85 protein-coding genes, 1 other RNA gene and 4 pseudogenes (1 of these 90 cut by a window edge) are annotated in these 88,447 nt (G+C 63.0%); 31 read left to right on the forward strand and 59 right to left on the reverse strand.

Annotation, left to right across the window (positions count from 1 at the left end; genetic code table 11):
- Positions 1-119: the final stretch of a BA14K family protein gene (locus NKI58_RS17035; RefSeq protein WP_352786710.1), read on the forward strand. It extends 466 nt beyond the left edge of the window; the window shows 119 of its 585 coding nt (coding positions 467-585); the start codon falls outside the window, past its left edge; its stop codon occupies positions 117-119.
- Between the two features lie 176 nt (positions 120-295).
- A complete protein-coding gene (locus NKI58_RS17040; protein ID WP_352570507.1) occupies positions 296-580 on the forward strand; it encodes a PilZ domain-containing protein in 285 nt (94 codons plus the stop codon).
- 10 nt (positions 581-590) lie between these two features.
- Here the strand turns inward: NKI58_RS17040 and NKI58_RS17045 are convergent, their stop codons facing one another.
- From NKI58_RS17045 to NKI58_RS17065, 5 genes are all read right to left on the reverse strand, one after another.
- Positions 591-1,214 (reverse strand): hypothetical protein, encoded by a 624-nt coding sequence (locus NKI58_RS17045; protein ID WP_352570413.1) that lies wholly within the window; start codon positions 1,212-1,214, stop codon positions 591-593.
- The gene (locus tag NKI58_RS17050; RefSeq protein WP_023676659.1) at positions 1,207-1,728 is read right to left on the reverse strand and encodes a hypothetical protein; all 522 of its coding nucleotides are present in this window, start codon (positions 1,726-1,728) and stop codon (positions 1,207-1,209) included. The genes NKI58_RS17045 and NKI58_RS17050 overlap by 8 nt, the downstream gene beginning before the upstream one ends.
- A 501-nt stretch (positions 1,729-2,229) precedes the next feature.
- Positions 2,230-3,207, reverse strand: coding sequence for a DUF3592 domain-containing protein (locus NKI58_RS17055; protein WP_352570414.1), 978 nt, complete (start codon positions 3,205-3,207; stop codon positions 2,230-2,232).
- 257 nt (positions 3,208-3,464) lie between these two features.
- The gene (ilvC, locus tag NKI58_RS17060; protein ID WP_023676662.1) at positions 3,465-4,484 is read right to left on the reverse strand and encodes a ketol-acid reductoisomerase; all 1,020 of its coding nucleotides are present in this window, start codon (positions 4,482-4,484) and stop codon (positions 3,465-3,467) included.
- 135 nt (positions 4,485-4,619) lie between these two features.
- A complete protein-coding gene (locus NKI58_RS17065) occupies positions 4,620-5,273 on the reverse strand; it encodes a TetR/AcrR family transcriptional regulator (protein WP_023676663.1) in 654 nt (217 codons plus the stop codon).
- 153 nt (positions 5,274-5,426) lie between these two features.
- On the opposite strand from NKI58_RS17065, the gene NKI58_RS17070 reads away from it, so the two are divergent.
- Positions 5,427-5,855, forward strand: coding sequence for an anthrone oxygenase family protein (locus NKI58_RS17070; protein WP_023676664.1), 429 nt, complete (start codon positions 5,427-5,429; stop codon positions 5,853-5,855).
- A gap of 37 nt (positions 5,856-5,892) precedes the next feature.
- Here the strand turns inward: NKI58_RS17070 and NKI58_RS17075 are convergent, their stop codons facing one another.
- Positions 5,893-6,345 (reverse strand): MarR family winged helix-turn-helix transcriptional regulator, encoded by a 453-nt coding sequence (locus NKI58_RS17075; RefSeq protein WP_023676665.1) that lies wholly within the window; start codon positions 6,343-6,345, stop codon positions 5,893-5,895.
- A 100-nt stretch (positions 6,346-6,445) separates the two neighbouring features.
- Between NKI58_RS17075 and NKI58_RS17080 the strand changes: the two genes are divergently transcribed.
- Positions 6,446-6,751 (forward strand): Rieske (2Fe-2S) protein, encoded by a 306-nt coding sequence (locus NKI58_RS17080; RefSeq protein ID WP_023676666.1) that lies wholly within the window; start codon positions 6,446-6,448, stop codon positions 6,749-6,751.
- A gap of 1 nt (position 6,752) precedes the next feature.
- Positions 6,753-7,478 carry a glutathione S-transferase family protein gene (locus NKI58_RS17085; RefSeq protein WP_352786712.1) on the forward strand — a complete coding sequence of 242 codons (726 nt, stop codon included), beginning with the start codon at positions 6,753-6,755 and terminating at the stop codon, positions 7,476-7,478.
- Here NKI58_RS17085 and NKI58_RS17090 read toward each other — a convergent pair.
- Positions 7,426-8,664, reverse strand: coding sequence for an FAD-dependent oxidoreductase (locus NKI58_RS17090; RefSeq protein ID WP_352786713.1), 1,239 nt, complete (start codon positions 8,662-8,664; stop codon positions 7,426-7,428). The two genes, NKI58_RS17085 and NKI58_RS17090, sit on opposite strands and share 53 nt — an antisense overlap.
- Before the next feature lie 74 nt (positions 8,665-8,738).
- Positions 8,739-9,149: a winged helix-turn-helix transcriptional regulator gene (locus NKI58_RS17095; protein WP_352786714.1), complete on the reverse strand. Its 411-nt coding sequence runs from the start codon at positions 9,147-9,149 to the stop codon at positions 8,739-8,741.
- 136 nt (positions 9,150-9,285) lie between these two features.
- Here NKI58_RS17095 and NKI58_RS17100 point away from each other — a divergent pair, with 136 nt between their 5' ends.
- Complete coding sequence (locus NKI58_RS17100; RefSeq protein ID WP_352786715.1) at positions 9,286-10,176, forward strand: SDR family oxidoreductase; 891 nt, start codon at positions 9,286-9,288, stop codon at positions 10,174-10,176.
- A gap of 41 nt (positions 10,177-10,217) precedes the next feature.
- On the opposite strand, the gene NKI58_RS17105 is transcribed toward NKI58_RS17100, so the two are convergent.
- From NKI58_RS17105 to NKI58_RS17115, 3 genes are all read right to left on the reverse strand, one after another.
- Positions 10,218-12,137 carry a potassium transporter Kup gene (locus NKI58_RS17105; RefSeq protein WP_352450049.1) on the reverse strand — a complete coding sequence of 640 codons (1,920 nt, stop codon included), beginning with the start codon at positions 12,135-12,137 and terminating at the stop codon, positions 10,218-10,220.
- A 158-nt stretch (positions 12,138-12,295) separates the two neighbouring features.
- On the reverse strand, positions 12,296-14,209 hold the full coding sequence (locus NKI58_RS17110) for a potassium transporter Kup (protein ID WP_352786716.1): 1,914 nt from the start codon (positions 14,207-14,209) through the stop codon (positions 12,296-12,298).
- 96 nt (positions 14,210-14,305) lie between these two features.
- Positions 14,306-15,046 (reverse strand): pyridoxine 5'-phosphate synthase, encoded by a 741-nt coding sequence (locus NKI58_RS17115; RefSeq protein ID WP_352620197.1) that lies wholly within the window; start codon positions 15,044-15,046, stop codon positions 14,306-14,308.
- A 115-nt stretch (positions 15,047-15,161) separates the two neighbouring features.
- Between NKI58_RS17115 and NKI58_RS17120 the strand changes: the two genes are divergently transcribed.
- Positions 15,162-15,566: a SpoIIAA family protein gene (locus NKI58_RS17120; RefSeq protein WP_023676672.1), complete on the forward strand. Its 405-nt coding sequence runs from the start codon at positions 15,162-15,164 to the stop codon at positions 15,564-15,566.
- Between the two features lie 19 nt (positions 15,567-15,585).
- Here NKI58_RS17120 and NKI58_RS17125 read toward each other — a convergent pair whose 3' ends face one another.
- The 13 genes and pseudogenes from NKI58_RS17125 to NKI58_RS17185 form a co-directional block, all read right to left on the reverse strand.
- Complete coding sequence (locus tag NKI58_RS17125; RefSeq protein WP_023676673.1) at positions 15,586-16,713, reverse strand: ATP-dependent DNA helicase; 1,128 nt, start codon at positions 16,711-16,713, stop codon at positions 15,586-15,588.
- Positions 16,714-16,860: 147 nt separating this feature from the next.
- The gene (locus tag NKI58_RS17130) at positions 16,861-17,193 is read right to left on the reverse strand and encodes a nitrile hydratase accessory protein (RefSeq protein WP_156937343.1); all 333 of its coding nucleotides are present in this window, start codon (positions 17,191-17,193) and stop codon (positions 16,861-16,863) included.
- A 19-nt stretch (positions 17,194-17,212) separates the two neighbouring features.
- On the reverse strand, positions 17,213-17,872 hold the full coding sequence (gene nthB, locus NKI58_RS17135) for a nitrile hydratase subunit beta (RefSeq protein WP_023676675.1): 660 nt from the start codon (positions 17,870-17,872) through the stop codon (positions 17,213-17,215).
- Complete coding sequence (gene nthA / locus NKI58_RS17140; protein WP_023676676.1) at positions 17,869-18,474, reverse strand: nitrile hydratase subunit alpha; 606 nt, start codon at positions 18,472-18,474, stop codon at positions 17,869-17,871. The genes nthB and nthA overlap by 4 nt, the downstream gene beginning before the upstream one ends.
- Before the next feature lie 56 nt (positions 18,475-18,530).
- Complete coding sequence (locus NKI58_RS17145; protein ID WP_352786717.1) at positions 18,531-21,689, reverse strand: efflux RND transporter permease subunit; 3,159 nt, start codon at positions 21,687-21,689, stop codon at positions 18,531-18,533.
- Entirely contained in the window at positions 21,686-22,933 is a 1,248-nt protein-coding gene (locus NKI58_RS17150; RefSeq protein ID WP_352786718.1) for an efflux RND transporter periplasmic adaptor subunit, read from the reverse strand. The genes NKI58_RS17145 and NKI58_RS17150 overlap by 4 nt, the downstream gene beginning before the upstream one ends.
- Positions 22,934-23,101: 168 nt before the next feature.
- Positions 23,102-23,698, reverse strand: a pseudogene (locus tag NKI58_RS17155) (LysE family translocator).
- 60 nt (positions 23,699-23,758) lie between these two features.
- Positions 23,759-24,331 (reverse strand): acetolactate synthase small subunit, encoded by a 573-nt coding sequence (gene ilvN / locus NKI58_RS17160; protein WP_352786719.1) that lies wholly within the window; start codon positions 24,329-24,331, stop codon positions 23,759-23,761.
- Between the two features lie 66 nt (positions 24,332-24,397).
- A complete protein-coding gene (locus NKI58_RS17165) occupies positions 24,398-26,149 on the reverse strand; it encodes an acetolactate synthase 3 large subunit (protein WP_352636659.1) in 1,752 nt (583 codons plus the stop codon).
- Positions 26,150-26,501: 352 nt separating this feature from the next.
- Entirely contained in the window at positions 26,502-27,662 is a 1,161-nt protein-coding gene (locus tag NKI58_RS17170) for a PcfJ domain-containing protein (protein ID WP_352786720.1), read from the reverse strand.
- Positions 27,663-27,881: 219 nt separating this feature from the next.
- Entirely contained in the window at positions 27,882-28,409 is a 528-nt protein-coding gene (locus NKI58_RS17175; RefSeq protein WP_352644864.1) for a GNAT family N-acetyltransferase, read from the reverse strand.
- 21 nt (positions 28,410-28,430) lie between these two features.
- Complete coding sequence (locus NKI58_RS17180) at positions 28,431-28,742, reverse strand: hypothetical protein (RefSeq protein ID WP_352575156.1); 312 nt, start codon at positions 28,740-28,742, stop codon at positions 28,431-28,433.
- A 1-nt stretch (position 28,743) separates the two neighbouring features.
- Positions 28,744-29,310, reverse strand: coding sequence for a helix-turn-helix domain-containing protein (locus NKI58_RS17185; protein ID WP_352644866.1), 567 nt, complete (start codon positions 29,308-29,310; stop codon positions 28,744-28,746).
- A gap of 150 nt (positions 29,311-29,460) precedes the next feature.
- Between NKI58_RS17185 and NKI58_RS17190 the strand changes: the two genes are divergently transcribed.
- Entirely contained in the window at positions 29,461-31,287 is a 1,827-nt protein-coding gene (locus NKI58_RS17190) for an ATP-binding protein (protein WP_352786721.1), read from the forward strand.
- A 36-nt stretch (positions 31,288-31,323) separates the two neighbouring features.
- Here NKI58_RS17190 and NKI58_RS17195 read toward each other — a convergent pair whose 3' ends face one another.
- The 3 genes from NKI58_RS17195 to miaA form a co-directional block, all read right to left on the reverse strand.
- Entirely contained in the window at positions 31,324-31,710 is a 387-nt protein-coding gene (locus NKI58_RS17195) for an ester cyclase (RefSeq protein WP_023676687.1), read from the reverse strand.
- A gap of 132 nt (positions 31,711-31,842) precedes the next feature.
- Positions 31,843-32,637 carry a GGDEF domain-containing protein gene (locus tag NKI58_RS17200; protein WP_023676688.1) on the reverse strand — a complete coding sequence of 265 codons (795 nt, stop codon included), beginning with the start codon at positions 32,635-32,637 and terminating at the stop codon, positions 31,843-31,845.
- A 104-nt stretch (positions 32,638-32,741) separates the two neighbouring features.
- Positions 32,742-33,710, reverse strand: a complete 969-nt coding sequence (gene miaA / locus NKI58_RS17205; protein ID WP_352636690.1) for a tRNA (adenosine(37)-N6)-dimethylallyltransferase MiaA — start codon at positions 33,708-33,710, stop codon at positions 32,742-32,744.
- Here miaA and serB point away from each other — a divergent pair.
- Positions 33,700-34,587, forward strand: coding sequence for a phosphoserine phosphatase SerB (serB, locus tag NKI58_RS17210; protein ID WP_023676799.1), 888 nt, complete (start codon positions 33,700-33,702; stop codon positions 34,585-34,587). The two genes, miaA and serB, sit on opposite strands and share 11 nt — an antisense overlap.
- Entirely contained in the window at positions 34,584-35,159 is a 576-nt protein-coding gene (locus NKI58_RS17215) for a GNAT family N-acetyltransferase (RefSeq protein ID WP_352786722.1), read from the forward strand. Before serB ends, NKI58_RS17215 begins: the two co-directional genes overlap by 4 nt.
- A gap of 47 nt (positions 35,160-35,206) precedes the next feature.
- Here the strand turns inward: NKI58_RS17215 and NKI58_RS17220 are convergent, their stop codons facing one another.
- From NKI58_RS17220 to NKI58_RS17240, 5 genes are all read right to left on the reverse strand, one after another.
- The gene (locus tag NKI58_RS17220) at positions 35,207-36,724 is read right to left on the reverse strand and encodes a DegQ family serine endoprotease (RefSeq protein WP_023676691.1); all 1,518 of its coding nucleotides are present in this window, start codon (positions 36,722-36,724) and stop codon (positions 35,207-35,209) included.
- Between the two features lie 146 nt (positions 36,725-36,870).
- Positions 36,871-37,833, reverse strand: a complete 963-nt coding sequence (gene hflC, locus NKI58_RS17225) for a protease modulator HflC (protein WP_023676692.1) — start codon at positions 37,831-37,833, stop codon at positions 36,871-36,873.
- Positions 37,833-38,927 (reverse strand): FtsH protease activity modulator HflK, encoded by a 1,095-nt coding sequence (hflK, locus tag NKI58_RS17230; RefSeq protein ID WP_352456516.1) that lies wholly within the window; start codon positions 38,925-38,927, stop codon positions 37,833-37,835. Before hflK ends, hflC begins: the two co-directional genes overlap by 1 nt.
- A gap of 162 nt (positions 38,928-39,089) precedes the next feature.
- On the reverse strand, positions 39,090-39,608 hold the full coding sequence (locus NKI58_RS17235; protein ID WP_352786723.1) for a dihydrofolate reductase: 519 nt from the start codon (positions 39,606-39,608) through the stop codon (positions 39,090-39,092).
- A complete protein-coding gene (locus tag NKI58_RS17240; protein ID WP_352786724.1) occupies positions 39,608-40,618 on the reverse strand; it encodes a DUF4424 domain-containing protein in 1,011 nt (336 codons plus the stop codon). Before NKI58_RS17240 ends, NKI58_RS17235 begins: the two co-directional genes overlap by 1 nt.
- Before the next feature lie 140 nt (positions 40,619-40,758).
- Here NKI58_RS17240 and cobF point away from each other — a divergent pair, with 140 nt between their 5' ends.
- A complete protein-coding gene (gene cobF / locus NKI58_RS17245; RefSeq protein WP_352589564.1) occupies positions 40,759-41,532 on the forward strand; it encodes a precorrin-6A synthase (deacetylating) in 774 nt (257 codons plus the stop codon).
- 33 nt (positions 41,533-41,565) lie between these two features.
- On the opposite strand, the gene NKI58_RS17250 is transcribed toward cobF, so the two are convergent.
- The 6 genes from NKI58_RS17250 to NKI58_RS17275 all read right to left on the reverse strand — a co-directional run bounded on the left by NKI58_RS17250 (position 41,566) and on the right by NKI58_RS17275 (position 46,115).
- A complete protein-coding gene (locus NKI58_RS17250; protein WP_023676697.1) occupies positions 41,566-41,907 on the reverse strand; it encodes a winged helix-turn-helix domain-containing protein in 342 nt (113 codons plus the stop codon).
- Positions 41,908-41,988: 81 nt separating this feature from the next.
- Positions 41,989-43,101, reverse strand: coding sequence for a molybdenum ABC transporter ATP-binding protein (modC, locus tag NKI58_RS17255; RefSeq protein ID WP_352589561.1), 1,113 nt, complete (start codon positions 43,099-43,101; stop codon positions 41,989-41,991).
- Positions 43,098-43,802, reverse strand: coding sequence for a molybdate ABC transporter permease subunit (gene modB / locus NKI58_RS17260; protein WP_023676699.1), 705 nt, complete (start codon positions 43,800-43,802; stop codon positions 43,098-43,100). Before modB ends, modC begins: the two co-directional genes overlap by 4 nt.
- Positions 43,803-43,817: 15 nt before the next feature.
- The gene (modA, locus tag NKI58_RS17265) at positions 43,818-44,609 is read right to left on the reverse strand and encodes a molybdate ABC transporter substrate-binding protein (RefSeq protein ID WP_352471611.1); all 792 of its coding nucleotides are present in this window, start codon (positions 44,607-44,609) and stop codon (positions 43,818-43,820) included.
- A 286-nt stretch (positions 44,610-44,895) separates the two neighbouring features.
- Positions 44,896-45,690 (reverse strand): thymidylate synthase, encoded by a 795-nt coding sequence (locus NKI58_RS17270; protein WP_023676701.1) that lies wholly within the window; start codon positions 45,688-45,690, stop codon positions 44,896-44,898.
- A gap of 113 nt (positions 45,691-45,803) precedes the next feature.
- Positions 45,804-46,115: a DUF2853 family protein gene (locus NKI58_RS17275; protein ID WP_023676702.1), complete on the reverse strand. Its 312-nt coding sequence runs from the start codon at positions 46,113-46,115 to the stop codon at positions 45,804-45,806.
- A gap of 162 nt (positions 46,116-46,277) precedes the next feature.
- Between NKI58_RS17275 and ssrA the strand changes: the two genes are divergently transcribed.
- From ssrA to NKI58_RS17290, 3 genes and pseudogenes are all read left to right on the forward strand, one after another.
- Positions 46,278-46,633: a transfer-messenger RNA gene (gene ssrA / locus NKI58_RS17280) on the forward strand.
- Between the two features lie 113 nt (positions 46,634-46,746).
- Positions 46,747-47,287 (forward strand): annotated as a pseudogene (locus tag NKI58_RS17285) (AAA family ATPase).
- A 165-nt stretch (positions 47,288-47,452) separates the two neighbouring features.
- On the forward strand, positions 47,453-48,193 hold the full coding sequence (locus NKI58_RS17290; protein ID WP_352786725.1) for an SDR family oxidoreductase: 741 nt from the start codon (positions 47,453-47,455) through the stop codon (positions 48,191-48,193).
- A gap of 72 nt (positions 48,194-48,265) precedes the next feature.
- Here the strand turns inward: NKI58_RS17290 and NKI58_RS17295 are convergent.
- Positions 48,266-48,766, reverse strand: a pseudogene (locus NKI58_RS17295) (LysR family transcriptional regulator substrate-binding protein); the annotation flags it as partial.
- Here NKI58_RS17295 and NKI58_RS17300 point away from each other — a divergent pair.
- A complete protein-coding gene (locus tag NKI58_RS17300) occupies positions 48,740-48,931 on the forward strand; it encodes a hypothetical protein (protein WP_352786736.1) in 192 nt (63 codons plus the stop codon). The pseudogene NKI58_RS17295 and the gene NKI58_RS17300 sit on opposite strands and share 27 nt — an antisense overlap.
- 24 nt (positions 48,932-48,955) lie before the next feature.
- Here NKI58_RS17300 and NKI58_RS17305 read toward each other — a convergent pair.
- Positions 48,956-49,081, reverse strand: a pseudogene (locus tag NKI58_RS17305) (LysR family transcriptional regulator); the annotation flags it as partial.
- A gap of 101 nt (positions 49,082-49,182) precedes the next feature.
- The gene (locus tag NKI58_RS17310) at positions 49,183-50,388 is read right to left on the reverse strand and encodes a multidrug effflux MFS transporter (protein ID WP_352786726.1); all 1,206 of its coding nucleotides are present in this window, start codon (positions 50,386-50,388) and stop codon (positions 49,183-49,185) included.
- Positions 50,389-50,555: 167 nt separating this feature from the next.
- Between NKI58_RS17310 and NKI58_RS17315 the strand changes: the two genes are divergently transcribed.
- The 4 genes from NKI58_RS17315 (at position 50,556) to NKI58_RS17330 (ending at position 52,380) form a co-directional block, all read left to right on the forward strand.
- On the forward strand, positions 50,556-51,245 hold the full coding sequence (locus NKI58_RS17315) for a TetR/AcrR family transcriptional regulator (RefSeq protein WP_352456524.1): 690 nt from the start codon (positions 50,556-50,558) through the stop codon (positions 51,243-51,245).
- A gap of 134 nt (positions 51,246-51,379) precedes the next feature.
- Positions 51,380-51,916: an SspB family protein gene (locus NKI58_RS17320; protein ID WP_023676707.1), complete on the forward strand. Its 537-nt coding sequence runs from the start codon at positions 51,380-51,382 to the stop codon at positions 51,914-51,916.
- A gap of 18 nt (positions 51,917-51,934) precedes the next feature.
- A complete protein-coding gene (locus NKI58_RS17325; RefSeq protein WP_023676708.1) occupies positions 51,935-52,138 on the forward strand; it encodes a DUF4169 family protein in 204 nt (67 codons plus the stop codon).
- A 20-nt stretch (positions 52,139-52,158) separates the two neighbouring features.
- A complete protein-coding gene (locus NKI58_RS17330; RefSeq protein WP_023676709.1) occupies positions 52,159-52,380 on the forward strand; it encodes a ribbon-helix-helix domain-containing protein in 222 nt (73 codons plus the stop codon).
- A gap of 3 nt (positions 52,381-52,383) precedes the next feature.
- On the opposite strand, the gene NKI58_RS17335 is transcribed toward NKI58_RS17330, so the two are convergent.
- Positions 52,384-54,177 carry a chloride channel protein gene (locus NKI58_RS17335; protein WP_352786727.1) on the reverse strand — a complete coding sequence of 598 codons (1,794 nt, stop codon included), beginning with the start codon at positions 54,175-54,177 and terminating at the stop codon, positions 52,384-52,386.
- 154 nt (positions 54,178-54,331) lie between these two features.
- Here NKI58_RS17335 and NKI58_RS17340 point away from each other — a divergent pair, with 154 nt between their 5' ends.
- Positions 54,332-54,769 carry a MarR family winged helix-turn-helix transcriptional regulator gene (locus NKI58_RS17340; RefSeq protein WP_023676711.1) on the forward strand — a complete coding sequence of 146 codons (438 nt, stop codon included), beginning with the start codon at positions 54,332-54,334 and terminating at the stop codon, positions 54,767-54,769.
- A gap of 11 nt (positions 54,770-54,780) precedes the next feature.
- Here NKI58_RS17340 and NKI58_RS17345 read toward each other — a convergent pair whose 3' ends face one another.
- Together NKI58_RS17345 and NKI58_RS17350 are read right to left on the reverse strand one after the other, a co-directional pair.
- Positions 54,781-58,890 (reverse strand): AsmA family protein, encoded by a 4,110-nt coding sequence (locus tag NKI58_RS17345; protein WP_352853564.1) that lies wholly within the window; start codon positions 58,888-58,890, stop codon positions 54,781-54,783.
- A gap of 94 nt (positions 58,891-58,984) precedes the next feature.
- Entirely contained in the window at positions 58,985-60,400 is a 1,416-nt protein-coding gene (locus tag NKI58_RS17350) for an FAD-binding oxidoreductase (protein WP_352636643.1), read from the reverse strand.
- A 119-nt stretch (positions 60,401-60,519) separates the two neighbouring features.
- On the opposite strand from NKI58_RS17350, the gene NKI58_RS17355 reads away from it, so the two are divergent.
- A complete protein-coding gene (locus tag NKI58_RS17355) occupies positions 60,520-61,005 on the forward strand; it encodes a thioesterase family protein (protein WP_352786729.1) in 486 nt (161 codons plus the stop codon).
- A gap of 147 nt (positions 61,006-61,152) precedes the next feature.
- Positions 61,153-61,350, forward strand: a complete 198-nt coding sequence (locus NKI58_RS17360) for a hypothetical protein (protein WP_023676715.1) — start codon at positions 61,153-61,155, stop codon at positions 61,348-61,350.
- 72 nt (positions 61,351-61,422) lie between these two features.
- Here NKI58_RS17360 and NKI58_RS17365 read toward each other — a convergent pair whose 3' ends face one another.
- Complete coding sequence (locus NKI58_RS17365) at positions 61,423-61,902, reverse strand: Lrp/AsnC family transcriptional regulator (protein ID WP_352570508.1); 480 nt, start codon at positions 61,900-61,902, stop codon at positions 61,423-61,425.
- A 90-nt stretch (positions 61,903-61,992) separates the two neighbouring features.
- On the opposite strand from NKI58_RS17365, the gene NKI58_RS17370 reads away from it, so the two are divergent.
- Positions 61,993-62,895 (forward strand): EamA family transporter, encoded by a 903-nt coding sequence (locus tag NKI58_RS17370; protein WP_352570454.1) that lies wholly within the window; start codon positions 61,993-61,995, stop codon positions 62,893-62,895.
- Here the strand turns inward: NKI58_RS17370 and NKI58_RS17375 are convergent, their stop codons facing one another.
- Positions 62,896-63,795 carry a dienelactone hydrolase family protein gene (locus NKI58_RS17375; RefSeq protein WP_352692008.1) on the reverse strand — a complete coding sequence of 300 codons (900 nt, stop codon included), beginning with the start codon at positions 63,793-63,795 and terminating at the stop codon, positions 62,896-62,898. It lies immediately after the preceding gene.
- 266 nt (positions 63,796-64,061) lie between these two features.
- Between NKI58_RS17375 and NKI58_RS17380 the strand changes: the two genes are divergently transcribed.
- Both NKI58_RS17380 and NKI58_RS17385 read left to right on the forward strand, forming a co-directional pair.
- The gene (locus NKI58_RS17380; RefSeq protein ID WP_023676719.1) at positions 64,062-64,211 is read left to right on the forward strand and encodes a hypothetical protein; all 150 of its coding nucleotides are present in this window, start codon (positions 64,062-64,064) and stop codon (positions 64,209-64,211) included.
- Positions 64,212-64,220: 9 nt separating this feature from the next.
- Positions 64,221-64,652 (forward strand): hypothetical protein, encoded by a 432-nt coding sequence (locus NKI58_RS17385; RefSeq protein ID WP_352692009.1) that lies wholly within the window; start codon positions 64,221-64,223, stop codon positions 64,650-64,652.
- Between the two features lie 10 nt (positions 64,653-64,662).
- Here the strand turns inward: NKI58_RS17385 and NKI58_RS17390 are convergent, their stop codons facing one another.
- A complete protein-coding gene (locus NKI58_RS17390) occupies positions 64,663-66,975 on the reverse strand; it encodes a glucose/quinate/shikimate family membrane-bound PQQ-dependent dehydrogenase (RefSeq protein WP_352786730.1) in 2,313 nt (770 codons plus the stop codon).
- A 252-nt stretch (positions 66,976-67,227) separates the two neighbouring features.
- Here NKI58_RS17390 and NKI58_RS17395 point away from each other — a divergent pair, with 252 nt between their 5' ends.
- From NKI58_RS17395 to NKI58_RS17405, 3 genes are all read left to right on the forward strand, one after another.
- A complete protein-coding gene (locus NKI58_RS17395; protein ID WP_352724772.1) occupies positions 67,228-69,939 on the forward strand; it encodes an ATP-dependent helicase in 2,712 nt (903 codons plus the stop codon).
- Between the two features lie 53 nt (positions 69,940-69,992).
- Entirely contained in the window at positions 69,993-70,481 is a 489-nt protein-coding gene (locus NKI58_RS17400; protein ID WP_352619531.1) for a Panacea domain-containing protein, read from the forward strand.
- Positions 70,482-70,592: 111 nt separating this feature from the next.
- Entirely contained in the window at positions 70,593-71,243 is a 651-nt protein-coding gene (locus NKI58_RS17405) for a hypothetical protein (protein ID WP_352853565.1), read from the forward strand.
- 41 nt (positions 71,244-71,284) lie between these two features.
- Here NKI58_RS17405 and NKI58_RS17410 read toward each other — a convergent pair whose 3' ends face one another.
- The 5 genes from NKI58_RS17410 to NKI58_RS17430 all read right to left on the reverse strand — a co-directional run bounded on the left by NKI58_RS17410 (position 71,285) and on the right by NKI58_RS17430 (position 76,374).
- The gene (locus tag NKI58_RS17410) at positions 71,285-72,334 is read right to left on the reverse strand and encodes an ABC transporter permease (RefSeq protein WP_352456536.1); all 1,050 of its coding nucleotides are present in this window, start codon (positions 72,332-72,334) and stop codon (positions 71,285-71,287) included.
- Entirely contained in the window at positions 72,331-73,128 is a 798-nt protein-coding gene (locus tag NKI58_RS17415; RefSeq protein ID WP_352786731.1) for an ATP-binding cassette domain-containing protein, read from the reverse strand. Before NKI58_RS17415 ends, NKI58_RS17410 begins: the two co-directional genes overlap by 4 nt.
- 85 nt (positions 73,129-73,213) lie before the next feature.
- Positions 73,214-74,227: a substrate-binding domain-containing protein gene (locus NKI58_RS17420; protein ID WP_352786732.1), complete on the reverse strand. Its 1,014-nt coding sequence runs from the start codon at positions 74,225-74,227 to the stop codon at positions 73,214-73,216.
- A gap of 207 nt (positions 74,228-74,434) precedes the next feature.
- Positions 74,435-75,340 (reverse strand): sugar phosphate isomerase/epimerase family protein, encoded by a 906-nt coding sequence (locus NKI58_RS17425; RefSeq protein WP_502896976.1) that lies wholly within the window; start codon positions 75,338-75,340, stop codon positions 74,435-74,437.
- Positions 75,340-76,374 (reverse strand): Gfo/Idh/MocA family protein, encoded by a 1,035-nt coding sequence (locus NKI58_RS17430; protein ID WP_352622713.1) that lies wholly within the window; start codon positions 76,372-76,374, stop codon positions 75,340-75,342. Before NKI58_RS17430 ends, NKI58_RS17425 begins: the two co-directional genes overlap by 1 nt.
- 196 nt (positions 76,375-76,570) lie before the next feature.
- Between NKI58_RS17430 and NKI58_RS17435 the strand changes: the two genes are divergently transcribed.
- Positions 76,571-77,596 carry a LacI family DNA-binding transcriptional regulator gene (locus NKI58_RS17435; RefSeq protein ID WP_352622711.1) on the forward strand — a complete coding sequence of 342 codons (1,026 nt, stop codon included), beginning with the start codon at positions 76,571-76,573 and terminating at the stop codon, positions 77,594-77,596.
- A gap of 10 nt (positions 77,597-77,606) precedes the next feature.
- Here the strand turns inward: NKI58_RS17435 and NKI58_RS17440 are convergent, their stop codons facing one another.
- From NKI58_RS17440 to NKI58_RS17465, 6 genes are read right to left on the reverse strand one after another with little or no spacing between them, the layout of a single operon-like run.
- Positions 77,607-78,518, reverse strand: a complete 912-nt coding sequence (locus tag NKI58_RS17440) for a ribokinase (RefSeq protein ID WP_352647409.1) — start codon at positions 78,516-78,518, stop codon at positions 77,607-77,609.
- Between the two features lie 47 nt (positions 78,519-78,565).
- A complete protein-coding gene (locus NKI58_RS17445) occupies positions 78,566-79,441 on the reverse strand; it encodes a MurR/RpiR family transcriptional regulator (RefSeq protein WP_352786733.1) in 876 nt (291 codons plus the stop codon).
- Positions 79,438-80,415, reverse strand: a complete 978-nt coding sequence (locus NKI58_RS17450) for an ABC transporter permease (protein ID WP_352456543.1) — start codon at positions 80,413-80,415, stop codon at positions 79,438-79,440. Before NKI58_RS17450 ends, NKI58_RS17445 begins: the two co-directional genes overlap by 4 nt.
- Positions 80,416-80,431: 16 nt before the next feature.
- Positions 80,432-81,964 (reverse strand): sugar ABC transporter ATP-binding protein, encoded by a 1,533-nt coding sequence (locus tag NKI58_RS17455; RefSeq protein WP_352622703.1) that lies wholly within the window; start codon positions 81,962-81,964, stop codon positions 80,432-80,434.
- Positions 81,965-82,020: 56 nt separating this feature from the next.
- On the reverse strand, positions 82,021-83,079 hold the full coding sequence (locus NKI58_RS17460; protein ID WP_352456545.1) for a sugar ABC transporter substrate-binding protein: 1,059 nt from the start codon (positions 83,077-83,079) through the stop codon (positions 82,021-82,023).
- A gap of 40 nt (positions 83,080-83,119) precedes the next feature.
- Positions 83,120-84,109 (reverse strand): sugar phosphate isomerase/epimerase family protein, encoded by a 990-nt coding sequence (locus NKI58_RS17465; protein ID WP_023676734.1) that lies wholly within the window; start codon positions 84,107-84,109, stop codon positions 83,120-83,122.
- Between the two features lie 247 nt (positions 84,110-84,356).
- Between NKI58_RS17465 and NKI58_RS17470 the strand changes: the two genes are divergently transcribed.
- Positions 84,357-85,835 carry an esterase-like activity of phytase family protein gene (locus NKI58_RS17470; protein WP_352786734.1) on the forward strand — a complete coding sequence of 493 codons (1,479 nt, stop codon included), beginning with the start codon at positions 84,357-84,359 and terminating at the stop codon, positions 85,833-85,835.
- 146 nt (positions 85,836-85,981) lie between these two features.
- Here the strand turns inward: NKI58_RS17470 and NKI58_RS17475 are convergent, their stop codons facing one another.
- Positions 85,982-86,770, reverse strand: a complete 789-nt coding sequence (locus NKI58_RS17475) for a L,D-transpeptidase (protein ID WP_352853567.1) — start codon at positions 86,768-86,770, stop codon at positions 85,982-85,984.
- A 192-nt stretch (positions 86,771-86,962) separates the two neighbouring features.
- On the opposite strand from NKI58_RS17475, the gene NKI58_RS17480 reads away from it, so the two are divergent.
- Positions 86,963-88,441, forward strand: coding sequence for an MATE family efflux transporter (locus tag NKI58_RS17480; protein ID WP_352786735.1), 1,479 nt, complete (start codon positions 86,963-86,965; stop codon positions 88,439-88,441).
- The last annotated feature ends 6 nt before the right edge of the window (positions 88,442-88,447 follow it).

An 88,447-nucleotide genomic window follows, 5' to 3' on the forward strand; every position in this document is an offset into this window, starting at 1 on the left:
GGCTTTCCAGCGCGCATGTCCAATGGTGCTACAATCGCTACCGGTCGTACCGCGCCTGGGACAACACGTTCCAGCCCTATAACGGGCCGCGCCAGCAATGCTACTCGCCCTATAGCTGAGCAGGCCGGTAATAATATCGTCTGGCGCCGCGCGTTGCGGCGCCGATTTTTTCTTACGGCCAGCAACCGCGAAAAATCGCCAGCCTCCACTGGTGATAACGTTATTTTTATCAGGCAGGTCTAATAATCCTCCCGATCAGAACGCCCGAGACGCGAAGATGGCTGGATTGCGTGCGATGGCCGAGGACGAACAGAGGGACAAACACCGGCAGCGCGTCTTGAAGGGCGCGGCGATCCTGACCGGCATGACCAACTCCGAGGTCACATGCACACTGCGCAACATGCATGCGGGCGGTGCCGAATTAAAGGTCTCGATCGACGCGCGCGTGCCCGATGAGTTCCTGCTCTATGTTCCGACCGACGGCATTGCCTACAAGGCGGTGGTTCGCTGGCGCCGCGAGGACCGAATTGGGGTGATGTTCACCGGCACCGAACCAAAGCCCAGCTGGCACTACGGCTGAGATCCCGGCGCTATCCGGGTGGCAGGACTCGCAGTGTCTGCTCGTCAAACAGCGGCTCATCCTGGCCGACGCGAACGAATAGAAGCTTTCGCAGTTCGGGTGATTGCACCTCGAAATACTGAATGCCGTCCGGGGCTTCGCCCCATTCGCCGCAAGGCGGTTCGCCGACCTCGTCAGGGTCGGCAACGGCTTTCAATTCACTGAGATAAACGGCATCGGGACTGAAGACATACCGCAGGGTGCGCGTGGGCGCGACCCCTTCGGTGTAAGGCATGAGCACGCAACGTGTGCTGATGGCTTTCTCGGTCTTCTGCGTAAAAATGCGCTGCAACGCAGCGTCAGCGGCCTCGCCCGGCAGCATATCGAAGACTTCGACGACGGGATCGGCCGGCCCGCCGTCGCTGTATTTGATGGCAAGAGCATTGCCGCCAAGCTCGAAATGAATCCGGCGAAAACCGAAATCGCAGCGCTGCACCCAGGCAGCCAGCCCGACATCCTTGTCCGCCAGCCGTTCCCAAGCGCATTTGTCGACAGGCGGACGCGACGGCTTGCTTTGGTCGGCACGAGCGCCGGTTGCCATGGCCATAAGGACCGGCAGGGCGAAGATGCAGGCCGGCAGTCTCTTGCTATTCATCGCTACAACCCGTCAAGCTAAAGGCGTCCCAGGCTGAACCATCGGGATTGGCTTTGGCGAAATCGGGCCATTCGGTAAAAATCGCGCCGAAGTCAGGCAACAGCAACCCTGCCGGCGCCGGCGAGGCTTCGCGGGAACTCAACTGCTCGGCACCGCCTGCATTGAACGCATAGACCTGCCCATCCCACACTCTGCACAGCCCGGTGCCGTCCTCGAGACCAGCCTCACGATCGTCGTCGGTGCAGGTGTGCCGGATCGTGCCCACAGGAAACGAGTACTTGCCATTGGTCCAGGTAATGTCCGACGGCAGACGAATGTCGGTGTTGGGCACGATCAACGAAAAGACCTCGGTCGTCAGCGCGGCCGGCTCGTTGTTGGTTGGCCGGAACTGTATCGTCGCTCCCGAACGCGGCTCGCGATAGGTCGCATGGCTGAGCGAACATTCTGTTGCGTTCGCTGCTTGCAACAGGCTCAGCATGCTCAGAAAAATAGCTGCTGCTTTGTGGATGATCATTTAAGTCCCTTGGAGCAGCATCATTGTGAAGTCTGAGCACCGATGCTTTAGCATGGCCCAAGGCCACGTCGAAAAGAAGAAACGATGATGCGAAATCTCTTGATGCTCATTTCGATCTTAACATTTTCGTGCGGCAGCGCCTTTGCCGCGGAACAGTATGTGGGCATATGGTCCGGGAACAGATCGAACTGTACCGCCGTTGCGGATGTTCAACGCCAGACTGTCTACACATTATACCGCGACGCGCTGTCGGTCCCTGCTCTCGGCTGCGAACACGCAACGTTCCTCAAGACGCCCACGGGCTGGGTGGCGCGGGCCAGCCAATGTTACGGATCCGACCCGTCGGCCGAAGAGCCGTTCTCCCGTGTCATCCATATTGTGGTCGACGGGGCGACGTTGAGACTGACATGGCCGGGCTTCGACAGCGGAGTTCTTGTCAGGTGCTGACGACAAGTGTCCTCTTTCTCTGGATCTACAGCGTCTAGGACGGCAGCTTCAGCATTAGATCACCCCGACAAGCAGCGCGGCTCCGCCTATCAAGCCAACGGCGCAGACCCACAGGAGCCAAAGCCCGCTCACCCTGCATTCGAGAACCGCTGCAACTGGGTTGTCGGGGTCGTAGTGGACCTCGACCTTGTCGCCCTGGAGGTAGCGCTGCGATCGACCGCTGACGAGGCTCGGCAGCGAAGCCGTCACGTTTGCGCCGAAAGCGATGCGATCGGCGGCGTAGCGCTGGCCGGCGACGCTATAGCTGTAGACGATGCGGGATTTGAAGACTGTTCGCCAGGGCCGATAGCCGCCTCCGGACCTGTCGCGGGTCTCGAATTTCTGCAGGCCCGAGGCGTCGATGCGTCCTGCCGTGATCGGCCATTTGGCCGCCTGTTCCGCAAGTGACTTCTGGGCAAAGCCCATGCGCAGGACAAATAATCCCATGAAAAGCAGCAGGGCAGCGGCGCCGAGGTTCTGCGGCCTGGGCAAAAACGGCCGGATCGCTTCGAGGACGCCGCCGACGGAGAAGACCAATACAAGCGCGCCGACCACCAGCCCGGCCGAAAGCTGGACCATGAACTTGAAGGAGCCGTCGGGCATGGTGCGTTCGATCACGGCCTTGGCTGGATCGGCCGGATTGTAGAAGACGGTTACGCCGGCCCCGTTTGGAAATTTCGCAAGGGTTTCCGCCACGGCAAAGTTTCCAAGGTTCTCCTGCACGCTGTAGTGCGAACTGCGAAATGTCTTGCCGTTCACCTTGTATTCGAAGGTGATTGCCGGGAAGTTGCGGATTTCGGTCGACCCTCTGCTGTCCGAACCGGATCCCGAACTGGTCACCTCGCGAGCCTCGACCCGCGACGAGATGATCTTTCCCGGCGTCGGAGACCAGCGGCTGACCGCCCTCACCTCCCACCACTTCAGCAAGGTGATGAGGGACAGCATGCCGGCAACCGCGCAGGCAAACCCGACCAACAGAAATTTGAGTTCCAACTCTCACCCCCTTGGCACTTTTGTGCCATGCCCCGCACAGGCATATCACGGTGATGAGGATAGTGCGCCTGTCCAGAAGCCTAGAAACCACACAATCTTGATGCGAAAAGGCCGGCGGATCGCTCCGCCGGCCTTTCTTGATCGGCAATGAAATTGCGATCGGTTCTTGGCCTTGTCGACCAGCTTGTTCATGGAAATTCCCACGCGCCCGCAGGGCGAAGCCCGAGTACGGGTAACGAAACGAACGTGGATTTCCTTCAGTTCTTGGCCTTATCAACCAGCTTGTTCTTCGATATCCACGGCATCATCGCGCGCAGCTTGGCGCCGACTTCCTCGATCTGGTGGCTGTCGTTGTTGCGGCGGATGCCCTTGAAGCGCGACATGCCGGCGCGGTATTCCTGCATCCATTCCGAGGTGAACTTGCCGGTCTGGATATCCTTCAGCACGCGCTTCATCTCGGCCTTGGTCTCGGCAGTGATGATGCGCGGGCCCGAGACATATTCGCCCCATTCGGCGGTGTTCGAGATCGAGTAGTTCATGTTGGCGATGCCGCCTTCGTAGATCAGGTCGACGATCAATTTGACCTCGTGCAGGCACTCGAAATAGGCCATTTCCGGCGCGTAGCCGGCTTCCACCAGTGTCTCGAAGCCGGCGCGGATCAATTCGACCAGGCCGCCGCACAGCACCACCTGCTCGCCGAACAGGTCGGTCTCGCACTCCTCGCGGAAATTGGTCTCGATAATGCCCGAGCGGCCGCCGCCAACGCCGCAGGCGTAGGAGAGCGCCAGGTCGAGCGCATTGCCCGAAGCGTCCTGGTTGACCGCGACCAGGCACGGCACGCCACCGCCCTTCTGGTATTCGCCGCGCACCGTATGGCCAGGCCCCTTCGGCGCGATCATCACGACGTCGACCGAAGCTTTGGGCTCGATCAGGCCAAAATGCACGTTGAGGCCGTGGGCGAAGGCGATTGCCGCGCCATCGCGGATGTTTGGCGCGATCTCGGATTTGTAGATGTCGGCCTGCAGCTCATCCGGCGTCGCCATCATCATCAGGTCGGCCCATTTGGCGGCATCGGCTACGCTCATCACCTTGAGCCCGTCGGCCTCGACCTTCTTGGCGGTCGCCGAGCCGGCCTTGAGGCCGATGGCGATGTCCTTGACGCCGGAATCCTTGAGGTTGAGCGCATGCGCCCTTCCCTGGCTGCCATAGCCGATGATAGCGACCTTCTTGCCCTTGATCAGGTTGAGATCGGCGTCGCGATCGTAATAGACACGCATTTTTCTTCCTTCCCGTTTTGAACCAGAGCATGATGCCGAAAAGTGTGAAGCGGTTTTCGGACGACATCATGCTCCATCTTTTAGTGTAGAGCCGGATTCAGATTTCAGGTCGATTTGACCTGAAATCATCCGGCTCTATGGGCCCTGCGGCCCGGTTTTTGCCCCGAAAAGAGCGAGAAACTGCTGCGTCGCCCGGACGGCGTCGCCGCCGATCGCCACATCAGTCAATTCCAGCCGGTCGCCAAGCAGCAAGCGGATCTGCACGTCACGGGCGACCAGCCCAAAAAAGGTGCGGAACGCCGTCTCCGCGTCCGAAAATTCAAGGAACCCGGCCTGTCTCCCGGCCTCCAGCACCGGCTTGAGGCGCTTGGCCAGCGCAAATCGACCGTTCTCCAGCACGATGACGCCGAGATCGTCCTTCCCCGAACTAGCATGGCCGACCGCCACCCTGTTCAGCGCGATCGAGGTGTCACTCGAAATTACCTTGAGCCAGTCCGAAGCGAAGCGTTCGAGGCTCGCCGTCAGCGAAGGGAGGTCGAGCCCCTTGCGGTCGACCGGCACTACCCGCACCTTGGACGCCTGCCATTGTACCGTTGCCGTCAACAGCCCGTCGCGATCGCCGAACCATTTGTAGAGCGTCTCCTTCGAGCAGCTCGCCCGCCGCGCCACGGCGGTCATGGTCAACTGATCGCCCTCTTCGACCAGCAGGCGAAGGGCGGCGTCGAGCACGTCCTTCTGCCGCTCCGTCAGCGCCTCGCTGGTGTCGATGTCGGTCACAGCGTGCAACACAGTTTTTCCTCCGGAGGCAAACTCACCCGCAGTTCAGATACGAGCTCGATGGCGTACCGTACGTTACGGTTCGGCTTTATGGCGTATTGCCCGACCCGACGCAACCCTTTATTTCTGTTTGCTCCATGCGGGGCATCACGGGAGACACGGATCATGCTCGCCGGATTGCTTGCCTTGACCGTTGCCGCAGTGTTCGCCGGCGCGGCTATCTACGTCAGCGTCGCCGAGCAGCCGGCGCGGCTTCGCCTCGATGACAAGGCATTGCTGCAGGAATGGCAGCCTTCCTACAAGCGCGGCGCCGCCATGCAGGCCTCGATCGCCGTCATCGCCTGTATTCTGGGCCTCGTCGCCTGGTGGCTGACCGGCAATCTCGCTTATCTGGTCGGTGCCTTGCTGATCATCCTGCCTTGGCCATGGACGCTGCTGGTGATGATGCCGGCAAATAGGTTGCTGGAGGCGATGGACGCGAACTCCGTCAATCCTGAAGCTCGGACATTGATCGCCAAATGGGGCAATCTACATCTGGTCCGCGTCGGTCTTGGCGTTCTGGCGACGTTGGCATTCCTCTTGGGCAGTGCCTGACCTCGCCAATCGGTGCCATCTTCGTCATGAAGGCGTGTCACTCCAGGGCGGGCGGATCTCGCAGGCGCCCAAGCAGAGCTGACAGCGCGTCGAGCTCATCATTGGAAAGCCGGGAGCCGACCAACTCCGCGATCGACCGGCCGTAGACAGCCCACATGCGGCGGCGCGTCTCGCGTCCCTTGTCTGTGACGCGGACTGTTTGCCCGCGGCCGTCATCGGCAACTGGAAGCTTCTCGACCTGCCCGTCGGCTTCGAGCCGCGCCAGCAGCCGGGAGATGTTGTACTGCGCAAACAGGGTGCGCTCGGTGAGTTGGAACGGCCGCAATCCGCCCTCGCCCGCCTCGGCAAGCTCATGCAGGACGTCGTACCAGGCAAGCGGCGGCAGGCCACTGTCCTTCAGCGCGTCCTCGGCTCGTTCCAACAACTGGCGCGAAACCCGCATCAGGCGGGCCCAGGCCTTGATGGCTGGAGGTGAAGGAATCCCGGTCATGATTGCATCGTAGGCGATAGATGCAATTGCATCAAGCTTGACGATCGATGCAAATGCATCTATATAGATGCAATCGCATCAATCATGAGAGGCAATTCCGATGAAGCATGAAATCTGCAGGATCGCCGACATTCCGGAAAAAGGCAGCCTCATCGCTCCGTTTTTCGGCCGCGAGGTCCATGTCTACCGCAGCGGCGAGCGTATCCGCGCTGCCGCCAACGTCTGCCTGCATTTCGGTGGCCCGCTCGGCTGCAAGGACGGCAAGCTCGTCTGCCAGTGGCACGGCGCCTCGTTCGACATGGCGAGCGGTGGTCGCCTCGAAGGCCCGGCGCCGAAGGGCTCCCGCCTGATGTTCCTCTCCACCCGCGTCGAGGACGGCGCATTGAACTATGTCTGGGGAGAGTGAGATGATCGACAAGCTCATCCTCGTCAGCCACCATCTTTGTCCCTATGTGCAGCGCGCGGCGATTTCACTTCGCGAAAAGGACGTGCCATTCGAGCGCATCACGGTCGATCTCGCTAACAAGCCTGCCTGGTTCAAGGCGACATCGCCGCTCGGCAAGGTGCCGCTGCTCCGCGTTGAGCATGACGGCCAGGAAACGGTGATCTTCGAATCGCTCGTCATCCTCGAATTCCTCGAGGAAACCCAGCCCAATCCGCTGCATCCCACCGACCCCTATGCCCGTGCCCGGCATCGCGCCTGGATCGAGTTCGGCTCGGCAATCCTCAATGCCATCGGCCGCTTCTATTCAGCACTCACCGAAGCCGCCTTCATCGCCGAACGCGGGGCTCTGGCAGCAATGTTCGATCGCCTGGAAGAGGAACTGGCGAACGGCGCGGCTGGGCCATGCTTCGACGGCGAGCGCTTTTCACTGGTCGACGCGGTCTACGGCCCGATTTTCCGTTATTTCGAGGTCTTTGACCGGATCGGCGATTTCGGCATCCTGGACGGAAAACCGCATGTCCAGGTGTGGCGCGAGGCGTTGCGCAAACGCCCATCCGTGAAGGGCGCGGTCGCTCCCGATTATCCGCAACGCCTCCATGCATTCTTGCAGGCTAAGGGTTCGCACCTTTCGGAAATCAGCCGCCAAGGCGATCCGGCGACAGCGCTTCCGCAAGCCCTATCGGCTTGAATGGATTGAGCACCGTTCCTGTAACCATGGAAGCAAGAAACTGCGGCGCCGGCGGGACTTTTGCCAGCGTCGCCACCAGCCTGTCGCGGACGAACGGCATCACAATCGAATCCGATTGATAAAACGGCGTCAGCACCAGCGACAGCGCCTGGAAGACCCGCACATGCCATCGCCGTGTCCGGACATAGGCCGCCAGTGCAGTATCGATACGGTCCGTTCCTATGAGTGCGTAGTTGAGCGCGGCTGCATCGAGCAGCGCCATGTTCGCGCCCTGGCCGAGCTGCGGGCTCGTTGAATGGGCCGCATCGCCGATAACAGCCAATCGCCGTCCGGCTGGCGTCTTCATCGTGTGATGGCCATAGCGCGCCAGCGAAAGCTGCTCGAAACTGTCGATCTGGTCGATGAAGGCCGCGCATTCAGGCCACAGCCCGACCAATCTCGCCTTCCATGCATCGAGACCTGCCGCCCATACGTGCTCGGCATCCGCCGGCTTGAGGCTCCAGAAGAATGCCGCCATCTTCTGGGCACCGGGCTCAGGCCGGCCGATTGGCAGCACGCCGATCATCACGCTCGCACTGTCGTAGCGCTGCAGCAGCGCGTGCTCGTCGAAACCCTCGCCGCGCCAGCCGAGCGATGCCCAGAACGTGCCATAGGCGAGCGATCGCGGTTCGCCCGGATTGTTCACGCACCGCCGCAGTTTGGAGCGTGAACCGCTGGCATCCACTACCAGGTCGAACGACCCTATCCGTCGTCCGTTGCCGCAGATCAATGTTGCCCGCTCGCCGGTTTCCAGCGTCTCGAGCTCGATACCTGTCTCGATGGTGATCGCCTGGCGCCGGGCGGCGCGGAAAAGCACGCCGAACAGAGCCGCGCGGTGCACCGCCAGCCCGAAGCGACCGCCGCGCTGGGCATCATAACGGACATCGAGCACGGTGCGGCCAGTTCTGGCGTCTGCACCATGCAGGCGGTCTATGCGGCTGCCCAGCGCCAGAATGTCGTCGAGCAGGCCGAGATCGGCAAGCACCGTCAGCCCGGTCGGCTGCAGGATCAGCCCGGACCCGACCGGCTTTGGCTGGTCGAAGCGTTCGAAGATGGTGACCCTATGTTCGGCGCGCGTGAGATAGAGCGCGGCGGCAAGTCCAGCCGGCCCGGCGCCGGCAATCGCGATGTCCAGAGAATTGCCCATCTGCCCGACCCAACCCAGGCCGGACAATCCTTCAGCGCTGTCGCTAAATCAAGCCGCCGTCTCGGCCTTGAGGCTCAGCCCTCGGCAGCATCGAAAATCTTCCGCGCCTCGCGTACAGCGCCGTGGTTGAGCTCGGCCCATTGGATCAGCTGATGCAAGGGTCCAAACATCGAGCGCCCGAGATCGGTGAGGCTGTATTCGACGCTCGGCGGTTTGGTCGGAAACACCTGCCGATGCACATAGCCGTCGCGCTGCAGATCGTGGAGCGTCTGGGTGAGCATGCGCTGTGAAATATCGGGCACCAGCCGCCGCAATTCGCCGTAGCGGTACGGCTTCTCGGCCAAGGCCTCCATCAGCAGCGAACTCCATTTATTGCTTATGCCCTGGATCACATCGCGAACCGGGCAATCCGCAAGGTTTCCGCCACCGCTGCCTGCTTTGTATATCTCGAGCTTCGATCTCAGATTGACGATCTTGCCGTCCATGGCTGGTTCCCTGGGTGTGCCTACCTCCCGCAAAACTGCCTTCTTTACGAGGATGGGTCAATTCCTATTTTAGAGCTGGTCTCTTTTTGAGACTAACATATGCACCCGCCGCTCCGGCGCAACGTCAGGACATCTCATGACCGACACCCTTCTCGTCACCGGCGCCTCCGGCCAGCTTGGCCGCGGCGTCATCAATCATCTGCTTGACACGCTCAAGGTCTCGCCTCCGCGCATCATCGCCGCCACCCGCAATCCGGAAAATCTGGCCGATCTGGCAGCGCGCGGCGTCACCATCAGGGCGGCCGACTTCGACGACACCGCATCGCTGGCCAGTGCATTCACCGGCGCCGACAGGGTTCTGATCATTTCGACGAACGAACTCGCCCTTCCCGGCAAGCGCCTGAAGCAACATGAGACCGCGGTCGCCGCCGCAAAAAGCGCCGGCGTTTCGCATCTGCTCTACACGTCGATGCCCAATCCGGAGCCAGGATCGCCGGTACTGTTTGCGCCCGATCACCACGGCACCGAGCAGGCGATCAAGGCGAGCGGTATCCCCTACACCATCTTCCGCAACGGCTGGTATCAGGAGAACCTGTTCATGGCGCTGCCGCACGCCATCGCCTCGGGGCACTGGTACACATCCGCTGGAGACGGCCGCATTGCCCATGGCGCGCGCGACGATATGGCAGCCGCGATCGCCGCCGGCCTTGCTTCGAGCGCAACCGAAAGCACGACATACACGCTGACCGGCCCCAAGGCCCACACGATGGCCGAGATTGCGGCCCTCGTCACCGAGGTCACCGGCAAGCCGATCGAAGTCGTCCAGCTGTCGGATCAAGCGCTCAGGGAGGGACTGACAGCGGCCGGTGTTCCCGAAGCGTTTGCGCCCGTCATCGTTTCCTTCGACACCAACACCCGCTCCGGCCGGATCGGCATGGTGACCGACGCGGTCGAGACGCTGTCCGGCAGGAAGCCGCAGCCGCTGAAGCAATTTCTTGAAGCAAACAAGGCGGCTCTGGTGAGCTGAGCCTGACAATGGCCGTGCCCTCAAAGGGCACGGCCATTTGTTCAGATAGCCACCTGCGTCCCGATCTCGACCACCCGTCCGGTCGGGATCTGGAAATATTCCGTCGCATCGGCCGCCGTGCGCGCCAGCCCGATGAACAGCTTGTCCTGCCAGACCGGCATGCCGGAATTGGGCGAGGCCTTGAGAGAGCGCCGCGACAGGAAGAAGGACGTCGTCATGATGTCGAACTTCCAGCCCTGTTTGCGGCAGATCGCCAGCGCACGCGGGATGTTGGGCTGCTCCATGTAGCCGAAGGTCAGCGTCACCCGCATGAACAGCTCGTTGACCATTTCCATCTTGACGCGCTCGCTGTCGGGCACAACCGGCTGCGGTGCCGTCACCACCGAAAGGATGACGTTCTGCTCGTGCAGCACCTTGTAGTGCTTCAGGCTGTGCATCAGCGCCGTCGGCGCGCTCAGCGGGTCGCTGGTCAGGAACACCGCGGTGCCCGACACCAGATGCGGTTTCTTCTTCAGCAGATTGCCGGCAAGGAAATCCAGCGGGATCTCGTTCCGGCGCGTCTTGTCGAACAAATAGCGGCTGCCGCGGATCCAGGTCCACATAGTCATCACGATAACTGCGGCGATGGCAAGCGATGCCCAGCCACCTTCAAACACCTTGACTATGTTGGCGGCAAAGAAGCCGGTATCGACGAAGGCGAACACGGCCATCAAGGCGATCGCGACGCCGAGCGGCCATTTCCAGATGCGCGTCATCACAACAAAAAGCAGCACATTCGTCACTAGCATGTTGCCGGTCACCGAAATACCGTAGGCCGAGGCCAGGCGGCTGGATTCGCCGAAGCCGACCACCAGCAACATCACCACCAGCGCCAGCATCAGGTTGATGCGCGGCAGATAGATCTGGCCCGACTGTTTTTCCGACGTATGCTGGATAACGAAACGCGGCAGCATATTGAGCTGCACCGCCTGTCTGGTCAGCGAAAAAGCGCCGGAGATCACCGCCTGGCTGGCGATGACGGTCGCCGCCGTCGCCAGCACGACCATCGGAATAAGCGTCCAGCCCTGGTTCATCTCGAAGAATGGATGACCGACAACGCCGCCATTTGCCAGCACGAAGGCGCCTTGCCCGACATAGTTGAGCAACAGACAAGGGAACACGATTGCCAGCCAGGCGAGTACGATCGGCTTGCGGCCGAAATGGCCGAGGTCGGCATAGAGCGCCTCGGCGCCGGTGACGGCGAGGAAGACCGCACCAACCGTGACGAAGGCGACATCGGGCGAGTTGACCAGGAACGACACGATGTAATGCGGGCTGATCGCCAGCAGGATTTCCGGATCGGCGATGATGTGGTTAATGCCGGAAAGGCCGATGGCCAGGAACCACAGAGCCGTGACTGGCCCGAACACCAAACCTACGCCGCCGGTGCCGAATCGCTGTACCGCAAACAGGATCGCCAGGATGGCCAGTGTCAGCGGCACCACATAGGGCTGGAATGTCGGCGTGACGACATTCATACCTTCGACCGCCGATAGCACCGAGATCGCCGGCGTAATGACTGCGTCGCCGAAAAAAAGCGCCGCGCCGACGATGCCGATGCCGAGGATCACCGCCGAGCGCGTCGGGAAACTGTTGCGCGCCAGCGCCATCAGCGACAGCACCCCGCCCTCGCCTCGATTGTCGGCGCGGAGCACGAACATGATGTATTTGATGGTGACGGTGATCGTCAGGGACCAGATGATCAGCGACAACACGCCGAGGATGTCGCCACGGTTGGCGACGTTGCCACCGGCCGATGCATGCAACGCCTCGCGAAATGCATAGATCGGGCTGGTACCGATATCGCCGTAAACCACGCCGAGCGCGCCCAGCATCAGCACCTTGGTGCTGTGCTGCTCGACCTCAGAATGGCTGGATTGTTCGACAGGTTCTGCCTCGTTACCAGCATTGGTAAGGGCCATGGACGACACTCCGGTAAGCGGGCGGTGCTCTACGCTTGCTGCGCTGCAATATCAAGTGCCGTCACGTAATGGCTCCGTCCCGATATTGCGAGTCCTCCACGACTTGGCAGACTCAGTCCGATCGGCAGACCACCTGGAATGTCGCAACGGACACGTTTTTAAATAGCCACCTGCGTCCCGATCTCGACCACCCGTCCGGTCGGGATCTGGAAATATTCCGTTGCATCGGCCGCCGAGCGCGCCAGCCCGATGAACAGCTTGTCCTGCCAGACCGGCATGCCGGAATTGGGCGACGCCTTGAGTGAGCGCCGCGACAGGAAGAAGGACGTCGTCATGATGTCGAACTTCCAGCCCTGCTTGCGGCAGATCGCCAGCGCACGCGGGATATTGGGCTGCTCCATATAGCCGAAGGTCAGCGTCACCCGCATGAACAGCTCGTTGACCATTTCCATCTTGACGCGCTCGCTGTCGGGCACAACCGGCTGCGGTGCCGTCACCACCGAAAGGATGACGTTCTGCTCGTGCAGCACCTTGTAGTGCTTCAGGCTGTGCATCAGCGCGGTCGGCGCGCTCAGCGGGTCGCTGGTCAGGAACACCGCGGTGCCCGACACCAGATGCGGTTTCTTCTTCAGCAGATTGCCGGCAAGGAAATCCAGCGGGATCTCGTTCCGGCGCGTCTTGTCGAACAAATAGCGGGTGCCGCGGATCCAGGTGGACATGATCAGCCCCATGCCGCAAGCGACCGTGATCGACACCCACCCGCCTTCGAGGATCTTGACGACGTTTGCAAGGAAAAATCCGGTATCGATCGTGCCAAACAGCAGTGTGAGCGCGGCTGCCAGTGCAAGCTGCCATTTCCACCGGAACCGCATCACCACGAACAACAGGATGGTTGTCATCAGCATTTCGCCAGTCACCGAAATGCCATAGGCGGAAGCCAGCGAACTCGAACTGCCAAAGCCGACCACCAGCAGCATCACGCCCAGCGCGACCACCAGATTGACCCGCGGCATGTAGATCTGGCCGGATTGCATCTCGGAAGTATGCTGCACCTCGATACGTGGCAGCAGATTGAGCTGCACCGCCTGCCGCGTCAGCGAGAAAGCGCCGGAGATCACCGCCTGGCTGGCGATCACCGTCGCTGCCGTGGCCAGCCCAACCATGGGCATTAGCGCCCAATCCGGCAGCATCTGGAAGAATGGATTGGTGGGTTTGCCACCGTTGGCCAGAACGAACGCGCCTTGTCCGAAATAGTTGAGGAGCAGACAAGGGAACACCACGGAGAACCACGCCAGCACGATCGGCCTGCGCCCGAAATGGCCGAGATCGACATAGAGGGCTTCGGCCCCGGTGACCGCCAGGAACACCGCCCCGACCGTGACGAACGCACCGGTAGGCGTATTGGCCAGATAAGCGACGGCGTAATAGGGATTGATCGCCAGCAGGACCGACGGGTCGTCCAGCAGATGGTAGACCCCGGCGGCGCCGATCGCCAGGAACCACGCTGCCGTCACCGGTCCGAACACGGCCGCCACCCTGCCGGTGCCAAAGCGTTGCACGGCAAAAAGCATTGCCAGGATGATCAGCGTGATCGGAACAACATAAGTTTCCAGCGTCGGGGTCACCACTTCCAGGCCCTCGACCGCCGAAAGCACGGAGATGGCCGGCGTTATGATGGCGTCGCCGAAAAACAGCGCCGCGCCGCAAAGTCCGATCCCCAGAATGAACCGGGCTCCCTTTGGATAAGCGTTGCGCGCAAGCGCCATCAGCGACAGCGTGCCGCCCTCACCCTTGTTGTCGGCTCTGAGCACGAAAGCGACGTACTTTATCGTGACGATGATCGTCAGCGCCCAGACGATAAGCGACAGCACGCCAAGGACGTCGTTGCGCGCTACCGGTCCCGACGATGCGTGCAGCGCTTCCCGAAACGCGTAGATTGGGCTCGTGCCGATATCGCCGTAAACCACGCCCAACGCGCCCAGCATCAAAACTCTGGTGCTGTGCTGCTCGGCCTTGGACTGGCTGGATTGTTCGATGGGTTCTGCCTCGCTACCAGCGTGGGCAAGGGCCATGGACGACACTCCCATAGACGTGCGGCGCTCTATGCTGCGGGATGGAAAGGACGCGCTGCCGTGCCGGGAACGCATGGCCTATCGGCTCGCCTTTCTCTACCAGCCACAAGCCTTCAGAAACCGCCTGACCGTTGCGGCCATGCCATACTCCAACGCATCGGCTGTCAACCCATGTCCGATCGACACTTCGGCCAATGCCGGGATGCGCCTGGCCAGCGCCGGCAAATTGCTCACCACAAGGTCGTGCCCGGCATTGACCTGGAGCCCTGCGGCCAATGCGGCATCCGCCGTCTTTCCCAATTTCTCCAATTCCTTCGCCGCTTTTGCCGAATCGGAATGATAGCTGCCATATGGACCCGTATAGAGTTCGATCCGATCGGCGCCGGTGTCGCGAGCGGCGTTCACGCCAGCGGGATCCGGATCCGAAAACAGCGACACGCGAAAGCCTCCCTTCTTCAGGCGCTTGACGACCGGTGTCAGGAACGCAGCCTCGGCGGCGAAGTTCCAGCCATGGTCGGAAGTCGCCTGCGCCGGGTCGTCGGGCACCAGCGTCACCTGCTCGGGCTGATGCTTTTCCACAAGCGCCAGGAACTCCTCGGTCGGATAGCCCTCGATGTTGAATTCCGCATTCGGGAACTCGTCGTCGATCAGCGCCCTGATCTGCGGCAGATCGGAATGCCTGGTGTGCCGCTCGTCGGGTCGCGGGTGCACCGTGAGCCCATGCGCGCCGGCGGCAAGGGCAATGCGTCCGAGCCCGGTCACGCTTGGCCACGGCAGGTCGCGCCGGTTGCGCAGCATGGCGATCGCATTGAGGTTGACGGAAAGCTTTGCAGGCATTTGCACGGCTCCAGGCTGATCTTGGCGCGCATCTATACCGCCTTTAACGGGAACAGACAGAGGGTTTCAGGTGTTCCAAGGTGTGTGAAGAAAATCGAGCGCAAGGAGTTCCCTGTTGAATTTTCTCGAGGCCGTGCCGGCGGTTCGCCGCATCGACACCGATCGCGAAGATCTTTTCGCCATCGATGTCGTCGGCCATGTCGCAGCGGCTGACGCCGAAAACCTGTTCGGATTGCTGGAGGCGGCCTATGCGCTGCATCCGAAGATCGACGTGCTGGTGCGCCTGATCGACCATGAGGGTGTCGACTGGGCCGACGTATCGGACGAGACGATCGAACAGGGCATAGCTCATGCCGTGGAGCATATCGGCAGCTGCGCGGCGATCGGTGAGCCGAACTGGATACCGGAGGCAAGAGCCTTTTTGCCTGCCTCTTTGCCTATCGAACTCCGGCATTTCGAGGCCAAGGACGAAGCCGCCGCCTGGGAATGGCTTGACGCCAGACCGATCGCCCAGCGCTGATACGACGGACCTGACAGCCCTATCGGACGATCGTCAGCCGTTCGGCCGCGCGCGTGATCGCGGTGTAGAGCCAACGCTGGCGAGTTTCCTTGAATGCCCAGCTTTCGTCGAAAAGCACGATCTCATTCCATTGCGACCCTTGCGCCTTATGCACGGTCAGCGCGTAACCGTAATCGAAATCGTCGAAGCGCTTCTTCTGCTGCCAGGGAATGTCGGCGTCGGGATCCTCGAATGCGGCTTTGAGCAGCTTGATCTTGGCGACGCCGCGATCCGGGTCATCTTCCTCCGGCGAAACCAGCAGATTGATGCCGGGCTTGACCGTCTCGCGCGACGAGGTCATCACCTTCCACAGCGAGCCGTTGAGCAGTCCCTTGGCCGGATCGTTGCGCAGACAGACCAGCTTGTCGCCGGCTTGCGGATAATCGGCGTTGAACCCCTTCAGCTCGCGCAGCCGCTGGTTATAACGGCGGCGCGTGCGGTTGGTGCCGACCAGCACCTGGTCCGCTTTCAGCACCAATTCCTGGGTGACGTCTTCCTTGCCGATCACCTGCGCCGCGCCATAGTCGCCGCGCATGAATTCGCGGCCCTCGCGCACGTCGAGCGCCAGCCTGATGATCGGGTTGTCGCGCGCCTGGCGGTGGATTTCTGTGAGCAGAATGTCCGGCTCGTGGTCGGTGAAGAAGCCGCCGCCGGAGATCGGCGGCAACTGGCCGGGATCGCCGAGCACCAGGATAGGGGTGCCGAAGGTCATCAGATCGCGGCCAAGCTGCTCGTCGACCATTGAGCATTCGTCGATGACGACCAGCTTGGCCCGAGAGATCGGGCTTTGCCGATTAAGCGAAAAGGTCGGCGACATCGAGGTCTTGCCGGTCACCTCGTCCGCTACCGATTCCTCGCCTTTCGGCCGGTAGATCAGCGAATGGATGGTGCGGGCATTGACCGCGCCCTTGGAACGCAGCACCTGCGCCGCCTTGCCCGTAAACGCGGCGAACTGCACCTGGCCGTCGACATGCTCGGCGAAATAGCGCGCCAGCGTCGTCTTGCCGGTGCCGGCATAGCCGAACAGCCGGAACAGCTGCGGCTTGCCGGCTTTCAGCCAGCCGGCCACCGCCTTCAGCGCCTCGTCCTGTTGAGGAGAGAATTCCATCAGCGCGACAGACCGGATTCGCGAGGGAAAGACAAGGTGACTGCCGTCACCATCAATTTTCATCGCCGGCAATCACGCCGCTGCGACAGGGTCAGGCTATCAGTGACGAACAGGAACGTAAAGAGAACAAGGCCAGGCGACCGCAGCTTACCCGGCCCGCTGTGGATCGTTCTCCAGCTGGATCGGCTTGCCATGCGGCGTTGCGTGCGCGGCGCGTTCCCAGGCAGCGGCGAGCGCATCGACGTCGCGCTTTCCGGCAACGCCCTTGGCCAAAAGCAGCTTTTCCAGCGCTGCCAGCCAGTGCTCGTAGTAATCGTGACCGTCGCGCGCGGCGCCCGGCCGCTTCACCTCTGCCGACAAAGCATCCGCCCATTCGCTCCACGAAAACAGCCCGTTGTCGTGCAGTGCTACCGTCATGGCAAAGGCCTCTGCTTGCCACGGCTCGGCAAACACAGGCGCCTCGACACCGGCGGGCAGCATGGCGGCGACTGAGCCCGTCTCACGCCGGCTCAAGGTAGCTCTCCCAGGCATCGATCGACACGACAAGTGTCGGATCGGCGCCCTCGCCCCAGATTTCGCCGCCGGTGAAGGACACCGTATAGACCCATTGCGGGTTTTCGCCCTGGCCGTGCGCATTGGTGTCGGGAAAGACAAAGCCGTCGCGCACAGCCTCGACGACGCCTCGCTTGCCGCGTGCATAGCGCGGCAGTCTGGTGTGGCCGGTCGGATGAAAGTTCCTGGTTCGCACGGGGTCGCCCGCCTTGAACCGCGCAGGCACGGCGACAGGCCGGTCGCAGTGCCCGCCCTTGGCCAGCACCGCCGGAACGTCCTTAGCCTTCAGCACCCGTTTGGGTGTCGCTGCCGGGTCGACTGCGTCGCCCGTAGCCAGGTCGCGGTCGCTGACGAAACCATGGCGTTTGAGCAGCACCTCCAGCGCCTTGATCCATATCTGGTAGTAGCTGGAGGCATAATAATCCGCTGGATGCAGCGATTCCCGCGCGTGCCGACTCTCGTCGATGGTCCAGGCGCCCATGGCGCCGGCGCACAACGTCACGCCCAGCGCCCGCCTTTCCCAATCGGCATGGAAATAGGGTTCGTCCGGTTCGGGCGCGACCGGCCCGAAACCCATCTGACCGCCGAGATCCTGCGGCCCGTTCATGCCGGTTCCCGCACCAACGCCGTGCCGATCATGGCATCGCGCGTCACCAGATCGGCGAGCCGTGCCTCATCCCAGCCCTCGGTGCCCCTTGGCTGCATAGGCACCACCAGATAGCGCAGCTCGGCGGTCGAATCCCACACCCGGATTGTTGTCGTCGCCGGCAAGATTAGCCCGAATTCCTCGAGCACGCCGCGCGGATCGATCACTGCGCGCGAACGGTAGGGCGGCGCCTTGTACCAGACCGGCGGCAGGCCGAGCACCGACCACGGATAGCAGGAACATAGCGTGCAGACGACGAGGTTGTGCGTGTCGGCCGTGTTGAAGACCGCCTGCATGTGCTCGCCTTGCCGGCCGGTGTAGCCGAGCGATTCGATTGCCGCCGTCGCATCACGCTTCAGCCATGCGGCAAACGCGGGATCAACCCAGGCTTTCGCCACCACCTTTGCGCCGTTGCGCGGCCCGATCTTGGTCTCGTAGGTGTCCACTATGGCATCAATCGCCGCCGGATCGATCAGGCCTTTGCGGGTGAGAATCGTCTCCAGTGCGCGCACGCGCGCCGCAAAAGGATCAAGCTCGTTGTCATGGTGGTGATTATGCGGCATGGCGTCAAATTACGATCGCGGACCCCCGGCCGCAAGCACCACGGCTTGGGCCAGCGCTATTCGGCTGCCGCCTTTTGCGGCACTGGTTCTTCCTCCTCGTCGAACAGTGACGGCTGGTCGACCGCTTCGACCGGCCTCGGCTCGCCCCGGCGCCGCGCCCACAGCCTGACCAGCCAGCCGGAAAAATGCTCCATGTAGACGTAGATGACGGGCGTGACGAACAGCGTCAGTGCCTGCGAGGCGACAAGACCGCCGACCACCGCCACGCCGAGAGGCTGGCGCAGTTCCGCACTGGCACCGGTGCCGAGCGCGATCGGGATGGTACCCATCAGCGCCGCAAGGGTGGTCATCATGATCGGCCGGAAGCGCATCAGGCAGGCCTTGTGGATGGATTCGACAGGCGACATCCCCTCGCGCCTAAGCTCGAGCGCCACGTCGATCATCATGATGCCGTTCTTCTTGACGATGCCGATCAGCATCAGGATGCCGATCACCGCGATCACCGACAGATCCATCCCCGCCAGCCGCAGTGCCACCAGTGCGCCCAGCACCGCCGATGGAAGCCCGGTCAGGATGGTGAGCGGATGGATGAAGCTCTCATAAAGCATGCCGAGCACGATATAGATGGTCAGGATCGCGCCGCCGATCAGCAGCCCCTGGTTGGAAAGCGAATCCTGGAACGTCTTGGCCGTGCCCGAGAAGGCGGTCGAGATCGTCGGCGGCATGCCGATCTTGTCCTTCAGCGCGTTGATGTGGCTCACGCTGTCGCCGAGGGCCACGCCTTGCGGCAGATTGTAGGAGATCGTCACTGCCGGAAGCTGGCCGAGCTGGTTGACGGTCAAAGCGCCGGCGGTCCGATCGACGCGGGCGAACGCGCCGAGCGGCACCAGGCTGCCGCTCGCCGTTCTCACCTTGATGGCCAGCATCCGCTCGGGCGACCACTCGATCTTCGGATCGAGCTCCATGATCACGTCGTAGCTGTCGGCCGAACCGAAGATGGTCGACACCTGCTGGGTGCCGAAACCGCCATAGAGGCTGGAGCGCAACGTGTCGGTATCGACACCGAGGTTCGCCGCCTTGTCGCGGTCGATCACCAGCGTCGCCTGTAGCGCGTTGTTCTGCAGGTCATTGGTGACGTCGGTGAAGGCGGCATGATTGGCGGCCATCGCATCCGTCAGCCTTTGCGCCCAGACGTTCGTCAGGCCGGTATCGAGGCCCTGCACGGCAAGCTGGTAGGCACTCGCCGAAGAACGCGCGCCGAGCCGCAGGTTCTGCACCGGTTGCATGTAGGTTTCGATGCCGGGCACATTGGCCAGCTGGCGCCGCAGGTCCGTAAGCACTTTGTCGATGTTCGGTCGGTGGTCCTTGTCTTTCAGCTGCACAAACAGTTGGCCCTGGTTGAGCGCATTGTTTCCACTGCCCGCCGACCAGCCGACATGCGCGACGTAGGGCGAATGGGTGAAGACATCCGCCACTTGCCCCTGCAGCTTCACCATCGCGTCGAACGAAATGTCCTGGCGCGCGATGGTCGTCACCGAGACCTGGCCGATATCCTCCTGCGGGAAGAAGCCCTTCGGCGAGATCTGGATCAGCCACACCGACAGCCCTGCGGTCACCAGGAAGACAAGGAAGACAAGGAAATTGTGGTGCAGGCAGAATGTCAGCAGCCTGTCATAGCCCTGCATGAAGACGTTTTGTCTATGGCCTTCACCGTGCGCTGCTTCCCGCTCGGCCTTCGATAACGACAACAGCCGCGAGCACAGCATCGGCGTCAGCGTCAGCGAGACGAACATCGACGCCAGGATGGCGACCGTCACCACCACTGCGAATTCGTTGAAGATGCGCCCGATCACGCCGCCCATCAAAAGCACCGGAATGAACACGGCGACCAGCGAGATCGAGATCGAGATGATGGTGAAGCCGATTTCGCGGGCGCCCTTGAGCGACGCCTCGAGGGCAGAGAGCCCGTCCTCCTCCATATGGCGGAAAATGTTTTCGAGCATGACGATTGCATCGTCGACGACAAGGCCGACCGCCAGCGTCAGCCCCATCAATGAGACGTTGTCGATGGAAAAGCCGAACAGGTACATCACGCCCAGCGTGGCGATGAGCGAAATCGGCACCGCCACGGCCGGGATGACCGTCGCCGTTACCCGGCGCAGGAACAGGAAGATCACCATCACCACCAGCGCGATGGTGAGCAGCAGCGTGAACTGCACGTCGTCGACCGCCTCGCGGATCGACGTCGAGCGGTCGTTGAGCAACTGGATGCTCGCCGCCGCAGGCATCTGACCCTCGAAGGAAGGCAGCATCGCCTTGACGCGGTCGACGACATCGACGGTGTTGGCATCCGGCTGGCGCTGCACGGCCATGATGATGGCGCGGGTGCCGTCGTACCAGCTTGCCGTCGTCGTGGTCTCGACCGAATCGATGACGCGGGTCACCTCGCCGAGCCGCACCGGATGGCCGTTCTTGGTGGCGATGATGATGTTGGAGAATCCCGCCGCATCGGTCAGCTGCGTGTTCGCGGTGATCGTCAGCTGCTGTTTGTTGTTCTTGAGCACGCCGAGCGGCGTGTTGCTGTTGGCCGAGGCAATGGCCGTCTGCAGCTGGTCGATCGAGATGCCGCGAGCGGCGAGCGCCGTCGGATCGATCTGGACGCGTACGGCATATTTTTGCTGGCCGTATATCGAAACCTGCGCAACGCCATCGATCGTCGACAGCGACGGCGAAATCACATTCTCGGCAAACGCGTCGAGATCGGTCAGCGGAATTGTGTCGCTGACCAACGACATCAGCAGGATCGGCGCGTCGGCTGGATTGACCTTGCGGTAGCTCGGCGGGCTGGTCATCTCCGGCGGCAATTGTCGTTGCGTGCGTGCGATCGCTGCCTGCACGTCGGCGGCGGCTGCATCGATGTCGCGGTTGAGCACGAACTGAATGGCGATCGAGGTCGAGCCGAGCGAGTTGGTCGTCGAGATCGAATCGATGCCTGCGATAGTGGCAAACTGCTTGATCAGAGGCGTTGCCACCGAGGTCGCCATGGTTTCCGGCGAAGCCCCGGGCAGCGAGGCCGAGACGTTGACAACCGGAAATTCGGCGCTTGGCAGCGCCGCGACCGGCAGGAATTTGTAAGCAAATAGCCCGCCCAGAACCAGGGCGAACGACATGAGCAGCGTGGCGACGGGCCTGCGGATGCAGAATTCGGAAATCATGGCTGTGTTCCGCCCGTCCGGTCAGCCTCGGCAACCTTCGGAGCCGCCTGATCGCCGGTGCCGGTCGAAGCCTTGCCTTCGCGCACCGCCGCGCCGTTCTTCAGTTTGGTCTGACCCTCGACGACGACACGCTCGCCGCTTTTCAATCCTTGGCTAATTGCGGTGTTGGTGCCTTCTGTCAGCGCGACCTGCACGGGCCGCATTTCAACGGTGTTGTCCGGCTTGATCACATAGACGAAGGGGCCCTTCTGGCTGGGCTGGACGGCGACCGTCGGAACGGACGTCATTTGTGGCATGATGCCGGCATCGAGCACGACGTTGACGTATTGGCCCGGCCATAGCGAAAGATCGGCGTTGGGCACACTGGCCCGCGTTGCGATCGTGCCGGACGCCGTGTCTACGCTGGAATCGACGAAATCCAGCGTTCCCTCGCCGATCGGCTTCGGGTCGCCGTCCTTGGTCAGCGTCACCGCACCTTGCTGCGGCGCTGCCAGCGCCTTGTGCAGCAAGGCAAGATCGCTTTCGGGGAGATTGAAGTTCACCTGCAGCGGGTCGACCTGCGTGATCGTCACCAGTGGAGTCGACGTGCTGCTGCCGTTGCTGGTGGTAACGAGATCGCCGACGGCGACGCTGACTGCGCCGAGCCTGCCGGAGATCGGCGCCCTGATCGTGGCGAAGCCAAGCTGGATTTGGTCCGCATCGATCGTTGCCTTGTCGGCGTCGACGGTGGCCGCGGCGGATTTCTGCGCCGCGACGGCCTGATCGTAGGTCTGCTGTGTTCCGGCCTGCCTGGCGACGAGATTTTTGGCGCGCTGAAGATCGGCCGTGGCGCTGGCAAGCAGCGCCTGGTCTTTCGCGAGCGTCGCCTGATCGCGTGCCAGTTGTGCCTTCAACGAGCGATCGTCCAGCGAGAACAGAAGGTCGCCGGCCTTCACCATCTGTCCGTCCTTGACTGCGATTGCGACGATCTGACTCGATATCCGCGCGTTGATGCTGACCACGGCAGGAGAGGACACAAAGCCGATGGCATAGCGCCGGACCGGGAAATCGGCCGTCGTAGCGGTGGCGGCAACCACCGAAGTCGTACGCGCGGCATTTGTCGCTGCAGCGGGCTTGTCCGCCGTCGCCGTCTGATTCGCCGACAGCATCTGCTGAAGACCGCTCATTGCGCTGGGCGAAAGATAGAGCCACGCCGCGGCAACGCAGGCTGCAGCGATCACCGCTAATACGATCTTTCCGCGCATCGACAAAAGGCCTCTCGATCCGACACGCCGCTATCCGGTGGCCGTAGTCTAGCTCAACTCGCAGCCTCTTGCCGCGCTTTTGCCAGATAATAGAGGATGCCGAAGGCGAAAAAGGACCAAAACCCGTCATTACGAAGATTTAATGTGCAGTGCACAATAGAACGGCAGCTAACGCAGCATCGGCCACAGCGTCGCCGCAAGCATCACGCCCATGGCGATGTTGAACCATTTGAGCCGCACCGCATCCGGCCAGAAAGCCGCGCAGCGCCATGCCGAAACCGGCCCAGGTCGAAATGCTCGGCAGCATGACGACGGCGAACGCGGCCGCGATCGCACCACGGACACAAGCGGGCGTTCCGGGTTCGTATAGACGGCCATGGCTGTAATCGCCATCACCCAGGCTTTGGGATTGACCCACTGGAAAGCCGCAGCCTCGATGAAGCGCATCGGCTGGCCCTTCGCCTCGCCTTCGCCGCCGAGCGAGCGCGACATGGCGATCTTCCAGGCGAGATAAAGCAAGTAGAGGCCGCCGGCGATCTTCAACCCGGTATGCAGGACCGGAAAGGCCGTCAACACGGCGCCAAGCCCGAAGCCTACGGCAAGCAACAGCACGAGGAAGCCGAAGCCGATGCCGAGCATGTGTGGCACGGTTTTGACCAAGCCGAAATTCACGCCCGAGGCCAAAAGCATGAAATTGTTCGGACCCGGCGTGATCGAGGTCACGAAGGCATAGACCAGCAGGGCGAATAATGCGTCGAATGTCATGCCGTTCCCCTAATCAATGCGATCGGTGGCAAAGCGACGAGATAGAGCCAAGCTGGATGACTACATCCCTTGCGGGCCACGGTTCATCGCCGCCACTCCGGTACGGCAGATTTCAACTAGCCCGAGCGGTTTCATGATGGCGATGAACTGATCGAGCTTGGAGCCCTTGCCGGTGATCTCGAAGATGAAATGCTCGGTGTTGGCATCGATGACGCTGGCGCGGAATGCATCGGCGAGCCGGAGCGCCTCGACGCGGGCTTCGCCGGTGCCGGCGACCTTGACCAGCGCGAGTTCCCGCTCCAATGGCCGCTCCTGTCCGAATTCTTGCGACCGCACGGTGAGATCGACGACGCGGTGCACCGGCACGATGCGCTCGAGCTGGTGCTTGATCTGCTCCAGCACGTGCGGCGTGCCGCGCGTCACGATTGTGATGCGCGACCGGTGCTTTTCGTGCTCGGTTTCCGAGACCGTCAGGCTCTCGATGTTGTAGCCACGTCCGGAAAACAGGCCGATGACCCGCGCAAGCACGCCCGGCTCGTTGTCGACCAGGACCGAAAGCGTGTGGTTCTCTGGTTTTTCCGTCTCCTTGGCGATGAAATAGGCGGAGCCAGTCGGTTGCAACTGTGCGTTCATGACATGAATCTCGATTTCAAACTTTTGCGCTAATCTGCTGTTTTTGCACAGCTTCCTTGAACCAGGCTACACCAGTTCCCTGCCCTTGGCGTCGATAGCGTTGGCCACAGCTTCGTCCGTCGCCTCGTCCGGCAACAGCATCTCGTTATGCGCCTTGCCCGACGGGATCATCGGGAAGCAGTTGGCGAGCGTCGCCACGCGGCAGTCGAACAGGACGGGCTTCTTGACCGCTATCATTTCCTTGATGGCGTCGTCGAGCTCGTCCGGCTTGTCGCAGCGAATGCCGTGGCCGCCATAGGCTTCGGCGAGCTTGACGAAATCCGGCATCGCCTCGGTGTAGGAGTGCGACAGCCGGTTGCCGTGCAGCAGCTGCTGCCATTGCCGCACCATGCCCATGTACTGGTTGTTGAGGATGAAGATCTTGATCGGCGCCTCGTGCTGCACCGCTGCGCTCATCTCCTGCATCGTCATCTGCACCGAAGCGTCGCCGGCGATATCGATGACCAGCGCATCCGGGTGCGCGATCTGCACGCCGAGTGCCGCCGGCAGGCCGTAGCCCATCGTGCCCAGTCCGCCGGAGGTCATCCAGCGGTTCGGCTTCTCGAAATGATAGTGCTGTGCCGCCCACATCTGATGCTGGCCGACCTCGGTGGTGATGTAGGTGTCGAGGTCCTTGGTCAGCGCATAGAGCCGCTGGACGGCATATTGCGGCATGATCACCTCGTGGTTCATCTTGTAGGCGAGCGAATCGCGCGCGCGCCATTTGGCAATCTGCTCCCACCACGGGTGAAGCGCTTTCTTGTCGGCCTTGGCGGTTGCCCGCCACAGCCGCACCAGATCCTCCAGCACACGCCCGACATCGCCGATGATCGGCACGTCGGTGTGGACGTTCTTGTTGATCGACGACGGGTCGATGTCGATGTGGATCTTCTTCGAATTCGGAGAAAACGCCGTCAGCCGCCCGGTGATGCGGTCGTCGAAGCGCGCGCCGATGCAGAGCATGACGTCGCAATCATGCATCGCCATGTTCGCTTCATACGTGCCGTGCATGCCGAGCATGCCCATCCAGTTCTTGCCCGACGCCGGATAGGCGCCGAGGCCCATCAGCGTCGAGGTGATGGGAAAGCCGGTGAGGTCGACCAGCTCGCGCAGCAGATGGCTCGCCTCCGGGCCGGAATTGATGACGCCGCCGCCCGAATAGATGATCGGCTTCCTGGCGCCGGCCAACAGCTCGACCGCCGCCTTGATCTTTTCCAGATCGCCCTGGACCTTCGGTTGGTAGCTGGTGCGCGGCGCCGTCTGCGGCGGGACATAGATACCCCTGGCGAACTGCACGTCCTTCGGAATGTCGACGACGACCGGACCGGGGCGCCCTGTGGTTGCCACATGGAAGGCCTCGTGGATCGTTGCCGCGAGCTCGTTGACGTCCTTCACCAGCCAGTTGTGCTTGGTGCAGGGCCGCGTGATGCCGACCGTGTCGCACTCCTGGAACGCATCCGAGCCGATCAGCGAAGTCGGCACCTGGCCGGTCAGGCAGACCAGCGGGATCGAATCCATCAGCGCGTCCTGCAACGGCGTCACCGCATTGGTGGCGCCCGGCCCCGAGGTCACCAGCATGACGCCGGCCTTGCCGGTCGAGCGCGCATAGCCTTCCGCCGCGTGGCCCGCGCCCTGCTCATGGCGGACGAGGATGTGCTCGACCTCGTCCTGCTGGAAGATTTCATCGTAGATTGGCAGAACCGCGCCGCCCGGATAGCCGAAAACATGCTTGACGCCGTTGTCCTTCAGCGCCTGCACCACCATTTCGGCGCCCGTCATTTCGCTCCTTGGCATTTCAGTTCTTGGCATTTCGCGCCGCTCATTCTGTCCACTGCTCATCGGTCTGGTCCCGTACTGTTCGCCATCTGGCGATTGCTCGTCGTTTAGTCGTATTTCGGGCAATAAAAAAGGCCCCCGAGGGAGCCTGTGTCTTGCGCATGGGAGGTCACCGCCCGGCGGTTACACCGCCTTGCCCACGCGCTTTCCTACGAGAATGAGTGCCTTTTTCATGGTGGCGGACAATAGAATTGGTTTGACGCCGCTGTCAACGCCGAATGTGCTCTTGGCCTGACGTCGGCACATCCGCCCATTATGCACCCGCGCCGCCTTTCCGCCGCGCGGGTCTTCCGTTTCAGGCGCAGAGCACCACACCCCTCGCCTTGGCCCAGCGCTCGATGATCTTGCGCTCCTCGAGCGAGGCGAGACGGTTGCCGAAACCGCGCACCTGCACCGCACGGTTTTGCGGGTCGAGTTCGATCGTCAGCAACCGCTCGATCTTGCCGAGCGCCGAGCGCCGCAGCACCCAGATCGAGGCATTGCCGGCGATGCATTTGGCCGCGTATATCGAGACGCAATGATGCATCGCCCGGCTCTCGGCGACCAGATCCTCGGCTGTCTTCAACTGACGGACGAAGAAACGCTCGCCATGCGCCTTTGCCTCCTTGGTCGACGGCTGCCAGTCCCAGTCGTCCAGGCACGAGCCGTCCCAGGCGCGACCCTGCGACTGCGTCCCGGCAGTACGCGTGACCCGCCCGGCAGCGCGGCGGCGCATTGCCTCGATGCGTTCGATCGCGGCAATGTCTCGATGCCATTCCAGCATCTGCCGACGCAGCGAGGCGAGCGTGCGACCCTTCAGGCTGTACGCCGCATCGCGCTGGTGCACGGCGCCGATATAGTCGCATAGATCGTCGATCTCCTCCTTCGACGCGGGTTGCCCGCAGAAGAACCGTGTCACCTCGCGCCAGAAGGCCAGATCGTTACGTGGCGTGCGCGCGATTTTCGACTTGGCAAGTCGGGCCGCCAACCCGGAATCATCCGTGTAGGACCGGACGATCGCCACCCAAAAGGCCTCGTCGAACGTGAAATCGCCGGGCAAGTTCAAGAAGCAATGCACCTCCGTGCGAGATAGCCACGCACAGGCGCCCGCCTTGTAAAGCGAGTCACCACGCGCCACTGCGATATACCAAGCCTTGCGAAGCGCGATCTCGCCGGCATTCAACGCCGAGCTGTCCAGCCAGATCCCCTCGAGCGCGGCTGTAACCGGGTAGCGCGCATAGAGATGACGCGCCGCGGCCAGCCGCAGCCGCGCGGGGTCGCGCGTCTTCAGCTTTGGACGCCACAGCGCGCCGTCGCGGATTGCCATGCCGGCAAAGCCCCGACGTGCCTCGTCGAGCGCCCGCTCGAAATCCGGAGCGGGACGCGGGACGGGAAAAACCCGCCGCAGCGTTACGGCATATGCTTCAATGCGTTCGCGCTCGGCATCCTGCCTGCGCTGGATCATGGACTTTGCCATGGCCGTTCTTCCTGATTGGAACCCTGTCGGCCGCACGCAATTCCAGCGTCGGCACGGAATGTGTCGATCTGGATCGCCGGGTCATTGACAGGTCTCCTTTCAGGACGACGGATCAGAATGGGCGGCTTCTCTAAGGTCGCCGCCAATTTGACGCAAGAGCTATTCTTTCCATGCCCGCGATGGTCTGACTGGTGTTGCAAAGGTGCATCGTTGTCGCCATCAGCGTGTCCGGCCGACGCGTTTCCAGTAGATGAGGGTGCCTGTCAGCCCGCCATGCGGCTTCAGCGCATAATCCGGTATTTCGCCGGCCAGCGTGAAGCCGAGCTTTTCATAGAGGCCGGAAGCCCCCTCCTCTTTTGCCGTGTCGAGGACCAACAGCGTGCGGCCTTTCTCCACGGCAACGGCTTCCGCCGCCTCCATCAGGCGGGTTGCGATGCCCTTGCCGCGATAATCGAGGCGGGTCATCAGCTTGGCGATCTCGGCCCGGTGCGGCTGGTTGGGAGGGCAGTCGAGCAGCAAGGTGACGGTGCCGACCAGAGCCTCGCCGTTCCAGGCCCCAAGCACCGCCCTTTCGCCTCTGGCGGCCGCATGAAGCGACCTGTTCCAGAAGGCCGCGGCCATCTCCGGCGCCAGCGGATGCATGAAGCTGACCGAGCCGCCGGCGGCGACTGTCCCGATCAGCAGATCCGCCAGCATTTTTTGCGTTCCGTCAGTCCTGGTGAGTGGCCTGATTTCGATCGAACTCATGTGGTTCCCCTGCGCCGTCCGTCAATCGAAATGACTGATCCGCTTCCGCTTCCTGGCCCGCCGGATTTCCGCGATGCGATCGGCGTCTTCCTCTTGCAGATGTCGCCCGCGTTCCAGCAGTTCGAGCGTGTATTCCTCATAGGTCAGGCCCAGCCGCTCGGCCTTGTCCAGCCGCATCAGCATGATCTCGCGGCTCGGCACTTTCCATGCCTGGGCATGGGCGGTCCGCCAGGCAAGAAACACATAGGGCTCACCCTTGCCCCAGGGCGGACCGTTATAGTCGTCAAGCGGCGGACCGCCATTGTCGGAGCGTTTCGGACGGCGCGCCTTCACCTCAGCTCCTGGCCAACGCAACCAGATAGTCGGCGGCGTCCGGCCCCGGAGCGTGAAAGACGCAATCGGATGGCGCGCCGAGCGCCAGGCAGTCGCCGGGTTCGAGCCGGTGAACGATGTCCCCCTCGGTGAATTCCAGCCGCCCGGAGATCAGCCATATCTGTTGCCTGATGAAGGCATAGGACGCCGCCGGGAAACTTACCTTGGCGCCGGCCGGCAACTGTATCCGGATCAGTTCGAGGGGTATGTCGGAGACCGGCGAAAGATGCCGCCGCACATAACCCGTAGCCGGATCGCGCCAGAGCGGCTGGTCACGTTCGCGAAGCAGGCCACCGCCCTGCAATTCCGCCCTTGCGATCAATGTGGACAGCGTCATGCCGAAGGCGGCCGCAATGCGCACAAGGAGCGCCGCCGTCGGGCTGGTCATACCGCGTTCTACCGTGCTCAGCATGGCTTTCGAAACATCGGACCGCTCCGCCAGCTCTGCCAGGGACCAGCCTCGAGCCACTCTTTCGGCATGTATTCGTCTGCCGATGGTCGAGGAGATGTCGTTCGCTATATCATCCATTAATCCAATATATCGAAATTTTTCTACGGAGCAACGGCCGTTTCATCCATTTTTCGCAAACTCCTTAATGTCCGCTAAACCATCCGGCCTCATCCCACCTTAACCCCGTTCGCCTAGGCTCATCGCTTGGAAAAAGGGATCGGCGTGTCCATGCTCGTTGAACGCGAAGCCTCCATTGGGGAACCAACTTTGCTGGAGCGCCGCAGGGCGGAGCAGAACGACAAGCGCATTCTGGGCAATGTCGTGCAATGCGACGGCGCGCGCGCCACCATCAGCGCCTATGCCGACGATATCGAAGGCACGGTCACCGGCCTGTGGAGCGTCGGCAAGATGATCTCGATCAATCTCGGTACATCACGAACCGTCGGCCTGGTCTATGAAATCGGCAAGTCGGATCGTGCCTGGAGCAGCGAGGGCCAGAATCCGATCGAGGTCAGCATCGAATTGATCGGCGAGGTGCGCGACGGTGCCGAACCCGGCGCGAAGCCGATCTTCGACCGTGGCATCACAACCTACCCGCATATCGGCGCCATTGCCCATCGTATCCGCAGCCGCGACCTGCAGGCCGTCTACGATCTCGCCGGTCGTCATTCGATCACCATCGGCACGCTGTCGCAGGACGAGGCCATCGACGCCAATATCGCCATCGACGATACGCTGGCGCGCCATTTCGCCATTGTCGGCACCACCGGGGTTGGCAAATCGACCGCCGTGTCGCTGCTCTTGCGCAAATCGATCGCCGCCCGGCCCGACCTGCGCGTGCTCATCCTCGATCCACACAACGAGTTCGCCGCGTCGTTGCCCGAATATTGCGTCAGGGTCGATTCGACGACGCTCGACCTGCCCTTCTGGATGTTCAAGCTCGAGGAATTTGCCGAGGTGCTGTTTCGCGGCCGCGAGACGGTTCCGGAAGAGGTCGACGCCTTGCGCGATCTCATTCCCGCGGCCAAGAACCTCTACCGCAATCCGAACTCCGGCAACTATCTACGGCGCAGCACCGATGCGCTGACCGCCGACGCGCCGGTGCCCTATCGCATTGCCGACCTCATCAAGCTGGTCGACGAACGCATGGGATTGCTGGAAAGCAAGAACGATCGCCCGACCCTCAGGTCATTGAAGACACGTATCGAATCGGCGGCATCCGATCCGCGCTACCGTTTCATGTTCAACTCGCGCCTGATCGAGGACACCATCCACGAGACGATCGGCAACATCTTCCGCGTGCCGCATCACGGCCGCCCTGTGACCTGCTTCGAAATGGCCGGCATGCCGTCCGAGGTGGTCAATTCCGTATGCTCGGTGCTGGCGCGGCTGGCCTTCGACCTGGCGTTGTGGAGCGAGGGCCGCCTGCGGCTGCTCTTCCTGTGCGAGGAAGCGCATCGCTATATGCCGGCCGATCCGCGCCTCGGTTTCGCGCCGACGCGGCACGCGCTGTCGCGCATCGCCAAGGAAGGCCGCAAATATGGCTGCTATCTCGGCGTCGTCACCCAGCGCCCGGGCGAGCTCGACCCGACCATCCTGTCGCAGTGCTCGACGTTCTTTGCCATGCGGCTCGCCAACGATCAGGACCAGGCGATCATCCGGTCGGCGATTGCCGATTCCTCGGCTTCGACGCTGGCGTTCCTGTCTTCCATGGGCCAGCGCGAGGCCATCGCCTTCGGGGAAGGCGTGGCGACGACGATGCGGATGAAGTTTGAAAAGCTCTCCGAGGATTTGATCCCAGGCACGGCCAAGCGCGAGGACGCCTTGCCGTCCGAAACCGGCGACGAGGTCGACCTCGTGGCGATCGTCGAACGGCTGCGCAACGTGCCGAAATCACGACAGGCAATGCCTTTCGCGGAAGTCGTCGATTCGGGCCGGCAGGCCGGCGATTCGGACTATCGCAAGCCGTCGGCCGCACGCACCCAGCGAAACGACGATTTCGACTTGCGCTACGGCCTCAAGCCGGCGACCTTCGGCCTGCGTCCCCCAGAATGATTGAGCCGAGCGACTTTTAGGCAGCGCTCGCAGATATCAAAGCTGAGTTTCGATGGCTGTCTTGTCTATAACTGACCACACCTGGCGAATTTTCCCTCTCTGAAACTCATAAAATACGTTCTCGGCAAACGAAATTCTCTTCCCGCTTACATCGAGCCCAAGGAACGTTCCCCTTGGCGCGCAGTCGAAGCTTAGCCGGCTCGCTACATAAGGCGGATCGGCAACCAATAGCTGAATGTCGAAGTAAAGGTCCGGAATTTCGTCGAAGTCTCTCACCAACATTTCGAGATAGCCGGACAATCCGAGCTTGCGACCGTTGTGGGTCACTTCATCATGAACAAACCGCCCCAGATTTGGCCAATCCTGCTTGTTCAGGCATGCAATATAGCCTCGGTAAAGACCGGAGAGATCGGATTTAGTCACGGCAACACCTCTATTTCCGCCAAGCCCCGCAAAGGCAGCATCTCAGCTTGACTGGGTGACGTCGGTCTGCGTGCACCGGAAACACAGAAAACGATACCAGACGGCCGGCATCACGAATTCAATGACGGAATTTCAGGCACAGACGCGGTTGCGCCCTTGCCTCTTCGCCTCATAGAGCTGGCGATCGGCGCGGCGATAGAACTCCTCGGCGGTTTCCTTGCGATCCCAGACGGCAAGCCCGACGCTGGTGGTGATTTTCAGTCGGACATTGCCCGTCAGCACCGACATGTTGGCGATCGCCTTGCGGATGCGCTCCGCGAATTTGGATAGCAGCTCGGCGTCCATATTGGGCGTGACCACCGCGAACTCCTCGCCGCCCAGGCGCGCCACCACGTCGTGATAGCGTGTCATGTCCTTGAGACAGTTGGCGACCGCCCGCAACACCTCGTCGCCGACATCGTGGCCGTGGCTGTCGTTGACCTGCTTGAAATGGTCGAGGTCGAGGATCATCAGCCCTACTGGTTTCTCGATGCGACGGAACTCTTCGAGATATTCCTTCAGCGCATCGTCGAAATAACGCCGGTTCTGCATGCCGGTGAGGCTGTCGGTGAGCGCCGCATGCTCTAGCGTCTCCGAACGCGCGCTGAGCGAAACGGTCATGGCGCGCAGCTTGCCTTCTTCCGTCGCCTGCTTTCGGATCAGCGGGTAGATGAAGAAAATGCCGAAGAACAGCGCAGTCGCCAGCAGCACGCCCGTCGCAAACAGCAGCTTGTTGAGATAGACGATTTCATCGAGTTCCGAAGGCGTATTGCTAATGTCGGCGGCCAGGGTTTGCAGGAGCCCATAGGCGTAAAGCGTCACCAGGCCGGCGGCCAGGATCACAAAAATAAAGACGAAAAAGGCTGATTCCGCCTTGTGGAAACGCATCTGCTCCCCGTTGGAAAGTTCGTAACGATCTTATGGCATGCGGGAACTTACGGACAGTTAACCTGGACAACTTCAACGCGAAATGTCCCCTCGGTGTCGACTTTTCAGGTTGCGCTCGAAGGAGGGAGTGAGAGTATCGAGTCGATCCCCTCACCAGGACGCAATCTCTGCCATTCCGGGCCCAATTGGTGCCTGAACCAGGTCGCCTGCCGTTTGGCATATTGCCGCGTCGCGATTTTCGCGCGCTCGATGGCCTCGGGAAAACTGAAGGCGCCGGCCAGCGCGGCCTGAAGCTCGCGAACACCGATTGCTTTCATCGCCGGCAGGTCGGGATCGAGGCCGAGCGCTGAAAGCTGTTTCACCTCGTCCAGTGCCCCCTTGTCCAGCATGCGGTCGAAGCGAGCATCGATCCGCTCCACCAGCGCCGCTCGCTCCGGCTCGATGACGAAAAAGCGCGCGCTGCTCCTGTCGATCAACGGCCGGCCACGCGCGGCCTGCCAGTCCAGGATGGAACGCCCCGACGCGTCGAGCACCTCCAGCGCCCGCACGATGCGCTGGCCATCCGTCGGCTTCAGCATCATGCCGGCCGCAGAATCCTCGCGCAACAGGATGCGGTGCAATCTCACTGCGCCCTGTTCCTGGAGCTCGTAGCGCCAGCGATCGCGGATCGACTTCGGAATGTCGGGCATCTCCGAGATACCTTCCGTGAGCGCCCGGAAATAAAGCCCGGTACCGCCGACGAAAATCACTGGCCGCTCCGAAAGCGTGCCGTCGTCGATTAGCTTCGTGACATCACGCAACCAGGCGCCGGTGGAATAGGCGGTGGACGGATCGACGTGTCCATAAAGAAAGTGGGGGACGCGGGCGAGTTCGGCAGGACCAGGCCGCGCCGTCAGCACGTCGAGCACCGAATAGCCTTGCATGGAATCGGTGTTGACGATGACACCGCCATTGCGCTCGGCGAGGTCGAGTGCGAGCGCCGACTTGCCGCTGGCGGTCGGCCCGGCTATCAGGATCGCGTTCTTCACGCGGCCTTCGCCCGCCTGTCCGCTGGAATTTTCGATGCCGCTGATCGCCACGCTTTTATCCCATCCCGCCGGCCGCGCATTGACGCCGACGCTAGCGAATATGGCCTCGCGGTCGGTCGGCGCAAGCGCTGTTCGCTGGCTGGCCGAAGGCATCGCCTGCGAGCTCGACTTGCCGGAGACCGCCGACGCTTCCGAAATAACGGCGCGCCTGCAGGCCGCGCTTGCTTCCGAACCGATCGACGTGGCCGTCCAGCCGGCTGAGAACAGGCGCAAGAAGATCCTGATCGCCGACATGGATTCGACGATGATCGACCAGGAATGCATCGACGAGCTTGCCGACGAGATCGGCGTCAAGGATCGCGTCGCCGCCATCACGGCGCGATCGATGAACGGCGAGATCGCATTCGAGCCGGCCTTGCGCGAGCGTGTGGCGCTGCTCAAGGATCTCGATGCCGCAATCATCGACCGCATCATCGACAATCGCCTGACGCTAGCCTCCGGCGGCCGCACGCTCGTCCAGACAATGGCGGCCAATGGCGCCTGGACGGCGCTGATCTCCGGTGGTTTCGACATCTTCACCACCCGCATCGCAGCATTGCTCGGCTTTCACGAAAATCGCGCCAACCGCCTGATCGAGCAGGATCGCCGCTTCACCGGCTTGGTCGCCGAACCGATCCTCGGCCGCGCCGCCAAGGCCGAAGCCCTTATCGAGATTTCCGCCCGCCTCGGCCTGACGCCTGCCGATGCCATTGCCGTCGGCGACGGCGCCAACGATCTCGACATGATCCGTCTTGCCGGCATCGGCGTCGCCTTGCATGCCAAGCCGGCCGTGGCAGCCGAGGCAAAGATCCGCATCGACCACGGCGACCTCACCGCCTTGCTTTATCTGCAGGGTTATCGCCGGGAGGAATTTGTCGAATGACGCCGATCCGCACCGAGCGCCTGATCCTGCGCAACTGGGGAGATCGTGACCGCGAGCTCTTCCATCGCATCAATTCCGACGAGCGCGTCATGGAATTCTTTCCGTTTCGGCGTGACCGTGCCCAGTCGGACGCCAAGATGGAGGAGTTGCGCGCGGCTATCGATCGCGACGGCTTCGGCTTCGCGGCCGCTGAGATCGCAGCCACAGGTGAATGCATCGGCTTCGTCGGCATAACCCGAACCGATCATTTGCCATTCCTGCCGCGCGGCACGATCGAGATCGGCTGGCGGCGGCTGGCACCCGAATTCTGGGGCCGCGGCTATGTCACCGAAGCAGCCGAAGCCTGGCTCACCCATGGCTTTGAAAGACTTGGCCTCGACGAAATCGTGTCCTTCGCAGTCAAGGATAACAGCCGGTCCACTGCCGTCATGGAGCGCCTGGGCATGATCGCCGACCCGGCCTCCGACTTCGACCATCCCGGTGTTCCGGACAGCCACACCGCACTCAGGCGACATGTTTTCTACAGGCTGCCGCGCACAGACTGGCAGGCAAGAAAAAGGGCGGCCCGCTAGCCGCCCTTTTTCGTTTCAAGATCAGAGTGTTGCAGGCTCTTCCGGACTCAATCCATCCGGATTGTCACAAACCGCAGCTCGCCGGTCTTCGACGCCAGCATCAAAAGCGCGTTCTTGCGCCCCTGCTCCTTCAGCGCGCCGATCCGGTCCATGACGTCCTTGGGCGTTGCGACCGATTCCTGCGCGATCTCGGTGATCACCTCGCCCGGCTGGATACCGCGTTCGGCTGCCGCCGAATCCTTGGCGACGTCCGTCACGACGACGCCGGAGACATCGGTGGCGATGCCGAATTTCGTGCGCGTCTCCTCATTGAGCTCGCCGATCGTCATGCCGAGCACGGCAGCCGTCGAAACCGCAGGCGCCTTGTCGGCATCGTCCTGGTCGGTGTTGCCGTTTTCACCGCCGCTGGCAAGCTTTTCGCCGTCCTCGAGCCGGCCGAGCGTCACCTTGACGGTCTGCTCGACCCCTTTGCGCACGATGATCACGTCGACCGCCTTGCCGACCGGGCTCTCCGCCACGACGCGCGGCAGGTCGCGCATTTCATGGATGTCCTTGCCGTCGAATTTGATGATGACGTCGCCGGCCTGGATTGTGCCGTTGTCGACCGGCCCGCCCTTGATGACGCCGGCGACCAGCGCGCCCTTGGCGGTCGCCATGCCCAGGCTTTCGGCAATGTCGTCGGTCACCGGCTGGATGCGCACGCCGAGCCAGCCGCGCCGCGTCTCGCCGAACTGGCGAAGCTGGTCGACGACGCCCGAGGCAAGCTGCGACGGGATCGAGAAGCCGATGCCGATCGAGCCGCCCGATGGCGAGATGATTGCCGTGTTGATGCCGATGACCTCGCCGCTGCTGTTGAACAGCGGTCCGCCGGAATTGCCGCGGTTGATCGCGGCATCGGTCTGGATGAAGTCGTCATACGGGCCGGAATTGATGTCGCGATTGCGTGCCGAGACGATGCCGACCGTCACCGTGCCGCCGAGACCGAACGGATTGCCGATCGCCATCACCCAGTCGCCGACACGCATCGTGTTGGAATCGCCGAACTTCACCGCCGTCAGCTTGTGCCCTTTCGGATCGACCTTCAGCACCGCGACGTCGGTCTTGGTGTCGGTGCCGACCAGCGTCGCCTTGAGCGTCACCCCATCGGAGAAATTCACCTCGATGTCGTCGGCATCGGCAATGACGTGGTTGTTGGTCACCACGATGCCCTGCTCGGCGTCGACCACGAAGCCGGAGCCCAGCGACTGCACCTTTTGCCCGCCGCCGCCCTTGTCGCCGCCACGGTTCTTGAAGAAATCGTCGAAGAAGTCCTGGAAGGGCGAGCCTTCCGGCAGCTGCGGCATCGGCACTGCGCCCGGCCCCTCAGTGCCTTTAACAGTCTGCGACGTCGAGATGTTGACCACGGCGCCAAGCAGGCCGGCGGCGAGATCGGCAACCGAGGGCGGCCCGTCGGCTGCCATCGTCGGCGCCACGAACGACGGAACGGCAACGGCGCCGACCAGAAGCGCAGCGGCCCCGGCGATGAACGTCCGCCTCGCTGCACGCAGAAGGGTGGTGGATGTCATCGAAAGGCCTCCGGGTGTTCTGAAAAAAAACCGCTTCGGCAAAAATGCCGGTCCGCGTCATGTTGGCAAGAAATAAGGCACGTTTGCGGCTATGGCTACCGCCAGAGAATAAATCCTCTGTTACGCCGGCTATCCCTGCACCGGCCCTACTGGCCGGTGCTTGGCTGCGCTGCCGGTGGGGCGGGAGCGGCAGGTGCTGGCGCTGGTGCCGCCGGTGCCACAGGCGTTTCCTTGCTGTCCGGGTCGCGGAAGAAGCGGAAGAACTCGGAATTCGGCGACAGCACCATCGTCGTTCCGGCGCTGTTCAGCGCCGTGCCATAGGCATTCATCGACCGATAGAAATCGAAGAAGGCCGGATCGCGCTGATAGGCCCCGGCAAACGTGGCACTGCGCTGGGCTTCACCTTCACCGCGCAGGATTTCAGACTCTTTTTGCGCTTCGGCGACGATTTCGACCACTTCGCGGTCGGCGCGAGCCCTGATCCGCTGCGCTGCCTCATTGCCTCGCGCCCTCAGCCGCTCGGCTTCGGCGAGACGTTCGGCCTTCATGCGATCGAAGGTCTGCTGCGAGACTTCGGCCGTGAGATCGGTGCGGCGGATGCGGACATCCTCGATCTGCAGGCCAAGCGAGGTGGCATCGGGCCTCAGCTGATCGCGCACCTCGCGCATCATCACCGCGCGCTCTTCCGAGAGCGCCGCCTCGAAGTCTCGCAGGCCATAGACGCGGCGCAAGGCGGCGTCGAGACGCGTCCTCAGCCGGGCCTCGGCCAGTTCGATCTGGCCGGACACCGCGGCGCGGAACACGCGCGGATCCGAGATACGATAGGCGATAAAGGCATCGACCTCATAGAATTTGCCGCCCGAAACCTGGACACGGATGTTGTCGAGGTCGAAGCGCAGGACCCTGTTTTCGATCAGCTGCACGGTGTCGGCATCGAAGAAGGAGAATGGCGCCTTGAAATAGATGCCCGGCTGGTTCTTGACGTCGACGATTTCGCCGAACCTGAGCACCAGCGCCTGCTGGCGCGCATTGACGACGAAGACCGACGAGTAGAGCAGGAACAGGATGACCGCGGCGATGACCGCAATGACGGGAAGACGGTTGGCCATCACTGGTTTCCTCCGGTGGCCGGTGTCGGCGCCTTCTGCTGCAATGCCGGCAGCGGCAGGTAGGGAACGACCCCTTGCCCGTTGCCTTGCTCGACGATGACCTTGCTCGAATCCTTCAGCACCCTCTCCATCGTTTCCAGGTAGAGTCGCTTGCGCGTCACCTCCGGCGCCTTGGCATATTCGTCATAAACCGAGATGAAGCGCTGCGCCTCGCCTTCGGCCTCCTGCACGACCCGGTTTTTGTAGGCGGCCGCGTCTTCGCGGATCTGTGCGGCCGCACCGCGTGCCTGGCCGAGCTTCTGATTGGAATACTGATTGGCCTGCTCGACGAACTTGTCCTCGTCCTGCTCGGCGCGCTGCACCTCGTCGAACGCGTCTGCCACCTCGCGCGGTGGCGCGGCGTCCTCGATCGAAATGGCGTTGACGTTGAGGCCGGCCTTGTAACCGTCCAGCGTCGTCTGGATGATCTCACGCACCGACGCCGCGATGCCTTGCCGGTCGTCGCGGAAAATGTCTTGCGCCGGGCGCCGGCCGACCGCTTCGCGCATCGCGCTTTCGGCGACCTGCTGCAGCATGCCGTCCGGGTCGGACACGTCGAACAGATAGGCCTTAGGGTCGGAGACCTGATAGGCCACAGAGAACTGCACATTGACGATGTTCTGGTCGCCGGAAAGCATCAGGCCATTGCCGCTGGAACTGCCGCCGCCGATACTGACAAGCTGCTCGGCGATGTTGGCGGTCTCGACCGTTTCGATGGGCCACCAATGGAAATGCAGGCCAGGCTGCGACAGCTCCGCCTTCGGCTTGCCGAACCTGAGTTCCACCGCAACTTCGTCGGGCTGCACGGTGTAGACCGCCTTGAACGCCCATAGCACCACCAGCGCCGCGGCAATCAGCCCGAACACGGCAGGGCTCGCGCCACCGCCGCCCGGCAGCGCGCGCCGCAACCTGTCCTGCCCGCGCCGGATGATATCCTCGAGATCGGGAGGCGAGCCCTGCGGGCCGCTGGGTCCTTTTGGTCCCTGACCCCAAGGCCCCTGATTGTTGCCGCCGCCCCACGGGCCGCCGCCGCCGCTCTTGTCGTTCCAGGGCATAAATGTCCTTTCGCTTGGAATTCCCTCAAGCGCCGGCTCACCGGCGCAAAATCCAATATTATTATTCTATAGGGATGCAGCGGCACGCTTTCAACGCGATCGGCTGCCGCCACTGTCCGCCTTTTGGGTCCATCTAGACCTGTCGCGACCCCTTTGTCGCCTTCAATGCACGTCGCGGCGCCGCTCGTAAACCGAATAGCGTGTCGCATGGCTGTCCTTTTCGCCAGCCTCCACCTCCTGCGAGCGGACGATCCGCCACAGCGCCGGATCGATCGGCGGGAAATGGGCATCGCCGTCGACCGCGGCCAGAACATGGGTCACGTGCAGCCGATCGGCCAACGGCAGCGCCTGAGCGTAGATCTCGCCGCCGCCGATGACGCAGATCTCGTCGGCGCCGGCCATGCAGCGCCCGCGCACCGTCGCCAGCGCGATTGCGTCCTTGATCGAGTGCGCGACTTCGACGCCCTCGGCGCGCCATGCCCTGTCTCGTGTCACCACGATGTTGAGCCTGCCCGGCAATGGGCGGCCGATGCCTTCATAGGTCTTGCGGCCCATGATGATGGGCTTGCCCATCGTATCGGCTTTGAACCGCTTGAGATCGGTGGACAGCCGCCAGGGCAACCCACCCTCGCGCCCGATCACGCCGTTCTCGGCGATGGCGACATAAATCGCGAGGTCCATCAGCCGCCGTTTCCGCCATCGGATGGCTCCAGCAGCAATATGTCGATGTCGTGCTCGGGGTAGAAGTTCTGCGCCTTCATCTCGAACGTCGTCGGTCCGATCTTCCTGACGTTTTCGCCGCAAAACGAGACCAGGTTCTTCGGATCGCCCTTGTCGACGGTCAGCTTGAACGTGCCGATGTTTCCCGACGCCCAGTTGCCGCCGGTGGTCAGGATATAGGCGATGCGGTTCTCGAAATATTTAGGGTAGCCGTCGGGATCGTCCTTGGCTGCCTTGCGCACGGCATTCTCGAAGGCATCGTCCATGCAGTAGCGTGTCTTGTAGGCGGCATACTGACCCTGGAACTGGCCGTCATAGAAGAAGCTGACCGAAGAGGTGCCGCCGACGCTCGGCTTGTAGCGATGCGAGACATGGACCGCCTTGTTGGCCGGAAACGTCGAGCGCCACCAATAGGTCGAGCGCAATTGCCAGAACGGCGTATAGACGGTCTTCATGCCCGAACCGTCGTCGGCAGTGTCCTCGATGATGATGCCGCGGTTGACCCAGTCGTCGGCGACCGCTTGCGGCAGCTTTGCCAGCGCTGCCTTGGCCCCATCGCCGAACGGATAGAATGGCACGGCCTGCGCCTTCAGGTCAGCGCCGATGTCGATGCCGAGCGCGAACACCTTCTGCTCGAGCTGCGGCTTTGCCGGCACCGCGTCGATCGTCACTTCGAAGCCGAGGAAATTGTCGCTCTGCGCCTCCGGAATCGCCGGTATTTCTTCGGGATCGCCTTCGATGTCGGGCATCGGAAAGGCGACGATCGCATCGACATCCTTGTCGGTGTTGTTGCGGAAGACGTAGTCGACCGTCACCTTTTCCGGCGAGATGTAGAGATCCTCGCTTTCCATCGCCACCGCATCGCTGCGCGAAAGGATCAGCCCACCGGTGCCGAGTTCGGCGACCGAATCATTGGCGAGCGCAGGCGTAGCCGAGAGCGCCAAGGCTGCGGTCAGGACGTAACGGAACATGGAAGCTCCCCCGGCGAGATGCCAACATGACTCTAGCTGTTCAATGTGGCGTTTCAAAGCCTTTCGGCAAATGCGCCGGCGCCCGCCGGCATGTCGTGTCGGTCTAGACACGCCGGTCCCGATCGGGCAGGAGTTCGCCCATGCGCAAGCTTCTCGTCATCGGCATCGGCGCCGGCAATCCGGAGCACATGACGGTCCAGGCCATTAACGGTCTCAACCGGGCCGACGTGCTGTTCATTCCCGACAAGGGCGCCAAGAAGAACGATCTCGCCGAATTGCGCCGCCAGATCTGCGACCGCTTCGTCATTAATCCGAACTCGCGCCGTGTCGAATTCGAGGTGCCGGTGCGCGCCGAGCCGGCGCCTTCCTACCGCTCGACCGTCGACGACTGGCACGAGGCGATCGCCGCGATCTACGAAGGCCTGATCCGCGACGAACTCCCTGAAGATGGCTCCGGCGCCTTCCTGATCTGGGGCGATCCGTCGCTCTACGACAGTGCGCTGCGCATCCTCGACCGCGTGCGCCTCAGAGGCAGTGTAGCGTTCGAGCTGGAGGTCATCCCTGGCATCACCGCCATCCAGGCACTCGCAGCCAGCCACAAAATGGCATTGAACCGGATCGGCGACGCCATTTTGATCACCACCGGCCGCCGGCTCGCCGAGGAAGGTCTGCCCGAAAACGCCGGCAGCACCATCGTCATGCTGGACGGCAAATGCGCCTTCAACACGCTGGACGACAACGACGTCACCGTCCACTGGGGCGCCTATCTCGGGACGCCCGACGAGATCGTCATCTCGGGCCGGATTGGCGACGTCGGCGACAAGATCGTGAGCACCCGTGAGCAGGCCCGCCGGAAAAAAGGCTGGATCATGGACACCTATCTGCTGCGCAAGCCGGGCGAGCCTAAGAAGTAACAGGGATCACACGCGGCATGAATTCCGCCGGCGTCACGCTGCGTCGATCTCGGCCTGCAGCGCCTCCATATGCGCCGCCGCTGCTGAAGACGCAGCCCGCTCGATCGCGCGGAAGCGGCTGACCACAGCAAGCCCAACCGATGTCAACTGGGCGCCACCGCCTTTTTTGCCGCCCGTCTGTGCCGCAACCAGCGGCTTGCCGAACACGCGGTTCATGTCTTCGACCAGATCCCAGGCGTGCTTGTAGGACATCTCCATGCCGCGTGCCGCGGCCGAAATCGAGCCGAAGGCGGCGATCTGTTCCAGAAGCTCGATCTTGCCCGGTCCGATGCGGCCATCTGGATCGAGATTTATCCGCAAACTCAGCGACGGCATTTGCTCCTCCGCGGTGACGCTATTCTACAAGTTCTGCAGCGATACCGCTATTCCAAAACGATATAGCGAATCATCGGCCGTTCACTCATCCGCCTCGGCGGGCAGGCCGGCGCCGGTATTCGCCCGGTCGAAGCTCACCGTCTTGACCACGGCGAAGACCTGTCGACCAAGCCGAAGCCCCAGTGTCTGCCGCGACTGTTCGGTGATGCGGGCAAGCACGGTTGCGCCATTGCAGTCGAGGCCAATCTCGACCGTAGGCCCTTCGCCCGGCTCTATCGCCACGATCGTGCCCGGCAATATGTTGAGCGCGCTGAGGCCAACCGGCTGCTCGGTGGCGATCATCACGTCGCGGGCACGGATGCGGACGCGCACCGGCGCACCGGCTGGCGTTGCCAGAAGCGGCACCCGGATCTCGCCCGCCAATGAGCCTAGCACCGTCATGCCAAAGGCTTCGTCGTGGCGCAGAACCGCGGTATCCAGCACGGCACCGCCCTCGCCGCGCTCTTCGGCCGGCAATAGATCCAGACGCTGCATGATCGCTCCGGTCGGACCGGAAGCGGCGACCTTTCCTTGCATCAGCACCACGACGTCGCTCGCCAGCCGCGCCACTTCGGCGATAGAGTGGCTGACATAGACGATCGGGATTTTCGTCTCGTCGCGCAGCCGCTCGATATAAGGCAAGATCTCGGCCTTGCGCCCCTCGTCGAGCGAAGCCAGCGGCTCGTCCATCAGCAGCAATTTCGGACTGGCAAGCAGCGCCCTGCCGATTGCCACACGCTGCTTCTCGCCACCGGAGAGTTTTGCCGGCCGCCGGTCGAGCAAATGGCCGATCCCGAGCAGTTCGACCACGCCATTGATATCCGCGTAACGCTCGGCAGCCGGCGTGAACCAGCGGCCATAGCGCAGATTGCTCGCCACGCTCATATGCGGAAACAGCCGCGCATCCTGGAACACCATACCGATCCGCCGTTTGTGCTTCGGCACGAACAGACCGGCATCGCTATCGACCAGCACGCGGCCATCTGCCGCGATACGACCTTTGTCGGGGCGGATCAGCCCGGCAATCAAATTGATCAGCGTCGTCTTTCCGGAGCCGGAAGGCCCGAACAGCGCAGTCAGCCGCCCGGCGCTTTCGAAGCGGGCATTGACGGTGAAATCGCCAAGCCGGTGGCTGATGTCGACCTGAACCGTCATTCGATGTCCATCCGCCGGCCGACGCGCCGCGCCAGCACTTCCGAGGCAACAAGTGCCGCCATCGAGATGACGATCGAGATCAGCGTCAGCCTGAGCGCGCCGGCGTCGCCGCCGGGAACCTGCGTGAAAGTGTAGATCGCCGACGGTAGCGTCTGCGTCTCGTTCGGAATGTTGGAGACAAAGGTGATCGTCGCGCCGAATTCGCCCATCGCCTTGGCGAAGGAGAGGATCGCACCGGCGATCAGGCCGGGCAGGATAAGCGGCAGCGTGATCGTGCCGAATACCCATAGCGGATTGGCGCCGAGCGTGCCGGCGGCCGCCTCGATTTTGCGGTCGACGGCCTCGATAGACAGCCGGATGGCCCGCACCATCAGCGGAAAGCCCATCACGCCGCAGGCGAGCGCGGCGCCAGTCCAGCGGAAGGAAAAAACGATGCCGAAATGTTCGGCCAGGAAAGCGCCGGCCGGACCACGTTTGCCGAAAGTCAAAAGCAGCAAATAGCCGGTCACCACCGGCGGCAGGATCAGCGGCAGATGCACCAGACCATTGAGCAGCGTCTTGCCCCAGAACTGGCCGCGGGCAAGCACAAGAGCGATCAGAATGCCCGGCGGCAGGCTGGCAATCATCGCCACGGTCGCCACCTTGATCGACAGCCGGACCGCATTCCATTCGTCGGGAGCGAGATCCAGCAGCCAGTTCATGTGCGGTGCCGTACGTCAGTTGCTCGGCGCGAGGATTGTAAAACCTTGCGCCTTGAAGAGTTCGCCAGCCTTGGCGGATTGCAGGCATTTCAGGAATGCCGGGGTATCCCTGCTCTTCGAATCGGCAAGCTGGGCGACCGGATAGATGATCGGCGGATGGGTACCCGCGGGGAAAGTGCCGACCACCTTGACGCCAGGTTCCGCATGCGCATCCGTGGCGTAGACGATGCCGAGTGCTGCCTCGCCGGTCGATACCAGTTTTAGAGCGGCGCGGACATTCTCGGCCTGCGCCACCTTGCCTTCGACCGAAGACCAGGCACCGAGCGATTCGAGGGCTGCCTTGCCGTATTTGCCTGCCGGCACAGCTTTGACATCGCCCATGGCAAGTTTGCCGTCACCGACGAGCTTGGCAAGATCGAAACCCTTTTCGATCCTGGTTTCAACCTTGGAATCCCGCGGCGCAACCAGCACGATCTGGTTACCGAGCAGTTTCACTTGGGTTTCGGGCTTGGTCAGCTTCCTGTCGGCAAGATATTTCATCCAGTCGAGATCGGCCGAGATGAACAGGTCTGCCGGCGCGCCGCTTTCAATCTGCCTGGCCAGCGCCGAGCTCGCCGCGTAGGAAATGGTTGCCGCCTCGCCGACATCGGCCTCGCAGGCCTTGTTGACGGCATCGAGCCCATCCTTCAGGCTCGCCGCGGCAAACACGACCACCTTGTCATCGGCATGGGCCGCCGGCACCGCGGCCATCAGGATGGCGGCGAGACCCGCGATGGCAATCGTCGTCGAACCTTTGCGCGCCAGCATGAAACTCTCCTCGTCTCGGAACGCCCGAAGCCGTCCATCGATATATCCATGTGAACATAACAAGGAAAGGCTCCTTACCGCCGACGGCATTCTGAGCTGAGGTTTTCCCGGCCTGCGATAATCTTCGTTGGATACAGCGGTACCGACGCCGAAGGAAATATTCACATGAAAATCAGCGACCAGGGATTGCGCGTCAAGTCGACGTCGGCCAATCAAGATGGATGCTGACAACGCCCGAGGGCGCAGCCGCAGTAGGCAATGTCGATATGCACGGTCAGCTATGGTGCTAGACCGCGATCGGCGCCTTGATCGTCGCGTCGGCGAAATAGTTCTCGAGCCGGAAATCCTCGAAGCGGAAGGCAAAGAGATCCTTCACCTCGGGATTGATCCACAGCGTCGGCAACGCCTTGGGCGTACGCCGCAATTGTTCGCGCGCCTGTTCGAAATGGTTCGAGTAAAGATGCGCGTCGCCGAGCGTGTGGATGAAATCGCCGGGTTTCAATCCGGTCACCTGCGCCACCATCAGCGTCAGCAACGCATAGGAAGCGATGTTGAACGGCACACCGAGAAAGATATCGCCCGAGCGCTGGTAGAGCTGGCAGGAAAGCTTGCCTTCCGAAACATAGAACTGGAACAGGCAGTGGCAGGGCGGCAAGGCCATGGCCTCCACCTCGGCCGGGTTCCACGCCGAAACGATCAGCCGCCGCGAATTAGGATTTTTGCGTATCTCCTTCAGAAGATTCGCAATCTGGTCGATGGCGCCGCCATGGCCGTCCGGCCACGACCGCCATTGTTTGCCATAGACCGGGCCGAGATCGCCGTTCTCGTCGGCCCACTCATCCCAGATCGAGACGCCGTGATCGTTGAGATATTTGATGTTGGTGTCGCCGGCCAGGAACCACAAAAGCTCGTGGATAATCGACTTCAGGTGCAGCTTCTTGGTGGTGGTGACCGGAAAGCCGCGGGCCAGGTCGAAGCGCATCTGGTAGCCGAATACCGAGCGCGTTCCGGTGCCGGTGCGGTCGCCGCGATCAGCGCCGTTTTCCAGCACATGCTTCAGAAGGTCGAGATACTGGCGCATCGGCTCCGGTCCGATTCGGGTTGTCAGCCATCATAGCCGAATGACCGTCGGCCGAACACAGCAAAGCGAGACGATTCCAGCAGAAGCCTCACCAGCACCGGCGGCCAGGTTGCTCAGAGCGAGCCGAGCATGCCCAGATCCTTGGCGACGAGGTAATAGAATGTCACCCGGCTCTTGCTGTTGTCGGCCGCCATAGCCTTGCAGGTCTTTTCGATAGCCGCATCCGCCTTGGCACCGTCGGTGACGCCGAGCTTGCCGGCGACCCAGCTGTTCCTGACGCGCTTCAGTTCCTCCGGGTCGGTGCAGGACACCAGCGAGGAATCGCGGTTCCTGAGCGCGATGCCCAGATGCTTGACGATCTTGGCGACCGCGTCGGCATCCGCCGCCGCATCATATTTCTTTACGTCTGCGAGATAATCGGCCATCGAATTTCCCCTCGTCGGCGCCACGGGATCCGGTCAATGAGGATTGTGGCGCGCTGCCGCAAGTATGCGCTAGGTCTCCTCACCGCCACAAAGCTTCGGTTGAGACCGGCTGCAAGTCAACCCCTTGATGATCCACTTTAACACGGACGAAAGTGGCATTCCGGCCTTTCATTTTCCACCGTCAGTCCCTATATTCGCCTCGTCGGCTCGACCGACTATGGCGATAAACAGGCGATGAAATAAGCCGTTCGGACCCGGGGGCGGTACCCGGCGCCTCCACCAAAAACCGCTGCTCAGGAGCGGCTTTTGCTGGGGGCGAAATAGGATCGACGAAGGTGTAAAGATCGTACTTTTGCCCGGCATTGTACCACCGTTATCGGGCTAAACTTATAGTTGCCAACGACAACTATGCGGAAGCACGTCTCGCCGCGTAAGCGGTGCGATAGCTTCAATTCAAGCCCTAGTGGTTCGCACTTCTAGGCGGGGTTCGGAGGTACCTGGCAACAGAAACCTCCATTTCTCCCTCTCGACATATGCAGAAGCAGGCCCCGCCGGCCGGGCTTTCATGCGTCCTGACGGGTCCAAAAAACGCCTGTCTTCATACTTCCCCCATCCGATCCATGGATCAGAAATGCGAAACGATTCCAATCGGTTTTTCGTGCTGACCGGCGGTCCGGGCTCAGGCAAGACAACGTTGATCGAGGCTCTTAAGGTGGCAGGCCTCGCAACCTCGGGCGAAGCCGGCGCAGCATCATTCACGACCAATTGGCGATAGGCGGCAAGGCCCTGCCCTGGCGGCTCTGTTCGCCGAGTTGATGCTGTCTTGGGAGTTGCGCTCCTACCGGATCGCGGGCGAGCAATCCGGCCTGGTCTTCTTCGATCGCGGCGTGCCGGACACTCTTGGCTATCTGCGCCTGACCGGGGTGCCGGTTCCCGATCACGCCACGAATGCCGCCCGACGCTTCCGCTATGCCAGGCGCGTCTTCGTCGCGCCGCCATGGCCGGAAATCTTTCGGCAGGACAACGAACGCAAGCAAACGATGGACGAGGCTGAACGCACCTTTCACGCACTCGTCGCCGTTTACACGGAACTAGGCTACGAGCTGGTGCCGCTGCCCTTGGCGCCCGTCGACCCGCGGCTGCGGTTCGTCCTCTCCGAGACAGCGTCGTAGCGAAGCGCCGCAAGCGACGGTTTTGCGAAAGCCCAAGGGCCTCCCATCATCGGAACCTCCGATGGCAGCATTCGTTTCTTCCCGTTTCCCTTCTTCCACGCCTTTGCGGGACAAGGCCTCGCCGCGTGTGGTCATGCCCGGCGAGCTGCCTCATGGAGAGATAAGATGAACCAGGAAACCACACCAAAACACGAACGCATCCTGATCGTTGGCGGCAGTTCCGGTATGGGGCTGTCGCTTGCCGAACAGCAGCTTGCCGCCGGCGCCGAGGTTACGATCGTCGGCCGCTCCGAGGACCGGTTGTCGGCCGCACGGCAGCGCTTGCCTCACCCGGAAAGGCTGAGGACGATCGCAGCCGACGTCACAAGCGAGGACGAGGTCCAGCGCCTGTTCCAGGATGTCGGCATGCTCGACCACATCGTCTCGACCGCCGCCGACGTTACCGGCGTCTATGTGTTGCTTCCCGAGATGGATATCTCGGTGGCGCGCAAAGTGATGGATTCCAAAGTCGTCGGACCGCTTCTTCTTGCCAAGCATGGCGCGCCTCGTCTGACGCCTAGGGGATCGATCACGCTGACCTCAGGCATCGCCGCCTATCGTCCGGCGGCGAAAGGCTCGGTGGTGGCAGCCGTTAATGGGGCACTTGGCTCACTCGCCTACGCGCTTGCCGTCGAACTGGCGCCGATCCGCGTCAACGTCGTCTCGCCGGGCTGGGTCGACACGCCGATCTGGGATGCCGTCGTCGGCAGCGGAAAGATGGCTGCGCTGGAGGCCATGGCAAAGCGTCTGCTCGTCGGCCGGATCGGCCAGGCAACCGACATTGCCCAAGCCATCACGTCCCTCATGCACAACGGCTTCATCACCGGAACCGTGCTTCATGTCGATGGTGGCCAGCGGCTGGTCTAGTGACGGCCAGATTTCGCGAACCATTGCGAGGAACAGCCGCATGACCGGCGCTTGAATGCGCCGGTGGCGCCATACCATGATGACCGGCGTCACCGGGCTGCTTGCGACCCAAGGCAACACGACGATATTGGCGTCAGCCGCGGAAGCCACGAGACGCGGAACCAGCGCGCAGCCAAGACCGGCTGCGACAAGGCCCCGTATCGCACCCATGCTGGCGAACTCGCCGACGAGTTTTGGACGGTCAGGCAACATTGCGGCAAACGTTTCGTCGAACATCCGCCTATAGACGCAACCGGGCTGGGTCACGACGAAGGCCTCGTCAGCCAGATCGTCGGGCGTTATGGCAGAATATCCGGCCAACCGGTGATTTGCCGGCATTATGGTGACGAGCTCTTCTACTGCCACTTGCTCGCTTCGCAGCTCCGGCGCCGCCGCCGGGACGGCTCCGAAATGGAAAGATACGTCCAGCGCCCCGCTTGTCACGCCGGCACGCAACCCACTGCTATCGTCCGCCCTGAGGTTCAGTTCCACATCGGGATGGCGCCGATGGAATTCCGCCAGCAGAGCTGGCAAGCGTGTCGAGCAAAGCGTTTCCAGGCCGCCGACAGTCAGGCGAGCGGCAACGGTGCCGCTCGCGTCGGCGACTGCGGAACGGGCTTCGTCCGCGAGGTCGAGGAGATCGTTTGCGTAGTCCAGCAGGCGTTGTCCCGCCGCCGTCAGCTTCAAGCCACGCCGTGATCTGTCGAACAGCGACGTGCCTAGATCGCTTTCCAGCGCCTGGATCTGTTCGGTCACGCTCGATTGGGCAAGATGAACCCGCTCGGAAGCGCGCGTGATGTTCAAGGTGGTGGCGACCGCCACGAAGGTTTTGAGATGTCGAAGCTGCATGTCCTGAACCCGTCATATAGGCATAGGCTGCTTTGAACCGGGACCGCAAACGTGAAAAGGCCGGGAACATCGCCCGGCCTTTTTGTCTCGATAGGCGAAGTTTACTCCGCCGGCGCCTCCGCGACGTCCCGGCTGCGGCCGACCGTTATTTTGGCCAGTGTGAAGGAGATCGCCGCGCAGAGCGTGATGCCCGCCACCATCGGCAGCGGCGTGCCGTCGAAAAACACGCCGGCGACGCCCATGGCGACCGCGCCGATGGCGAAGTGCAGCGTGCCCATCAGCGCCGACGCGGTACCGGCGATCTCGCCATGCTCTTCCATGGCCAGCACCGACGTCGTCGGGATGACCAGGCCGAGAAAGCCGTAGCCGATGAACAGCAGCGCCGCCATCACGTCGAGCCGGTCGACACCCGATGCCATCACCGCGAACAGCACCACCATCGTCGTCGCATAGCCGGTCACCGCGACGCGCACCACGCGCTGCAGCCCGAACCGCTCCGACAGCAACCCGGTCAGCTGCGACATGCCGATAAAGGCAACCGCATTGATCGAGAAGAACACGCTGTAGACCGAAGGCGACAGGCCATAATGGTCGATCAGGATGAAGGACGAGCTCGACAGATAGACGAAGAAGCTCGCAATGCCGAAGCCGGCGATGGCCGTCAGTCCAAGGAAGTTGCGGTCGCCCATCAGGAAGCGGTAGCCGGAAAGTGCCGTCCCGAAGGACGACCCGGCGCGCTCCTCGACCGGCCGTGTCTCCTTGAGCGAGGTCGCCAGCAGGATGGTGGCGAGCACGGCCGCGCCCGTCACCGTCCAGAACACGGCGCGCCAGCCGAAATTCTCGATGATCTGGCTACCGGTCAGCGGTGCCAGGATCGGCGACACCGAAAACACAAGCATCAGCAGCGACATCAGCTTGGCGGCCTCGGTGCCGGTATGCAGATCGCGCACGATCGCGCGCGGCACGGCCATGCCGGCGCTGGCGCCGAGCCCTTGCAGGAAGCGGAAGGCGATCAGCCATTCGATCGAGGGAGCCAGCGCCGAGCCGACGCCGCCGACCATGAACAGCGCCAGGCCGCCGTAGAGTGGCAGCTTGCGGCCGACCATGTCGGAGATCGGTCCGACGACGATCTGGCCGAAGCCCATGGAAAGAAAGAAGATCAGCAGGCTCATCTGCACCGCGGCAGTGCCGGCATGCAGATCCTCACCGATTGAAGGCAGGGCCGGAAGATACATGTCGATGGCAAACGGGCCGATCGCGGACAATAGGCCGAGCACGACCGCAATGCGGAGGAATTTGGCGTTCATGATAGCAGGCTCTTTCGAATTCTGGTTGCCGCCGAGGACCGGCGCGTAACCCTAGGACGTTCCATCCCGTGGAGTTCCGACTCTTCTGCGGAACGAAACCCCCTTCGTGCAGTCCACAAATTTAGACAGGCTTGTCTAATTCGTCAACCACCTCTATATAGTTTTGCATGAAGGCCAACGTTTCTCCTGACATTTTCCCGCCGCGGGGCCATGAGGCCAAGCGGATGTCGATTGTCGATGCCGCCGCCTCAGTCTTCTGCCGCGAAAGCTTCGCCGGTGCCAATATCGACATGATTGCCGCCGAGGCCGGCGTCTCCCGCCAGACCATCTACAATCATCACGGCGACAAGGAAAAACTCTTCGTTGCCATCGTCCGCGACCTCACCGAACGTTGCAACGCCGGCATCTTTGCCACTATTTCCACTTTTCCCGATCAGCCGAAGGATCTCGAGGCCGACCTCATCGCCTTTGCTGTGCGGATGAACCACAACTGCATCTGCAACCGCGACGGCAAATTCCTGCGCAAGCTGATCCAGACCGAGGGCGGGCGCTATCCCGAGTTGTTCGCCGAATGGCGCGAAGAGGGACCGGGCAGGACATGGCCGGCGATCGCCGCCCGCTTCGCCCGCCTCGCTCATGCCGGCTTCCTTGATATCGACGATCCCGATGTCGCAGCGCGCCAGTTCATGGCGCTTGCCAATGCCGAGTTGCAGACGACGTTCATGCTCGGCGGCACACCGACCGAGGACGAGGTGGTGCAGTCGGCGACAAATGGCGTGCGCACCTTCCTGCGCGCCTTCGGCAAGCGGCAGCCTATGGCCCGGGCAAGCAAACAGGGCGCGCTCGCCAGCGCTTGACGATCAAAGCCGTTTGACGATCAAATCGTCGCCAATGGGCTTCGCTTCCTCACGCCGGCGATCTATATCCGGTTTACGCCGCGCTCAAGCTTGATTACAGCTATCAGGACGATTCAACGGAACCCGACAGCCACATGGCCGACGACCACATCCGCTACGACATTCTGGCCCAGGAGGCGTTGCGCGGCGTCATGCGCAAGGTCCTGGCCGAGGTCGCGCGCACCGGTCTCCCGGGCAACCATCATTTCTTCATCACCTTTCTCACCGGCGCGCCGGGCGTGCGCGTGTCGTCGCGGCTGCGCGAGCGCTATCCCGAACAGATGACCATCGTCATCCAGTTCCAGTATTGGGACCTGAAGGTGAGCGACACCGGCTTTGAGGTTGGGCTGTCGTTTTCCGACGTGCCGGAGAAACTGGAAATCCCGTTCTCGGCCGTACGTGGCTTTTACGACCCGTCCGTCAACTTCGAGCTCGAATTCGACGTCAAGACCGATACCCCGGCGGAACAGGAGACAAAGGCCAAGCCTGCTCCCGAACCGCTGGCCATCGTCGCCGAGAAAAAGCCCGAGACGAAGAAGAAAACCGCCGAGGCGGAAAAGAAGCCTGCCGCGGCCGACGCCGGCGCCAAGGGCGCCGACGTGGTGTCGCTTGACGCCTTCCGCAAGAAGTGACCCGACGGGCGGCGTGACATGGCCGAGATCGTCAATCTCCGTCAGGCACGCAAGCAGAAGGCGCGAGCCGAGAAGGAGCGCCTGGCCGAACAGAACCGGGCGCTGCATGGCCGTTCCAAACCCAGCCGGGATCGCGACCGCCTGATCGCCGACAAGGCCGATAAATTCGTCGCCGGCCATCGCCGCGAAAATTCGGGCGATTCGGACAAATCCGATGCTTGAAGTGTGAGTAGGATCGTCTCGTGAGCCCGGTGGAAAAGCGCTCGGTCACCATTCGCGGCCACCGCACCAGCTATTCGCTCGAAAAGCCTTTTTACGACGAACTGGGCGCCATCGCGGCCGTGCGAAAACTGACGCTCGCCGCGCTTGTCGCCGAAATCGACGAGAGCCGCCCGCGGGATGCCAATCTCTCCTCGGCGCTCCGGCTCTATGTGCTGGATTGGGCCAAGCGCGGCAAGTTGTAGCCTTCAGGCAACGCTATCCTGTTTCCTGTGCCGGATACGGAAGCCCAGCAAAGCCGAGCGGTCGCGTTCTTCGGCCTGTTTCTTCGATCTGACGCGCATCAGGTCCTTCCAGCCGACATAGCCCACCAGCCGGGCATTTTCTCGCGTGACGACCGGCAAATGGGACACATTCGCCATCAGCAGCTTGTCGGAGAGGCCCTCGAGATACTCATCCGGATAGGCCAGCGTGACCTTGCTGCCGGCCAGCAGTTCGCCAAGCGTCGTCGTGCGGTGCTTGCCGGCGCGTCTCCAGCGCAAGATCGCCGGCGGGTCGATGACGCCGAGCACGTGGCCCTCTTCGTCGACGACCGGAAAGCTCGGATGCCGTGTCTCGGGCGCCGTCAGGAACGCTGCAGCGCCATGCAGCGTCATCGTCGCCGGCACGCTTTCGACCTCGCTGGTCATCACTTCGCGCACCCTGGTCAGGGCGAACGGATCGACACGGTATTCGCGAACCATGTGATGCCCTCGCCTTGCAATTTTTTCGGTGAGGATCGAACGCTTCATCAATAGCACGGTCACCGCATGCGCGGTGGCAGTCGCCGCAATCAGCGGCACCAGGACATGGGTGTTGCCGGTCAGTTCGACCGCAAAGAAGGTGGCGGTCAGCGGCGCACGCATGGTGCCGCCCATCGTCGCCGCCATCGCCAGCAGCGCCCAGAAGCCCGGATCCGCGGCCGGCAGGAAGCCGGCGAGGACCGCGCCCATCGCCCCGCCCATGATCAGCAGCGGCGCCAGCACACCTCCCGACGTTCCCGAGCCGAGTGCGACCGACCAGATGATCGCCTTCACCACCAACAGCGTGAGCGCGGCGGTCGCTATCGTGCGGCCATCCAGCATGTCGGCGATATTGTCATAGCCGACGCCGAGCGCCTGCGGCTCGATCAGCCCGCCAATGCCGACCACCAGGCCGCCGAGCATCGGCCACCACATCCAGTGGATGGGCAGCTTCTGGAAACCGTCCTCGCAGGCATAGACCATCTGGGTCAGCAACCCTGATAGCAGCCCGGCTGCCATGCCGACCAGCACCCAGCCGGCAAGGCCGGGAAATGAAACCTCCATGCCGCCCTGAAACGGGAAGATCGGCCCCGGCAGATGCAGCATGGTGCGCTCGACCTCGGCAATGATGGCGGCGACCGCCACAGGAATGAAGCTGCGCGGCGTCCATTCGAAGAGCAGCAATTCCACCGCAAGCATGATGGCGGCGATCGGCGTTCCGAACACGGTGGTCATGCCGGCCGCCGCACCCGCCACCAGCAGCGTCTTGCGTTCATTGTCGCTGACCGGCAGCATCTGCGCTATCAGCGAACCGATGGCGCCGCCGGTCATGATGATCGGCCCTTCCGCGCCGAATGGCCCGCCGGTACCGATCGAGACCGCCGACGACAACGGCTTCAGGATTGCCACCTTGGCGTCGAGCCGCGAGCGTCCGAGCAGGATCGCCTCGATGGCTTCGGGAATACCATGGCCGCGAATCTTTTCGCTTCCGAAGCGAGCCATCACACCGATGATCAGTGCCCCGATGACCGGAACAAATACCGAGGCATAGCCAAGCGGCGTATCCTGCAGTTTCAGGTCGGCGAGCGTGAACTGGCCAAAATAGGCGATGTTCGTGGCAAGCCGGATCAGCTTCAAAAGGGCAATGCCGGCAAACAACCCCGCCGTCGCAACCACCACTGCTATGCCGGCAATGAGCAGCACCCGGGCATCGGTGGTAAAATCGCGCAGATGGCCGGGGTTGGCGTGATCGGACTTCATTTGCAAACCTTGCTTTCTGGCGGCGTGCCGACTTGCGGATGGGTCGCCGGCCGTGCCACCGAAGATGGCGGGCACGAGCCATGTTGGTGCGCTCTGTATCGTAACGCGATATAAATGTTCAAGGCCCGTTTGCGGCTTTGTCGGAAAGGAATCGATGGCAGACACTTCGAAGCCACAAAAGCGCGGCGCAACGATCGGGCCGGCCGACTACCAGAGGCTGTCCGAATTTCGTTACCTGATCCGCTGCTTTCTCGAATTCAGCCAGATCCAGGCGCAGGAAGCCGGCCTGACACCACGCCAGCATCAGGCCCTGCTTGCAATCAAAGGGTTCCCCGGCGGAGGGCCGGTGACCATTGGCGACCTCGCGGAGCGCCTGCGCATCCGCCATCACAGCGCAGTGGAATTGGTCAACCGTCTTTGCGAAGCCGGGCTCGTCGCGAGGGACCACGACGAGGAGGACCACCGCCGCGTGCTGCTGCGGCTGACCGAGCGCGCCGACGACAGTCTCGCCAACCTGTCAGCCGCTCATCTCGACGAACTCGGGCGGATCGAGCCGATGCTGAAGCGCTTGCTTGCTGGACGCGACACATAAGGGATGCGCCGTCACCCGCCATTCAGCGATTTTAGCAGATCGTCGATCGACGAGGGATCGAACTTGAGCTTTGGCGGGGGCTGCACTGGCGGTGGCACGTTATTTGCGGCCGGTGGCGCCCGTTCCGCTCGCTCCGCCGCGGCCTTGCGTTCGGCGTCGAGCCTTGCCTTCTCTTCCGAGGCGATCCGCAACGCCTCTTCCGCCCTCTGGCGTTGCTGTTCTTCGGCCTGCGCTGCTTCCTCGGCAGCCTGTTGCGCCGCCTTGGCTTTGGCTTCGGCCTTTGCAGCCGCCTCGGCTTTCGCCCTGGCCTCGGCTTCGGCCTTCGCCGCTGCATCCGCCTTCGCCTTGGCTTCAGCCTGCGCCCTGGCCTCCGCTTCGGCTTGGGCCTGCGCCTCAGCTTCGGCCTTTGCCTTGGCGTCCGCTTCAGCCTTCGCTTTGGCCTCAGCCTCCGCCCTCGCCTCCGCATCCGCCTGTGCCTTGGCGTCCGCTTCAGCCTTCGCCTTGGCTTCAGCCTGCGCCCTCGCCTCGGCTTCGGCTTGGGCCTGAGCCTCGGCTTCGGCCTTTGCCTTGGCGTCGGCCTCGGCCTTCAGCCGCGCTGCTTCCTGTTGTCTGCGCAGTTCCTCCGCCGCTCTTTCACGCTCGGTTTGCAGCGCAGCGTAGTAGCGCACCTCACGCCGCAGCCTTTGTTTCTCGAGCAGTGCGGCTTGCATGGCTTCGACCCGCTGCTGCTCCTTTTCCAGCGCACGCTGGGTCAGGAACTGTGCCAGCGGCTCGCTGTCGAACTGCCGTTTGGTGGCGCCGAACGGCCCGTCGACGCTGAAATTCAAAATCGGTTCGGAGCCGACCAGCGCCTCGTCGCCGGGCCGGTAAGCGATCTCGCCCTTGGCATCGACGGTGCTGGTATTCAGATCGGCGGTGATGTCGGCGGACAGCGTCGCGCCCGGGCTTTCGAATTTGACCGGTGGCGTCCTCAGCGTGCCGCCCGCGATGGTGAAGGCAATATCGGTGTCCTGCGCCGGAAAACTGCCCGACGCGGCGATCTGCGGCACAAAGCCGGCGGTCTTCGACGCGTCGATATCGCGCCCTATCGCGTCGGCCTTGGCGATGAATGCGCCAAAGGCATCGGGATTGAAGCCGGCAATAGTCATGCCCTTGAGCGTTGCCGTGCCGGAACCGGACAGCGCCGCAACCATCGCGTCGACCGATTTGCCGCTGGTCGAAAGCGCCGTCGAGAACTCGCCGCTTCCGCTGATGCCGGCCTCCGGCAGCACGGCTGCCAGATCGGCGCCGGCGAGTTTCATCTGACCGGAGAAAAGCCCGGTGCCGTCATTGTTCTTGAGCTCGAACAGGCCACTCAACGCGCCGCCGAGGAACTTTGCCTTGAGGTCGGAAACGCGGATGCCCTCCTGGTCGAGCTGCAGCGACAGCGCAGTGTCATAGGCGGTGGCAAGCGGGCCGGCGGCAAGCGACGCCGCCGTCAGATCGAGATCGGCGGTAAATGGCAGACTGGATTTCTGGCTGAACGGTGCCGTCGGCCAGGTCCTGTCATTGACAAGGAAGGCCTGGTCACCGAACAGCATCACCGCCATCGGATCGAGGTCCAGCTCGTCCAGCGACAGCGCGCCGGCAAGATGCGGCAGCCCCTCTTTGATGTCGATATTTACGTCACCGGAAACCGCCGCTTCGTTGACGGCGCCGCTGAGGCCGCTCAGCACCAGGAGACCATTGCCGTAATCGGCATCGGCCGCAAGCGACGTCGACATGCCGGTGCCCATGCCGGGCAGGCCGACGCCGGTCGTCATCAGCCATGGCTCGATGTCGGCCGTTTCAAGGCTGACCTTGCCCTTGGCGGCCGCGCCTTGAGGCGTGTCGGCAATTGTCCCGTCGAAACCAGCTTTGAAGTCGTTGCCGGCCAGGCTGAAGCGTGTCGCCAGGCCGCCGCCAAGCGTGCCTTTGGCCGAGACGTCGGTGGTCGCCTCGCCGAGCATGCCGAGTGGCAGCGCCGGCAGACCGTAAAGCGCCAGCAGCGCGGTGGCGTCGGCGTTCCTTGCGTTGAAGGTCAGCGTCACCGGCGCTTCGAGAGGCCGGTCGAGCGCCCCTTTGCCGGACAACGACGCCGAAAAGGCCGAGCCACCGGCCTTGCCCTGTGCGCTCATTGCCAGTCCAGTCGTACCGTCGCCATTGTCTGCGGCACTCGTGACCGCATCGATACGCGCATCCTGGAACAGCTCGGGATAGGCAGCAGCACGCTCCGCCAGCCCCTTCAGCACTGCATTGTCGGGATAATGCCGGACGGCGACGTCGATCAGCGGCTTGAGGTCGACGGCGACCACCGAGGCGTCGAGCTTGCCGGTCGGGCTCGCCGGGAAATCCTTAATTCGACCGGTGGCGCTGATCGAGGCGCCGGCAAGTCCGCCGACCGACAGGCGATCGATCTCAAGCAGCCCATCGCGCAATCTAAGCGCGGTGTCGACGCTATCGGCGGTCAACCCGCCGGCGCTGACCGGCCCGGCCTTGATCTGGAAATCGAGGTCGCGGTCGGAAAAGCGGTTGGCGCCCTTGTCGCTGACGAAGATCGAGGCGAAGGCGGCGAGCCCATCGACATCGAGTTCGCCACCTTTCAGTTGCATCAGCACCGATGGACGGGTGTCGTCGGGCTGGCTGGAATCGATGCGGCCGGAGAACTTCGCCTTGCCGAGGATGAGTTCGAGATCGCTGAAGGCCTGGTGCTTCTCGCTCAAATCCACCTTGGCCTTGAAGCCGGCGGCCGGCAAGCGGCGGATCGCCTCGTCGACGTCCTTCGACAGCCATGCGGCAAAGCCGGAGGGCTGCGCCACCGCCAGAAGCAGCGATCCGGTGAAACCGAAATGATCCTCGACGCTGACCATGCCATTGGCTTCCAGCTTGGCGCGGCCGGGCAGCGTGGCGGCCAGCGATTTTACCGCCCAGCCGCCCTCGGCCGGCTCGGCTGACAGATGCACGTCGCGAACGGTGGTGTCGCCTGCCACCACCGCCGGCAGTTTCACCTCGACCGTGCCCGGTATGGTTGGCTTCGGCAGATCGAGCAGCGCCTGCTCCAGCGCCGCCACCCGCTCGGATAGCGTCAATCCGGCACCGGCCGCCGCCCCCACGGCCTCGTCGAACTGCACCTGCGCGCCATTGGCCTCGATCGAGAAATGCGGCTTCAGCCCAAGGTCGACCGCAGCCTTGCCGTCGGCGGTGTAGGGATTGTCGAGCGGTCCCGTCTCGAAGCGGAATTCGTCGACGCCGAGCTTCTGGTGGTCGAGCGAAAACTTGCCGTTCAGCCTGAAGCCCGGGTCCGGTTTGCCGGCGCTGACTTTCAGTGCCTCGCCGCCGGTGCCGCGCAGCTGCGCCGCAGTTCGGTCTGCGCCCGATATCTTGAACTGGCCCGAATAGACCGCGGCGCCCTCGACGAGGCCCACATTGCCGTCGGTCTCGATGACCAGCGGATAGTCATCCGGATCGGCCTTGAGCCTGAGCCGCATTTGCCCGTCCGGTTCGGTCTTGCCGGTGGAAGCGGCGATCGTGGTCCGCAACCCGTCCAGCAACAGCGAGCCGTCCAGCCGCCAGGGGCCGGCCAGCGACTTGGCCGAGATCGTCGAGTTGATCTCGGAAATAAGATGGCTGCGCCCGCCGGCGGCGTGGCTGAGCGCGATCTGTCCTTCCGTCACCGTCAGCTTCTCGATGGAGATCTGGCCGGGATCGAAGGGCGAGGACGGCCGTATCGTCCAGTCGACCGTGCCGTCGGCGGCGATGTCGATCGTCGCCTTCGGCCGCACCAGCCGCATGTCGAAGATCAGCACCTCGCCGCGCAGGAATGGCGCAAGTTCTGCATCCATCGAAAAGGTTTCGACGGTCATCGCCGGCTGGCCGTTGGGGCCACCGGCAACGGCGACGTTCGAGAAGGTCACCGAGGGGAACGGCAGCAGCCTTGCCGTCGCATCGCCTCGCACGGTCACCTTGCGGCCCAGGACGGCACTGGCCTCGCGCTCGAAATCGGCGCGGTAACCTGTCCAGTCGACAAAGTACGGCACCACCAGCGCCGCACACAGCACCAGCACAAGAAGCCCACCGAAGATCACGAACAGGCGTGCGAGCATGAACTCCTAGACAGTTGATAGTAAAGTCAGTGGCACTCTACCCGCATCAGCGTGTCGATAAAGTGGCAAATCGGGGCGCGGCAGCGGCCTGATGTCAGTCCTTTCCCGGCAATATCTTGCCCGGGTTCATGATGTTCAGCGGATCGAGCGCCTGCTTGATCGTGCGCATGATGTCGACGCCATGGCCAAGCTCGTGCCGCAGGAAGCCGATCTTGCCCTGCCCTATGCCATGCTCGCCAGTGCAGGTGCCGTCCATGGCGATGGCCCTCATATTGAGCCGCGCCACGAATTTTTCCGCCAGCGCGATCTCTTTCGGATCGTCCACGTCCATCAGCACCAGCACATGGAAATTGCCGTCGCCGGCATGACCGACGATCGGCGCGATCAGGCCCATCTCCGCGATATCCGCCTCGGTCTCGGTGACGCATTCGGCAAAGCGCGAGATCGGCACGCAGACATCGGTCGAGAGGCCCTTGGCGCCCGGCCGCAGCGTCAGCGACGACCAATAGGCATCGTGCCTGGCTTTCCACAATTTTGTCCGCTCTTCGGCGACGCTGGTCCACAGGAACGGGCCGCCGCCATTTTCCTCGGCGATCATGCCGAAGGTCTCGGCCTGCTCGGCAACGCCGGCATCGCTGCCGTGGAACTCGACGAACAGGCAGGGGCTCTCCGGATAGTCGAGCTTCGAATAGGTCTTCATCGCCCGCATCTGCAGCGCGTTGACCAATTCGATGCGCGCCACCGGAATGCCCATCTGGATGGTCGCGATCACCGCGTTGCAGGCTGCCTCGACGCTGGGAAACGGGCAGACGCCGCCCGAAATCGCCTGCGGAATGCCCTGCAGCTTCAAGGTCAACTGGGTGATGATGCCAAGCGTGCCCTCCGAACCGATCAGCAGCCGCGTCAAATCATAGCCGGCCGAGCTTTTCTTGGCGCGCTTGCCGGTCGTCACGGCTTCGCCGTCGGCCATCACCGCCGTCAGCGACAGGACGTTTTCGCGCATCGTGCCGTAGCGCACCGCGTTGGTGCCCGATGCTCGTGTCGCAGCCATGCCGCCGAGCGAGGCATTGGCACCCGGGTCGATCGGAAAGAACAGGCCGGTGTCGCGCAGGTGCCGGTTGAGATCCTCGCGCGTCACGCCGGGCTCGACGGTGCAGTCGAGGTCCTGCGGATTGACTGCAATGATGCGGTTCATGCGTGACGTATCGAGTGAGATGCCGCCGCCCGGCGCATTGGTGTGGCCTTCCAGCGAAGAGCCGACGCCGAAGGCAATCACCGGCACGCGATGCGCCGCGCATGCGCGCACGATCTCCTGCACTTCCTCCGTCGTCTCGGCAAAGGCGACGCCGTCCGGCGCCTGCGTCGGAATATAGGTCGTGGTGTGCGCGTGCTGGGCGCGGATCGCCTGGCCGGTCTGGAATCGCTCGCCGAGCCGCTGCTTGAGGATGCCGAGTACGGCGGCAATGCCTTCTTCGTTGCGCTCGACCGGATTGAGGTCGCTTAGAGCCATCGATTCCTCCGCGAATGGACCAGCGTCCACCCTTGTTCTGCATCTAGGGATGCGTAGTCTCACCAACCACGCTCTGTCCAGTCCACGCTCATCCCGGCATGACGAGAAGGAAGTTTCCGATGCCCATCCCTGCCCCTTTCGTCTCTCGCGCCATGGACATCGAGGAGGCCTGGATCGACTACAACGGCCATCTCAACATGGCCTATTACAACGTGCTGTTCGACCGGTGCTCCGACGAAGCATTCGAGATGATGGGGATGGGGCCGGATTATGTGAAAGAACGACGGCTGACCATCTACACGGCGGAAGTCCATGTCTGCTACGTCCAGGAGTTGCATCTCGACCACAAGGTCACGATCTCGTTCCAACTCCTCGACCATGACGAGAAGCGGCTGAGGGCCTATCAGGAAATCCGGCATCTCGACGGCTGGCTTGCCGCCACATCCGAAACGCTGTCGCTGCATGTCGACATGGCTGGCCCGAAGGTAGCGCCCTTCCCCGCCGACGTCCTGGCCAGGGTGAAAGCGATGCGCGCCGCCCATGCCGCCCTGCCGATGCCGGAGCGCGCCGGCCGCTCGATCGGGTTTCGTCGTAAGCCGGCTTGAACCACGGTCCAACCGCCGTTAACCTTACCGAGGTTTTAACGTGAACAAGCCGAATTGAGACGTTGAACGACTCAGCGCGGCGTTGGAAAACCGTCCGCATCGAAGTGCGATACGGGCGGCGGAGCAGCAGCGGTTCGGGGAACGTGCATGAAAACCGATATCAAGGTCGAGGCGGACAGGCTGGCGGCTGATCCACGCATCACCGACTATGATTTCTGGCGCTCGCTGAAGAACCTCAATAACGAGATCTTCCACATCGCCAACAACAACGAGCCGATCCCCTTCGCCATGATCCGCTGGCGCGCCATCCTGAAGCAGGCGCGGATGAAACGCGGCCACGCCTGAACGGTGGGGGAAGAAACAGACCGGCTGTCCGGTTTGCATTTCTGATGATGTGCTGACGAACGATCCCAAGCGTCAAGGCGGCCGCTTCACCGCCCCGAGCGGCGACCGCGGCGCCACCGGCGACGACTGGATGATCGCCGTGTTGGTCATCGCATAGGGAATGATGCGGTCGATCACCCGTTCGAGTTCAGCCACCGAGCCGACATGCGCCAGCGCGATGAAACAGTCTTCACCGGTGACCCGGTCGCATTGGGCGATTTCCGGCAGGTCGCGGATGATCTCGGCGACGACGGCGAGCTGCCCCGGCACTGGCCGAATGCGCAGCCATGCCGACAATTTCATGCCGAGCGCGGCCGGATTGATGCGCACCGTGTAGGCCTCGATCACACCGCTTTCCTGCAGTCGCTTGATGCGCTCGGCAACGCTCGGCGCCGACAGGCCGACCGAGCGGGCCAGTTCAGCGGTGCTGGTGCGTGCATCCTCTTCCAGCAAGCGCAGGATTTTCAGGTCAGCCGCATCCAGATCGGAATTTTCATTTCGAAGGCGTTTCAGCGCAATGTTCCTTGCTTTCAGAAAGGGAAAAGGCGTAATGCCCGGCCATCATCCATATCAATGGCAAAAATCGCCTGCGATACTGATCCTATGGAAGATCGGACGCAAGCCCCAGCAGCAAGTCCGGCACTCGCCGGCCCCGCCTTTACCCTGGCGAACTCGGTGCCACCGCATCTCTGGTTCGGCGTCAGCGCCGTGTTCCACTATCTCGGGCCGGCCTTCGCGGTGCTGCTGTTCCCGCATGTCGGCGTGCTCGGCATGGCTTGGCTGCGCATCGCCACCGCGGCACTCGTCTTTGCCCCATTGACCCGGCCATGGGCGGTCTTCGCCCGCGCCGATCGCGCGACGCGGTTGTTGCTTGTGGCTTTCGGGGTCTGCCTTGGGGTGATGAATTGCTCGTTTTACCTGGCGCTCGACCGGCTGCCGATCTCGCTGGTGGCGGCGATCGAATTCGTCGGCACCATCGGCGTTGCGCTTGTTGGCCTCAGAAGCCCGCGCAATCTCGCCGCCCTCGCAATCGCTGTCGCCGGCACCCTGTTGCTGATCGACGTCAAATGGTCGAGCGATCCCGTCGGCCTGTTCTGGGCCTTCCTCAACGGCACGCTGTTCGTTGGCTACATCGTGCTCGGCCACCGCGTCGCGCGCGCCGGCGCCGGCGATGGCATCGCCGGGCTGGGTGCCGCCATGGCGGTCGCCCTTCTCGTCGTTCTGCCGATCGGTTTCGCCGATGCTCTGCCGGCTTTCTCGGCGCCGCCGCTGCTGCTTGCGGGGGTCGGCGTCGGCATCTGCTCGTCGGTCATTCCCTATATTTGCGACCAGCTTGCCATGTCGCGGCTGCCGCGCTCCAGCTTCGCGCTGATGCTGTCATTGCTGCCGGTCACCGCAACGTTGATCGGCGTCATCGTGCTGCGGCAGGTGCCGAGCCTCACCGACTGCCTTGGCATCGCCCTGGTGGTGGCCGGCGTGGCGTTCCATAAGCCGGCGCCGGACTGATCAGGCCAGCTTCTCCTTGAGGAAAGCGATCGTCCGGCCCCAGGCGAGGTCAGCCGCCTTCTTGTCGTAGCGGGCCGCCGACGTTTCGTTGTTGAAGGCATGGTTGGCGCCTTCATAGACATAGACCGAGTATTCGACATGGGCCGCGTCGAGTGCCTTCTTGAAGGCATCGATGCCGGCATTGGTGCGGGTGTCGAGCCCGGCATAATGCAGCATGAGCGCGGCCTTGATCTTCGGCACGTCCTCGGCCTGTGGCTGCATGCCGTAATAGGCGACGGCGGCGGCGAGGTCCGGCGCGTTGACGGCCAGCATGTTCACCGTGCCGCCGCCCCAGCAGAAGCCGACAGCGCCGACCTTGCCGTTGCCGTCCTTGTAGCCTTTGAGGTAGGCGACAGTTGCCACGGCATTGGCGGCGACCTGTGCTGGATCGAGCTGGGAAAACAGGTCACGTGCCCTGTTTTCATCGTCCGGTGTGCCGCCGAGCGGTGTCATGAAGTCCGGCGCAAGCGCCACGAACCCTTCCAGCGCCACGCGCCGCGCCACATCGCGAATATGCGGGTTGAGACCCCTGTTCTCGTGCACCACGATGACCGTGCCAAGCTTGCCGGTCTGGTCCGCCGGCCTGACCAGATAGCCCTTCATCTCGCCGGCGCTGCCGGGATAGCTGATGTCCTTGCCTTTCACACGCGGATCGTCTTCCGCCACGATTGCCGCCTGGGCCGAGTTCGCCGCCAGCAGCGGCGCGATCGCGGCAGCTGCCGCACCCGATCCGGCAAGCCTGGTCAATTGCTCCATGAAGCGCCGTCGGTCGAGCGTCAGATGCGTGTATTCGTCATAGGCATCGATCATCGCCTGGGTAATGACAGGCTCGACGACAGTGGGTCCGGCAGGTGTTGTCATGGCGCGCTCCTCGTCGGCCCCCCGCGGCAACATAGAGCCGAAGCTTGCCTGGTCCAGTCACGGCTGAGTGAGGCTGCCATAAGTCCCTGCACGAGGCCGTGATGCCTCGCGCCGCACTGTCGTTAAATTTTGGTCCTTTGTGGCAATGCTAAATGCACGCACCACAATGTAAAACGAAGGGCTATGCCATACTCGGGCCATTTGGCGAACGAGAATGGCCATTTGGCGGGAAAAGAATGCCTGATTGACGACGAAGGAATACGCCCATGACCTTTCCCTCCCCGCTTCTGGCAAGTGGGTTCGCCCTCGCCGCTATGGCTTTGCTGGCGCTGCGGTTCACGGCCTTCACCGCCTTCAAACGATCGTTGATCAAGATCCGCGCCAACCGGCACCCGCCCGCAAACACCAAAGCCTGAGGAAAGGTCATGGACGTTCAGGACATCATCAACACCGTCTCCCAGAAATCCGGTCTCAACCAGGCTTTGACGGAAAAGATCGCCGGCACGATTTTCTCGGTGCTCGAACACGAGGCGGAAGGCACGACCCTGTCGAACTTCTTCGCCAAAATCCCGGGAGCAGACGCCCTGGCCAAGCAGTATGATGTCATGGCTCCCGGCGCGGCTTCCGGTGGTGGCCTCCTGTCCTCGCTGGAGGGCGCGCTCGGTGGCGCTCTCGGCGAAAAGACCGGCGCGCTGATCAACGGCGTCGCCATACTCAAGGCATCAGGCCTTACGCTCGCACAGATCAGCCAGGCCGGCACGATGCTGGTCCAGCAGGCCGAGACAGCCGCCGGCCCGCAGCTGACCAGTGAGGTACTTGCATCGGTACCCGACCTGAAAGGGCATCTCGGGCTCTGAAGGAACTTCTCTATTTCGGCAGCGTATAGGCCATCACATAGTCGCCCGGCTTGGTACCGACCGAGCCGTGGCCGCCGGCAACGATGACGACCAACTGGCGCCCGTCGGCTACCGTGTAGGTCATCGGTGTCGACTGCCCGCCCGCCGGCAGCCGCGCCTGCCAGAGCTGTTTGCCGGTCGTCAGGTCATAAGCGCGCACATAGTCATCGACCGCCGCACCGAGGAAGGCGACGCCGCCGGCAGTAATCATCGGCCCGCCAATGCCGGGCACGCCGACCTTGAATGGCAGCGGCAATGGCGTCATGTCGTAGACGGTGCCGTTGCGATGCTTGTAGACGATCTTTCCGGTCCGAAGGTCGGCACCCGCCACATAGCCCCAGGGCGGCGCCTGGCAGGGAATGCCGAGCGGCGACAGGAACGGCTTCAATATTACTGCGTAAGGCGCACCATCATTGCGGTTCAGGCCCTGTTCGCTGCCCTTGGTGTCGCCGGGCGGCGGCACGTCGGCGCGCGGCACCAGCTTGGAGATGAACGCCAGGTATGTCGGCATGCCGAACATCACCTGCCGGACCGGATCGACTGCCACGCCGCCCCAGTTGAAGGTGCCGAAATTGCCGGGGTAGATCAGCGAGCCCTGCAGCGACGGCGGCGTGTAGCGGCCCTCATAGCGCAACTTCCGGAGCTCGATCCGGCAGGCCAGCTGGTCGAACATGGTGATGCCCCACATGTCGGCACCGGTCAGCGGTTTCGGACTGAAGCTCAGGTCCGAGAGCGGCTGCGTCGGCGAGGTATGGTCGCCCTCGATCGCGCCGCCCGGCGCCGGTACTTCCTTGACCGGAACGATCGGCTCGCCGCTGCGCCGGTCGAGCACATAGAGGTCGCCCTGCTTGGTCGGCCCGACCAGCGCCGGCACCACGCCACTTTCCGTGGTGATGTCGACCAGCGTCGGCTGCGCCGGCACGTCCATGTCCCAGAGATCGTGGTGCACGGTCTGCCGCACCCAGCGCAATTGTCCGCTGTTGAGATCGAGCGCGGTGATCGAAGAGGAGAATTTCTCGTCATTGGCGCTGCGTCCGGCACCGAGTTGGTCCGGCGTCTTGTTGCCGAGCGGCACATAAAGCAGCCCGAGCTTCTCGTCGACGCTCGCCGTCGACCACATGTTGGGCGAGTTGTTGGTGTAGGTCTGGTCCGGCGGCAGCGGCGTCGTCTGGTCCGGATTGCCGGAATCCCAATTCCACAACAGCGCGCCGGTGTCGGCATCGTAGGCACGGATGACCCCGGACGGCTCCTGCGTCGAATAATTGTCGTTGACCGCGCCGCCGACGATGATCTTGTTGGCGACGATCAGCGGCGCCGAGGTCGAATAATAATAGCCCGGCTTCGGATATGGCATGTTGGCGAGCAGGTTCAGCGTGCCGCCTTCGGCGAAAGTCGGGCAGACCTGGCCATTCGCCGCATCGAGCGCGATCAGCCGGGCGTCGGATGTCGGCAGGTAGATGTGTGTGGCGCAGGGCTGGCCGGCGGCGACCTTGGCATCGGCATAATAGGACACGCCGCGGCAGGTCTGGTGCTGGCGGTCCTTGTTGAGCTTGACCTGCGGATCGAAGCGCCATTTCTCCTTACCGCTCGCGGCATCGATGGCGATGGCGAAATTATGCGGCGTGCAGATGTAGAGCGTGTCGGCGATTTTTAGCGGCGTCACCTGATAGGTCGTCTCGCCAATGTCGTCGGGCCCTTTCACGTCGCCGGTGCGATAGGTCCAGGCCGGCTGCAGATTGGCAACGTTTTCGGCGGTGATCTGGTCGAGCGGCGAATAGCGCTGGCCATATTGCGTGCGACCGTAATAGTGCCATTCGCCAGCCGGCACGTTGCCGCCGAGATCGGCCGTCGGCGTCACCTTGTCGGTGTTGAGTTCACCCGCAATATCCTTTGGATCGGTCGTCATCGAATAGCCGGCGACCGCAAGCGAGGCCAGCACGGCGAGGATCAGCGGCGCGCGTCCGTCGGGACCGGTAAGCCCGCGCCGCGCCCATGGCGTCAACAGCCATAGCGCGACAAGCACGATGATGCCGCCGCGCGGGCCGAGCTCCCACCAGTCGAAGCCGATCTCCCAGACCGCCCAGGCGAGCGTGCCGAGCACGATCGCCGCGTAGAGCCACAGCGCCGTGGATCTGCGCCTGTAGAGCAGCCAGGCCGCGACAAGGAAAGCTAGACCGACGATGACGTAATACCAGCTGCCCCCCAGCGTCACGAGCCAGATGCCGCCGCCGCCAACCGCCAGGCCGATGAGGAAAAGGATCAGGGAGGTGATGACCACAGCCAAGACGGTGCTCCTTCGACTGGTGCGCTCCGCGACGCGTCCATGGGCAACCCCGCATTGCGTTCCTGCCCCCACGCAACTTTCTCCGGCCCGCCTCCCCTGTCAAGCAAGCTCGGCGTTTTACGGCGCCGGCCCATCGCAAGCCCGGCGTTTTGGTTAGCGGACCCATTCAGATTGTGAGTCTACCGACTGGACAGAGAACAAAACGGAGACACTTCTGGCCTTTCGCTGCCGAATCACTACATTCGGGGGGAGATGTCCGGCTTTTCGGAAGACATGCCCTTTTTTGACGAACCGAACGCGCGGCCCGTGGCCCCGTCGGGCATTGCCGCGCGCGCCATGGCTGCCCGCAGCAACCAGAACAACGCGCCCGATTATCTCAACGGCCTCAACCCCGAGCAGAGGCTGGCGGTGGAAACCACCGAAGGCCCGGTGCTGGTGCTGGCCGGCGCCGGCACCGGCAAAACGCGCGTCCTGACCACCCGCATCGCCCACATCCTTGCCACCGGCAAGGCTTTCCCCTCGCAGATCCTCGCCGTCACCTTCACCAACAAGGCGGCGCGCGAGATGAAGCAGCGCATCGGCCTGTTGATCGGCGAAGGCAATGTCGAGGGCATGCCGTGGCTCGGCACCTTCCACTCGATTGGAGTGAAGCTGCTGCGCAGACATGCCGAGCTGGCCGGGCTCAAATCCGACTTCACCATTCTCGACACCGATGATGTCGTGCGCCTGATCAAGCAGCTTATCCAGGCCGAAGGGCTGGACGACAAGCGCTGGCCGGCCAAGCAGTTCGCCCAGATGATCGACGGCTGGAAGAACAAGGGCCTTGGCCCCGCCGACATCCCCGAGGGCGATGCCCGTGCCTTCGCCAACGGCAAGGGCCGCGAGCTCTACAAGGCCTACCAGGAGCGGCTGAAAACGCTGAACGCTTGCGACTTCGGCGATCTCCTGTGCCACCCGATCCGCATCTTCCGCGCCAATCCGGACGTGCTGAAGGAATACCACAAGCGCTTCCGCTACATCCTCGTTGACGAGTATCAGGACACCAACACCGCCCAGTACATGTGGCTGCGGCTCTTGGCGCAGCGGCCGCAATCCTCCCCCCTTGAGGGGGAGGTGCCCGCGAAGCGGGCGGAGGGGGTTGCCGCAGAAGGCACCGCTAGAGCGTCGAGCACTGCCGCCGGTAGGTCGAGCACTGCCGCACGGACCCCACCCGACCGGGCTTCGCCCGGCCACCCTCCCCTCAAGGGGGAGGGAAGCCCGCGCCTATCCACCGTCAACATCTGCTGCGTCGGCGACGACGACCAGTCGATCTATGGCTGGCGCGGCGCCGAGGTCGACAACATCCTGCGCTTCGATAAGGATTTCCCCGGCGCCACCATCATCAGGCTGGAGCGCAATTATCGCTCCACTGCGCACATCCTCGGCACGGCGTCCCACCTGATCGCCCACAATGAGGGCCGCTTCGGCAAGACGCTGTTCACCGAAAAGATCGCCGAGGACGACGAGAAGGTGCATGTCCATGCCGCCTGGGATTCCGAAGAGGAGGCCCGCGCCGTCGGCGAGACGATCGAGGCCTACCAGCGCCAGAAGCACAATTTGAACGATATGGCGATTCTCGTCCGCGCCTCCTTCCAGATGCGCGAGTTCGAGGACCGCTTCGTCACGCTCGGCCTCAACTACCGCGTCATCGGCGGCCCGCGCTTCTATGAGCGGCTCGAAATCCGCGATGCGCTGGCCTTCTTCCGCGTCGTTGCGCAAGGCGCCGACGACCTCGCCTTCGAGCGCATCGCCAACGTGCCGAAGCGCGGCTTGGGCGAGGCCACCATCCGCCAGATCCACGACACCGCACGGGCGCTGCGCATCCCGATGCTGGAGGCGGCGGCAAAACTCGCCGAGAGCGACGAGCTGAAGCCGAAGCCGCGCGCCGCGCTGCGCGAGGTATCGGCCAATTTCGAACGCTGGCAAAAGGCTCTCGAAACCACGCCGCACACCGAGCTCGCCGAGACCATTCTGGAGGAGAGCGGCTACACCGACATGTGGAAGAACGACCGCTCGGTCGAAGCACCCGGCCGGCTGGAGAACCTCAAGGAGTTGATCCGCTCCATGGAGGAGTACGAATCGCTCCGCTCCTTCCTCGAACACGTCGCACTCGTCATGGACGCCGAGCAGAATGCCGAGCTCGACGCGGTCAACATCATGACGCTGCATTCGGCCAAGGGCCTCGAATTCGAGACCGTATTCCTGCCCGGTTGGGAGGAAGGCCTGTTCCCGCACCAACGGTCACTGGACGAAGGCGGCCGCTCCGGGCTGGAGGAAGAGCGCCGCCTTGCCTATGTCGGGCTGACCCGCGCCAAGAAGAACCTGCATCTGTGGTTCGTCTCCAACCGACGCATCCACGGTCTGTGGCAATCGACCATTCCCTCACGCTTTCTCGAAGAACTGCCGGAAGCTCATGTCGATATCGCCGAGAGTGGCAACAGCTACGGCGGCTACGGCAATTCTTATGGCGGCGGCTCGTTCGCCTCGGGCCGTGGCGGCCAAGGAGCAGGAAGGCAGAATCCCTATGGCGCCTCGCGCTTCGACAATGTCGGCGCGGAAAAGGCGGGAAGCTTCTCCAGCACCTATGCGACGCCGGGCTGGCAGCGCGCTCAAGCCAACCGCACCGAGGCCACAGACCGCAATTGGGGCACGCGTTCCGGCCACCAGGTCGAGCGCATCGGCTATGGCGAGACCGACTCCGGCTACGGCGCTGGCCGCACCTCGGTCAAGGGCCGCACCATCGACGGCGAACTGGTCGCCAAATCCGTCGCCGACACGCCGTCCCCCTTCAGCGTCGGCGACCGCGTCTTCCACCAGAAATTCGGCAACGGCAACATCTCGGCCATCGAAGGCAACAAGCTGACCATCGACTTCGACAAAGCCGGCCAGAAACGCGTGCTGGACGGGTTTGTGACGGGGGCGTGAGGCATATGGAAAATTGTCTGGCACCCCAGAACAAATAGGGTACAATCGCTTGCATGGCTTACGACTCGCGGTATATTGCTAACTTGGTGCTCGATCGCGCGGATGGCGAAGGGCTGGGAATTACAAATCTTGAGATCAACAAGATAATATATTTTCTGCATTCCACATATCTAGCCAATTTTGGAGAACCGTTGATTGAGGCAAAGATAGAAGCCTGGGACTACGGTCCAGTAATTAGAGAAATATATTCGGAATTTAAATCTTTTGGGGCTGCAGATATTAGGACAAGGGCTACAAGGCTCGACTTAAATTCGTTAAAAAGAGTGCCTGTATACGAAACGATGAGCGGTTCTGATGCAAATTTCCTGTATCCGATAATTGACAAATACATGCGCTTGGGGGCGACCAAACTTGTGAACATGTCCCACGAAAAAGGCGGGCCGTGGGACCTAGTGTATAATGCTTCGGGGAGGAGCAATCCTGGAATGGAGATATCCGACGATCTCATCCAGCGATATTTCTTACGTCAAACCCGGCACTAATGAGGAACGCTCGTGCAGATAAGCAAACTTAGCAGGCCTCCCTACGCTCACAACTGGGTCCGATATGTTTTCCCCGATCGCGTTCGAACCACGAAAGAACTCGTCAGGTTCGTGACCGGATTCCCAACGACTACATATTTTGCCGCGTCGCCGATTATTCGAGATCGAATTGTCTACGGGCTCGATCGGCGCACGGCGTTAATTGCGGCAATGTCGAAGGGACGAGCAAATAGTCGTGGCATCGTCGCCGAGTATGTTGAGGCATTTTATGACTACGATGAAAAAAGGGGCTACTTCGGCAAGCCCTGTTTTGACGAAATAGTTGAGCCATTTCGAGTTGGAAGAGGTCTTGTTGTTCCTGTTAAGCCTCTAATTACAATCGTTGAAAATGGGCTTCAGGTTCCAATTTTCACTGTGGGTTGGGCGAACTTCCCATTGACTAACTGGCAAATGCGTCTACTTGCCACGATTTTCGAAGATGCCGTGTTTTCGCTTACCGATTTTAGAAAATCGCCTGGCGAATTTCTCTGCTTTCCAAAAGTAGGAAAAGGTGATTCGGCCAAACGCCAGCCTTTGGTTTGGAAGCGCGGTGATTTTGAGCTTCTTTCAAGAAATGAATTGCGTGAGTGTCTCGATGAATTTTTGCTGGCGCTAGAAGACGCGAAAATTATTCTGGAGGAAGCACTTCGTAAGGAGCAGGCTGAAGCCCCGGTTGTTGAAGAAAAACCAATGGGTGAAACGCCGCTACTCGACTGGCGGTAGAATGCTCAAGACGGTTCGTCTCATACTTGTGCTCGGCTGAACTACCGATACCGCGCCTGGTTCCACTTGTGGCCGAGCAGCGACAGGATGATGATCAGGCCGTTGAAGAACTGGACGTAGAAGCCGCTCAGGCCCGCCGCGACGACGCCGGTCTGGATGAAGGAGACCGTGACCGCGCCGATCGCGCCGCCGACAACAGTGCCGATGCCGCCCCAGGTCGGAGTGCCGCCGACGAACACCGATGCCAGCACCGGCAGCAGGTATCCGTCGCCCGCCGTCGGCCACCAGGTGAAGTTGATCATCACCGAGAACGTGCCGGCGATTGCCGCGCCGATGCCGACGAAGACGAACACTTTTACCCGCACGCGCTTGACATCGATACCCATCTGCTGGGCGCTGTCGGGATTGTCGCCGACCACCTTGACCTGCGCGCCGAAGCGATGGCGGTTGTAAAGCAGCGCCGACAGTACGACGAAGGCGATGGCCCAGAAGATCTGCACCGGAATGCCGTAAACCTGGCTGGAGAAGATCTTGTAGGCCCAGCTGTCGGCAAGGCCGGTCAGCGCCGTCGACCTGCCCTCGTTGATGATCTGGATCAGGCCGCGCAGCAGGAAGTTCATGCCGAGCGTGGCGATCAGCGACGACAGCCCGCCATAGACGACCAGCGAGCCGACCAGGAAGCCGAGCAGCATGCCGGTGACCATTGCGGCGGCGATGCCGAGGAACGGGTCGTAGCCGGCCTGCACGACCAGCGCGAAGACCCATGAGGCAAAGCCCATCGTCGCCGGAAACGACAGGTCGATCTCGCCGCAGGTGACGACGAAGACCAGCGGCACCACCACGAACAGCGCCACCGGCAGCGTGGTCAGCACGGAGCTGTAAAGATACCAGGTGGTGAACACGATCGGGTTGGCGATCATGAACACCGCCATCATGACGATGAACACGGCAAGCGTGCCGAGCGCGGCGCGGTTGTCGAGGATGAACCCGCGCAGCCAGTTGTCGGACGGGTGTCTCCACTCTTTCCCGGCGGCCTCATTATGCGTGCCGCCCAGGGGGCTCTGCAGATCGGGTTCCATGGTCTTGCTCATCGTGCCGCCCTCTCCGCATCGCCCGCGTCGTGCAACCCCGGCAATCCGCTGGGGTGGGCGACGTCTTCCATGAAATTGATCAGGTCCTCGGCCGATTTGACCTCGCTGCGGTCGGCGCTGAGCGCGACCTTGCCGCGGTCCAGCACCACGAAGCGATCGGCGATATCGAAGACGTGGTGGATGTTGTGGCCGATGAACAGGATCGAGCGACCGCGCGCCCGCACCTGGCGCACGAAGTGGAAGACCTTGGCGGTCTCGGTCAGCGATAGCGCGGTCGTCGGTTCGTCGAGGACTATCAGCTCCGCCTTCTTATAGATGGCCCGCGCGATCGCCACGCCCTGGCGTTCGCCGCCCGAGAGCTGGCCGACGATCGACTGTGGCGTGAACACTTTCGAGGTGAAGCCGATCTCGCGCATCAGCCGGCTCGCCTCCGCAATCTCCTTGTTGACCTTCAGCCAGCCAAGCCAGCCGGTGAGCTCGCGGCCCATGAAGATATTGCGCACGATCGTCTGCTGCACGGCGAGCGCCCGGTCCTGGAACACCGTTTCGATGCCGGCGTCGCGCGAGCGCGCAGGGCTCCATCCGGTCACCGGCTTGCCGCGGACGAGAATCTCGCCGCTGGTCGGTTTGACCACGCCGGACAGGATCTTGATCAGCGTCGACTTGCCGGCGCCATTGTCGCCGATCAGACCGACCACCTCGCCGCGATCGACGCTGAGATTGACCCCGCCCAGCGCATAGACCTGGCCGTAGGACTTGCTGATGTCGCGCAGTTCGATGATGCGTTCGGCCATGGCGATCCTCGCTTGATGTCGCGTGCCGGCCTTTTCGCCGGCGGTCCCGCCAGCCGGGCTCGATCCCGGCCGACGGCTTGGGAGGTCAGCGCAGCGCCTGCTTGGCGAGCTCGGCGACGATCTCGTAATTCTGCGGCGTGACGAAGCCGGCGCCGGTATCGACATTCATCGGCGCAAGGCCGAGCACTACCTGCTGGCAGAGGCTGAGGATCGGCAGATAGCCTTGCAGGAACGGCTGCTGGTCGGCCGTCAGCTGCACCCAGCCGCCCTTGAAGCCCTCGACGATCTGCGGGCTGGTGTCGAAGCCGAAGTTGAAGATATCGCCCGGCTTCCTGCCCGCCGCCTGCATGTAAGTCGGGACGTTGCCCAGCATCTGTCCGCCGGGATAGCCAACCGCCTTGACGTCGGGATTGTTGAGCAGTGCCGCGGTGATCACCGGAAGGGCCAGATTTGGGTCGGAAGCCCATTCGCCGCTCGGTGGCGAGGAGAGTTGTATGACCTCGACGCCCGCTTCCTTGAGGGCAGCGACAGTGCCGCGTTCTCGCGCGCCGCGGCTCTCGTTCTCGAACGGGCCGATCATGATTGCCTTGTCGCCGGCCTTGAGCCCGGCCAGCTTGACCGCCTCGGCGCCAAGCGCGCGGCCCTGCTGCTCCTGCTGGGCACCGACATAGCCGCCGCCGAACGCCGCCGTGACCGTCGGCACCGGCACGTTCTGGTACATCATCTTGATGCCGTCCTTGTGCGCCTGTTCGGCCAGCGGCATGATCGAAGCGTCGCCCGGGTGGCCCATCATGGCGATGCCTTGGGGCTTGACCGCGACAGCCTCGCGCAATTGCTGCACCATCTTCTCGACATCCCACTGGGAAAAGATGTAGTCGACCTTCGGCCCGAGATCGGCCGCCGCCTGCTTCGCGCCATTATAGACGATGGTGCCGAAGGCATCGCCCTCCGCCCCGCCGACGAAGAAACGGATATGGACATCCTTGCACCACTGGGCATCGAGCGCCTGCGCCGGCAAGGTCGAGAGTGCGGCGGCGAGCGCCATCGCGGCCGCCGCGACGGTCGAGCGCAGAACTGTCCTTCTCATCGTAATGCTCATGTACTTATCCTCCCTTTGTTCCCTCGCTAGCCGAGGGGTTTTGACGATCGCTTCGGCATTGCGCCGCAATCTTTCGCTGGCCGGCACCTCCCGCCGGCTTAGAGCGCGTCGCGTTTGAACGGATTCATGCGACGCGCTTTAAGATCCTGTTTTATGCATGTCGTTATCGCAAAACCGCTGCGCACTTTTGCGCGACATGCATTGGCCTCACACCGGGTTCGGCAGATAGCTCGCGCCTCCCCGGCATTGTTGGAGATAATCCAGTGCCCGCGCCTGGCCGGTGATCTCGAGATCGCCGCGGTAGACCGGGTCGTGCCAGCCCTCGATGTCGATGGCGCCCTTGTAGCCGGCCAGCCGCAGCTCGCTGATCACCCGCGTCCAGTCGCTATCGCCGAAGCCAGGGGTGCGCATCTGAACGAACGGCAGGCGGCCGAACACGCCATGTTCGCGGATCACGTCCCAGCGCACCGTCGCGTCCTTGCCGTGGACGTGGAAGATGCGCGGCGCCCATTTGCGGATCTGCGGGATCGGATCGATCAGATAGACCAGCTGGTGGCAGGGCTCCCACTCCAGGCCGAGATTGTCGTCCGGCAATTCGTTGAACATCAGCTCCCAGGCGTCCGGATTGTGGGCGATGTTCCAGTCGCCGCTGGCCCAGTTGCCGTCCATGGCGCAGTTCTCGAAGGCGATGCGCACGCCCTTGTCGGCGGCCCGCTTTGCCAGCTTCCCCCAGACCTCGCGGAAGCGCGGCAGGCTGTCGGGCAGCGGCTTGCCGCGAATGCGGCCGGTGAAGCCGCTGACCACATTGGTGCCGAACAGATGCGCGTTGTCGATGATCGTTTCCCACGCCTGGAGCACGCCGCGATCGACTTCGCCGCTCTCCAGCGGATTGCCGAACACGCCGATCGACGAGACGACGACATCGGCATCGCCGATCGCCTCGCGGATCTCGCCCGCCAGCCGTGGAATGTCCTTGCCGCCCAGCGTCTGCCAGAAGAACGGCTGGATGCTCTCGAAGCCGAGCGGCAGGATCTGCCTGACATAGGCGGCCGGGTCGTCCAGATTGGCCCGCACCATGGTGCCGATCCTGATGTCGAGCAGCGGGTTTGGCATCATGATCCTTCCTGTGCAGCGATGGCGACCCGGCGCCCGGTTTCGGCGCTCTCGATCGCAGCGAAAACCATGGCCAGGCTCTTGATGTTGTCGGCGCCGCGCGTCTCCGGCGCGGTGCCGGTCTCGGCGGCGCGGACGAAATCCTGGATGATGCCGAGATGGCCGCCGACGCGATCTGCCGGGTCGAGCGGCGGCACGGCTATCGGTTCGGTGCGGTCGAACAGGCCTTCACGGACCGGCCGCACGACTTCCGCCTTCAACCCGTCCGCGCCGTCCCAGACAATGCTGCCGCGCTCGGCGACGATCCGCCATGTACTGTCCCAGCTGGTACGGAAGCCGGCCGCGCACCAGCTGCCGGCATAGGTGAACAGCTTGCCGCCGCCGAGGTCGAAGCTTGCGGTTGCCGACGACCCTTGCCGATACCAGGAGTTGGCCGGCTCCCACTCCTGGCAATAGACGCCGGCCGGTTCGCCGGCCACCATGTAGCGGGCTGCATCGAATGTGTGGATCGCCATATCGAGCAGCAGCACATGGCGCATCTCTTCGCGAAAACCGCCGAAATGCGGCGCAACGAAGAAATCGGCGTGGATGCTGGTTGGCGCACCAATGGCGCCGGAATCGAGAAAGCGCCGGATGCGCCTGACGTTGGCGACATAGCGGCGGTTCTGCACGACGGCATGGATGCGGCCGGCGCTGCGGGCCGCCTCGACAATGGCACGCGCATTGTCCGGGCTGTCGGCCAGCGGCTTTTCGGTCAAGAGATGGCAATGGTGGGCAAAGGCGGAAAGCGCGACCTCGCGGCGGGCGGCGGGAACCACGACGTCGAATACCGCGTCGGGCCTGGTCTGGTCGAGCACGGCGTCGAGGTCGGTTCCGATGACGGCGCCGGAAAGCTCGTATTCGCGCGCCCTTGCCCGCGCCCTTTCGGCGTCGAGATCAACCAGGCCGACAATGGCGAGCCCGTCGATCTGCCTGGCCGCATCGAGCCAGGCTTTGCTCATCGCGCCGCAGCCGACCAGGACGACATTGATCATCCAGCACTCCTCCCTCTCGGCCCCTCCAGACCGATCGTCACGGCGTTCACGGCAGGGCCGCAAACGTTCTTCCGTAAACGTTTACGAGAACACACCCGATGGCGTAGAATGTCAATCGGCCGGCTGTGAAAAATCGTGGCGTCGGCTTGGCCCGGAGAGCAGCCGGTGCTAGCCAAGCAAGGGGGAGAACTGTCCTTTGGCGTCCAGTATTCACGACCTTGCACGTCACCTGAATATTTCGATCGGCACGGTGTCGCGCGCGCTCAACGGCCGCGCCGACGTCAATGCCGATACACGCCAGCGCGTGCTCGATGCGGCCAAGAAGCTGAATTATTCGCCGAACCAGTCCGGCCGCAGCCTGCAGCGCGGCGCCACCCATTCGATCGCCTTCATGCTGCAGCCTCATCCGGGCGACCAGGAATATGGCGAGCCGTTCTTCATTCCGTTCCTGACCGGGTTGCAGGCCAAGCTCGCCGAAAGCGGCCTCGACCTGATCGTAGTGATGGGCGCGCCGGGCGACTATCAGCAGGAGCGCCTGCGCCGTGTCGTCGAGACCCGCAGGGCGGATGCCGTGGTGCTGGCCTGGACGCGGCGCGAAGACGAGCGCATCGACTATTTGACCCAGGCCGGTTTCCCGTTCGCGACGCTCGGCCGCAGCCGCTCCGGCGGCGATGCCTACCCCTCGCTCGACCTCGACTTCGAAAAAGCCGGAGCAGACGCGGTCGATCGTCTCGTCGCGCGCGGTCACCGCCGCATCGCCGCCATCCGCCCGTCGCTCGACCTCAATTTCGGCTATCTGTTCCTCGCCGGCTATCGCAAGGCGTTGCGGCGGCACGGCATCGAATTCGACCCCGAGTTGATCGCCGACGGCTTCATCAACGAGGCCGGCGGCTACGCGGTGACGCCGAAGGTCATGCGCTCCAAGGACCCGCCGACCGCCATCATCTTCAACAACGACGCGATGGCGCTTGGCGGCTGCAAGGCTTTGGCCGAGGCGGGCATCAAGCCCGGCCACGACATCGCGGTGATCGTCATCGTCGACACCCCGCTCTGCCGCTATTTTTCGCCGGCGCTGACCGGCTTCCGCCCGGCGCTTGAGCCGATGGGCGAGCGGTTGGCCGAAATGCTGCTGGCATCGATCCCGGCTTACGCCGGCGACGAAGGCGCCCGCATCATCCGTGAAGTCTGGCCGCTGGAACTGATCGCGCGCGACAGCGATTGAATCGCGGCGGTCACTGAGCAGGCTCAGATTGATCAAGACCCCCGCGCTCGCGCTCCGGCGTTGCGACCAGCGAGGCAGCGGCGGCATTGGCGGCGGCAAGTGCCGCCTCGACGGGCTCTCCACGCGCAAGCCACGCCGCAAAGGCGCCGACGAATTCATCACCGGCACCGTGGGTGCTGACCACCTCCACCGGCATCGCCGGCAAGGCGAATGCCTGGCCGTCGCGGTCGCAATAGGCAACGCCCTCGCCGCCGGCCGTGACGATTGCAGCCGGATAGAAACCGACGAGCATGCCGGCCGCCTTCGCAGCACCCTCGAGCGTGTCGACGACCGCAATGCCGGCCAGGAACTCCGCCTCGATGGCATTGACGATGACGATATCGGTGAGTGCGATCAGTTCGCCGGACAGTTTTCGTGCGGGTGCCGCATTGAGGACGACGCGGCCGCCATGTCTCCTCACCGCCCGCGCGGCAGCGATGTTGGCGGGTTCCGGCACCTCGTTCTGCAGCAGCAGCACCGAAGTGTGCGCGATCATTTCTGCCGCCTCTGCGATGTCCTTCTCACCCAAGGTGAGATTACTGCCTGAGACGATCACCGCGCCATAGTCGCCGCCGTCGTCGAAGATCGCCACGCTCATGCCCGAGCCGGCGCCAGGCGCGACCCGTACGAAGCGGCTGTCGACGCCGCAGCGGCCGAGATTGTCGAGAAGCGCGCGGCCGAAATCGTCATCGCCAACCGCGCCGATCATCGCTGCGCGCACGCCGGCCCGTGCCGCCGAGACAGCCTGGTTCCCGCCCTTGCCGCCGCATTTCGGCTGCCAGGCATGGCCGGTCACGGTTTCGCCCTTGCGCGGGCGGTCAGGCGCCTCGACCATGATGTCGTAATGCAGGCTGCCGAACACCGTCACCAGCGCGGTTGTCATGCGCCCCAAACTTTCATCAGCCCCAAACCTTCACGAGCCCCAAACTTTCACGAGCCCTTGTCTTTCCGCTTTGACGTCACCGCCGACATGGTGCGGCCCAGATTACGCTCCGCCGCCCGGTAGTCGCGTTGCGCCACCGCGACGAACAGCGCGTCGAGAATGTTGAGCTGGGCGATACGCGCCGCCGCGTTCTCGCCCATCAGCGGCGAGCCCTGCGCGGTCGAGCACAGCACGATATCGGCGACGGCGGCCAGCGGCGAGTTGTCGTAGTTGGTGATGGCCAGCGTGCGCGCGCCGCTCTTGCGGGCGAGATGGATGGCATCGATGACGGCGCTGGTGTTGCCGGAATGCGAGAAGCCGACCGCGATGTCGTCGGTGTCGAGCAGCGAGGCCGACATCAGCATCATGTGCGAATCATCGTAGACAGACGTGCGGATGCCGATGCGCAGGAATTTGTGCGAGACGTCGCGCGCGATCTGCGCCGAGCCACCAACGCCATAGAAGTCACGGTTCTTGGCGCGGTAGAGAAGATCAGCGGCGCGGTCGAAATCGTCCATGTCGAGGATGGCGAGCGTCTCCTCCAGCGCCTGGATAGAGGTGCGGAACACCTTCTGCACGATCTCGGCCGAACTGTCGTCCACCGACAGCTCCTGATGCATCTCGGCGGTCGGCAGGCGGCTGTATTCATAGACCGCGGTGCGGAAATCACGATAGCCGGAGAAGCCGAGCTTCTTGGCGATCTTGACCACCATCGCCTCCGACACACCGGCCTCCTCGGCGATCTGCTTGAGCGGTATGGTCTCGTCGAAGCCGCGCCGTCCGAAGACGGTTTCAACCACCTTCGCCTCGAGCGGCGTCAGATGCGGCATCATCATGCGAATGCGCGGTCCTACCGCTTTCAGGTCCAGCCCGGTCAAGGTCATCCACGTCCCCTCGTCACGCGATCGATAAGCATCGCGGCGAGGATTATAAGGCCAGTTGCCAGGAGCTGATAGAAGGACTGCACGTTCATCAGCGTCAGGCCGTTGCGCATGCTGCCAAGGATGACGGCACCCAGGATGGTGCCGACGACGCTGCCCTTGCCGCCCATCAGCGAGGCACCGCCGATCGCCGCCGCTGCTATGGCGTCGAGCTCCCAGAGATTGCCGAGAATGGGTTCGGCCGCACCCAGCCGGCCGATCAGGATCTGCGCTGCAAGCGCTGCCAGCAGGCCCGAGATCATATAGGCGGCGATCTTGGTGCGGGCGATCGGCACGCCGGCTATGTAGGCCGCCTCCTCATTGCCGCCGACGGCGAGCAGATATTCGCCAAACGGCGTCTTCTTGAGGATGATCCAGGCAATCAGCGCGACCACGGCCACGATGATGACCGCCAACGGCAATCCGAACAGCGAGCCGTTGAAGATGGCACGGAAGCCGGCAGGCAGGCCGAGCACCGGATTGCCGCCGGTATAGATCAGCGCCAGCGCCCGGTAGGTGCTGAGCGTTCCCAGCGTGACGATGAAGGGCTGCAGCCCGACATAGGCAACCAGCACGCCGTTGAGCAGTCCGCAGGCGAGGCCGATGGCGAAGCCGGCGGCGATGGCCAGCGGAAACGGCACGCCGGCAACCAGCATCGAGGCCGAGATGACCGCCGAAAGGGCTGCCGTCGGCCCGACGGACAGGTCGATGCCGCCCGAGATGATGACCAGCGTCATGCCCAACGCCAGGCAGGCATTGATGCTCGATTGCTGCAGGATGTTGATCAGGTTACGCTCGGCAAAGAAGCCGGGGACCAGTGCACCGAAGACGGCGAGGATCACCACCAGTCCGATCAGCGTGCCGGCGTCGCGCACGGAAAACCGGTGCAGGAAATCTGCCCTTGGGCGCGCTGCTGTGTGTTGGGTTATATCGGTCATCCGCTGGTCCTGTCCGTTATGCACCGGCCCGACGGCCTTGCGCCTTGCCGGCCTCAATCTCCGTTTGGGGTATGGCGTGCGCGGCGATCGCCTGTTCGCTGAGACTTGCGCGGCCCAGTTCGGCGGCGACCGTGCCGTCGCGCATGACCAGCACGCGGTCGGCGAGCCGGATCACCTCGGGGAGTTCGGACGACACGACGATTACCGAATGGCCTTCGGCGGCGAGTTCCTCGATCAGGTGGTAGATCTCCGCCTTGGCGCCGACATCGATGCCGCGCGTCGGCTCGTCGAACAGAAGGATCCGCGTTCCCGCCGCCAGCCAGCGGCCGATGATCGCTTTCTGCTGGTTGCCGCCGCTGAACAGGCGGATCGGCCGGTCGAGCAGGAACGGCCTGAGATTGACCCGCTTCATCTTCTCGGCTGTCACGCGCTTCAGCCGGCGATGGTCGATGAGGACGCGCGGCGCGAACACGCCCATCGAGGCCAGCGCCATGTTGCTGGAGATCGACCGCAACGGCACGATGCCTTCGCGCTTGCGCTCCTCCGGCACCAGGCCGATGCCGGCCGCGATCGCGTCGCGCGGACTGGAAAGCTTTACCGCCTTGCCGTCGATCTCTATTGCGCCTGATGAGGCCCGGTCGGCGCCGGCCAGCAGCCGCAGCAGTTCGGTGCGGCCGGACCCGACCAGGCCGGCAATGCCCAACACCTCGCCGCGATGCAGGTCGAACGAAACGTCACGGACCTTGGTTGCCGAGGCGAGGCCACGCACGCTCAGCCTGATCTCGGGGGAAGCATGCGAGCGGTGTTGTTCCTGGGCAAGCTCGCGGCCGACCATCATCGAAACGACGGCCTTTTCCGACATCTGCGCGAGATCGACGGTTTCGACCACAACGCCGTCGCGCATGACAGTGGCGCGCTCGCAGATGCCGAACACCTCGTCCAGCTTGTGCGAGACATAAACGACGGCGACACCGTCGCGTGCCAGACCGGCAATGACTTCCGCCAGCCGTTCGAACTCGCTCGGCGTGAGGCTCGACGTCGGCTCGTCCATCGCCACGATCCTGGCGCGGTCGAGCAGCGCCCGGGCGATCTCGACGATCTGCCGCTGCGCCACCTTCAGGCTGCCAAGCGGGGCTGCCGGATCGATGGTCGGGTCGATGGCGGCCAGGGCTTCCGCAGCGCGGCTTTCCTGCTCGCGCCGTGCGACGAAGACGCCGCCGCGCGTCAACGGATGGCCGAGAAACATGTTCTGGGCGACGCTGAGGCGTGGCACCTGCTGTAATTCCTGATGGATCATCGCCACGCCGGCGGCGCGCGCCGCGACCGGGTTGTTCAGCGTCACCGGTTTGCCGTCGATCAGCACGCTTCCCGCCGTCGGCCGGTAGACGCCTGACAGGATGCGCAGCAGCGTCGATTTGCCGGCGCCGTTTTCACCGAGCAGGCCATGGATCTCGCCGGCGCCGACCGAAAAGGACACATCGCTCAGCGCCCGCACGGCCGGAAACACCTTGGAAATGCCCTCGAATTGCAGCCGGGAGATGACTGACATTGCTTCGGTTCTCCAGGCAAGGTGCCGACCCAAGGCCGGCACCCGCCGGCCCTGCTCTACTGGCCCGCTGCCGCGTCCTCGAGCAGCGCCTTGCGCACGGCGTCGCCGGCGCCGGAGTAGCGGTCGGCATTGTCCTTGGTGATCAGCGCCTGCGGCGTGGCGACGACGCGCGGCAGCTTCTGCCCGGCCACCAGTCGCAGCGCCGATTCCAGCGCCACCTCGCCGGTCAGCACCGGGAACGAATCGACGGTGCCGGTCAGCTCGCCGGCGCGGATCGAGGCGTAGGCGTCGGAAATCCCGTCGGTGCCGAACACGGCGACCTTGTCCTTTAGGCCGGCGGCCTTGACCGCTTCGACGATGCCCAGCGCCATGCCGTCATTGTTGGCATAGAAGCCGATCAGATCGGGGTGCTGCTGCAGGATGTTGGTGGCCGCGTCGTAGGAGGTCTGGCGATCCCAGTTACCGGGGACGCTGGCGACGACGTCGAACTTGCCGGCTTCGGTGATGGTGGTCTTGAAGCCGTCGGTGCGCTGGACGGCGGCGTAGACGCCGGCCTGGCCTTCGACGATGGCGACCTTGCCGCCATCCGGCCGGTTCTTGATGAACCATTTGGCGACGCGCACGCCGTTGTCGCGCTGGACATTGCCGACATAGTGCTCGGCCTGCGGGATGACCGCGTCGTTGACGTTGACCACCGGCACATTGGCTGCCTTGGCCTGTTCCATGATCGGCTGCAGGTTGGAGTCGGTCTGCGGCGAAACGAGCAGCACGTTGTAGCCTTGCGTGACCAGGCCTTCGGCGATGGTGAGCTGGCCGAGCTGGTCGCCCTCGCTCTGCGCCGCCTGGTAGACGACGGGCACGCCGGTGCGGTCGCCGAACGACTTGTAGCCCTCTCCCAGCGAGCGCCAGTATTCATTGGTCAGCGTCTTGGAGACCGCACCCGCCTTGGTACCCTCGGGCAGCTTGGGGAAGGCCCCGAACTTGGCCTCGAGCTGCGACCAGTCGATGCGATCCTTCTCGGTGTCGGAATTGAGCGGCGCGAGGTCTGCGGAAAACACCGAGCCGATGGACAGCGCCATCAGGCCAGCGGTAGCGGTGGCAAGCAGAAATTTCATGGTCCTTCCTCCCTTGTTGAACGGAATATGCGGCCGGGCCTCAGCTGTCCGGGCCGAGCATGGCTTCCTGGATAATGGCTTGCGACGCGATCGCGTCCTGACGGTCGACGGCGGCTAACATGCGGTTGTCCCCGTCCAGCCGATCGACGACGCGCAGCATGCGCTTGACAGTCGCGATGTTGACTTCGCATTCGTGGACCGGGTCGAGCCCGGTCATATCGGGAAACGTGTCGAAGTAGATGGCGCCGGCGTAGCCGTTGCGGCGGATCTGGCGCAGCAGCTCGATCGTCTGCAGCGTATGCACGGCCCCGACCATCAAGCCGTCGTCGCGCTTGGCATAGCCATCGTTGAGGTGCACGCCGAGCAGCTTGCTGTGCCGTGCCACGAGCGCAGCGGCGAAAGCCGGCTGCTCGTCGGCGTAGAGCACATGGGCGAAATCGAGCGTCACGCCGAGATTGGGCAGGCCGATCTCGCGGATCGCCAGCAACGTCGTCGCCGCATCGGGCATCAGGCTGTAGGAGCGCGGCTCGTTGGGTTTGTATTCAAGGCTGATCTGGCAATCGGGGTCATGCGCCGCAACTTCACGAATTCCATCGATTTCGTGTTGCCAGAGCGTCGCATAATCGGCCTGGAAAGCATAATCGAAGCCATCCTGCCCGAGCCACAGCGTCATCAGGCTGGCGCCAGCCTCGCGCGCGGCGTCGATCCCGGCCTTGGTCATGTCGATGGCCTCGCGGCGAACGGCCGGATCCGGATTGGTGAAGGCGCCGAGCTTGAAGGCCGGGTTGGAGTAGTAGCGCATGGCGAAACCATTGATGGAAAGCCCGAGATCGCGGAGTTTGCGCGCCATTTCCGCAGGCTTTTCATCGACATGGTCGGGAAAGTTGAGGTCGAGATCGGTCAACTCCGCAACCTTCGCCGCACGTGCCGCCATTTGCAGCATGGACGGTTTGCCGACAAGATCGGGCCACTCGGCCTGTGGCCGCGAGGCAAAGGAATTGAGGCGGGTGGCGAAACGACAGACTGTCATCGGTGGCCTTTCATCGTCATAACTTCACATAAGAACGATAATTTGTAAAGTTGTTAATTGCACTCTCGGCGGCGACGGATTCGCATGTCCAGGCCAGTTGCGACCACAAGGGTCAAAGCAAGCGCGGCACTGTCACGCAAGTATCATGTTCGCGTCCTAGATCGCTTCTCCGAAGGCTTTCGCGGCATCCTCGATGCGACGCGGCGCTTTTTCGGGCCCCGGCAGCTTTGTCTCAAAGAGGATATCCATGAAAAACCTGCACCGAACCGCGTCCCTCGCTGTCGCGCTGGCGATGTTCACCGCCTTGACTCCGGCCCTGGCAGAAAACTCCGCGACCGTCGGCGGCGTCAGCTTCGTCAACAAGGGCCTGGTCGGCGTCGGCCGCATCCCGGCCAGCCAGAAGGACAAGTTCGGCGAGACGTTTGGCTCCGGCTCAGGCATGTCGATCGATGCTGCCGGCTGGACGCATGGCGCCGACGGCTACAAGGGCTCGTTGTGGCTGTTGCCGGATCGCGGCTACAATGTCGTCGGTACTACCGACTACCGGCCGCGCCTCAACACGATTGCCATCGAGTTCGCTCCGATCACGCCGGGTGCAGTGCCAGCCGCCGGCCAGGAACAGTCGGGCCTCAGGGCGACGCTTGCCGACACCATGCTTTTGACCGACGACAAGGGCGCCGACGCAACCGGGCTCGATCCGCTCAACGGCGTGCGTGCCGCGACCGACGACATGCCGATCCTGCCCGAAGCCAACGGCAAGCTCGCGCTCGATAACGAAGCGATCGCACGGCTGCCCGACGGCACGATGTTCATCTCGGACGAATACGGTCCGAACATCTACCGCTTCTCCGCCGATGGGCGTCTGATGTCGGCAACGCAGCCGCCGGCGGCGCTTGTCCCGATGCGTCACGGGACGCCAAACTTTGCTTCCAACAATCCGGGACCTGGCGCGGCAGACCCAGATCCGAAGGATCCCGAAACCGGCCGTCAGAACAACCAGGGCCTCGAAGGCATGGCGCTGACGCCGGACGGGAAGTTCCTGATTGCCGTGCTGCAGTCGGCCCCAAGGCAGGATGGCGGCGATTCCGCCTCGACGCGCCAGAACACGCGCGTGCTGGTCTACGATGCCTCGGATCCCGGCCAGCTCAAGCTCGCGCATGAATATGTCGTGCCGCTGCCGGTGTTCACCGATGCCAAGGGCAAAACCAAGATCGCCGCGCAGAGTGAAATCGTGGCGCTGTCGGACAAGACCTTCCTGATGCTGGCGCGCGACAGCGGCAACGGCCAGGGGCTGAAGGGCGACACCTCGCTCCATCGCGAGATCAGCGTCCTCGATGTGTCGGCGGCAACCGACATCGCCGGCACAGAGTTCGACAAGGACAAGCCGCTGGCGCCCAAGGGTGAGCTCGATCCATCGGTGACGCCGGCCAAGCTGACGCCGTTCATCGACATCAACGACAAGAGCGAGCTCGGCCGCTTCGGGTTGCACAATGGCGCGCCCAACGACCGCAACAACCTTTCGGAGAAATGGGAGGCGATGTCGGTGGTGAGCGTCCTCGATCCAAAGCTGCCCGACGACTATTTCCTGTTCGTCGCCAATGACAATGACTTCCTCACGCAGGACGGCTTCCAGGTCGGCGCGGCCTACAAGGCCGAGGATGGCGCCGATGTCGACACCATGTTCCTGGTCTATCAGGTCACGCTCCCAGGCCTCACCGGGAAGTAGCGGCAGCCATACAGGCGGAGGCGCCGAACGCGTCCGCCTGAGCTGGCGCGATTGAACGGTCGTGCCCCTTCAGTTGCGGCTCGCCCGCGAAAAGACGGTGTCCTAAGCATCGCAAAACCTGCGACTGACGATCCAGTCGAAGGCACTTACCTCAACATCTCCGCGTCCCTTGGCACGCCTGCATCGATCGGCTCGGCCGTCCTGTTTGACACGGCGGCGATCTTCCCGGCGGCCGACAGGTTCGGGCGCACGAAGACCGGCACGACGCCATCGACGCGGCTGTAGAGGTCGATAATGTCCTGATTCATGAAGCGCACACAGCCGGAGGAAGCGTTCTTCCCGATGGAATCCCACTCCGGCGTGCCGTGCAGCCTGTACATCGTGTCCTTGCCGTCACGGAAGAAATACAGCGCGCGGGCACCAAGCGGGCTCTGCGGGCCGGGCGGCATGCCGTCCTTGTATTTCGCCAGTTCCGGCCGGCGTTGGATCATTTCCGGCGGCGGCGTCCAGACCGGCCACTTCTTTCTCGCCTGAACCACGGCGCTGCCGGTCCATCCGAAACCGGCCTTGCCGAGGCTGACGCCATAGCGAATTGCCTTGCCGCCGTCGCGCACCAGATAGAGGAAGTGCTCGGAAGTATCGACGACGATCGTGCCGGGTTTTTCTCCAGTCGGGTCGGCCACGATTTGACGCACGAATTTCGGATCGACCTTGGCTACCGGAATTGCCGGCAGTTGATAGCCCTCGTCGATGCGCGCGGCATACATGCTTGCGGCATCGCCGAGAGCCGGATCGCTTGGTGCCGCGGGCACCGGCGGCGCCGCCACGTCCGTCGTGGTGCACGACGAAAGAGCCACGGAGGCCGCGCCCAGAGCGGATGCACCAAGAAAGGCGCGCCGGTTCAGGCGCTCAAAAAACAACGGAATATCGGACATGAGCCCCCCGGCTTACCGATGAGATCCAGGAAAATGCGGCCCCACGCGTGCGGGATCAATATACGATTCCGAAAGGTTTGAGAAATGCTTAGATCAAGGCACGCCAGGCGGAATTTACAGCGCCGCATCGACCTCTCCCGTTAAATCGGCAATCATTGCGGACTCAGACAAGCCTTCGCCGAGTTGCCTGCCATGGACGACAACATGCCCCCGCGCCGGCAGACCGGCGACCTCACCAGTGGGCCTATCCCGCGCACCCTTTTGCTGTTTGCCCTGCCGGTGCTCGGCTCCAATGTGCTGCAGTCGCTCAACGGCTCGATAAATGCCGTGTGGGTCGGCCGTTTCCTCGGTGAAGCGGCGCTGACCGCCACGTCCAATGCCAACCTCGTGCTGTTTCTCATCCTCGGCACCGTCTTCGGCATCGGCATGGCGGCGACCATCCTGGTCGCACAATCCGTCGGCGCTCGTGACCTGCCCGAAGCCCGGCGCATCGTCGGAACCAGCGCCACCTTCTTCTTCCTCGTCTCGGTGGTGTTCGCGGTCTGCGGCTGGATCTGGGTCGATGCGATCCTCGATGCGCTCGGCACGCCGGCCGATGCGTTGCCGCTGGCGCGCTCCTATCTGCGCATCATCTTCCTCGCCGTGCCGATGATGAACCTGCTGTCCTTCGTCATGACGGTGCTACGCGGCGCCGGCGATTCGCGCACGCCTTTCCTGTTCATGGCGCTGGCCGTCGTGCTCGACGTCGTTTTGAACCCGTTGCTCATCCTCGGCATCGGCCCGTTCCCCGAACTCGGCATCGCCGGCTCGGCCGCGTCGACGCTGATCGGCCAGACGGTAAGCGTGGTTGCCATCCTGATCGTGCTTTATGCGCGCAAGCACCCGCTGCGGCTGGCCGGCGCCAATCTCGTTCTGCTGCGGCCGGACCCGGCGCTGCTGCGCATTGTCGTCTTCAAGGGCGTGCCGATGGGCCTGCAGATGATCGTCGTTTCGGCCGCGGCGCTGACGGTGATGGGCATGGTCAACTCGTACGGCTCGCAGGTCGCGGCTGCCTACGGCATAGCCGCACAGCTCTGGACCTATATCCAGATGCCGGCGCTCGCCATCGGCGCCGCGGTGTCGTCCATGGCGGCGCAAAATGTCGGCGCCAGGCGCTGGGACCGGATTGGACGCATCGCCGCCTCCGGCGTCGGCTTCAACCTTGTGCTCACCGGCATGCTCGTCGCGCTGCTGTTCGTATTCGATCGCGCGGTGCTCAGCCTCTTCCTTGGCAGCGACAGTGCAGCAATCGAGATCGCCACTCACATCAACAAGATCGCGTCGTGGTCCTTCATCCTGTTCGGCATCACCATCGTGCTCTTCGCCACCGTGCGTGCCACCGGCGCGGTGATGCCGCCGCTGATCATCCTGGTGATCTCGGTGCTGCTGGTGCGCACCAGCTTCGCCTATTTCTTCCGAAGCGTGATCGGCGAGGAAGCTCTGTGGTGGAGCTTTCCGGCTGGCTCTATAACCTCGCTCGTGTTGGCCGCGGCCTATTATCGCTTCGGCCGCTGGCGCAGCCTGCACATGATCGAGAGCCGGCCGGCTGCCGAGTTGTGTGCGTCAAGTTCTGCAAAATGGCGTGGCATTGCGGTGACGTCGGCGTGTCCGCCGCGCACCCCCCGTGTTTAGCGGAGC

Origin of the sequence: Mesorhizobium sp. M0522 (assembly GCF_040321085.1) — a bacterium.
Taxonomy (GTDB): Bacteria; Pseudomonadota; Alphaproteobacteria; order Rhizobiales; family Rhizobiaceae; genus Mesorhizobium.

Bases quoted from the DNA above. Each gene is read 5' to 3' on its own strand.
- NKI58_RS17040 (WP_352570507.1), top strand. From the start codon at position 296: ATGGCCGAGGACGAACAGAGGGACAAACACCGGCAGCGCGTCTTGAAG.
- NKI58_RS17045 (WP_352570413.1), bottom strand. From the start codon at position 1,214: ATGAATAGCAAGAGACTGCCGGCCTGCATCTTCGCCCTGCCGGTCCTT.
- NKI58_RS17050 (WP_023676659.1), bottom strand. From the start codon at position 1,728: ATGATCATCCACAAAGCAGCAGCTATTTTTCTGAGCATGCTGAGCCTG.
- ilvC (WP_023676662.1), bottom strand. From the start codon at position 4,484: ATGCGTGTCTATTACGATCGCGACGCCGATCTCAACCTGATCAAGGGC.
- NKI58_RS17070 (WP_023676664.1), top strand. From the start codon at position 5,427: ATGCTCGCCGGATTGCTTGCCTTGACCGTTGCCGCAGTGTTCGCCGGC.
- NKI58_RS17075 (WP_023676665.1), bottom strand. From the start codon at position 6,345: ATGACCGGGATTCCTTCACCTCCAGCCATCAAGGCCTGGGCCCGCCTG.
- NKI58_RS17080 (WP_023676666.1), top strand. From the start codon at position 6,446: ATGAAGCATGAAATCTGCAGGATCGCCGACATTCCGGAAAAAGGCAGC.
- NKI58_RS17085 (WP_352786712.1), top strand. From the start codon at position 6,753: ATGATCGACAAGCTCATCCTCGTCAGCCACCATCTTTGTCCCTATGTG.
- NKI58_RS17090 (WP_352786713.1), bottom strand. From the start codon at position 8,664: ATGGGCAATTCTCTGGACATCGCGATTGCCGGCGCCGGGCCGGCTGGA.
- NKI58_RS17095 (WP_352786714.1), bottom strand. From the start codon at position 9,149: ATGGACGGCAAGATCGTCAATCTGAGATCGAAGCTCGAGATATACAAA.
- NKI58_RS17100 (WP_352786715.1), top strand. From the start codon at position 9,286: ATGACCGACACCCTTCTCGTCACCGGCGCCTCCGGCCAGCTTGGCCGC.
- NKI58_RS17105 (WP_352450049.1), bottom strand. From the start codon at position 12,137: ATGGCCCTTACCAATGCTGGTAACGAGGCAGAACCTGTCGAACAATCC.
- NKI58_RS17110 (WP_352786716.1), bottom strand. From the start codon at position 14,209: ATGGCCCTTGCCCACGCTGGTAGCGAGGCAGAACCCATCGAACAATCC.
- NKI58_RS17115 (WP_352620197.1), bottom strand. From the start codon at position 15,046: ATGCCTGCAAAGCTTTCCGTCAACCTCAATGCGATCGCCATGCTGCGC.
- NKI58_RS17125 (WP_023676673.1), bottom strand. From the start codon at position 16,713: ATGGAATTCTCTCCTCAACAGGACGAGGCGCTGAAGGCGGTGGCCGGC.
- NKI58_RS17130 (WP_156937343.1), bottom strand. From the start codon at position 17,193: ATGCTGCCCGCCGGTGTCGAGGCGCCTGTGTTTGCCGAGCCGTGGCAA.
- nthB (WP_023676675.1), bottom strand. From the start codon at position 17,872: ATGAACGGGCCGCAGGATCTCGGCGGTCAGATGGGTTTCGGGCCGGTC.
- nthA (WP_023676676.1), bottom strand. From the start codon at position 18,474: ATGCCGCATAATCACCACCATGACAACGAGCTTGATCCTTTTGCGGCG.
- NKI58_RS17145 (WP_352786717.1), bottom strand. From the start codon at position 21,689: ATGATTTCCGAATTCTGCATCCGCAGGCCCGTCGCCACGCTGCTCATG.
- NKI58_RS17150 (WP_352786718.1), bottom strand. From the start codon at position 22,933: ATGCGCGGAAAGATCGTATTAGCGGTGATCGCTGCAGCCTGCGTTGCC.
- ilvN (WP_352786719.1), bottom strand. From the start codon at position 24,331: ATGAACGCACAGTTGCAACCGACTGGCTCCGCCTATTTCATCGCCAAG.
- NKI58_RS17165 (WP_352636659.1), bottom strand. From the start codon at position 26,149: ATGACGGGCGCCGAAATGGTGGTGCAGGCGCTGAAGGACAACGGCGTC.
- NKI58_RS17170 (WP_352786720.1), bottom strand. From the start codon at position 27,662: ATGGCAAAGTCCATGATCCAGCGCAGGCAGGATGCCGAGCGCGAACGC.
- NKI58_RS17175 (WP_352644864.1), bottom strand. From the start codon at position 28,409: ATGAGTTCGATCGAAATCAGGCCACTCACCAGGACTGACGGAACGCAA.
- NKI58_RS17185 (WP_352644866.1), bottom strand. From the start codon at position 29,310: ATGGATGATATAGCGAACGACATCTCCTCGACCATCGGCAGACGAATA.
- NKI58_RS17190 (WP_352786721.1), top strand. From the start codon at position 29,461: ATGCTCGTTGAACGCGAAGCCTCCATTGGGGAACCAACTTTGCTGGAG.
- NKI58_RS17200 (WP_023676688.1), bottom strand. From the start codon at position 32,637: ATGCGTTTCCACAAGGCGGAATCAGCCTTTTTCGTCTTTATTTTTGTG.
- serB (WP_023676799.1), top strand. From the start codon at position 33,700: ATGCCGCTGATCGCCACGCTTTTATCCCATCCCGCCGGCCGCGCATTG.
- NKI58_RS17215 (WP_352786722.1), top strand. From the start codon at position 34,584: ATGACGCCGATCCGCACCGAGCGCCTGATCCTGCGCAACTGGGGAGAT.
- NKI58_RS17220 (WP_023676691.1), bottom strand. From the start codon at position 36,724: ATGACATCCACCACCCTTCTGCGTGCAGCGAGGCGGACGTTCATCGCC.
- hflC (WP_023676692.1), bottom strand. From the start codon at position 37,833: ATGGCCAACCGTCTTCCCGTCATTGCGGTCATCGCCGCGGTCATCCTG.
- hflK (WP_352456516.1), bottom strand. From the start codon at position 38,927: ATGCCCTGGAACGACAAGAGCGGCGGCGGCGGCCCGTGGGGCGGCGGC.
- NKI58_RS17235 (WP_352786723.1), bottom strand. From the start codon at position 39,608: ATGGACCTCGCGATTTATGTCGCCATCGCCGAGAACGGCGTGATCGGG.
- NKI58_RS17240 (WP_352786724.1), bottom strand. From the start codon at position 40,618: ATGTTCCGTTACGTCCTGACCGCAGCCTTGGCGCTCTCGGCTACGCCT.
- cobF (WP_352589564.1), top strand. From the start codon at position 40,759: ATGCGCAAGCTTCTCGTCATCGGCATCGGCGCCGGCAATCCGGAGCAC.
- NKI58_RS17250 (WP_023676697.1), bottom strand. From the start codon at position 41,907: ATGCCGTCGCTGAGTTTGCGGATAAATCTCGATCCAGATGGCCGCATC.
- modC (WP_352589561.1), bottom strand. From the start codon at position 43,101: ATGACGGTTCAGGTCGACATCAGCCACCGGCTTGGCGATTTCACCGTC.
- modB (WP_023676699.1), bottom strand. From the start codon at position 43,802: ATGAACTGGCTGCTGGATCTCGCTCCCGACGAATGGAATGCGGTCCGG.
- modA (WP_352471611.1), bottom strand. From the start codon at position 44,609: ATGCTGGCGCGCAAAGGTTCGACGACGATTGCCATCGCGGGTCTCGCC.
- NKI58_RS17270 (WP_023676701.1), bottom strand. From the start codon at position 45,690: ATGCGCCAGTATCTCGACCTTCTGAAGCATGTGCTGGAAAACGGCGCT.
- NKI58_RS17275 (WP_023676702.1), bottom strand. From the start codon at position 46,115: ATGGCCGATTATCTCGCAGACGTAAAGAAATATGATGCGGCGGCGGAT.
- NKI58_RS17290 (WP_352786725.1), top strand. From the start codon at position 47,453: ATGAACCAGGAAACCACACCAAAACACGAACGCATCCTGATCGTTGGC.
- NKI58_RS17300 (WP_352786736.1), top strand. From the start codon at position 48,740: ATGGAATTCCGCCAGCAGAGCTGGCAAGCGTGTCGAGCAAAGCGTTTC.
- NKI58_RS17310 (WP_352786726.1), bottom strand. From the start codon at position 50,388: ATGAACGCCAAATTCCTCCGCATTGCGGTCGTGCTCGGCCTATTGTCC.
- NKI58_RS17315 (WP_352456524.1), top strand. From the start codon at position 50,556: ATGAAGGCCAACGTTTCTCCTGACATTTTCCCGCCGCGGGGCCATGAG.
- NKI58_RS17320 (WP_023676707.1), top strand. From the start codon at position 51,380: ATGGCCGACGACCACATCCGCTACGACATTCTGGCCCAGGAGGCGTTG.
- NKI58_RS17325 (WP_023676708.1), top strand. From the start codon at position 51,935: ATGGCCGAGATCGTCAATCTCCGTCAGGCACGCAAGCAGAAGGCGCGA.
- NKI58_RS17335 (WP_352786727.1), bottom strand. From the start codon at position 54,177: ATGAAGTCCGATCACGCCAACCCCGGCCATCTGCGCGATTTTACCACC.
- NKI58_RS17340 (WP_023676711.1), top strand. From the start codon at position 54,332: ATGGCAGACACTTCGAAGCCACAAAAGCGCGGCGCAACGATCGGGCCG.
- NKI58_RS17345 (WP_352853564.1), bottom strand. From the start codon at position 58,890: ATGCTCGCACGCCTGTTCGTGATCTTCGGTGGGCTTCTTGTGCTGGTG.
- NKI58_RS17350 (WP_352636643.1), bottom strand. From the start codon at position 60,400: ATGGCTCTAAGCGACCTCAATCCGGTCGAGCGCAACGAAGAAGGCATT.
- NKI58_RS17355 (WP_352786729.1), top strand. From the start codon at position 60,520: ATGCCCATCCCTGCCCCTTTCGTCTCTCGCGCCATGGACATCGAGGAG.
- NKI58_RS17360 (WP_023676715.1), top strand. From the start codon at position 61,153: ATGAAAACCGATATCAAGGTCGAGGCGGACAGGCTGGCGGCTGATCCA.
- NKI58_RS17370 (WP_352570454.1), top strand. From the start codon at position 61,993: ATGGAAGATCGGACGCAAGCCCCAGCAGCAAGTCCGGCACTCGCCGGC.
- NKI58_RS17375 (WP_352692008.1), bottom strand. From the start codon at position 63,795: ATGACAACACCTGCCGGACCCACTGTCGTCGAGCCTGTCATTACCCAG.
- NKI58_RS17380 (WP_023676719.1), top strand. From the start codon at position 64,062: ATGACCTTTCCCTCCCCGCTTCTGGCAAGTGGGTTCGCCCTCGCCGCT.
- NKI58_RS17385 (WP_352692009.1), top strand. From the start codon at position 64,221: ATGGACGTTCAGGACATCATCAACACCGTCTCCCAGAAATCCGGTCTC.
- NKI58_RS17395 (WP_352724772.1), top strand. From the start codon at position 67,228: ATGTCCGGCTTTTCGGAAGACATGCCCTTTTTTGACGAACCGAACGCG.
- NKI58_RS17400 (WP_352619531.1), top strand. From the start codon at position 69,993: ATGGCTTACGACTCGCGGTATATTGCTAACTTGGTGCTCGATCGCGCG.
- NKI58_RS17410 (WP_352456536.1), bottom strand. From the start codon at position 72,334: ATGAGCAAGACCATGGAACCCGATCTGCAGAGCCCCCTGGGCGGCACG.
- NKI58_RS17415 (WP_352786731.1), bottom strand. From the start codon at position 73,128: ATGGCCGAACGCATCATCGAACTGCGCGACATCAGCAAGTCCTACGGC.
- NKI58_RS17420 (WP_352786732.1), bottom strand. From the start codon at position 74,227: ATGAGCATTACGATGAGAAGGACAGTTCTGCGCTCGACCGTCGCGGCG.
- NKI58_RS17425 (WP_502896976.1), bottom strand. From the start codon at position 75,340: ATGCCAAACCCGCTGCTCGACATCAGGATCGGCACCATGGTGCGGGCC.
- NKI58_RS17430 (WP_352622713.1), bottom strand. From the start codon at position 76,374: ATGATCAATGTCGTCCTGGTCGGCTGCGGCGCGATGAGCAAAGCCTGG.
- NKI58_RS17440 (WP_352647409.1), bottom strand. From the start codon at position 78,518: ATGACAACCGCGCTGGTGACGGTGTTCGGCAGCCTGCATTACGACATC.
- NKI58_RS17445 (WP_352786733.1), bottom strand. From the start codon at position 79,441: ATGACCTTGACCGGGCTGGACCTGAAAGCGGTAGGACCGCGCATTCGC.
- NKI58_RS17450 (WP_352456543.1), bottom strand. From the start codon at position 80,415: ATGACCGATATAACCCAACACACAGCAGCGCGCCCAAGGGCAGATTTC.
- NKI58_RS17455 (WP_352622703.1), bottom strand. From the start codon at position 81,964: ATGTCAGTCATCTCCCGGCTGCAATTCGAGGGCATTTCCAAGGTGTTT.
- NKI58_RS17460 (WP_352456545.1), bottom strand. From the start codon at position 83,079: ATGAAATTTCTGCTTGCCACCGCTACCGCTGGCCTGATGGCGCTGTCC.
- NKI58_RS17465 (WP_023676734.1), bottom strand. From the start codon at position 84,109: ATGACAGTCTGTCGTTTCGCCACCCGCCTCAATTCCTTTGCCTCGCGG.
- NKI58_RS17470 (WP_352786734.1), top strand. From the start codon at position 84,357: ATGAAAAACCTGCACCGAACCGCGTCCCTCGCTGTCGCGCTGGCGATG.
- NKI58_RS17475 (WP_352853567.1), bottom strand. From the start codon at position 86,770: ATGTCCGATATTCCGTTGTTTTTTGAGCGCCTGAACCGGCGCGCCTTT.
- NKI58_RS17480 (WP_352786735.1), top strand. From the start codon at position 86,963: ATGGACGACAACATGCCCCCGCGCCGGCAGACCGGCGACCTCACCAGT.